The following is a 112564-nucleotide window of genomic DNA, read 5'->3' as shown; positions in this document are numbered from 1 at the left end:
GCACCTTGTCCGGTAACCCGCTGGCGATGGCGGCAGGCCTGACCACCTTGCGCCTGATCAGCCGCCCGGGCTTCCACGCCGAGCTGAGCGATTACACCACGCGCTTGCTTGAAGGCTTGCAACAGCGCGCCGATGCGGCGGGTATTCCCTTCGTCACCACCCAGGCAGGCGGCATGTTCGGCCTGTACTTCAGCGGCGCTGACGACATCGTGACCTTCGACGACGTCATGGCCAGCGATGCCGACCTGTTCAAGCGCTTCTTCCACCTGATGCTGGACGGTGGCGTGTACCTGGCACCGAGCGCATTTGAAGCCGGTTTCACCTCGATTGCCCACGGCGAGGCAGAGCTGCAACTGACTCTGGATGCAGCTGAACGCGCATTTGCCGCACTGAAGTGATCCACAAAAACGGCAAGGGTTGATGCCCTTGCCGTTTTTTTATGCCCGTAATGACATGATCTTTTACCCCGCCCGTCCAAAATCGTCTTAAATCAATGGATATGTCGGTCAGGCAGCAGAAAAACGAGTAAAGACTTTGTAAGGTTGCCTCCGCTTATTTCATAATGCGCGCCTATACATCCCATGGTCGGGTCAGCCCGTCTTTCCAGAGGTACGTCGATTCCCATGAACCGCACCGGCCGCGCCCTTGCACTGGGCTGCCTGTTGCTCCTACAACCGCTGCTTGTCCAGGCAGGCGGTAACTCGTTGTTGATCCCAGCAATGGGTCGCTGCACCCTCAATACTCAGCCTGAAGACCTCGCAGAGGCGCTTGCGGCATGCGTTGAAGCGGCAAAAGCCGGGGATGCAGAAGCCGAATACGAGTTAGGCGAGTTCTATTACGACGGTAAAAATGCCCCGCGCGACCTCAACAAGGCATTGAGCTATTTCGAGCAGGCATCGCTGCAAGGCCACGCCATGGCGCAATTCCAGCTCGGTACCATGTTCTTCAAGGGCGAAGGCGTGCCGGCCAATAACATTCAGGCGTATATCGTGCTGAAGATGGCCGCCGTTAACGGCGCCGAAGATGCGCTGGACACCGCCGATCTGGTGGCAGAGCAAATGCCCCGCGACCAACTCGAAACCGCGACCCAGATACTGGGGCAGATCTTCCGCAAATACCTGCAGGAACTGCAGTCGACGGACGCCCGCTCGCCGTTTTCACCGCTGCCCTGATTTCAAACCGTTGCTGGTTTGGCGGCGACAACGTGCCTGTGCCGGATACGTAGCTGCAGGCATATACAGCCCACCAGCAAGCCTGCACTTTGCAGTCTGAGATAGAAATGGATATCGACGTTCCCCACATTGGCGAAGTAGATGATGGGTATCAAGACACTCAACATCACCATATTCATCATCAATTGAGGGGCCAACGTGTCCCGCAGCCCGCGCAAGTGAGAGGTACTCAGGGAGAGCACCGAACCACTCGCCAAAAGGCAACTGACTGATATAAAGGCATCACGATCAAACGTGACTATTGTCTCGCCTAACCAAAAGAAAAGAGAACGGCCTGCTACTGATAGCACACCGAGCAGCAACACGATCAATATCGACAACCCCAACTGGCCCTTTACATAAGAAGCCAAACGTTGCTCGGCGTGCCTGCTGATATAAAGACTGTGGGCCTGACAGTACGCAATCACAGGAATCATAAATAACCCCACCACCGACATATACACCGACAACTGAGCTACCTGCGCAGACGCTTCTGTCGCCAACTTCTCATTCAATAAATAAAAATACAGCTTCTGCCCGGCCAATCCAAACGCTATTGGAAAACCCAATCTGATAATACTTTGCGTTGTCCGCGTGCAATACATCGGATAAAAATCGAAATTACGCCTCCATGAAAGCCGTAACAGGCAGAGCAGCAATAACACTTCACCGAACAAGAAATACCCCACCGCCCAATAAATAAAACTTTCGGTACCGGCCGCATGGAATGCCACCCCTAAATACAAACCCGCACACACCGTAGCACCCGACCTTATTATCGAACATGCTCGAGCATCTCCATTCGCCTCATGAAAAAACTGGAGGAATGTATTAATAACCAATACCGGTATCGCGCCGATATAAATAGCCGCCAGCGCATGAACTTTATTAACATTCATTTGGGCTCCCGGAAAATCGGCAATCCACGCAAGTATTACGAAACCAATCAATAGTGACACCACTGCCATTATTAACGAAACGCTGAAACCGCCACGAAACAAATACGTCTTTTCCTGGATGTCATCCGAATGTTCAGCGATTAAATTACCCGTCGCCCCCAATGACATTGAAAGCATCACGGCCACTACAGAAAAAATCGCCAGCACATACGACATCAACGCAAGGTCACTCGCGTGTTTGTGAGCCACCAAGGCCAGCAAGAACGTTATTCCGAAATATGGCATGACTCGACTGATGGTGAGCGGCACTAAAGAGCGACGCATGAATCTTTCATAGCGCATCACTTGCCCCCCACACCGAAATCATTTTTTTACCAAACTCAACTTCATGCAATGCCTGCATGACCTCAAACGCTACGTGCAGATTCACTTCGTCTTCTGCACTGCGCATTCCGAAATAAGGATAGTGATGAAAGAAGTAACCAAATATTTTCTCGCAATAAATTTTATACTGCCGAGTGTCCATTATGTGATGATGCCAAACCTCATCCACCTCAAGTAAAGGAGGAAGCACAGGATACGCTCGAGAATATTTTTTATTCAAAAAAAGAAAATTCTTATAATACTGTATTGCAATCTCAGCCTCTAAGGAATGCCATTTTCGGCACAACAGCCTGTCACCCGACATCAGCTTGTTTTTTATCAGATCGAAATCCATCCCATTAATGTGCGCCACGGCCTCTTCCAGGGTTGGCAGCACACTATCACCAACGACCACTTCCATTGAATGAGGAAGTGTCTTAACAATATCATCGTATTTTCTAGTCATAAGAAGCCCCTCCATTGAACTGCCGGCAGTTAAGCCGGCAGCGCCACCTTATTACCAGTTACCATCACCTCCGCCCTGACAGTGACCGCCACTTCCATTATTGTTCGCACTGGCAAGCATCTTCATGGCCTCGACAGATAGCTTTTGAACGGGTTTAACTTGATCTACGGTCGATACTTTACTAGAAACGTTCATCTCTATATCTCCACATAAATATCAATGGCCAGCCGAATAGCCGACAACGAAAAAATACACCCAAACAAAAAGACAACTCAACAAAAAATCCAGACAGACAAATACCAATTTTAAGTAAGCAGCTTCCTACGTACACACACGAAATTTAAAATACAAAAAACACACCCAACCTAAAGAGCTGATATTTCAGCAACTTTATTAGTGATAGATAGTTCAAACTTATTTATAGACGTGCACGTTGAGCGGGTAGAAGCACCCAACGCTATGCAAGAGGAGAGGACGCGCTAAAAAGAAGAGACCTTACTTTTCCGGCATCGGAAACGGAAACGGCATCACGTTGCTCATGCCGCGGGCTTCGCTGATTTTCGGGGTACCCAGACGTTCAACCTCGTCGATGCGCACAATCGAATGCATCGGCACAAAACTGCGCACCACGCCTTCGAACTGGGCCTTGAGCTTTTCTTCGCTCGGGTCAACGACCATTTGCGTGCGCTCACCAAAGACGAATTCCTCCACTTCCAGGAAACCCCACAGATCGCTTTGATAGATCTGCTTGGCGTACATTTCGAACACCTGGCCCTGGTTAAGGAAAATCACCTTGTAAATTGGAGCTTCACGTTTGGTCATGGTGGGCGGGTAAGCATCTGAAGGTATAAAAGAGGGCGCGAACTATAGCATAGCCGTCAGACGCACAATGCTAGGAAGCAACGGCTATGCCCCCTATAATGCGCGGTTCTTTGAATCACTTGATGAACACCCATGGCCAAGAAGCTTTACATCGAAACCCACGGTTGCCAGATGAATGAGTACGACAGCTCGCGCATGGTCGACCTGCTGGGTGAACATCAGGCCCTGGAAGTCACAGCGCGCGCCGAAGACGCTGATGTCATCCTGCTTAATACCTGTTCAATCCGTGAACGCGCCCAAGACCGCGTGTATTCACAACTGGGCCGCTGGCGCGAACTGAAACTGGCCAACCCCGACATGGTCATTGCCGTGGGCGGTTGTGTTGCCAGCCAGGAAGGTGCCGCGATCCGCGATCGCGCACCTTATGTGGACGTGGTGTTCGGCCCGCAAACCCTGCACCGCCTGCCTGAAATGATCAACGCCGCGCGCCTCACCAAGCTGCCGCAGGTCGATGTATCGTTCCCCGAGATCGAGAAATTCGACCACCTGCCCGAGCCGCGCATCGACGGTCCGAGCGCTTACGTGTCGGTCATGGAAGGCTGCAGCAAGTACTGCACGTTCTGCGTGGTGCCTTACACCCGCGGCGAAGAAGTCAGCCGCCCGTTCGACGACGTGTTGGCCGAGGTGATTCACCTGGCTGAAAACGGCGTGCGCGAAGTGACCTTGCTCGGCCAGAACGTCAACGGCTACCGCGGCCTGACCGAGGGCGGCCGCCTGGCGGATCTCGCCGAGCTGATTCGCGTGGTTGCGGCCATCGACGGCATCGAGCGTATTCGCTACACCACTTCCCACCCGCTGGAGTTCTCCGACAGCCTGATCCTGGCTCACGCCGAAGTCCCGGAACTGGTCAAGCACCTGCACTTGCCTGTGCAGTCGGGCTCTGACCGCATCCTGTCAGCGATGAAGCGCAACCACACGGCGCTGGAGTACAAGTCCAAGCTGCGCAAACTGCGCGCTGCCGTGCCGGGGATCTGCATCAGTTCGGACTTTATTGTCGGCTTCCCGGGCGAAACCGAAAAAGACTTCGAACAAACCATGAAGCTGATCGAAGACGTGGGTTTCGACTTCTCCTACTCCTTTGTTTACAGCCAGCGACCGGGCACCCCGGCCGCCGATCTGGCTGACGACACGCCGGAAGAGCGCAAGAAGGAGCGTCTGAACGCGCTGCAACATCGCCTCAACCAGCAGGGTTTCGAAATCAGCCGCCAGATGGTGGGTTCAACCCAGCGGATTCTGGTCACTGACTACTCGAAGAAAGACCCTGGCGAGCTGCAGGGGCGCACCGAGAACAACCGCATCGTCAACTTCCGCTGCGACAACCCGCAGCTGATCGGGCAATTCGCCGATGTGCATATCGATGCTGCCCAGCCGCACTCGTTGCGGGGCTCGCTGCTGAACTAAGCAGAACCTGTAGCCGCGGCCCAAGGCTGCGATCGGATAGCCGTTAAACGCTAGCGCCCACTTCGTGGACGATCGCAGCCAGTACCAGCGGCTACAGGTTTACGTCACATCAGTAAGTCCTTTCACGCATGACCTGCTAGCGTTATCCTTTATTTCATCTTAATTGCCTAAGGGCGGCTAAATACGACCTTGAACGCACCCATAGAACCACATCGCTTCCTTCTCGAGCCTTTTGAGGCTCGCCGTTTCGCCAATCTGTGCGGGCAATTCGACGAGCATTTGCGCTTGATTGAACAGCGCCTGACGATCGAAATCCGCAATCGCGGCAATCAATTCGAATTGATCGGCGACCCAAAACTGACGTCCTCCGCAGAAAACCTGCTGCGCCGCCTGTACCGCGAAACCAAAGCCTCTGAGCTTTCGCCGGACATGGTGCACCTGTTCCTGCAGGAATCTGCCGTCGAAGACCTCGCCAGCAATCCTGTGGCCGAAGCCAGCGTTTCGTTGCGCACCAAAAAGGGCATGATTCGCCCTCGCGGCATCAACCAGCAGCGCTACGTCAAAGAGATTCTGGGCAACGACATCAACTTCGGGGTTGGCCCGGCAGGTACAGGTAAAACCTACCTGGCCGTAGCCTGCGCCGTTGATGCCCTGGAACGCGAGCAGATCCGCCGCATCCTGCTGGTTCGTCCGGCGGTTGAAGCAGGCGAGAAACTCGGCTTCCTGCCCGGCGACCTGTCGCAAAAAATCGACCCGTACCTGCGACCGCTCTACGACGCACTGTACGAGATGCTGGGCTTTGAATACGTGGCCAAGCTGATCGAGCGCCAGGTTATTGAAGTCGCACCGTTGGCCTATATGCGCGGTCGTACGCTGAACAACAGCTTCATCATTCTCGACGAAAGCCAGAACACCACCGTTGAGCAAATGAAGATGTTCCTGACCCGTATCGGCTTTGGCTCTACCGCCGTGATCACAGGTGACATCACCCAGATCGACCTGCCCAAGGGCACCAAGTCTGGCCTGAACCACGTCATCGAAGTGCTCAAGGACGTACCGGGCATCAGCTTTACTCACTTCCAGTCCAAAGACGTGGTGCGCCACCCGCTGGTGCAGCGCATTGTGGAAGCCTACGGGCGCTACGAACAGGAAGCCGCCGACAAGCTGGCCGCACTGCCCGCTGCAAAGGATTACCGTCACGATGCTTGAGCTTGACCTGCAACTGGCCACCGAGGCAACGGCACCCACCGAAGCCCAGTTCCGCCAATGGTGCGAACTGGCCCTGCGCCAGCGCACCGCTGATTCGGAAATGACCATTCGTCTAGTAGACGAACCCGAAGGCCGTGAGCTTAATCACACCTGGCGCCAGAAAGACTACGCGACCAACGTGCTGTCCTTCCCGGCCGACGTGCCCGACGAGTTTCTGGATATCCCGTTGCTGGGCGATCTGGTCATTTGCGTGGCAGTGGTTGAACGCGAAGCCGCGGAACAAGGCAAAAGCCTTGAAGCCCACTGGGCCCATCTGGTGATTCACGGCTGCTTGCATCTTCTGGGTTACGACCATATAGAAGATGAAGAAGCCGAAGAAATGGAAGCACTGGAACGAACGTTGCTTGCAGAACTGGGTCATCCTGACCCGTATGCAGACGACGAAACCTGATACACCCACTGAAACTACCAAGGGATACGAGTAAATCGCTATGAGCGAAGACCGATCGAGCAACGGGCAAAAGTCATGGTTAGGTAAGCTGACCCAGGCATTTGCCCATGAGCCGAAAAACCGCCAGGAGCTGCTTGAGCTGCTGCGCGAAGCACATCAGAACAAACTGCTGGACAGCGAAGCGCTGGCCATCGTCGAAGGCGCCATTCAAGTGGCTGACCTGCAAGTACGGGACATCATGGTTCCGCGCTCGCAGATGATCAGCATCAGGGCGACCCAGACACCCCGAGAGTTTCTCCCGGCGATCATCGAAGCGGCGCACTCGCGCTATCCGGTGATCGGCGAAAGCCACGACGACGTCCTGGGCGTACTTCTGGCCAAAGACCTGCTGCCGCTGATCCTTCAGGAGAACGGCGACAAGTACAACATCAAGGATTTGCTGCGTCCGGCGACATTTGTCCCTGAGTCCAAGCGCCTTAACGTGTTGTTGCGTGAGTTCCGGGCCAACCACAACCACATGGCCATCGTCATTGACGAGTACGGCGGCGTGGCGGGTCTGGTGACGATTGAAGACGTTCTGGAACAGATCGTCGGCGACATCGAAGACGAGCACGATGTCGAGGAAGACAGCTACATCAAGCCACTGCCCAGCGGTGACTTCCTGATCAAGGCCCTGACCCCGATCGAGAACTTCAACGAGTTCTTCGACAGCGAATTCTCCGACGATGAATTCGACACTGTGGGCGGTCTGGTCATGAGCGCGTTCGGGCACTTGCCAAAACGCAACGAAATCACTGAAATCGGCCCTTACCGCTTCCGCATCCTGAATGCTGACAGTCGCCGGATTCATCTGATTCGCCTGACGCCTATTGCCCGCTAAACCTCAATACCAAGGATTGAAATGCGCTGGATAACCTCACCCGGCTGGCCCGGTAACTTGCTGGCCGTGGTGGCCGGCGCACTGACAACCCTGGCGTTGGCCCCCTTCGATATCTGGCCGTTGGCACTGGTTGCCCTGGCCATGTTCTACCTCGGCTTGCGCGACCTGCCCCCAAAACAAGCGCTGGGCCGTGGCTGGTGCTACGGCTTTGGCCTGTTTGGCGCGGGCACCAGCTGGATCTACTACAGCATTCACCACTTCGGTGGCGCTTCGGTGCTGCTGGCCGGGCTGTTGATGCTGGCATTCACGGCGGCAATTGCCTGGTTCTTTGCCCTGCCTGCCTGGCTCTGGGCTCGCTGGATTCGCCGTAACGAAGCGCCGCTGGCCGACACGCTGGCGTTTGCTGCGTTGTGGGTCGCCCAGGAAGCGTTTCGCGGCTGGTTCCTCACCGGCTTCCCATGGCTGTACTCCGGTTACAGTCAGCTCGACGGCCCGCTGGCCGGGCTGGCCCCGCTGGGCGGCATGTGGCTGATCTCTTTCACCCTGGCGCTGACCGCAGCCCTGCTGTGCAACCTGCCACGCCTGATCAAGGCCAAACGCAAAGCCTTTGTCGCCGCTGGCGTGTTGCTCCTGCTCGGCCCCTGGTGCCTCGGCCAGGCTCTCAAGCACCACGCCTGGACCAGCCCCTCGGGCGATCCGTTAAGCGTGGCGGCGATCCAGGGCAACATCGAACAAAGCATGAAATGGGACCCCGCGCAGCTTAATGCGCAGCTGGCCCTGTACCGCGACATGACCTTCAGCTCCAAGCGGGTCGACTTGATCGTCTGGCCAGAAACCGCTGTGCCGGTGCTCAAAGAAAACGCGGAAGGCTTTCTGAGCATGATGGGGCGGTTTGCTGCGGATCGAAACTCGGCGCTGATTACCGGCGTACCGATTCGCCAGGAAGTGCGTCACGAGCAGCGCTTCTTCAACGGCATTACCGCTGTCGGGGAAGCCGATGGCATCTACCTGAAACAGAAACTGGTGCCGTTTGGTGAGTACGTGCCGATGCAGGATGTGTTGCGTGGCTTGATCGCCTTCTTCGACCTGCCAATGTCGGACTTTGCCCGCGGCCCGGCCGACCAGGCCATGCTGCAAGCCAAGGGTTACCAGATCGCGCCGCTGATTTGCTATGAAGTGGTGTACCCGGACTTCGTGGCCGGCCTTGCGGCCCAGAGCGACATTTTGCTGACCATCAGCAACGACACCTGGTTCGGCACCTCGATCGGCCCGCTGCAACACTTGCAGATGGCGCAAATGCGCGCCCTGGAAGCGGGACGCTGGATGATCCGGGCGACCAACAATGGCGTGACTGCGCTGATCGACCCATTTGGGCAAATCACCACGCAGATCCCGCAGTTTGAACGCGGCATCATGTATGGCGAAGTGGTGCCTATGCATGACCTGACGCCTTACCTGCAATGGCGCTCGTGGCCGCTGATCATCCTGTGCAGCCTGCTGATCGGCTGGGCGCTGATCACCAGCCGGATTGCCAAGACGGTATAGCGCCTGCCGGGCATCTCCGATGTGGGCAATCCGCTGTGGGAGAGAGCCTGCTCGCGAACGCCTCACTGCGACTGCAGTGCTTACATCGCGAGCAGGCTCACTCCCACAGCAGCCAAGCCATTGCTCCCCCCGGTTACCGGTAAAAAAGCGGATAGGCAATCTGCCCAACCGCTTCATTGATCAACAACCCGGACTGCCAGAACGACTTGTACTCTGGCATCCAGCCACCCAGCGGCCGCCCATTGTCTACACTCCAGAATCCAACCGGTGCGGGTACCACGTCAAAGCCCGCCTGTTCAAAACTCCACTTCGAACGCGACATGTGCCAGGCCTGAGTCACCACAACCACCCGCTTGATCCCCAGCGGCAACAAAATATCTGCGCTCATTTGAGCGTTTTCCCACGTGGTGCGACTTTGCTCTTCCTTCCAGCGCACATTCACGGCGAAGTCATCACGCATTGAGTCCGCCATCAACTGTGCCTCGCTGGGCGGCACGCCGTAATGCAAACCACCGGTGACCAATACCGGCAACCCCGACGCCTTGGCCAACCGGGCCGCATAACGCTGACGCTCCAGCCCTACCCCCGTCGGCTGATCACTGCCCCATGCCGGATCACCCTGCTCACGCCCCGACCCCAACAACACGATGGCATCGGCACGCTGGGCCAGCGTCGACCACTCGCTCCGGGCAAGTGCAGGTTCGCGCTCAAGCACACTGGCACTCCACTGCACCATCACCGGCAAGCTCATCAGCCAGAAACCACCCACGCCCAAGGCAAACAGCATACCGGCCAAACGCGGACGCGAATGGCGCAGCCACCAGGCGAGAACCAGGAGCAGCAAGAGAATTCCGGGAGGTAACAGAAGTTGTTTAAAAAAATATCGAATAGGCATCGAGCATCTCCAAAGATGCCCGAAGCCTAAGTGGGTTGAAGGGACGCATCAACAGCGCAGGTTAGAAACCCGAACACAAACGCCTGATGCATCAACCCGGGGTACCGCTGTATGCGACCTGAGGGCCCGACTTGAATCGCCGCATGGCCCTACGCTCCCTGCACCCTGTCTTTAAGCCAGATGACCTTGGCTTTATAAGGGGCATCCTGCATGTTCATGCTGCCTTGCGAGCGTCCATCAGCCTCACGCCCGATCCGGTTCAAATAAATGTTGATCAACTCCAGCTCGGCACGACTCAAGCCTCGCAATTCCAACTCTACAGGACGTTCATCACGTAACAGGACAGCTGTCCTTGCTGAATCAAGAGCCACACTCAAACGATCAATCAGCCGCTCATACACTTGCGATGTTCCTACGCTGCGTTGCAACTCTGCCATCCGTACACCTCATTAAAGGAAATATATCTCCCCCACGACTGAGCTTAGCTGCGCATATAGAACCGGTGCACTGCTGCGACCAACGGAATGATGAGGCAATCAGGGTTTCCCTCGATAGAGTGGGGTCATGTATGCTACGGGACTTCCTGTAACTCCTACTCCAACCTGACCGGGCAACACATTAGCCGGTATTTGTTGAAGAGGATTAGGCCACCCTTTATTAGTACAAGTAGCCATGCACGAACAATATCAGCCCCGTGAAATAGAAGCCGCCGCCCAATCATTCTGGGACAACCAAAAGTCCTTCGAAGTCAGCGAAGATCTAGGCAAGGAGACTTTCTACTGCCTATCGATGTTCCCGTACCCAAGCGGCAAGCTACACATGGGGCACGTGCGCAACTACACCATCGGTGACGTGATTTCCCGTTACCAGCGCATGCTTGGCAAAAACGTCCTGCAGCCCATGGGTTGGGACGCTTTCGGCATGCCGGCCGAAAACGCCGCGATGAAAAACAACGTCGCGCCGGCCAAGTGGACTTACGAAAACATCGCCTACATGAAAACCCAGCTTCGCAGCCTGGGCCTGGCTGTTGACTGGTCCCGCGAAATCACCACCTGCAAGCCGGATTACTACCGCTGGGAACAATGGCTGTTCACCCGCCTGTTCGAAAAAGGTGTGATCTACCGCAAAAACGGCACCGTAAACTGGGACCCGGTGGACCAGACCGTTCTGGCCAACGAACAAGTGATCGACGGTCGCGGCTGGCGCTCCGGCGCAGTGATCGAAAAACGCGAAATCCCGATGTACTACTTCAAGATCACTGCTTACGCAGATGAGCTGCTTGAAGGCCTCGACGACATGCCCGGCTGGCCGGAGCAGGTCAAAACCATGCAGCGCAACTGGATTGGCAAATCCCGCGGCATGGAAGTGCAGTTCCCTTACAACGTCGACTCCATCGGCGAGGCAGGCACACTCAAGGTCTTCACCACCCGCCCCGATACGTTGATGGGCGCGACTTACGTCGCCGTGGCTGCCGAGCACCCGCTGGCAACCCTGGCCGCACAAGGCAACCCTGAGCTGCAAGCGTTCATCGCTGAATGCAAGGGCGGCAGCGTTGCCGAAGCCGACATGGCGACCCAGGAGAAAAAGGGCCTGCCAACCTCACTGTTCGTTGAGCACCCACTGACCGGCGAGAAACTCCCGGTATGGGTCGCCAACTATGTGTTGATGCATTACGGCGACGGCGCGGTCATGGCTGTGCCGGCACACGACGAGCGTGATTTCGAATTCGCCACCAAGTACGACTTGCCGATCATGCCGGTTGTCCGTACCAGTGCAGGCGACGAGACCCCGGCCCCGTGGCTGGCTGCTTACAACGAACACGGCACCCTGATCAACTCCGGCGAATTCGACGGCCTGGACTTCCAGGGCGCATTCGACGCAATCGAAGCCGCCCTGACCGCCAAAGGTCTGGGTCAATCGCGCACCCAGTTCCGCCTGCGCGACTGGGGCATCAGCCGTCAACGCTACTGGGGCTGCCCGATCCCGATCGTGCATTGCGATACCTGCGGTGACGTGCCTGTACCTGAAGACCAGTTGCCGGTCGTCTTGCCAGAAGACGTCGTACCCGATGGCGCAGGTTCGCCATTGGCACGCATGCCAGCGTTCTACGAGTGCAGCTGCCCTAAATGTGGCGCACCGGCCAAGCGCGAAACCGACACCATGGACACCTTCGTCGAGTCGTCGTGGTACTACGCCCGCTACGCCTCGCCACACTATGAAGGCGGCCTGGTCGAAAAAGCGGCAGCTGACCACTGGTTGCCGGTGGATCAGTACATCGGCGGTATCGAACACGCGATCTTGCACCTGCTCTACGCACGCTTCTTCCACAAGCTGATGCGTGACGAAGGCCTGGTCAGCTCCAACGAACCGTTCAAGAACCTGCTGACCCAAGGCATGGTGATCGCCGAGACTTACTTCCGTACGCTGGACAACGGCGGCAAGGACTTCTTCAACCCTGATGACGTTGAAATCGAACGTGATGCCAAGGCCAAGATCATCGGCGCCACGCTGAAGACTGACGGCCTGCCGGTAGAAATCGGCGGCACGCAGAAGATGTCCAAGTCGTTGAACAACGGCGTTGACCCGCAGTACATGATCGAACAATACGGCGCAGATACCTGCCGCCTGTTCATGATGTTTGCATCGCCGCCTGACGCGAGCCTGGAATGGTCGGACTCGGGCGTTGAAGGTTCGCACCGTTTCCTCAAGCGCGTATGGCGCCTGGCTCACACCCATGTTGGCCAAGGCCTGCCGGGGGCGCTGGACATAAGCACCCTCAATGACGAACAAAAAGTCATTCGCCGCGCCATCCACCAGGCCATCAAGCAAGCGAGCCAGGACGTCGGCCTGCATCACAAATTCAACACCGCCGTCGCCCAGGTGATGACCGTGATGAACGTGCTCGAAAAAGCACCGCAGACCACCGGGCAGGACCGTGCCTTGCTGCAGGAAGGCCTGGAGACTGTTGCACTGGTACTGGCGCCAATTACCCCGCATATCAGCCATGAGCTGTGGAACCAATTGGGTCATGCCGGCGCCGTCATCGATGCGCCATGGCCAACCCTGGATGAAAGCGCACTGGTGCAAGACACCCTGCAGCTGGTTATTCAGGTCAACGGCAAACTGCGCGGGCATATTGAAATGCCAGCCGGCGCCAGCCGTGAAGACATTGAAGCCGTTGCCCGCATCAACGAAAACGTGCTGCGGTTTACCGAAGGCCTGACGATTCGCAAAGTGATCGTGGTGCCCGGCAAACTGGTCAACATCGTCGCGAGCTAATTGGAACAGGCGCCCGCACCCTGTGCGGGCGTCCAACAAGACCTTCAGGGCCGCATGTCGGCCTATCCGGTTTCAAGGGGAGCAACACATGATCAAACGCAACTTGCTGGTGATGGGTCTCGCTGTTCTGTTGAGCGCCTGCGGCTTCCAGCTGCGCGGTACCGGCACCAACCAGCTGACAATCACTGAACTCGACGTCAGTGCACGCAACGCCTATGGCGATACCGTACGTGAACTGCGTCAGGTACTGGAAAGCAGCGGCGTCAAACTCACCGCCAATGCTCCGTACAAACTGATTCTGACCAACGAAAAAGAAACCCAGCGTTCCGCCAGCTACTCCGGCAACGGTGGTACGGCCGAGTATGAACTGACCAACGTGCTCAACTACGAAGTCGTGGGCCATAACAACCTGACGCTGCTCAGCAACAAGGTTGAAGCGCACAAGGTTTACCTGCAGGACGCTAGCAACATTGCAGGCTCCGGTCAGGAAGCCGTGATGATCCGCAAAGAGATGCGTCGCGACCTCATCCAGCAAATGGTACTGCGCCTGGAGCAACTGACCCCGGCCCAGCTGGAAAAGCTGCAACAGGTTGCCGATGCGAAGGCCAAGGCTGAAGCCGACGCCATCGAAGCTGCACGCAAGGCTCAAGAGGAAACCCCTCAACAGTCGCCACTCGAACTGCAAAACCAGTAAGGCATACGGGGCGCTCAAGCGCCCCGCTATCGTTATAGCCCCTATGAAACTCGCCCCCGCCCAACTCGCCAAACACCTGCAAGGCAATCTCTCGCCGGTCTACATCATCAGCGGCGACGACCCGTTGCTGTGCCAGGAAGCGGCAGACGCCATTCGCAGTACCGCCCGCCAACAAGGTTTTGATGAACGCCAGGTGTTCAGCGCCGACGCCAGTTTTGACTGGGGCTCGTTGCTGCAGGCGGGCGCCAGCATGTCGCTGTTTGCCCAAAGGCGCCTGCTGGAACTGCGCCTTCCCTCAGGCAAACCCGGTGACAAGGGTGCTGCCGCCCTGATCGAGTACTGCTCGCGCCCGGCCGAAGACACCCTGCTGTTGATCAGCCTGCCCAAGCTTGATGGCAGCGCGCAAAAGACCAAGTGGGGCAAGGCGCTTATCGACGGGCAACACACCCAGTTCGTACAGATCTGGCCAGTGGACACCAACCAGCTGCCGCAATGGATCCGCCAACGATTGTCCCAGGCCGGCTTGTCTGCCAGCCAGGATGCGGTCGAACTGATCGCAGCGCGGGTCGAAGGCAACTTGCTGGCGGCCGCCCAGGAAATCGAAAAGCTCAAGCTGATGGCCGAAGAAGGCCAGATCACCGTCGAAACCGTACAGGCTGCGGTGGCTGACAGTGCACGCTTTGACGTTTTCGGGCTGGTGGATGCGGTGCTCAACGGCGAGGCAGCCCACGCATTGCGCATGCTGGAAGGCTTGCGCGGTGAAGGCGTGGAGCCTCCGGTCATTTTGTGGGCACTGGCTCGTGAACTGCGGGTACTGGCCAACATTTCACTGCAATACAGTCAGGGTATCCCGCTGGACAAGGCATTCAGCCAGGCCCGCCCTCCGGTGTGGGACAAACGCAAACCCTTGATGAGCAAAGCCCTGCAACGCTATTCGGCGCAGCGCTGGGCGCAATTGCTGATGGACGCGCAACGTATCGATGCGCAAATCAAGGGCCAGGCGCCAGGTTCGGCCTGGAGCAGCCTTAGCCGTCTGGCGCTGTTGATGTGTGGGCAACGGCTGAATCTGCCTGCGGAATAACCCCCAAACCTGTAGCCGCTGACGAGGAACGAGGCTGCGATGGGCTGCGAAGCGGCCCCTTTATTTAGAAGGGCCTGTGGCCCTTATCGCAGCCTTCGGCAGCGGCTACAAGGTTCTGTGGGAGGCACTGGACAGATCAAAAAATCTGGCCGATGATTTGCGCTTGTTCAAAACACGCGAGAGTACAAATCATGAACAAGCGCCCCAACAAGGCCAAATCCATTGTCGCCCAGCCCCTGTTCCGCAGCCGCCAGGAACGCCCCGCCAAAGGCAAAGGCAGCTACCGCCGCGAAGCCTTCCAGTCGAGAGACCGGGAGGCTTTTTACTTTCTGGCTGCCTGACAGCGGGGATGATAAGGTCTGCATCTGATTTGCATTACCTGGACCTGCGCATGCCCTTAAGTCATAAACGTGGTTGGCCAATGCGCCAACTGATCGCTGCTTCCAGCGTCATCCTTTTAGTCGCCTGCGCCGAGAAACCTACCGCAGCCGATGCTCAACCCCTGCCTGTGACGCCTCCCGCTCCAGCGGTGACCACCAGCGCGCCTAGCACCGATGCAGCCCCCTTTGTCCAGCCCGCTCAGAGCTTCAGCGAGTGGCAAGCCAATTTCCGTGATCAGGCCCTGAAAGCCGGGATAAACCCGTTGGTGTTCGATAACGCGTTTATCGGCATTACCCCCGACATGAGCGTCATCAAAGCCGATCGCAGCCAACCCGAGTTCAGCCGCCCGGTGTGGGAGTACCTCGAGGGTGCCCTGTCGCCGTTGCGTGTGCGCAATGGCCAGCGTTTGCTGGAGCAAAATGCCGAACTGCTGAGCCGCATCGAACAGCGTTATGGCGTTGATCGCCAGGCTCTGGTGTCTGTTTGGGGCATGGAAAGCAACTTCGGCTCGTTCCAGGGCAACAAGTCGGTCATTCGCTCGCTGGCCACCCTGGCCTACGAAGGCCGTCGCCCGGAGTTCGCCCAAAGCCAACTGATTGCCGCCCTGAAGATCATTCAGGAAGGCGATATCAGCCCCGAGAAAATGCTCGGTTCCTGGGCCGGCGCCATGGGCCAGACCCAATTTATCCCCACAACCTATGAAACCCACGCCGTGGATTTTGATGGCGATGGCCGTCGGGATATCTGGAACAGCTCGGCTGACGCCCTGGCTTCTACCGCCCATTACCTGCAGAGCTCAGGCTGGAAGCAAGGCCAGCCATGGGGTTTTGAAGTCACACTGCCTGCCGGCTTTGACTACGCCTTGGCCGATGGTGCCGTCAAAAAGAGCGTCGCTGAATGGCGCAAGCTGGGGGTCACACTCCCTGCCAACTCCGCCGGTACAGAGCAATTGACCGCTACCCTGCTGCTGCCTGCGGGCTACCGGGGCCCGGCATTCCTGGTGCTGGATAACTTCCGCGCCATCCTGCGTTACAACAACTCATCGTCCTATGCACTGGCCGTGGGCTTGTTGTCCGAACGCTTCAATGGTGGCGGTACGATCAAAGGGGACTGGCCTAAAGACGAGCGCCCGCTGAGCCGCTCCGAGCGGGTCGAGTTGCAAACCCTGCTTAGCCAGCGCAACTACGATGCGGGCAATGCAGACGGCATTATTGGCGCCAACACCCGCAAGGCGATTCGCAGCGCACAGCAAGCCATGGGTTGGCCAGCAGATGGCTACCCGAGTCACAAGTTGCTTGAGAGTTTGCGTAGCAACTAAGTAGCAGATGTGGGAGCGAGCTTGCTCGCGAAGGGTGTTACACCGTCGTAATACTCTTCGCGAGCAAGCTCGCTCCCACAGGATTAGATCTTCGCTGTTACTACCGCCTGTTCAAGCACCAACTGCTGCCTATCCGCATCCAGCCGTACCCGGGCGCCCATCGGCAACGTCAGGTTCGGGTCGCAATGCCCGCTGCGCCACCCGGCCAGTACCGGAATGCCAAGCCCGCCCAGCTCTTGTGCGAGCAACCGGTTCAATGCCAAAACATCAACCCCGGCCACATCCCCCACCAGCACACCGCGCAGCCTGTTGAGCTTGCCCGCCAGGCGCATGTGCGTCAGCAAGCGGTCAACCCGGTACAAAGGCTCGTTCACGTCTTCGATAAACAGAATGATGTCTTCAGCATCCAGCTCAAACGCAGTCCCCAGAGTGGCGCAGATCATGGACAGATTGCCGCCCAGCAAACGGCCACTGGCACAGCCTGGCGCAAGGGTCGTCAGCGGATAGGCAGCAGGATGCTCCAGCACGGGTAGTTGCTGCCCGCTGAGCATGCGCAGCAATGAGGATTCGGTAGGCGGCTGTTTGTTGCCCAACAGGTCGGCATTGAGCATCGGCCCATGGAAGGTGACAAAGCCCGCGTAACGGGTGATCGCCAGGTGCAGTGCGGTGATATCGCTATAGCCCACAAAAGGCTTGGGATGGCGGCGCAGAAGCTCAAAATCGATGCCATCCAGCAAGCGCGGAGTGCCATAGCCGCCGCGCAAACAGAAAATTGCATCAATGCTGTCATCCTCGAAGGCCTCGTGCAGGTCGCGCAAGCGCACCGCATCGGAACCTGCGAGGTAGCCGTCCTTTTCCCACACACCCGCCATTACCCGCAGCTGATAGCCGCGTGCATGCATCCATTGGGTGGCAAGGTTGAAATCGAATTCGGCGGGACCTGCCGGGGCGATCAGAGCGATCACCCCGCCAGCGGGTAGCGCGGGCACCGCGCTGTGGGCCTTGAAAGACACGTGCGCGGTGAGCCGGCTGTTCATGGGGTCAGGCACCCACCAGCATGGACTTGACGAGCTTGGCTTGTTCATCGGCGTGGTACGAAGAACGTACCAGCGGGCCCGAGGCCACGTTTTTGAAGCCCATTTTGTAGCCTTCTTCGGCAAACCAGGCGAACACGTCCGGGTGCACGAAACGCTGTACCGGCAAGTGGCTGCGCGACGGCTGCAAGTACTGACCCAGCGTCAGCATGTCGATGTCATGTTCGCGCATGCGCTTCATCACTTCGATCACTTCTTCGTCCGTCTCGCCCAGCCCCAGCATCAGACCGGATTTGGTCGGGATGTGCGGCATCATCTGCTTGAAGCGCTGCAGCAAGGTCAGCGACCACTGGTAGTCGGAACCCGGACGCGCAGCCTTGTACAGGCGGGGTACGGTTTCGAGGTTGTGGTTGAACACGTCAGGCGGCTCGGCTGCGGTGATTTCCAGCGCAACGTCCATGCGGCCACGGTAGTCCGGCACCAGGGTTTCAAGCAGCACGCCCGGCGACAGCTTGCGGATTTCGCGGATGCAGTCGGCAAAGTGCTGAGCACCGCCATCGCGCAAGTCATCGCGGTCTACCGAGGTGATCACCACGTACTTGAGGCGCAGATCAGCGATGGCAACAGCCAGGCTTTCAGGCTCGTTGACGTCCAGAGGCTTCGGTCGGCCGTGGCCCACGTCGCAGAACGGGCAGCGACGGGTGCAGATGTCACCCATGATCATGAACGTCGCAGTACCACCCGAGAAGCACTCGCCCAGGTTCGGGCAGGACGCTTCTTCGCATACGCTGTGCAACTTGTGTTTGCGCAGCAACGACTTGATGCGGTCTACCTCGGGCGAAACCGGAATGCGTACGCGAATCCAGTCAGGCTTCTTTGGCAGCTCGGTGGTCGGAATGATCTTTACCGGGATACGCGCAACCTTTTCGGCACCGCGCAATTTGACGCCGGTCTCAACCTTGGAACGGGCCTCGCTGGCGCGGGCTGCACGTTCTGAGATGTCCAGCGTAGGGATCAGGGTTTGAACAGCGTCTTGCGCAGTAGTCATATCAATCGATTCCGCCCGTAAGGGTCGTCTGCTCAGCATAGTCGAGGTGTTTGACGAGCTGCGCACGCAGTCGGACACCTACCTCGGCAAATTCAATCGGCCCTGCATGGTCACGTAACTGGGTCATCGCCAGCCCCGCATAGCCACAGGGGTTAATCCGTCGAAACGGTTCCAGGTCCATGTCCACATTCAGGGCCAGACCGTGGAAGGAGCAGCCATTGCGGATCCGCAGCCCCAGAGAGGCGATTTTCGCGCCATCAACATACACGCCCGGTGCATCAGCCTTGGCTGCGGCGCTCACGCCGTAGCTGGCGAGCAGGTCGATCAGGCAGTGCTCCATGCGCGTTACCAGCTCACGCACGCCATAACCCAACCGGCGCACATCAAGCATCAGGTAAGCGACCATCTGGCCAGGGCCGTGGTAGGTCACCTGGCCTCCGCGATCCGACTTGACCACCGGGATATCACCCGGCAGCAGCAGATGCTCGGCCTTGCCTGCCTGGCCTTGGGTAAACACCGGCGGATGCTGCACAAGCCAGACTTCGTCCTGCGTGTCCGGAGCAAGCTTGCGCTCATCGGTAAACCGCTGCATCGCCAGCCAGGTGCGCTCGTAGTCGAGCAGACCCAGCTCGCGAATACCCAGGACCTGCGACATCACAGCACCATGTGCACGAAGCCGGTGGCTCGCAAATCGCTGTTGATGTTGTACAGCTGATCCTGATCGGTCGCCACGATGTGCAACTGGATCGTGGTGTACTTGCCGTTGCTGCTTTGGCGCTCATCAACACGGTCATGGTTGATCGTCGCGTGTTTCTTGACGATTTCAATGATCGCGTCCCTGTTGCCCACGCCTGTATCGCTGATCACCTTAACCGGGTAATCCACGTTAGGAAATTCGATCTTTGGCGCCTTTACTTCGGTATCGGTCATGGCGTAACGGCCTCGTAAGCCCTGAACTACAAACGTGCCCCGCGCAGGGTGGGCGCGGGGTCACACATGGGAGTGCTATCAGTTGAACATGCCGTAGAAGAATAGACGGATGCTGTCCCAAACGCGTCGGAAAATACCACCTTCCTCAACGGGTTCAAGTGCGATCAGGTCGGCGCTGTGCACAACCTTGTCATCGAGCTTGACCTCAACCTTGCCGATCACATCGCCTTTGGCGATAGGGGCCATCAGTTGCGGGTTCATGGTCATGCTTGCCGCCAGCTTTTTCAATTGGCCTTTAGGCAGGGTCATGGTCAAGTCTTCGGCCAGACCGGCTTTGACCAGGTTGGTCGTGCCTTTCCAGACTGGTGCCTGAGCCAGCTCTACACCCTTCTGGTAGAAGGTCTGGGTTTCGAAGAAGCGGAAACCGTAGGTCAGCAGCTTTTGAGTCTCGGCAGCACGGGCGACTTCACTGTTGGTACCGAATACCACAGCGATCAGACGCTGGCCGTCACGAACAGCTGACGACACCATGCAGTAGCCGGCTTCGTCTGTGTGGCCGGTTTTCAGACCGTCAACGGTCTTGTCACGCCACAGCAACAGGTTGCGGTTAGGCTGTTTGATACCGTTCCAGAAGAACTCTTTCTGCGAGTAGATCGCGTAGTGAGTTGGGTCTTCGTGAATGATGGCACGGGCCAGCAACGCCATGTCGTGAGCCGAGGAGTAGTGCTCCGGGTTCGGCAGGCCGGTCGGGTTCATGAAGTGGCTGTTGGACATGCCCAGCTCGCCGGCAGTCTTGTTCATCATGTCGGCGAATGCGTCTTCGCTGCCGGCAATGTGCTCGGCCAGAGCAACGCTGGCGTCGTTACCCGACTGAATGATGATCCCGTGCAGCAGGTCGCTGACCGACACCTGGGTGCCGACCTTGATGAACATGCGCGAACCACCGGTGCGCCATGCGTTTTCGCTGACGGTTACCGGATCGTTTTCACCGATCTGGCCACGACGGATTTCCAGGGTCGCAATATAAGCGGTCATCAGCTTGGTCAGGCTGGCGGGCGGCAGACGCTGGTCGCCGTTGTTCTCAACCAGCACGTTACCGCTGCTGGCATCCATCAGAACGTAAGCCTTGGCAGCCAGTTGTGGCGGTGACGGCATCATCTCGGCCGCCCAGGCGGCAGGAGTGATGATCAGCGGTACAAGCAGACACAGGCGTTTGGCAAAGGTAGTGATGTTCATCCGTCTCTCGAAGTTGTTAATGGAAACTTGCCCTCACGGGCAAAACTGTACAGGCAGTTCTTTGACTGGCTGCCGCGTATTCAGTTGCAGGCCCGGCCCCTCGAAGGGCTTTTATTCTTGACCGCTGCAACTGCGTTTGGGCCCCGATCGCTCAGGGCCCAACGCTTTGATCGGTGTTACTGATCCGATGTCACAACGCTCGGCTGGCCCAGATTGGCCTGACGCACGCTGCTTTGCATCTGCTGTACCTCGCCCGCCGAGGCAATAGGCCCCATGCGTACGCGGTGCAAGGTTTGCTGATTGCGAACAATCGAGCTGATAAATACGGGAGCGCTGACCATGCCACTGAGTTTGGAGCGAAGCAACTCGGCAGCGTCCGGATTGGCAAAAGCACCTACCTGCAAATATGTACCCTGACCCTTGGGCATTGTGCTGACCGGTATGACATCGGCGGCATGCTGCTGGGCCGGCGGCGTCCATTGCTCAATCTTGCCGGTCGATACGGTCGGGGCGGTATTCTGGGCCATTTTCGGCTCATTGAGCATCAAGGGTGCAGGGCGACCACGCTGGGCCCACCAGGCTTGAGGGTCAATGCCTTCAACCTTGACCCGTGCCGTACCGGTTTCGGCATAGCCCAGTTTCTTGGCGGCAGCGTAGGACAGGTCGATGATGCGATCCGAATAAAACGGGCCACGGTCGTTGACCCGCAGGACTACCGCCTTGCCGTTATCGAGGTTGGTCACTTTGACGTAGCTGGGCAGCGGCAGGGTTTTGTGCGCCGCGCTCATGCCGTACAGGTCATACACTTCGCCATTGGCCGTATTTTGACCGTGAAACTTGGTGCCGTACCAGGACGCAGTGCCCGAGGCCACGTAGGTCTTGGACTCTTGCATCGGAAAGTAGGTCTTGCCCAGCACCGAGTACGGCGCAGCCTTGTAAGGACCGCTGTGCAGGGTCGGCGTGGCATCAGGGATACGAGATACGTCGACGTCCCACCACGGCGCGCCGTCCTTGTGCGCGCGGTTGATATCCAGGCCCGGAGTCGAGCGCACTGCCGCCGTCTTTTGCTGCGGGGGGGTGCTGGAACAGCTCGCCACAAGCAACGCAAGAGCGGTGCAGGCAGCGAGCTTCAAAGGTGTGCGGATCGCTAGAAACGGCATTACTTGTTGCCCCGTGCTTGAACCAGCAGGTCGGACAGTTGATGCACTGCCATGGCGTACATCACGCTTCGGTTATAGCGCGTGATCGCATAAAAATTCTTCAGCCCCATCCAGTACTCAGGGCCGTCAGCGCCTTCCAGACGGAACGCCGTAACCGGCATATCGTCACGCAGCGCATCATGACTCGACCACCCCAGCGCTCGCAACTCCCCGACGGTCTTGACGGGCTCAATGCCCTGGGTCAGGCCTTCATCGGCCCGATCGCCCTGCACATCGGCACGGATAACCACCGGCTCGCCGGCTACCCAGCCATGACGCTTGAAGTAGCTGGCGACGCTGCCAATGGCATCGTCCGGGTTGCTCCAGATATTGATGTGGCCATCACCGTCGAAGTCCACGGCATAGGCGCGAAAGCTGCTCGGCATAAACTGCGGCAACCCCATCGCCCCGGCATAGGAGCCCTTGAGCGTCAGCGGGTCGACTTGTTCTTCACGGGTCAACAGCAGGAACTCACGCAGCTCCTTGCGGAAAAATTCGGCACGCGGCGGGTAATCGAACCCCAGGGTCGACAGCGCATCGATCACCCGGTAGTTGCCGGTGTTGCGACCGTAAAAGGTTTCGACGCCGATGATCGACACAATCACTTGGGCCGGCACCCCGTATTCCTGCTCGGCGCGGGCCAGCACGGCCTCGTGCTCACGCCAGAAATCAACACCACGGGCTACCCGGGCATCGGTCAGGAACATCGGGCCGTACTCTTTCCACTGCTTGACGCGCTCGGCCGGGCGCGAGATCGCATCGAGAATGCTCTGCTTGCGCTCAGCCTCGCGGAACACGCCCATCAGTTGTTCGCCGGCGAAACCGTAGTCGCGGGTCATTTCACCGACGAACTCAGCCACCTGTGGCGAACCTTCGTAGTCGCCGGCCACCGCGCCCTGCGCTGCCCCGAACAGACCCACCAGGCCTACCCAAGACGCGTATCGAGCGGCCCAGCCACGCATTGCTTGCATTGAATAATTCACCTTAATCAAACTTGTGCGATCCACTTGCGATGCGTGTGAATCGACATCAAAACCCCGAACGCTGAAAGCAGCGTCACGAGCGAAGTACCGCCGTAACTGATAAATGGCAATGGCACGCCTACTACGGGCAACAAGCCACTGACCATACCGATGTTGACGAAAACATAAACAAAAAACGTCATGGTCAGACTGCCTGCCAGCAATTTGCCGAACAGTGTCTGCGCCTGGGCGGTAATCACCAGGCCGCGACCAATCAACAGCAGATAAATCAGCAGCAATGCGCTAATGCCCACCAGGCCGAACTCTTCGCCCATCACCGCGATGATGAAGTCGGTGTGGCTTTCAGGCAGGAAGTCCAGGTGCGACTGGGTACCCAGCAGCCAACCCTTGCCGAATACCCCGCCCGAACCGATGGCGGCCTTGGACTGGATGATGTTCCAGCCGGTGCCCAACGGATCGCTTTCAGGGTCGAGGAAGGTCAATACGCGCTGTTTCTGGTAGTCGTGCATCACGAAGATCCACATGGCAATCGCCACCGGCACCGTCGCAGCCAGCACGCTAAGGATCCAGCGCCAGCGCAAGCCCCCCATAAACAGCACAAATGCGCCGCCCGCCAGTACCAGCAAGGCCGTCCCGAGGTCAGGCTGGCGCACGATCAGGGCAAAGGGCACCCCGATCAGCATCAGGCTGACTGCCACATGCTTGAGCTGCGGCGGCAAGGTGCGCTTGGACAGGTACCAGGCGATGGTCGCCGGCATCAGGATTTTCATAAACTCCGAGGGCTGGAAGCGAATCACCCCCGGAATGTTGATCCAGCGCGTGGCGCCCATGGCGTTGTGGCCCATGACGTCCACCACCACCAGCAACATGACCCCCACCAGATAGCCGATCGGCACCCAGCGCGCCATAAAACGCGGCTCCAGCTGGGCGATGATGAACATCGACACCAGCCCGATACCGAACGAAGTTGCCTGTTTGCTCAGCAAGTCCCAGCTTTTGCCACTGGCCGAATACAGGACAAACAAACTGCCGGCCGCCAGAGTCAGCAGCAAAATCAGCAGCGGGCCATCGATGTGCAGACGCTGAAGCAGCGTGGCACGCCGACGCATCACGTCCTCACTGGAGAGGATGCGGTCAAAATTACTGATCATTGGCTGGAGCCTCTGCCTTTACGGGGCCGCCGTACTCGGGTTTGAGTTTGCCGTCTTCACCCAGCAACCAGGCGTCCATGACCTTGCGCACCACCGGCGACGCCACCCGGCTGCCGGCTTCGCCGTTTTCAATCATGACCGACACGGTAATTTGCGGGTTATTGGCCGGAGCAAAGCCGACGAACAAGGCGTGGTCACGGTGACGTTCCTGAACCTTGGAGCGGTCGTACTTCTCGCCCTGCTTGATCGCCACCACCTGCGCCGTACCGCTCTTGCCGGCAATCAGGTATTGCGCGCCAACGCCCGCAACCCGCGCCGTGCCGCGTGCGCCATGCACCACTTGCTGCATGCCGTGGTTGACCTTGGCCCAATTGGACGGGTCACGCAGGACGATGTCCGGCACCGGATCCGGATCCACCGGCGGCACGCCTTCGATGGTCTTGGCCAGGTGCGGACGAATCCACTTGCCTTTGCTGGCAATCAGCGCCGTGGCTTGCGCCAGCTGCAAAGGCGTGGACTGCATGTACCCCTGACCGATCCCCAGAATCAGCGTCTCCCCCGGGAACCAGGCCTGGCGCCGGGTGGCGCGCTTCCACTCGCGGGACGGCATCAGACCGGCGGACTCTTCGAACATGTCCAGGGAGACCTTTCGCCCGATACCGAACTGATTCATGTAGGTCGACAGACGGTCAATCCCCAGCTTGTGGGCCAGGTCATAAAAATAGGTGTCGTTGGAGCGCATGATCGCGGTGTCCAAATCGACGTAGCCATCACCGGTGCGGTTCCAGTTACGGTATTTGTGATCGTAATTGGGCAACTGGTAATAGCCGGGGTCATAAACCCGTGACGTGGCGCTGATCACGCCGCTGTCCAGGCCTGCAATGGCCACCGCAGGCTTGATGGTCGAGCCCGGTGGATACAGGCCGCGCAAGATGCGGTTGAACAACGGGCGGTCAATCGAATCACGCAGCTCGGCGTAAGCCTTGAAGCTGATGCCGGTCACGAACAGGTTAGGGTCGAAGCTCGGCTGACTGACCATGGCCAGCACTTCGCCCGTCATCGGGTTAAGTGCGACCACTGCGCCACGACGACCTGCCAAGGCTTCTTCGGCCGCCTCTTGCAGCTTGATATCGAGGCTGAGCACGATGTCCTTGCCAGGGATCGGATCGGTACGCTTGAGCACCCGCAATACCCGGCCCCGCGCATTGGTTTCGACTTCCTCGTAACCCACCTGGCCGTGCAGCTCGGCTTCATAGAAGCGTTCGATGCCCGTTTTGCCAATGTGATGGGTGCCGCTGTAGTTGACCGGATCGAGGGTTTTAAGCTCTTTCTCGTTGATCCGCCCCATATAACCCACCGAGTGCGCAAAGTGCGCGCCCTGGGGGTAATGACGCACCAACTGGGCAACCACCTCAACCCCGGGCAGGCGGAACTGGTTCACGGCAATCCGGGCGATCTGTTCTTCATTGAGCTCAAACAGGATGGGCACCGGCTCAAATGGCCGGCGCCCCTGCTTCATGCGCTTTTCGAACAGGGCGCGATCTTCTGGCGTGAGCTGCAGCACTTCAACAATAACGTCGAGCACTTGCTGCCAGTCACCCGAGCGTTCACGGGTCATGCTCAGACTGAAGCTGGGACGGTTGTCCGCGATCACCACACCATTACGGTCAAAGATCAAACCGCGAGTAGGCGGGATCGGCTGCACATGCACCCGGTTATTTTCTGACAAGGTGGAGTGGTACTCGTACTGCACCACCTGCAGATAATAAAGCCGCGCGAGCAATACGCAGATCAGCCCCACGACGACAAATGCGCCGACCACGACACGTCCGCGCACAAGGCGTGAGTCTTTCTCGTGGTCTTTAAGGCGAATCGGCTGAGACATTCAGGGCGCTGAGCTATTTGTGATACGGGTGCCCGGACAAAACTGTCCAGGCGCGATACAACTGCTCACCGATCAGAATCCTTGCCAACGGGTGCGGCAACGTCAACGGCGATAGCGACCAGCGCTGGTCGGCGCGGGCGCAGACTTCCGGCGCCAGCCCTTCCGGGCCGCCGACCATAAAGTTCACCGTGCGCGAGTCCAGGCGCCAGCGATCGAGTTCAACCGCCAACTGCTCGGTACTCCACGGCTTGCCGTGCACTTCGAGGGTGACGATCCGCTCGCCCGGGCCGACTTTGGCCAGCATGGCCTCGCCTTCCTGACGGATGAATCGAGCCACGTCGGCATTCTTGCCACGGGTATTGAGCGGTATTTCCACCAGTTCGAGCGCCAGCTCGGATGGCAGACGCTTGGCATATTCATGCCAGCCTTCTTCCACCCACTTGGGCATACGCGAACCGACAGCGATCAAACGCAGGCGCACAGCGAACCCTTACTCTTGGTCTTTGTTGAGCTTCAGGAAATGCTCATGGGTGTTTTCCGGGCTGTGGTGAGCAGCACTGCCAGCACGGCTTTGTTCAGCACCGGCCCACAAGCGTTCCAGGTCGTAGAACTGACGGGCGCTGGCGGTCATCATGTGAACGATCACGTCGTCCATGTCCAACAGTACCCAGTCGCTGTCGCCCTTGCCTTCTTCGCCCAACGGCTTGACGCCCAGTGCCTTGACCGCTTCACGGATCTTGTCGAGCATCGCGCCGATCTGACGGTTGGACGTACCGGTAGCGATGATCATGAAGTCAGTGATGCTGTGCTTGTCACGAACGTCGATGATCTGAATGTCCTGGGCCTTGACGTCTTCCAGAGCGGCAACAGCTACCTTGACCAGATCTTCGCCCTTGAGAGGCTCGTTGCTGAAGGTTTTTTCTGGCAGAGGGGCGCTTTTGAACGTGCCTTTGCGTTTTACTTTGCTTACATCTTTGTCAGTCATATAAAACTCGTTTTGCTCGTATGTTCGGGTGTTTCAATACACGTCAATTCGCGCCTTGAAACACTCCTTTTTAGTTCGACGCACGGTAAAGCCCGTGCGCATCGATGTAGGCCAGGACCGCGTCGGGCACCAGGTAACGTACCGACTTACCGCTGGCCAGCAGTTGACGGATCTGGGTGGCGGATACCGCGAGCGGCGTCTGCCAAACGAATGCAATCTGTCCGCTTGCCCCCTTCAGGGCCTGCGGGTCGCTTACCGAGCGCGCTGCCAGCAGGTTGCGCAAGGCATCCGGCGGTTCGCTGTCGGCATCCGGGCGCTGTAGCACCAGGATATGGCAATGCTGGAGCAACTCTTCCCAGCGGTGCCACGTGGGCAGGCCGCAAAAAGCGTCCCAGCCCAACAGTAAAAACAACTGGTCATCCGCGGCCATCTCGGCCCGCATCAGTTCCAGCGTATCGATCGTGTAGGACGGCTTGTCCCGTTGCAGCTCCCGGGCGTCCACCACTAGCGTAGCCACTCCGGCGACAGCGCACTCAACCATCGCCAAACGGTCGATAGCCGAAACCTGGGGCTTGTCGCGGTGGGGCGGCCTGGCGTTGGGGGTCAGACGCAGCTCATCGAGCTCCATCATCTCCGCCACTTCAAGCCCGCCGCGCAAATGCCCGATATGCACCGGATCGAAGGTTCCGCCCAATACGCCTATGCGTCGGGGTAACGCTTCGATTATCGGTGCCAGCACTGACCTTTTATGGACCACCAAGTCAGACTGGCTCCTGGCCACGCAGCTGGCCATCACCGACCACGATGTACTTCTCGCAGGTCAGACCTTCGAGGCCGACCGGGCCGCGGGCGTGCAGCTTATCAGTAGAAATGCCAATCTCCGCACCCAATCCGTATTCAAATCCATCGGCAAAGCAGGTTGGTGTGTTGAGCATCACGGAACTGGAGTCCACTTCGGCCATAAAACGCCGGGCATCACCCTGATGTTCGGTCACGATCGAGTCGGTGTGATGGGAGCCATAGTGATTGATGTGCTCAATCGCCTGGTCCAGCCCGTCGACAATGCGAATCGACAAAATCGCGTCCAAATATTCGGTATTCCAGTCTTCTTCGCTCGCTGGCACCACGTCAATCAGCGCCCGGGTGCGTTCACAACCGCGCAGTTCGACGCCCTTGGCGCGAAATTGTTCGGCCATCGCCGGCAAAAACTGCGCTGCCACGGCCTGATCCACCAGCAAGGTTTCCATCGCCCCGCAAATGCCATAACGGTAGGTCTTGGCGTTGAAAGCAATGCGCTGGGCCTTGGCCAGGTCGGCCTGGGCACTGACGTACACATGGCAAATGCCGTCCAGATGCTTGATGACCGGCACCTTGGCGTCACGGCTGACACGTTCGATCAGGCCTTTGCCGCCGCGAGGTACGATCACGTCGACGTACTCGGGCATGGTGATCAGCGCGCCCACGGCGGCACGATCAGTCACTTCAACCACTTGCACCACGGCTGGCGGCAGCCCGGCCTCGGCCAGACCTCGCTGAATGCAGACCGCAATGGCACGGTTGGAGTGAATGGCCTCGGAGCCACCGCGCAGAATCGTCGCGTTACCCGACTTCAAGCACAGGCTGGCAGCATCGATGGTCACGTTCGGACGCGACTCATAGATGATCCCTACCACGCCCAGCGGCACGCGCATCTTGCCTACCTGAATACCCGAGGGGCGGTAGCTCATGTCGCGAATCGCGCCGATGGGGTCTGGCAGGCTTGCCACCTGACGCAAACCGACAATCATGCTGTCGATGCGTGCAGGGGTCAGCGCCAGGCGCTCCAGCATGGCCGGCTCAAGGCCGTTGGCCCGGCCGGCGGCCAGGTCCAGTTCGTTGGCAGCAACCAGCTCCAGACGAGCGGCATCCAGTGCAGCAGCAGCACCGTGCAGGGCACGGTTTTTCTGCGCCGTACTGGCACGGCCAATCACGCGGGAGGCTTCGCGAGCAGCGCGACCCAGGCGGGTCATGTAGTCAAGAACGGACTCAGTCATGGTCTCAAGGGTCTTGGCAGGGAGGAAAGCGGCCGATTATAGCGGTCCAGCCGCCTTACGCACAGCGGTGGCAGGCGGATGGTCGAAATGGACTACAAATACACGGCGTTCAGCCTCAATTAAGGATGACTTGCTATGATCAGATCCTTTTCAGCCACCCACTGACCGCTCTGCAAATGCCAATGATGCTGCCTGATGCCTTTTTCGACCGCGACGCCCAGCTGCTTGCTCGCGAATTGCTGGGCAAGGTCATTCGCCATCGGGTCAACGGCTTGTGGCTCAGCGCACGAATCATCGAAACCGAAGCTTATTACATCGCCGACAAGGGCAGCCACGCTTCGCTGGGGTACACCGAAAAGCGCAAGGCGTTGTTTCTTGATGGCGGGCACATCTACATGTATTACGCCCGGGGCGGCGATTCGCTGAACTTCAGTGCTCACGGCCCCGGCAATGCCGTACTGATAAAATCCGCCGCCCCGTGGCTGGACGAGCTGTCGGGCCCCGACAGCCTGGCGCAGATGCAGCTCAACAACCCCGACACCCAAGGCAACCCGCGCCCCGAGCTGAAGCTCTGTGCGGGGCAAACCTTGCTGTGCAAGGCGCTGGGCCTGAAAGTACGAGATTGGGATACCAAATGTTTCGACCCCGAACGTTTATGGGTCGATGACGTCAGAGCACAACCTTCGCGGATTATCCAGACCACTCGCCTGGGCATACCTCACGGGCGGGATGAGCACTTGATGTATCGCTTTGTCGACGCTGATTACGCCGCATCCTGCACCCGAAACCCGCTGCGTCGCGGCCAGGTTGAAGGGCAGGACTTTTTGATTCTGGAATAGCTGCCTGAAGCGCAAAACTGCTTTTGCCTTTGCACAGAGTTTGTAAATCAGATTAAGGAAATAGAAACATGGGCCCATGGCTCGATAGCGTAACCGGCTGGTTGACAGCCAACCCGCAATGGCTGGGCCAGGCGGTGTTTATTGTGGCGTGCGTGGAGTGCCTGGCGATTGCCGGGATTATCGTCCCCGGCACTGTGCTGCTGTTTGCAATTGCCGTCATGGCCGGTAGCGGAGCGCTATCACTGGGCGAGACGCTGCTGCTGGGTTTTCTCGGTGGACTGCTGGGTGACATGGTCTCCTACGCCCTGGGCAGACGTTTCCACCAGAATATTCGCCGCCTACCCCTCTTGCGCACACACCCTGAATGGATGAACGGTGCCGAGAGCTACTTCCATCGTTACGGCATCGCCAGCCTGCTGGTCGGCCGCTTTATAGGCCCATTGCGCCCCATGCTGCCGATGGTAGCCGGGATGTGCGACATGCCGTTTCCGCGATTTCTCGCAGTCAGCTTGCTGGCCGGGGCTGGCTGGGCGGTGGCCTACCTGCTGCCGGGCTGGGCAACCGGCGCGGCCATTCGCCTGCCGCTGCCTGAAGGCTTCTGGCCTCAGGCGGCCATCGTTGCCGTTGGCCTGGCGGCCCTGCTGGGTTTGAGCATCAATGCCAGTCTGCGTCGCCAACCCAAAACCACGTTGCTGATCGGCGCGTTGAGCCTGACGCTGTTGCTGGCGGTTTTTATTGGCTACCCGCATATGACGGCCTTCGACGAAGGCATCACGGCCCTGGTGCAGGAGCATCGCAGCAACGTCATGGACAGTGCCGCTGTGCTGGTGACGCAAATCGGCAACTTCCGCACGCAGTTTTTAGCGGCAGCGCTGGTGTGCGTCATCCTGCTGTTTACAAGGCAATGGCGGGCAATGTGGTTCTTTGGCGGGGTCACGCTGTTTACCGCCCTGGCCAATACGGCAACCAAACACTTCTTCGCACGGGTACGGCCCGAAGTACTGGTCGACCCGCTGACCAGTTACAGCATGCCCAGCGGCCACAGCTCTGGCGCGTTTGCGTTTTTTGTTGCGCTGGCGATTCTGGCCGGGCGCAATCAGCCGCAGCGCATGCGCGTCACCTGGATACTGCTGGGGTGCTTGCTGGCCCTCACCGTGGCAATGTCACGGGTGTATCTGGGCGCTCATTGGCCAACCGACATCACGGCAGGCGCCCTGCTCGCCATCACCGTCAACGCATTCGCTTTGGCGCTGAGCCAGCGATTCATGCCGCTGGAGCCGGTCCCGCAGAAAATCTGGTGGCTGATCCTGCCTTCTGTCACCGCGCTATATGGCTTTTTCATGCTTAGCCACTTGCCCAAAGAGCTGATGCGCTACGCCTATTGAGCCGTAGCGCCAGCGCCTTGGGGTCAGTTGAGCGCCTCGCCCTGGATTTCATCGAGCAGCACTTGAATCCCGTCCAGACGCTGCTGCGGGTCATCGACCTGCAGCAGTTCGATCTTGTCTTCTTCGGCAAAGGGCAGCAGGTACGCCAGCTGGTTGGCCAATGACTGTTGCCCCACCACTTCGGTGTTCATGTTCAGGGCGGCAACCATCGGGTGCTCGGCCAGGGCCTTGAGCAGGGCCAGCAGGTCCTGGTCTTCTTCCTGCAGCGGCTGCTCCGGGACCTCATCCAGCCACTCGACTTGCGCAACCAGCAACTGGTCGCGTTGCAACTCGGTGCTCAGCACTTCAAAGCGGCGCCCGCCTTCTACCCGAATCCCCAGCAGCCCGTTGTCCTGGCGCTGAAAGTCGCGAATCAATGCTTCACAGCCGACCCGGGCGATATCTTGCGGCGCATGACCCACTTCGCTGCCGTCCAGAATGCACACCACGCCAAAACCGGCCCCCTGCTTCATGCAGCGGGCGATCATGTCCAGATAACGCGCTTCAAAGACCTGCAGATCCAGCACACAACCCGGGAACAGCACCGTGCTCAAAGGAAACAACGCCAACGTCATATAGTCACCCTTACGCCACGAGGGTCACGGCCAACGGCAAGAATACTGCCGTAGCGACCCCCATTAGACTCATCGCCAACGCCGCAAAGGCGCCGCACTCTTCACTCTCTTGCAGCGCCACCGAAGTGCCTACCGCATGCGCCGTCATCCCCAGAGCCATCCCGCGGGCCTCCGGGCTGTGAACCCCCAAAAGCCGCAGCAGGCCCGGCCCGCAAATGGCGCCGATCACCCCGGTAATCAACACGAATACCGCCGCCAGTGCTGCCACACCCCCAATCTGCTCGGCCACCAGCATGGCAATCGGCGAGGTGACGGATTTGGGTGCCAGGGTCATCAGCATCATGTGCTCTGCCCCAAACCACCACGCCAGGCCCACGACCAGCGCGGTGGCAAACACTCCGCCTACCACCAGCGTAGTAAAAATAGGCCAGAACAACTGGCGGATTCGCCGCAGGTTAAGGTACAGCGGCACCGCCAGCGCCACCGTCGCGGGCCCCAGCAAAATACTCAGAATGTCCGTACTTTTGCGGTACTCGGCATAGCTCAGGCCGCAGCTGAGCAGCACGCCGATCACCAGCAGCATCGAGGCCAGCACCGGCTGCAGGAAAATCCAGCGGGTTTTCTCGTACGCCGCGAGCACCAGTTGATAAGCGCCCAAAGTGATGCCGATGCCAAACAGCGGGTGGTGGATGACGGATTCCCAGGCGCCTTGCCATTGAAGACTCATGGCCGCTCCTCGGGGTGACTGTGACGCTTGAGCAGGCGCTGCATCAACACGCCGACGAACGCCATCGAGATCAACAGCGACAACACCAGCGCCCCTGCAATGGCCCAAAAGTCAGCCGCAATATCCGCGGCATACACCATCACCCCCACAGCGGGCGGTACCAGCAGCAAGGGCAGATAACGCAGCAGGCTGCTGGCGGCCAGGCTCAATGGCTCGCTGACCTGGCCACGCACCATCAAAAAGCCCAACAGCAGCAACAATCCAATAATGGGCCCGGGCAGCACGGGGACAAGCAAGTGATTGAGGGCGGTGCCAAGCAATTGAAACAGCACCAGCCAAGTCAGGCCGCGTAACAACATCTCACCTCTCCAGCGAATATTTTTGTGCCGCATTATAAGCACGTCCCACCCCCCACCGGCATTGCCAAACCTGGCGAGGCCCGGCTCGCACCTCACATTGAATAAGTACCCATGTTTCATCCGGCCCCTATAGACAGCCTCTACTGCTACGGCATACTCGATGGCCAAATTATCCGGATCCCGTTATGCGCCCACTTGCCCCCCTTGCTTTGACCCTGCTGCTGACGGCCTGCGGTGACGGTGAATCACTGTTGCCACCCGACGCACGCCTGCCCGATGGAGGGCGCTACCGGGGCGAAGTGGTCAATGGGTTGCTGCAAGGCCAGGGCCGTATCGACTACCCCAACGGCAGCTGGTACGCCGGTGATTTCAAAAATGGACTGTGGCACGGCCAGGGCGAATGGCACGCCAGCAATGGCGATGTCTATCGCGGAGGGTTCGAGCAAGGCCTGTATAGCGGCCAGGGCAGCCTGACCACCCACGACAGCACCTATGTCGGGGGTTTCAAGCAGGGTCGACGTGAAGGCGAAGGCACGCTCAAAGAAGGCGGCATGAGCTATCGCGGCGAGTTCAAGGATGACCAGTTCTCGGGCAACGGCCATCTGGAGCTGGAAGACGGCAGCCAGTACCAAGGCCAGTTTGCCCACGGCAAGCCCAATGGTGAAGGCAAGCGCAGCGATGCCAGCGGCAATGAGTTCAGCGGCCAGTTCGTCAATGGCGAGCTGGAAGGCAACGGCATCTTCAACAGTGCCGACGGCGACCAGTACGAAGGTGCGTTCAAGCACAACCAGCTGAACGGCAAGGGCCGCTACGAGAATGCCGACGGCGATGTCTGGATAGGCGAGTTCAAGGACGGCGCATTAACCGGCAAGGGCGAGCTGATCGGCATCGACGGCAGCCACTACCGTGGCATGTTCAACGAGTGGCGCTTCAATGGCCCCGGGCATTTGAGCCTCGCCGATGGCAGCACCTATGTCGGCGATTTTGCCGCCGACACCTATCACGGCCACGGCACACTGACCCTGGCCGATGGCACCGTCCAAAGCGGTTTTTGGCAAAACGGGCAACGGGTACGCGACGCCAGTGGTGCTTTATTGCCCGACCCGCTGGAACTGGGGTTGCTCAACCAGGGCACGCTGCTCAACGAGGCACTGGCGGGCATCGCCCCGTCCACACCGGCCATCGAACTGTACAGCCTGGTGCTGGCAGGCGACGGCAAGCAGAGCGTCTTCAAGCGCGAAGCCGATTACGTCAACCACATGCTCGCCAGCCGCTTTGGTAGCCACGGCCAGATCACGCTGGTGAACCACCGCGACCATCTGCTGGATCGCCCCATGGCAACCCGCGAGAACCTGCACCGTGCGGCCATTGCCCTGGCCGAACGTACCGGCCCTGAAGACCTGGTGTTCATTTACCTCACCAGCCACGGCACCCAGGAGCACGAACTCGTGCTGGACCAGCCCCGGCTGGAGCTGGCAGACCTGCCTGCCGACGAACTGGCCGCCGCCCTGGCACCGCTGAAGAACCGCGACAAGATCATCGTCATTTCGTCCTGCTACTCAGGCGGCTTCATCCCGGCACTCAAGGATGAAAAGACCCTGATCATGACCGCATCCAGCGCTGACAAGGTGTCTTTTGGCTGCTCCGAAGAAGCCGACTTCACCTACTTCGGCAATGCCTTGTTCGCCCAGGCGCTGAACCAGACCGACGACCTGCAGAAAGCCTTCAAGCTGGCCAGGCAGTACGTCGCCGAGCGCGAGCAGGCTGACGGCTACGATCCTTCAGAACCGCAAATCTGGGCGCCCAAAGGCGTTCTGGCCCACTGGCAACGTTTACGTCAGCAACAAGCAAAACAGGCTTTGCAGTAAGCAAATAAGTCTGGAATGACTAAGCTGAGTGTATCTGGGGAGAAACACTATGCACTTGACGCCTTCACACATCCTGCTTGCCGGAGCCACTGGCCTTACCGGTGAGCTGCTGCTCGACCGCTTGCTCAATGAGCCGACCATCACCCGAGTTCTTGCCCCTTCGCGCAAGCCTTTGGCTGAGCATCCTCATCTGGAAAACCCGGTGGGCGACCCTGCCGTGTTCCTGCCCCAGCTCAGTGGCCGGGTCGATGTGGCCTTCTGCTGTCTGGGTACGACGATCAAGCAGGCGGGCTCGGAAGCGGCATTCCGTGCAGTCGACCATGACATGGTGGTGGCTTTCGCCAAACGCGCACGGGAAATGGGCGCCCGGCACCTGATTGTGCTCAGTGCCATTGGCGCCGACCTCAAATCCTCGGTGTTCTATAACCGGGTCAAAGGCGAAATGGAGCAATCGGTGCGCGCCCAGAACTGGCCGCAACTGACCATCGCCCGCCCTTCGCTGCTGCTCGGCGACCGCGTTGAACCGCGGCTGGCCGAACAAATCGCGGGGCCGCTGTCCAAATTGATTCCGGGTAAATACCACGGCATCGAAGCCTGCCAACTGGCTCGGGCCCTCTGGCGTCTGGCGCTGGAAGAACAGGACGGCGTGCGGGTGATTGAATCGGATGAGTTGCGCAAGCTGGGCAAGTAAAAACCCGGCTGTCAGCTACAAGCCGCCACTGGCCTGAAACCCTACGCCGAGCACGGTCAGCACTGACAGCGGCAACAACACCGTATCGAGCAACGCGCTGGCGGGCAGGTCAAGGCCGGGGTAGCGAGGCGCATCTGCGCCAAACCGGTCCTTGGCGCAACACCCGCCCTGCATGGCATACACATCCAGCCGAGTACCCGAATAGATAATCGGCGCACCCGGCTTGGCGGCGTCCAGCGTGCGAACGCTGGCGCAACCACACACCAGTGCCGCCACCAATAATGCCAGCAGCGCCTTATTCATCGCCGCCCACATGGTGTTCGCCCCAACGCGGGAGCATGTCCTGGGGGATGTTGAGCAGGTTGAGAATGCGCGCCACCACAAAGTCCACCAAGTCATCGATGGTCTGCGGCTGATGATAGAAACCCGGGGACGCGGGCATGATGATCGCCCCCATGTTCGACAACTTGAGCATGTTCTCCAGGTGGATGCTGGAATACGGCGCCTCACGCGGCACCAGGATCAGTTGGCGGCGCTCCTTGAGGGTCACGTCCGCAGCACGCTCCACCAGATTATTGCAGGCGCCGGTGGCAATTGCCGACAGCGTGCCGGTTGAGCAAGGCACCACCACCATCGCGGCCGGAGCTCCGGACCCCGAAGCCACTGGCGACATCCAGTCTTCCTTGCCATATACCCGAATCTGCCCGGCGGCAGCCCCGGTGTATTCCGTCAGAAACGCCTGCATCGCCTGAGGCTTGGCCGGCAGGCTGACGTCAGTTTCAGTTGCCATCACCAGCTGCGCCGCCTTGGAAATCAGGAAGTGCACTTCGCGATCTTCACGTACCAGACAGTCCAGCAGGCGTAACGCGTATTGCATGCCCGATGCGCCGGTCACCGCCAGCGTAATGCGTTCCGGGCCGCTCATTGCAGCGCTTCCGCCAGCTTGCCATGCAGCCCGCCGAAGCCGCCGTTGCTCATGATCACCACGTGAGCGCCTGGGATCGCGTGAGCTTTAACCTCGGCAATGATGGCTTCCAGCGAGTCGCAAACCTTGGTCGGTACAGGGCTTGGCGCCACAGTTGCCGCCAGGTCCCAACCCAGATTGGCCGGTGCGTACCAGACCACGTGATCGGCCTGGACCACGCTTTGCGGCAAGCCGTCACGGTGCGCGCCGAGCTTCATGGAGTTGGAGCGCGGCTCAATAACGGCAATCAGCGGTGCGCCACCGATGCGCTTGCGCAAACCATCAAGGGTGGTCGCAATCGCAGTCGGGTGGTGGGCAAAGTCGTCGTAAATGGTAATACCGTGGACTTCGGCAACTTTCTCCATGCGGCGCTTAACGCTTTTGAAGGCGTTCAGGCCATCAATCGCCAGGCTCGGCACCACGCCTACATGGCGGGCGGCGGCCAGGGTTGCCAGGGCGTTGGCCACGTTGTGCTGGCCTGTCATGTCCCATTCGACGGTACCTTGCACGGCGCCTTCAAACAGCACTTCAAAACGCGAGCCGTCTTCGCTGAGCAAACGGGCTTGCCATTGGCCATCAGCGCCGGTGGTTTGTACCGGGGTCCAGCAGCCCATTTCGATCACTCGCTGCAAGGCGGGTTCGGTGGTCGGATGAATGACCAGGCCTTCACTCGGGATAGTGCGCACCAAGTGGTGGAATTGCCGCTCGATCGCGGGCAAGTCCGGGAAGATGTCAGCGTGATCGAACTCAAGATTATTGAGGATCGCGGTGCGGGGACGGTAATGCACGAATTTCGAACGCTTGTCGAAGAAGGCGCTGTCGTATTCGTCCGCTTCAACCACAAAGAACGGCGTATCGCCCAGACGGGCCGACACTGCAAAGTTTTGCGGCACACCGCCAATCAGGAAACCCGGAGCCATGCCCGCGTGTTCCAGCACCCAGGCCAGCATGCTGCTGGTGGTGGTTTTGCCGTGGGTACCGGCCACGGCCAGCACCCAGCGGCCTTGCAGCACATGGTCGGCCAGCCATTGCGGGCCGGACACATAAGGCAGGCCTTTGTTGAGCACATACTCCACGGCAGGGTTGCCGCGTGACAGGGCGTTGCCGATCACAACCACATCCGGCGCCGGGTCGAGCTGAGACGGGTCGTAACCCTGGGTCAGTTCAATACCCTGAGCTTGCAGCTGAGTGCTCATTGGCGGATAGACGTTAGCGTCGGAACCCGTGACATGATGGCCCAGCTCTTTGGCCAACACCGCCAGCGAACCCATGAAAGTGCCGCAAATACCAAGAATATGAATGTGCATAGTCGACCTCGTAAATCATCGGCGAAGGGTAGCTTAGAGGGCTGTATTTCGCACCTGATGATTAGGGTTGCAGTCTAAAACCCTGACCCTCTCCCGGGGGAGAGGGTTGGTGTGAGGGACTTTGGGCTCTAACGCTCGATCCCATGCTTGCGCAGCTTTCTATAGAGGGTGTTGCGGCTGACGCCCAACTGTTCGGCGGCATGGGTCATGTGCCAGCGGTGCAGTTCCAGCACACCCAACAAAGCCGACCTCTCGGCATCTTCCAGCGGGCGCTCGGAAGGCTCAGGGGATCTGGACGGTGCCAGACGAATGTTGGCGGGCAAGTCGTCGAACTCGATCGACCCGTCTTCACACAGCGCCGCCAGGGTGCGCAGCACATTGCGCAACTGGCGTACGTTACCCGGCCATGTGAAGTCCAGCAGTGCCTGACGCGCCGCAGCGCTGAGCATCACCTGTTGATCGGCGGCTTCTTCGGCCAGTAGGAAATCCAGCAATTGCGACTTGTCCGTTCGCTCACGCAAGGCAGGCAGCCCCACTTCCAGCCCGTTTAGCCGGTAATACAAGTCCTCGCGAAAACTGCCGTCGGCTACCCGTTCCAGCAGGTTGCGGTGCGTGGCGCTGATGATGCGCACGTCAACCGCCAGCGGCTCGCCGCCAATCGGCACCACCAGGCGGTCTTCGAGCACTCTTAACAGACGGGTTTGCAACGCCAGCGGCATGTCGCCGATTTCGTCCAGGAACAAGGTGCCGCCATCGGCCTGTTGCAGCTTGCCCTGCATGCCCTCCTTGCGGGCCCCGGTAAAACTGCCGCCGCGATAACCGAACAGCTCGCTCTCGATCAGGCTCTCCGGAATGGACGCACAGTTGAGTGCCACGAAAGGTTTGCTGCTGCGCAAACTGGCCTGATGCACGGCTTTGGCAAAGGCTTCTTTGCCGGAGCCGGTTTCGCCATTGACCAACAGCGGCACATCGCGTTCAAACACACGCAACGCACGGCGAAAGTCCACCTGCAGGGCCTCGTCCCCCATGCAAATCCCGCTCAGGCGCGGGCGCTGCGGCTCAGGTTGCACGGCGACCGGCGCGGGCACCCGCCGCGGCTGGCCGCGTAATGCAGCAAACAGTCGACGCCCGTCACGGGTGCGTAGTGGCCAAGTAGTACTGGCCTGGGTGCTGGCTCGGGCGAAAAGATCATCACGCGGGCAATCGAAAACGCTGTCGACCAACTGCCCAAGCAAACCGCCGCGCACATGGCCCAGCAGGTTCAGGGCACTCTGGTTGACCGCACAAATGACCCCGTCGCCATCGAACGCCAGCATGCCCTCACTGAACAGGCCGATCGATTGCGCCTGCAGATGAAAGCGCAGCAACCACTGGTTTTCGAAATGCCCCAGAAAGTAGCTGTTCTCGATGATCTTGGCTGAAAGGTTGACCAGCGCCATGGTGTGAAACTGGCTCTGGCGTGAAGTGTCATGGCGCGCCGAAGACACGTCGAGCACCGCCAGCAACTCGCCCTGGGGGTCAAACACCGGGCTGGCCGAGCAGGTCAGCCCGGTATGGCGACCGCGAAAGTGTTCGTCCTGATGAATGGTCAGCGCCTGGCGCTCGACCAGGCAAGTGCCGATGCCGTTGGTGCCCTCGCGGGCTTCGCTCCAGTCCGCCCCCAGCCACAATCCGGCCCGCTCGAACACCTTGCGCTCGGCCGGGGCGGTGACACAGTTGAGGATGACGCCGCGGGCATCGGTCAGCAGCACCGCATGCCCGGCACCGGAGAGCTGCTGATGCAGGCAGTTCATTTCGTGCCCGGCGATTTTCAGCACCTGCTGCAAACGCTCGCGCCCTTCGAGAATACGACCCTGCTCAAGCACGGTCGGGGCGATGGTTTGCGCAGGATCTAAATGGTAGTCCTCCAGGCAGCGTTGCCAGGAGCGAACGATGGACGGGTCACACCCTTGAGGGTGGCCCTGGGTGACATCAATGACTTGCCGTGCGTGACGGCTCAAATCGGTACTGTGCATTTCTTATTGTTCTCCGCTCTGTCGGTGGTCTGGCGCTCGGCAGAGGCAAACCAGCCTCAGCGGCAACACAGATCCTGTCCAAACCGAACGCCCAGCATCCTCTTGCATACAGCCCATTGCAATCGCGAACTGACTCACCGGTCATCGCCCGTATCGCCTTTGACACAAACTGTCACTCCCACTGTGCCAGTACTGCCACAGCCACCCTGCGCCGCCCCCTGTAAAAAACCCTGAAAGCCTCTGTTTACATGGGCTCTGGCAATTTGGCCCAACCCTTGCTCCTGCTTGTGTCAGCGCCACAGCGCGTCCTCCCATAAGCACAATAAAGCCAGGAGACACACACCATGCGTTACGCACAACCCGGTACTGAAGGCTCGATCGTCTCGTTCAAGAGCCGCTACGGTAACTACATCGGCGGCGAATTCGTGGCGCCCGTCAAAGGCCAGTACTTCACCAATACCTCGCCTGTGAACGGCAAAGCCATCGCCGAATTCCCGCGTTCAACCGCAGAAGACATCGACAAAGCCCTCGACGCAGCCCACGCCGCTGCCGACGCCTGGGGCGCGACTTCAGTGCAGGCACGTTCGCTGGTGCTGCTGAAAATAGCTGATCGCATCGAACAGAACCTCGAACTGCTGGCCGTGACCGAAACCTGGGACAACGGCAAAGCCGTCCGCGAAACCCTGAACGCCGACGTACCGCTGGCCGCCGACCACTTCCGTTATTACGCCGGTTGCATCCGCGCCCAGGAAGGCAGCGCTGCCGAAATCGACGGCAACACTGTGGCGTACCACATTCACGAACCGCTGGGCGTGGTCGGGCAGATCATCCCGTGGAACTTCCCGCTGCTGATGGCCGCCTGGAAACTCGCCCCTGCGCTGGCTGCCGGTAACTGCGTGGTGCTCAAGCCCGCCGAACAAACCCCGCTGAGCATCACCGTACTGATGGAGCTGATCGGCGACCTGCTGCCACCTGGCGTCCTCAACGTGGTGCAAGGTTTCGGCAAGGAAGCGGGCGAAGCGCTGGCCACCAGCAAGCGCATTGCCAAAATCGCCTTCACCGGCTCCACGCCAGTGGGCTCGCACATCATGAAATGTGCCGCCGAGAACATCATCCCGTCCACCGTTGAGCTGGGCGGCAAATCGCCGAACATCTTCTTCGAAGACATCATGCAGGCCGAGCCGACCTTTATTGAGAAGGCCGCAGAAGGTCTGGTGCTGGCGTTCTTCAACCAGGGCGAAGTCTGCACCTGCCCGTCCCGCGCACTGATTCAGGAATCGATCTACGACGACTTCATGAAAGTGGTGATGAAGAAAGTTGAGTCGATCAAACGCGGCGACCCGCTGGACACCGACACCATGGTGGGCGCCCAGGCGTCCGAGCAGCAGTTCGACAAGATCCTGTCCTACCTTGAAATCGCCAAGGCTGAAGGCGCCGAGCTGCTGACCGGCGGCCAGGTGGCGAAACTCGAAGGCGACCTGGCAACCGGCTATTACATCCAGCCGACGCTGCTCAAGGGCACCAACAAAATGCGCGTGTTCCAGGAAGAAATCTTTGGCCCGGTGGTCAGCATCACCACCTTCAAGGACGAAGCCGAAGCGCTGGCGATTGCCAACGACACTGAGTTCGGCCTGGGTGCCGGCCTGTGGACCCGCGATATCAACCGCGCCTACCGCATGGGCCGCGCAATCAAGGCCGGTCGCGTCTGGACCAACTGCTACCACCTGTACCCGGCGCACGCCGCGTTCGGTGGCTACAAAAAATCCGGTGTCGGCCGTGAAACCCACAAGATGATGCTCGACCACTACCAACAGACCAAAAACCTGCTGGTGAGCTACGACATCAACCCGCTGGGCTTCTTCTAACCCCGTAACCCAGTGGGAGCGAGCAGGCTCGCTCCCACAACGGGGTATCAACTGCTCTATACCGGGCCCATGGCCCGGCTCTTGCTTTACTCCCTGTCATATTTTCTCAAACTATAAAAGAACAGGTGAATTCTCATGCCTAGCGAACCTACTGCCGCTCCGGCGGCATCCTCTGTCGACTTTGAAAAAGTCGGCTCCGAATATTTCCAACAACGAGAACTGAAAAAAGGCGCAGCCGGCTGGGTCCTGCTGGTGGGCCTGGGCGTTGCCTATGTGATCTCCGGCGACTACGCCGGCTGGAACTTCGGCCTGGCCCAAGGCGGCTGGGGCGGGATGTTTATTGCCACATTGCTGATGGCCACCATGTACTTGTGCATGTGCTTTTCGCTGGCCGAGCTGTCGTCGATGATCCCCACCGCCGGCGGCGGTTATGGCTTTGCCCGCAGCGCTTTCGGGCCCTGGGGCGGCTTTCTGACCGGCACCGCGATCCTGATCGAATACGCCATCGCACCCGCTGCCATTGCCGTATTCATCGGTGCTTATTGCGAGTCGCTATTCGGTATTGGCGGCTGGATGATCTATCTGGCGTTCTACATCATATTTATCGGCATCCACATCTTCGGGGTCGGTGAAGCGCTCAAGCTGATGTTTATCATCACCGCCGTGGCCGCCATTGCACTGGGCGTTTTCTTGGTCTCGATGGTGCCGCACTTCAGTGTCGCCAACCTGTTGGACATCCCGGTGACCGAGGCCAAGGGCGCCAGCGCTTTCCTGCCGTTCGGCTATGTGGGCGTGTGGGCAGCCATCCCCTATGCAATCTGGTTTTTCCTTGCCGTCGAAGGCGTACCACTGGCCGCAGAAGAAACCAAAAACCCCAAACGCGACCTGCCTCGCGGCCTGATCGGTGCCATGTTGGTGCTGGTGACCTTCGCCTTGCTGATTCTGGTGATTGGCCCGGGCGCTGCGGGCGCGCATCACCTGATGGCCTCGGGCAACCCGCTGGTTGAAGCGCTGAGCAAAGCCTACGGCGGCTCGACCTGGATGGGCAGCTTTGTGAATCTGGTGGGCCTGGCCGGGCTGATTGCCAGCTTCTTCTCGATCATTTACGCCTACTCGCGTCAGATCTTCGCCCTGTCCCGCGCAGGCTACTTGCCGCGCAAACTGTCCGAAACCAACAAGAGCAAAGCGCCAGTCCTGGCCTTGATCATTCCCGGCATTATCGGTTTTGGCCTGTCGTTGACCGGGCAAGGCGACTTGCTGATCCTGGTGGCGGTGTTTGGCGCGACCATTTCCTACGTGTTGATGATGGCCGCGCACATCACCTTGCGCATTCGTCGCCCCAAAATGGACCGTCCATATCGCACGCCGGGCGGCATTTTCACTTCAGGCATCGCGTTGGTGCTCGCTTGCGTCGCGGTAGTGGCCGGCTTTTTGGTGGACCCGCGCGTGGTGATTGGCGCGGCCGTGATCTATGCCATATTAATTGCCTACTTTGCGTTCTACAGTCGGCATCACCTGGTGGCCGGTACGCCCGAAGAGGAATTCGCGGCAATCCAACAGGCCGAAAAAGCCTTGCACTAACCGCTGAGAATCCCGCCAGGCGCGCTGCGCCTGGCGTCATGGAGCACCCTGTATGGCAACTTTCTCTCATGCGGTTGGCACCCAGACCTACCGTTTCGACAGCCTCAAAGATGTAATGGCCAAAGCCAGCCCGGCGCGCTCCGGGGACTTTCTGGCCGGCGTGGCCGCACTGAATGACGGTGAGCGTGTCGCAGCACAAATGGCTCTGGCTGACATCCCGCTCGCGTATTTCCTGCAAGAAGTGCTGATCCCTTACGAGTCCGACGAAGTCACCCGGTTGATTATCGACAGCCATGACCCGCAGGCCTTCGCCCCGGTCAGCCACCTGACGGTGGGCGGTTTTCGCGACTGGCTGCTCAGTGACGCGGCCGACGAGCACAGCCTGCGCGCCCTCGCGCCCGGACTGACTCCGGAAATGGCTGCCGCCGTGTCCAAGATCATGCGGGTACAGGACCTGATTCTGGTAGCGCAGAAGATTCGGGTGATTACCCGGTTTCGCGGCACCATGGGCCTGCGTGGACGGCTTTCGACCCGCCTGCAACCCAACCACCCCACCGACGACCCGGCCGGGATTGCCGCGAGCATTCTCGACGGCCTGCTGTACGGCAACGGCGACGCCATGATTGGCATCAATCCGGCCACCGACAGCATCGCCTCGATCTGCGACTTGCTGAACATGCTCGATGCAATCATTCAGCGCTACGAAATCCCGACCCAATCCTGCGTGCTGACCCACGTCACCACCTCAATCGAAGCGATCAACCGCGGCGTTCCGCTGGACCTGGTGTTTCAGTCGATTGCCGGCACCGAAGCGGCCAATGCCAGTTTCGGGATCAATCTGAATGTCTTGCAGGAAGGCTACGAAGCAGGCTTGAGCCTCAACCGCGGCACGCTGGGCAACAACCTGATGTATTTCGAAACCGGCCAGGGCAGCGCGCTGTCGGCCAACGCCCACTTCGGGGTAGACCAGCAAACCTGCGAAACCCGCGCCTACGCCGTAGCACGGCATTTCAAACCGTTTCTGGTCAATACGGTGGTCGGTTTTATCGGCCCCGAGTACCTGTACAACGGCAAGCAGATCATCCGCGCCGGGCTGGAAGACCACTTCTGCGGCAAGCTGCTCGGCGTACCGATGGGTTGCGACATCTGCTACACCAACCACGCCGAAGCCGATCAGGACGACATGGACAACCTGCTGACGCTGCTCGGCGTGGCCGGGATCAACTTCATCATGGGCATCCCGGGGTCGGACGACATCATGCTCAACTACCAGACCACCTCATTTCATGACGCCCTGTATGCGCGCAAAACCCTGGGCCTCAAGCCGGCGCCCGAGTTTGAACAATGGCTGAGCAAGGTGGGTATCTTCACCCAGTCCGATGGCCGGATCGAGTTCGGGCATCAACTGCCGCCCGCGTTTCGCCAGGCACTGGCCCACTTGGGAGGACGTTAAGCATGGCCGACACCCCTACCGACAGCCTCAACCCGTGGCTGGAACTGCGCCGCCTGACCCCTGCACGCATTGCCCTGGGACGCACCGGCACCAGCATGCCGACCCAGGCCCAGCTGGATTTTCAATTCGCCCACGCCCAGGCCCGCGATGCCGTCCACCTGCCCTTCGATCACCCGGGTTTAAGCGCACAGCTGACCGAGCGCGGCCGCGAAAGCCTGTTGCTGCACAGCGCCGCGGTTGACCGTCACAGCTACCTGCAACGCCCCGACCTGGGCCGCAAGCTCAATGAGGCCTCGGCCCAACAACTGCGTGACCACGCGCAGGCCTTCCCGGGGGGCATCGATGTGGCCGTGGTGGTTGCCGATGGCTTGTCCGCGCTGGCCGTTCATCGCCACACCCTGCCCTTTTTGGCACGCATGGAAGAGCACACAGCGGCCGAGGGCTGGTCACTGTCGCCAGTGATACTGGTCGAGCAAGGCCGCGTTGCCGTGGCCGACGAGATCGGCGAACTGCTGGGCGCCCGGATGGTGGTGATGCTGATCGGGGAACGCCCGGGCCTCAGCTCACCGGACAGCCTGGGGCTGTATTTCACCTACGCGCCCAAGGTCGGCCTGACCGACGCCTATCGCAACTGCATCTCCAATGTGCGCCTCGAAGGCCTGAGCTATGGCATGGCCGCCCATCGGCTTGCGTACCTGATGCGCGAAGCCTGCCGTCGGCAATTATCGGGCGTCAATTTGAAAGATGAAGCCCAGGTGCAAACGCTGGACGTGGGTGCCCCCAGCGAAAATTTCTTGCTCAAGGGCGAGTAACGATCAAGCCCCCGTGGGAGCGAGCCGGCTCGCTCCCACAGCTGGAGTATCTTTCTGTGCTTGCGACCCTTGTCGCAGCCTCGCCTCGCTCCTTAGCGGCTACACATTTTGAACAGCTGGAAATTCAATACACGCTTCGCTACAAACTCAATCAGCAGAATTTGTCTCAATCCGTATAATCCGATTCTTTTAAAAAGTACGAAAAAACTACATTCGTTGTAGTTAACTACGTCTCCCTACCCGCACAGACCTGCAGAGCCGGGTCATCAACACAGGTGCTTTACATGGATTTCAACCCGATCGACATTATCCTGCACCTCGATGTGTACCTCGACATGCTGGTAAACAATTACGGGCCATGGATCTACGCCATCCTGTTTCTGGTGATCTTTTGCGAAACCGGCCTGGTGGTCATGCCGTTCTTGCCGGGTGATTCGCTGCTCTTCATCGCTGGTGCCGTAGCTGCAGGCGGCGGCATGGACCCCGTGCTGCTCGGCGGGCTGCTGATGCTTGCCGCGATCATGGGTGACAGTACCAACTATGTCATCGGACGAACGGTGGGCGAAAAACTCTTCAGCAACCCGAACTCGAAGATCTTCCGCCGCGACTACCTGGAAAAAACCCACGACTTCTACGAACGTCATGGCGGTAAAACCGTAACCATGGCGCGCTTCCTGCCGATTTTCCGCACCTTCGCCCCGTTTGTTGCCGGTGTGGCCCGCATGTTCTACCCGCGCTTCTTTATGTTCAGCGTGTTTGGCACGATCCTTTGGGTCGGCGGCCTGGTGACCCTGGGTTACTTCTTCGGCAACGTGCCGTTCATCAAGAAGAACCTGTCGTTGCTGGTGGTGGGCATCATCCTGCTGTCGCTGGTGCCGATGATCATTGGCGTGATCCGCAGCCGCATGGGTCGTACCCCGTCCAAAGCCAAAGCCTGATCGGGACCTGCCCACCATGTGGTCATTAAGTGAATGGCGGCGCCAGCGGATTCTGGCGCAACACCCCGTGGCGCCCGACGTGTGGCATGACGTGCGCCAACGGCTGAGCATTCTCGACGGGCTGGATGACGAGCAGGACAAATGGCTGCGCGACAGCAGTGTATTGTTCCTGCAAGACAAGCATCTGACCCCCATGCCCGGGGTTGAACTGACCGATGAAGGCCGGCTCCTGCTGGCCGCGCAGGCGCAATTACCGCTGCTGAACCTGGGTGACCTGGACTGGTATCAGGGTTTTCACGAAATCGTGCTCTACCCCGATGACTTCATCAGCCCCCAGCGCCATCGCGACTCCAGCGGTGTCGAACACGAGTGGCAAGGCACCCACAGCGGTGAAGCCTGGCAGCATGGCCCGGTGATTCTGGCCTGGCCCGGCGTGCTGTCCAGCGGGGGCTGGGAAGGTTACAACCTGGTGATTCACGAGCTGGCGCACAAGCTGGACATGCTCAATGGCGCTGCCAATGGCATGCCGCCCTTGCACAGCAGCATGCACTTCAAAGACTGGACGCAGGCCATGCAACAGGCCTACGACCATCTCAATCACTACCTCGATCACCACAACCCCGACCACGCGCCGATCGACCCGTATGCGGCCGAAAACCCGGCCGAGTTCTTTGCGGTCACCAGCGAGTATTTTTTCAGCGCGCCAGACTTGCTGAGCCATGCTTACCCGCTGGTCTATCAACAACTCAGCCTGTTCTATCGTCAGGACACGCTGGCCCGCCTGCAAAAGCTGCAAAGCGAACACCCGCAATACCGCGCACAGCACTGATCGGCCAAGGGTGACGTCGTTATAGGAATACGCCTATAATCGCCGCCACTTTTTGGTCAACTCGGCCAAACAAACTGGCCTACTAACGGGGGCACCGCCCAATGAGCTACAGCAAGATTCCGGCTGGCAAAGACCTGCCGAATGACATCTACGTCGCCATCGAGATTCCGGCTAACCACGCGCCGATCAAATATGAAATCGACAAAGACAGCGACTGCCTGTTCGTTGACCGCTTCATGGCTACCCCGATGTTCTACCCGGCCAACTACGGCTTTATCCCGAACACCCTGGCTGACGACGGTGATCCGCTGGACGTGCTGGTTGTAACTCCTTACCCGGTTGCTCCAGGTTCGGTTATCCGTGCTCGTCCGGTTGGCATCCTGCACATGACTGACGACGGCGGCGGCGATGCCAAAGTAGTAGCAGTGCCTCACGACAAGCTGTCCCAGCTGTACGTTGACGTGAAAGAGTACACCGACCTGCCACCCCTGCTGATCCAGCAGATCCAGCACTTCTTCGAGAACTACAAAGATCTCGAAAAAGGCAAATGGGTGAAGATCGAAGGTTGGGGCGATGCTGAAGCTGCCCGCACCGAGATCATGAAGTCGGTTGCTGCCTACAAAGGCTAAGTGATTGCCGGCCTGCGCTTGCCGCCGGCCTCACTCACTCGAAAACCCCGGTTCGCCGGGGTTTTTTTATGCCTGCTTAAACAGCCGGCCACCGCATTCGAAGGCCCGCCCGGCAGACGTAGGAAATGTCTCTGAAAGCCTAGGAACAGTCCCGTTTCACAGTGATTTTTTGAACGCTTAGTTTATTTAAACAGGCCTGGCTTGCCCGTAGACTCTGTATTCATGAATACATCCGGTGATCGTCTGAAAGCACTCCTGCGAGAGTGTCACTTAACTGCTTCGGACTTCGCGGCCAACCGCCGCGTGACGCCGCAGCACGTCAACAACTGGTTCAAGCGAGGCATCCCCATGGCTCGGCTGGACGAAATCGCCGAACTGTTGTGCGTCAACAGCCGCTGGCTGCGCACGGGCGAAGGTGCCAAACATCCGGGCGTTGCGCACCACGAAAATGACACGGCGGCGCAAGCGTCGGAACACCACAGACCTGCAACCCACCCTCTCGACATCGACGTCCCCTTCTACAACGAAGTGCTGTGCCCTGACGGCTCGGGCAAAACCCGTGTGGCGCCCATTCCGGGCTGCAGGGTGCGGCTGAGCAATTCGATCCTGCAGGCCATGGACGTCAGCCTCGACCAGGCCATTTGTGCGCCCATGATTGGCAACAGCATGGCCCAGACGATTCAGGACGGCTCCACCGTTGCCATCGACTGCAGCCTGACCCAAATCGTCGACGGTGAAATCTACGCCCTCGAACAAGACGGCATGCTGCGCATCAAATACATCTACCGCCTGCCCGACAACGGCCTGCGCTTGCGCAGCCAAAACCCGCGGGAATACCCGGACGAACGACTCAACGCCGCAGAAGTACAGGCGCAGCAGATACGGATTATGGGCTGGGTTTTCTGGTGGTCCACGCTTAACCACCGACGGCCGCCAGTGCCTGACAAGCTGGACGAGTAGCGCCTGGTGAACACAGTGGGGCAACGTAAAGACCTGTTTTGACTGGGAAACGGCATTAAATCGCAGTATGATTTGCGCCACTCACGCATCCCGCCCTGCTTTACGCGGGTGCAGATGCACGACACAGCGGCAATAAGCCGCCACGTCCCACACCCAGACGCCTGGCGCTGGATGTCCAATTTGAAGGCGAGTACGGCTTACCAAAAATAAGCCAAACCCGCCCCCGAGAAGCCGGCCACAAGCCGGCTTTTTAATGCCTGAAATAAACCTGTTCCGTCCTGAAACCTTACTGCTCGCTTTCATCTGGCAGCCCGCCGCAGGGAGATGGCCTTTAGCTCACGCCTCAGACTGCATTTGGCAGTTCTCTCCACTCCCGCAACATGCCATCCTTTTGTCATTAACCCCGGCGATAAAAGGACGTACCCATGGCACCGCAGTACCTCACCCCTGCCCTGATCGGGTTATTCAGTTTGCTGTTTTTGGGTATCGGTTTCTGGATCAGTGGCCGTATCGCAGCTGGCAAGCTGGCCCAGCAGTTCAGTGAGTTGCAGGCCGATCATCAGGCTGAGCATCAGCAGCTGTTGAGTGAAGTCGCACTTGCCCGTCAGCGCGAGCAGCAGATGCGGCTTGAGCAGTCTGAATATCAACAAGAGTTGAAAGCGGCCAGTGAGACACTGGCTGACCATAGAGAGGCCGAAAAGCAACTGAGTATTCAGCTCGGCGAACTCAAGTCTTCGCTGGACGCCGAGAAGCAGCGCACGCTCGATAAGGCGCAGCAACTGGCCGACGCCATTGACCTCCTGGAGAGGCGCGGCGTGGAAACAAATCACCTGCGCTTACAGCTCGGCGAGTTAAAGCAAGAGCTTGGGCAAGGCCAGGAACAAACACGCCAGCTGGATGAGTTGAAACAAGTACTGAGCCAACAACAGGCGCGCTTTGAGGCGGCTCAAGTGCAGTTGCAAAAGCAGGGCGAGCAATTGGGCCAGGCGGCCGAGCAAAAGGAGCAACTGGACTCGCTGCGCAACACGTTGGCGCAACGGGACAAGGAGCTGAGCCAAACGCGAGATGAGCTCAGCATTGCGAAGCAGGGCCTTGCCGAAATCAATATGCGTCACCAGCGCGATCAGCACTCCGCCACCGAGAAACTGCAGTTGCTGGAAGACAACAAGGCGCAACTCAAGCAAGAGTTCCAGAACCTTGCCAATCAGATTTTCGACAGCAAACAGCAGAGTTTCTCCGAGCAAAGCCGCCAGGGCCTGGACACACTGCTCAAGCCGTTCAAAGACCAGCTCGAATCATTCCGTCAGCGCGTGGATCAGGTTCATACCGATACCGTGCAGGGCCAGAGCGCGATGAAAAGCGAACTGGGCAAGCTGATGGAGCTGAACGTGCAGATCACCACCGAAGCATCGAACCTGACCAAAGCACTCAAGGGCGACAAAAAGCTTCAAGGCACCTGGGGCGAGCAAAAGGTCGAGATGCTGCTTGAGCAGGCCGGGCTGCGCAAAGGCTTCGAGTACCACCGCGAAGCGAATTTCAAGGACGACAATGCTGGCAACAACCGGCCCGACTTCGTCATTAACTTGCCTGAAGGCAAGCACATCATCATTGATAGCAAAATGTCGCTGGTGGCTTACACCGAGTACGTCGCTGCTGAAACCGATGAAGAGCGCACCAAGGCGCTGACCGCCCACGTTCTGGCGTTGAAGAATCACATCAACGGGCTGTCTGACAAGAAGTACACCGACCTGAACGGCATCAACTCACCCGACTTTGTGTTTTTGTTCATGCCGGTCGAGCCTGCGTACCTGGTCGCTGCCGAGCACAGCCCCGGGGTGTTCCAGGCAGCCTATGAGAAACGGATTGCGATCATCACTTCGACCACTCTGCTGCCTGTGCTGAGGGTGGTATCGAACCTGTGGAGCATCCAGCGCCAAAACAGCAGCACCCTGCAACTGGCCACAATGGCGAGCAAGGTCTACGACAAGCTGCGGGTTTTCGTCGACAAAATGGACAAGCTCGGCAACCAGATCGCAACCGTGCAAAAAAGCTACACCGACAGCGTCAACACGCTCAAAGGCGATCACGGCAGTCTGACCAAGACTGTGGACAAGTTTGTGGCATTGGGGGTGACGGTCTCCAAGCGTCTACCCGCGTCTGCGGTGGGTGACGACGAAGAGATCGACAACGAGTTGCCCGCACTGCAGGAAGAAGGTGTGGCCACTACTTGATGGCACTGGTGAGCGACAGCCCTTGTCGCTCACCGTTGATCGATGGCATTACAGCGCAGATTCATCGCCTGCAACCCACCCCCCGATTTGCCCCAAAACCCGCGGTCTGCTAGTGTCAGCCGGTTTTAACGCCTACCGAGAACGCCGCCATGGCCCGCAAAAAAGCTTCCCCGGATTTCGAACAGTCACTCGCTGACCTGCAAACACTGGTCGAGCGTCTGGAAAATGGCGAGCTGTCGCTGGAAGACTCTCTGACTGCCTTTGAACAAGGCATACGCCTGACCCGTGATTGCCAGGGCGCACTGGCCCAGGCTGAGCAAAAAGTGCAGATCCTGCTTGAGCGTGACGGTGAACTGGCACAAGAGCCTTTTGATGCGGAACAGTCCGAATGATTGATGCTTACCAGATCAGCAGCCAGGCCCTGGTCAACGCGGCGCTTGAGCGCTTGTTTGTAGCCCCGGCACCCGAGTTGGCCCGCCTCTACGAGGCCATGCGCTACAGCGTAATGAATGGCGGCAAACGCGTGCGCCCGTTGCTGGCCTATGCCGCCTGCGAAGCCCTGGGCAGCGCGCCCGAGCAGGCCAATGGTGCCGCCTGCGCCGTGGAGCTGATCCACGCTTATTCGCTGGTGCATGATGATTTGCCCGCGATGGACGATGACGATCTGCGCCGCGGCCTGCCGACCACCCATAAAGCGTTCGACGAAGCCTGCGCCATTCTGGCCGGCGACGGGCTGCAAAGCCTGGCGTTCAGCGCCCTGCTCGACCCGCAACTCAACACCCTGGACGCTGAAACACGCTTGCGCATGGTCACCGCGCTCGCACAGGCTGCAGGCCCGGCGGGCATGGTTGGCGGGCAAGCCATCGATCTGGGCTCTGTGGGTCTGAAACTCGACCAGGCCGCCCTGGAAAACATGCACCGGCACAAGACCGGAGCCCTGATAGAAGCCAGCGTGCGATTGGGCGCCCTGGCCAGCGGTAATGCCACTGCCGACAACCTGCAGGCATTGCACGTCTACGCGCGGGCCGTTGGCCTGGCGTTTCAGGTACAGGACGACATCCTCGATGTAGAGAGCGATACCGCCACCCTGGGCAAACGCCAAGGGGCCGATATCGCTCGGGACAAGCCGACCTACCCGGCACTGATGGGGCTGGAGCACGCCAAAAGCTATGCCCTGGAACTGCGCGATCAGGCACTCAATGCACTGCGACATTTTGATGCAGCTGCCGAACCCTTGCGTGAACTGGCTCGGTATATCGTGGACCGCCGACACTAATAGTCACAGTAAGTGACTATTTTCTTACGGTTCTAATGCCAAGGTCTGACTAACGAATACCAGACTGCGTGGGCAGCTTACGTTCCATAAGGTAAACTGCCGCCTCTTCTTATACCTATAACGATTCGCCTGATGCCAACGACGTTTCAAGAGATCCCCCGCAACCGTCCGACTACGCCCCTGCTCGACCGGGCTGGCACGCCTGCGGGCCTGCGCCGCCTGGCCGAAGCCGAGCTGGAAACCCTGGCCGATGAGTTGCGCCTGGAATTGCTGTATACCGTCGGCCAGACGGGTGGGCATTTCGGGGCCGGCCTGGGTGTCATTGAGCTGACCATTGCGTTGCACTACGTGTTCGACACCCCGGATGACCGGTTGGTGTGGGATGTGGGTCATCAGGCCTATCCGCACAAGATCCTCACTGGTCGTCGCGATCAAATGGCGTCCTTGCGCCAGAAGGACGGCATTGCCGCATTCCCGCGTCGCGCCGAGAGCGAGTACGACACCTTTGGCGTCGGCCACTCCAGCACCTCGATCAGCGCCGCGCTGGGCATGGCCATTGCCGCCCGCCTGCAAAACAGCGAGCGCAAAGCCATCGCCGTGATCGGTGATGGCGCGCTGACTGCCGGTATGGCCTTCGAAGCCCTGAACCACGCGCCTGAAGTGGATGCCAACATGTTGGTGATCCTTAACGACAACGACATGTCGATCTCGCGCAATGTCGGTGGTTTGTCCAACTACCTGGCCAAGATCCTCTCCAGCCGTACCTACGCCAGCATGCGCGAAGGCAGCAAAAAAGTGCTGTCACGCTTGCCTGGCGCCTGGGAAATTGCCCGCCGTACCGAAGAGTACGCCAAGGGCATGCTCGTACCCGGCACGCTGTTTGAGGAACTGGGCTGGAACTACATCGGTCCTATCGACGGGCACGACCTGCCGACCCTGATCGCGACGCTGCGCAATATGCGCGACCTCAAGGGCCCGCAGTTCCTGCACATCGTCACCAAAAAAGGCAAAGGCTTCGCCCCCGCCGAAGCCGACCCGATCGGCTATCACGCCATCACCAAGCTCGAACCGCTGGGCGCCCCCAAGGCTGCACCAAAAGTGGCGAGCGGGCCGAAGTACTCGGCCGTGTTTGGCGAGTGGCTGTGCGACATGGCAGCTGCCGACGAGCGCCTGGTGGGCATCACCCCGGCCATGAAAGAAGGCTCGGACCTGATCGCCTTCAGCGAACGTTTCCCCAAGCGCTACTTCGACGTGGCGATTGCTGAACAGCACGCGGTGACCTTTGCTGCCGGTATGGCTTGCGAAGGCGCCAAGCCCGTAGTCGCGATTTACTCGACATTCCTGCAGCGCGGTTACGACCAGTTGGTGCATGACGTCGCCGTGCAAAACCTGGACGTGCTGTTCGCCATCGACCGTGCAGGTCTGGTGGGCGAAGACGGCCCGACCCACGCGGGCAGTTTCGACCTGTCGTTCCTGCGTTGCATCCCGGGCATGGTCATCATGACCCCGAGCGACGAGAACGAGCTGCGCAAGATGCTCACCACCGGCCACCTGTACAACGGTCCGGCGGCAGTGCGTTACCCGCGCGGTACTGGCCCGAACGCACCGATCGAGAAAACCCTTGAGCCGCTGGAAATCGGCAAGGGCGTGATTCGTCGCCAGGGCTCGAAAGTCGCCATGCTGGTTTTTGGCGTGCAACTGGCCGAAGCCCTGCAGGTCGCAGAAAAGATCGACGCCACGGTGGTCGACATGCGCTTCGTCAAACCGATGGATGAAGCACTGGTTCGCGAAATGGCCAACAGCCATGAGCTACTGGTGACCATTGAAGAGAACGCCATCATGGGCGGCGCCGGTGCGGGTGTCAGCGAGTTCCTGGCCCGTGAAAACGTGCTCAAGTCGGTGCTGCATCTGGGCTTGCCGGATGTCTACGTCGAACACGCCAAGCCGAGCCAGATGCTTGCCGAGTGCGGGCTGGATGCCGCCGGCATCGAGGCCTCGGTTCGTCAGCGCATGCAATTGCTGGGGCTCTGAGCCAACCTGTACTTGTAGCCGCTGGCGCAGGCTGCGATCGAGCCCGAAGGGGTCGCGCTTTACATGAGCGAAGGTCCTGCTGACCTTATCGCAGCCTGCGGCAGTGGCTACAGGCTTGATACCGAGAGCCCATGAAACACATCCGCCTTGCCTTGATCCTCGGTTTTCTCCCCGCCAGCCCCTTGCTGGCCGATACCTCGGAGCGCGAAGACGCGCTCAAACTCCCGCAAACACTGATCACCGGCAACCGCCAGGTTCAAGCGCGCTCTGACAGCAGCAGCGCCAACAGCGTGTTTACCCGTGATGACATCGATCGCCTGCAACCCACGAGCCTCACCGACCTGCTGGGCCGGGTACCGGGCGTGCAAGTGGCACGCAGCGGTGGTCGCGGCGGTTTGCCGGGGATTTATATTCGCGGCACCAAATCAGCGCAAAGCCTGGTGCTGGTCGACGGCCAGCGCATGGCCAATGCCACCTCCGCCGACAGCAACCTGCAATACCTGAACATCGATCAGATCGAGCGGGTGGAAGTGCTGCGCGGCTCACGCTCGGTAATCTACGGCAGCGATGCCATTGGCGGGGTGATTCAGATCTTCACCCGCCGGGGCGCCGATCAGGCCCCACAGCTGCGCGTTCACAGCACCGTGGGCAGTTATGGCAGCTCAGACAACAGCGTCGGTGTATCCGGTGGCGATGGGCAAACGCGCTACAACGTGAGCGCCAGCCTGGAAGAGACCGCGGGAATCAATCGCACGCACGCCTCCTTCCCCAGCGACAGCGACCACGATGCCTATCGCAACAAATCGCTGAACCTGAACCTGAGCCACTACCTGAGCGAGGGCGTGGAAGTCGGGCTGACGGCGATGAAAAACATCGGCAAGACCGAACTCGACAACTCGTTCGGGCGCTGGGACCCCGGCACCATGACCGTCAGCGGGCAGCAGCTTTACAGCGATTTTGATATCAGCAGCGTGGGCAGTTTTATCGATGCGCAGCTGACCGAGCGCTGGAACTCTCGCCTGGAGCTGGGCCACAGCGAGAACCGCGAAAAAACCCGCGACAAGCTCAGTGCCGAGCTCTACAGCTTCAATACCTATCGCGACTCGCTGAACTGGCAAAACAACCTGACCCTGGACGATACAAACAGCCTGATCCTCGGTGCCGACACCTATGAAGACCGCGTGCGCAGCAGCACTGTTTTCGACCAGGACAGCCGCTGGAACCGGGCCGCATTTATCCAGCACCGTTTCCGGGGGGATTATTTCTCGACCGAGCTGGGCCTGCGTCACGACCAGAACCAGCAGTTCGGCAGCCACAACACCTGGAGCGCCAGCCTGACGGTGCCGCTGAACGCGGACAACGACGTGCTTGTTTCTTACAGCGAAGGGTTTCGGGCACCGACGTTCAACGACTTGTACTACCCCCAGTTCGGCAACCCGAACCTCAAGCCCGAGTACTCGAAGAGCTACGAGCTGCAATGGCGCAGCCAGTTAAGCGACAACAGCCGCCTGGAAACCTCCCTGTACCGCACTGACATCAGCGACGCCATTGTGGCCGATGCCGATTTTATCCAGCAGAACATCGGCGCAGCTCAAATCACCGGCTTCGAAAGCGCTTTGCAGCAGGAATGGTTTGGCTGGCAGAGCAGCTTGGGAATTGCGGTCATCGACCCACGCGATCGCGACACCGGCCACACGTTGAGCCGCCGCGCACGCAGGACGCTCAGCCTGGACCTGGATCGGCAATTCGGCCACGTGGGTGTCGGCGCCAGCTGGCAAGCGATGAGTCGCAGCTTCAACGATGAGGACAACACACAACCGATTGCAGGCTACGGGCTGTTAGGGCTGCGCGGTAACTGGCAGGCCAGCCCGCAAGTCAGGTTTGACGTGAAGGTCGACAACCTTCTGGACAAGCGCTTCACCCGCGCCCTCTACAGCTATGAAGGCAACTATTACGGCTATCGCGAAGAAGGCCGCGCGCTGCAACTGGCCGTCACCTGGACCCCTGATTTCTGGCACCTGTAGCCGCTGAGGAGCAAAGCGAGGCTGCGATGTAGGCGCCAGCCTCCCTGTTTTTGAAGGTCCTGCGACCCTTGTCGCAGCCTCGCTCCGCCCCTCAGCGGCTACAGAGCAGGATGCAGTTGTTCACACAGCTTTGCCGTCGCTTCCAGCATCTGCCCGCTTGGGCGCTCCAGGCCTTTGTCGGCCAGCAACAGCAAGCGCCCGTGCTTGACCGCATCAATCTGCGGCCAGGTTTTCCAGGCGTCGAGCTGAGCCTGAGTGCTGGCAACAATCACCTCGGGATTGCGCTGCAACACCGATTCGATACTGACCTGCGGCGCAGGCAGTTTCAGGTCGTCAAACACATTGATTGCGCCGCACACGGCAAGCGCATCGCTGATGATTTGCCCGCCACCGATGGTGTACAGCGGCTGATCCCACACCTGGTAAAACACTCGCAGCGGTTTGTCCCGCTGATACTGCCCGCGCAGTTGTGCCAGGCGCTGACGCAGTTGAGCGGCCAGCTCCTGCCCGCGCTGCGGTCGATCCAGGGCATCAGCCAGCGCTTGCACCTGATCGGCCAGTTGATCCAGGCTGCGCGGTTCACCAACGTAGGTCGGGATGTTCAGGCGGCGTAATTGCTCGCGCTGTGCAATGCCCACGCTCCCCGGCCAGAGCAGCAGCAAGTCGGGTTGCAGGCTGAGCAGGCGCTCCATGTCCAACTGGCCATAGCGCCCCACTGACGGCACGCGGGCCAGCTCCGGCAGCGGTTCGCCCGCGTCCAGGCGCCCCACCAGCAAATCGGTGGCACCCAGTTCGACAACCATTTCAGATAAGGACGGGGACAGGCTGACAACGCGGGTGGCGGCCAGTGAACAAAGGCTGACGCTCAGCAGCAGAGGCGCCAGCCAGAGGCGCATCAACCGAGTTGACGCGGTATGCGATAGAGGTAAAACAGCACCAGCGAAGACAATGCCAGCAGCAATAACGGCACGCCTTCGAGCCCGACAAACACCGCCAGGGCGGCGATCCAGGCGGGTAAACCCGAGGCCAGCAGCGCGCTGCGGCGAGCACGCGTCAGTTCAGCCCAGGCGTCGTTCTCTTGCGGGGTATCGAGGGCTTTTTGGGTCGCAATCAGACCACGCTTGTAGGCCCCGAAAAAACGCAGGCTGACAAACATCGACGCCACGCCGGCAATGAAAAACGGCATCTTCAGCGCCGGCAACAAGGGGTCGGAATTGCCAAAGAGCACACAGGCCAGCAACAGCGGCAGCAACGTCAGCAACAGCTGCCACCACCAGGCGAAGCTGAACCGACGGCGAATCTGACCACGGGTCACGCCGGGTCAGCCTCGTTTTGATGCTGATTGCCCATCATGTGGCCAAGCTTGTTGGCTTTGGTCGCCAGGTACAGTTTGTTGTGCGGGTTGTGCCCCGTGTGCAGCGGCACGCGCTCGGCCACAGTGATGCCCATGTCGGTCAAGGCCTTGACCTTGCGCGGGTTGTTGGTCATCAGGCGCAGCGACTGCACGCCTACGTGCTCAAGCATCGGCAGGCAGATCGCGTAGTCACGCTGATCGGCAGCAAAGCCCAGACGTTCGTTGGCTTCAACGGTATCGGCGCCGCCATCTTGCAGCTCGTAAGCACGGATTTTGTTCAGCAACCCGATACCACGGCCTTCCTGGCGCAAATACAGCAGCACGCCACGGCCTTCGCGAGCGATGGCCTGCAAGGCGGCTTCGAGCTGCGAGCCGCAGTCACAGCGCTGGCTGAACAGGGCATCGCCGGTCAGGCATTCGGAATGCACGCGCCCCAGCACAGGAGCGCCATCTGTCACGTCGCCCAGGCTGAGCACAACGTGTTCACGACCCGTGGCCTTCTCAAGGAAGCCATGCATGGTGAATTCGGCAAAGGGGGTCGGCAACTTGCAAGCGGCAACAAAAACGACGGGCACCTTGTGCTCCTGATCAGTTTGAGGACTGGTAATTCGCAAAGGCGACATTGTAACAGGAGGTTCCTACAGACGCTTAGGCTGAATTACCGGGGATAAATATCTAAAAGTTTGATGCGTTTTTGTGGCAGCGGCTTCAGGCGTGAACGTCAAATGCCAAAATGCTGATAACCACGAATGGTCGGGGTGATGTCCTGACCATCCACGTCCAGCAAGCCTACGCCCCGCCCTTCGACTACACGGCCAATCACATGGATCGGCCAGCCATCTGCGAGCAGGGTCGGCAACTCAACGGCCGGCAAGGTGAACGCCAGCACGTAATCGTCACCGCCGCTCAACGCGGCTTGCTGCGCCCCCGCGTCACCCAGGAACTCCTGCAGCGCCAGCGAGATCGGCAATCGATCGTTTTCGATCAGCAAACCGACCCTGGACGCCGCCGCAATATGACCACAGTCGGCGAGCAAACCATCAGAGATATCCAGCGCCGCCGTGGCTTTGCCCCGCAGCACCTGGCCCAGCGCCAGTTGCGGTTGCGGCGACCAATAGTGAGCCAGCAATGGTTCGGCAATCGAGGGCCCGGCACTGAGCTGGTTCAGCACCAGCGGCAAAGCCCCCGCCCCATTGCCCAGCTCGCCGCCCACACACAGCAAGTCGCCGGGCTGCGCACCGCTACGCGTCAGGGCCTGGCCGTTCGGTACGCGGCCAAACACCGTGAGCGTCAGGCACAGCGGCCCGCGCGTGGTGTCGCCACCGATCAGGCGCAGGCCACAGCCTTGAGCCATCAGGTTCAAACCGCGGGCATAGGCCTCTAACCAATCGGCGTCAACCGTCGGCAAGGTCAGGGCAAGGGTAAATGCGAGGGGGGTTGCGCCCATGGCCGCCAAATCACTGGCCGCCACCGCCAGCGAACGCTGACCGAGCAAGAAAGGGTCGCAAGGATCTGCGAAGTGCACCCCGGCTACCAGGGTGTCGGTGGAAATTGCCAGCTGTTCCCCGAAGGGAACATCCAGCAGGGCGCAGTCATCGCCAATACCAAGGGCAACACCCTCGCCGCCTTGCGCACAGGGCGCGGCAGCGAAGAAGTTGCGGATCAGCTCAAACTCGCCCATGACCGACAGCGCCGTTTAGCGCTTGTAAGCCTTTACTTCAGCTTCACGCAGGCGTGGCGCCAGCTTGTCGAGCACACCGTTGACGAACTTGTGGCCGTCGGTGGAACCGAACACTTTGGCCAGCTCGATGCCTTCGTTGATCACAACGCGGTAAGGCACGTCGACACGCTTGATCAGCTCCCAGGTGGACAGGCGCAGAACGCACAGTTCAACCGGGTCGAGTTCTTCGATGGTGATGTCCAGGCATGGAACCAGGGCAGCATCGATCTCGCCTTTGTGCGCAGGCACGCCGTGCAGGATTTCACGGAAGTAGGCCGCATCAACGTCGCTGAAGTCGTTATCGACGCGGAACTGCGCTTCGATCTCGTTCAGCGATTGCTTGGCCATGTGCCATTGGTACAGGGCCTGAGTCGCGAGTTGACGCGCTTCACGGCGCTTGGCGCTCTTGGAGGGTTTGCCAGCGTCCGCAGGTTTTGGATCGCGCGGGTTGAAACGATCGCTTTCGTCGGAAATCACTTGGCCTCCAACTGTGCCAACAGGCTTACCATTTCAAGGGCGGACAGGGCAGCTTCTGCGCCCTTGTTACCGGCTTTGGTGCCGGAACGCTCAATGGCTTGTTCGATCGAATCGACCGTCAGCACGCCGAATGCAACCGGCACGCCGAACTCCATGGACACCTGGGCCAAGCCCTTGGTGCATTCGCCGGCAACGTATTCGAAGTGCGGAGTACCGCCACGAATCACGGCGCCCAAGGCGATGATGGCAGCGTATTCGTTGCGTTGAGCAACCTTTTGCGCAACCAGCGGGATTTCGAACGCACCCGGAGCACGGATGATGGTGATGTCGCTTTCGTTCACACCGTGGCGAACCAGGGCATCAACGGCACCACTCACCAGGCTTTCGACAACAAAGCTGTTGAAACGGCCAACTACTAACGCGTAGCGACCTTTGGGGGCGATGAAGGTACCTTCGATGGTCTTCAGGGTCATTCGGTATGTCTCGTATTAAAGAGCCAGAACGCACTCGCGTGCGTTCTTTAAGGATATTGGGCCACGAATTTCGGACAGGACACGACCGGTCTTTATTCGGAGGGCACGTATTCTACAACTTCCAGATCGAAACCGGATATGGCATTGAACTTCATTGGTGAACTCATCAAGCGCATTTTGCGCACGCCGAGGTCACGAAGGATCTGCGAACCCGCTCCGACGATGCTGTAAGTGGTAGGTTTTTTCACCGGCAACTGGTCAGCGGTTTCGCGGATATGCGCCAGCAATACATCGCCATCGAGCGGGTGACCCAACAGCAACACCACACCGCTGCCGGCCTCGGCCACCGCAGTCATCGCGGCGCGCAGGCTCCAGCGGCCTGGCTGCTTGACCATCAGCAGGTCCCGCAACGGGTCCATGTTATGCACACGCACCAGCGTCGGCTCTTCGGCGCAGATCTTGCCCAGGGTCAGCGCCATGTGCACGTCACCTTCGACTGAGTCACGATAGGTCACCAGGTTGAATTGGCCCAGTTCGCTGTCCAGCGGCTGCTCGGCAATCCGCTGAACGGTACGTTCGTGGATCATCCGGTAGTGGATCAAGTCGGCAATGGTGCCGATTTTGATGCCGTGTTCGGCGGCGAATACTTCCAGCTCGGGACGACGGGCCATGGTGCCGTCGTCATTCATGACTTCGCAGATCACGCCGCTTGGCTCGAAACCGGCCATGCGGGCCAGGTCGCATGCGGCCTCGGTGTGACCGGCGCGAGCCAGGGTGCCGCCTGCCTGTGCCATCAACGGGAAGATGTGGCCCGGGCTGACGATGTCTTCGGCCTTGGCGTCCTTGGCGGATGCCGCTTGCACGGTACGCGCACGGTCAGCGGCGGAAATGCCGGTGGTCACGCCGGTCGCGGCTTCAATCGAGACGGTGAACTTGGTGCCAAAGCCGGAACCGTTGCGCGGCGCCATCAGCGGCAGCTTCAGCAGTTCGCAGCGCTCACGGGTCATCGGCATGCAGATCAGGCCACGGGCAAAACGCGCCATGAAGTTGATGTGCTCGGCCTTGCAGCACTCGGCGGCCATGATCAGGTCGCCTTCGTTCTCGCGGTCTTCGTCATCCATCAGGATGACCATCTTGCCTTGGCGGATGTCTTCAACCAGTTCTTCGATGCTGTTGAGCGCCACGCGGCACCCCCTTAAGTCAGGATTTGAGGTAGCCGTTGGCGGCCAGAAAACTTTCGCTGATGCCACCCGAGGTCGGCTCTGCGGCTTTATCGCCCAGCAGCAGACGCTCCAGGTAGCGCGCCAGCAAATCGACTTCGAGGTTCACCCGACGACCCGGACGGTAGTCGCCCATGATGGTTTCGCTCAAGGTGTGCGGAATGATGGTCAGCGAGAACTCGGCGCCATTGACCGAGTTCACGGTCAGGCTGGTGCCGTCGACGGTGATCGAGCCCTTGTGGGCGATGTACTTGGCCAGCTCTTTGGGCGCGCGGATGCGGAACTCGATGGCACGAGCGTTCTCTTCACGCGAAACCACTTCGCCCACGCCATCGACGTGACCGCTCACCAGGTGACCGCCCAGACGTGTGGTCGGGGTCAGGGCCTTTTCCAGGTTGACCCGGCTGCCGCTTTTCAAGTCGTTGAACGCGGTGCAATCGAGGGTCTCGCGGCTGACGTCAGCCACAAAGCCGTTGCCCGGCAGCTCAACCGCGGTCAGGCACACGCCGTTGATCGCGATGCTGTCGCCGAGTTTGACGTCGCTCAGGTCGAGCTTGCCGGTGTCGATGGAAACCCGCACATCGCCGCCCTTTGGGGTCAGTGCGCGGATGCTGCCGATGGATTCGATGATGCCGGTAAACATGGCGTTCCCCTTGAGAACAAAACCTGCGTAAAACGAAGGCTGAGAATTATACGCTGGCTGATGGCACAGGGATGGCTGTGACTCGCCAGTCATCGCCCACCGCCCGCATTTCAGTGATTTTGAGCAAAGGCGCTTCGCTCATATGGGTCAACGGCAACTCAAGCAATGGCCGGGCGGTAGAGCCCAGGAACTTGGCGGCGATGAATATCTGATACTCATCCACCAGACCTTGCTCGGCAAATGCCCCGGCCAGTCGTGGCCCGGCCTCGACCAGCACTTCGTTGACACCCCGTGCCGCCAGCGCGACCAGCAGCTTGCGCAAGTCCACCTGACCGTTGGCACCGTGGATCACCAGGCATTCAGGCCCGGTGCGGTATTGCTCGGCAGGCGGCACACAGGTGGCAACCAGCGCCGGCCCTGCCTTGAAGAACGGCGCATCCAGCGGTACTCGCAAACGCCCGTCGATCAACACCCGCAGCGGCGGACGGCTGAGCGCCAGCGCTGTCAGCTCGGGGCTCAGGCCCAGCTCAGGCCCGCGCACCGTCAGACGGGCGCCATCCGCCAGCACCGTGTCGGCGCCGGTCAATACCACGCTGGCTTGAGCCCGCAGGCGTTGCACGGCCGAACGGGCCGCCGGACCCGTGATCCATTGGCTTTCACCATTGGCCATTGCGGTACGGCCATCAAGGCTCATCGCCAGCTTGACCCGCACAAACGGCAGGCCGTGTTCCATACGCTTGAGGAAACCCGGGTTCAGCGCCCGCGCTTCGCTTTCAAGCACGCCGCTAAGGACCTCAATCCCGGCATCGGCCAGACGCTTGAGGCCGCGCCCGGCGACTTCAGGGTTGGGGTCCTGCATGGCCGCCACGACACGCGCCACGCCCGCATTGACCAGGCCCTCGGCACACGGCGGGGTATGGCCGTGGTGGCTGCACGGCTCAAGCGTGACATAGGCCGTGGCGCCCCGCGCCAGCTCGCCCGCCGCCCGCAAGGCGTGGACTTCGGCATGGGGCTCACCGGTGCGCACATGCCAGCCTTCGCCGACGATCTGCCCGTCACGCACGATCACGCAACCGACACGCGGATTGGGGTGGGTGGTGTACAGCCCATTGCGCGCAAGCTCGATGGCACGCGCCATGTAATGGGTGTCCAAAACAGATTGTTCAGTGCTCGGGGTCATTCTTTTGAGGGCTCACGGGCAAGTCGGTCGATCTCTTCACGGAACTCGTTCAAGTCCTGGAAGCGTCGATAGACAGAGGCAAAGCGGATATAGGCCACTTCGTCGAGCTTTTGCAGCTCGCCCATGACCAGTTCACCAACAACCAGCGATTTGACTTCACGTTCGCCGGTGGCGCGCAGTTTGTGCTTGATTCGGGCCAGCGCGGCTTCAAGACGCTCGACACTGACCGGGCGTTTTTCCAGCGCACGCTGCATGCCTGCACGCAGTTTATCTTCGTCAAAGGGCTGACGACTGCCGTCTTGCTTGATAAGGCGGGGCAACACCAACTCGGCTGTTTCAAAGGTGGTGAAACGCTCACCACAGGCCAGGCATTCGCGCCGGCGACGCACCTGATCGCCCTCGGCGACCAGACGCGAGTCGATGACTTTAGTGTCGTTGGCACCGCAGAAGGGACAGTGCATGGTGGCAGCCAACAAAAATGGGGAGCGCCATGTTAGCGCATCCCACTGGCAAGACAAGCCATAGGCTTTACGGTATACAGTCGGCCGACTATGTTTTACCCCATCTGATGGATCGACTGACTTGCTGCTGGAGCCGTGTATGCCGCTACGAACGCTTGTTTTGCTGTGTCTGGCCAGTTTGCTGGTCGCCTGTAGCAGTGAACCGCCAAAATCGGCACAGCCTCAAGTGCTGACACAGCCCGAAACCGACGCCCCTGCCGACCAGGGTCCGCTGCCGTCCTGGCAGCGCGAGCTCAGCGGCGTGCTGACCGGTGTTCCGGCTGGCGCCGAGGTTGAGCTGGCGATGCTGATCGTCGACGAACGAGGACGCCCACAGGGCCTGATGGCCAGCAGCAAGATTGCCGGCAATAACCAGGCGCTGCCGTTCAAGCTGCGTTTCAACCCTCAAGCCTTCCCGGCCGGTGCCCGGGTTGAACTGCGTGGCCGTGCCAGCCAGTCCGGCCAATTGATCCTGCACCTGCCTTCGCGAATTATCGGCCAGCCCGACACTCAGGCCCTGGGCACTCTGGCATTCGTTAAAGCACCATAAGCTCACTCAACAGTCATTGCTTGCACCCGCGCGCCCAGACTTTATAGTTGCCACCATTTACCTGCTTCGAGACACAGAATGAACCAGCCCAAGCCTTCTTACAGCTTCGACGTAACTTCAGCAGACTTTGACAAACTGGTGGTCCAGGCTTCTTTCGATCAACCCGTTCTGGTGGATTTCTGGGCCGAGTGGTGCGCGCCGTGCAAGGTGATGCTGCCGATCCTGGAGCAAATTGCCGAGGACTATCAGGGCGAGCTGCTGCTGGCCAAGGTCAACTGCGAGGTTGAGCAGGACATCGTTGGCCGTATCGGGATTCAAACCTTGCCAACGGTCGTACTGTTCAAGGACGGCAAGGTGGTGGACGGGTTCCAGGAAGCACAGCCTGAATCAGCAATCCGCGCCATGCTCCTGCCCCACGTCGTCATGCCCGAAGCAGCGGTTGAAGACCCGCTGGTACAGGCTCAGGCCCTGTTTGCCGAAAGCCGTTTCGCCGACGCCGAAGCCCTGCTCAAAAGCATCCTGACCGAAGACAACACCAACGCCAAAGCCTTGATCCTGTATGGCCGCTGCCTGGCCGAGCGCGGCGAGCTGACTGAAGCGCAGGCGGTACTGGATGCGGTCAAAAGCGACGAGCACAAAGCCGAGCTGGCAGGCGCCAAGGCTCAACTGACATTTCTGCGTCAGGCGGCAGACTTGCCGGATGTAGCCGACTTGAAAACCCGCGTGGCGCAAAACCCGCAGGACGACGAAGCCGCCTACCAGCTGGCGATTCAGCAATTGGCACGCCAGCAATATGAAGGGGCGCTGGACGGGCTGCTGAAGCTGTTCACCCGCAACCGCAGCTACAACGAAGGCATCACCCACAAGACGTTGCTGCAAGTGTTCGACCTGCTGGGCAACGACCACCCGCTGGTCACGACTTACCGCCGCAAGCTGTTTGCAGCGCTGTACTGACCCTCACCCACTGTGGGAGCGAGCCCGCTCGCGAAGGTCTCAAGAGCACTGCGGCTATCCAGTCAACACGCGTTATTTCGCGAGCAGGCTCACTCCCACAGAGTTAGTTTCAACCCAGCTGTAAATCGGTGAATCCGTGCCGCTGACCACCTTGACCTCGGCACAATGGCGCAGGCGAACCAACAGGCGCTTGCCTGCGCCCGTGCTGCCGGTCAGCGCTTCAAGCTGCCCCAACAGTTCAGGCCCGGTGATCTGCCCCGCATTGCGCAGCAATTCTTTGGCCGTTTCCCACAGGGCATCGTCCTGATTCACCGGTTTGGCAGATGGCTGGCTGATTGTCGCCTCACTGACGTGCAACTGCGCCCCCAGCTTCGCCCAATCGCTGTCATCCAGCTCTACCGTCAAATCCACCGGCCAGTCGCCGATCGTTCCGCGAATGCGCACCATCGCTCTATCCCCACAGTTTTCTTGCCCGCATGCTCCCACGCGCCTTGCGTAACGCCAAGCACACGCGCAAACTCCTGCACTGCTTGTTATAAGATCACATAACAAAACATTCATATATCTTGCTGGAGTCATGCTATGCGCCGTTTGCTTCTTGCTTTGCCGTTTGCCTTGTTGCCGCTGGCGATGGCTCACGCCGCCGATGATCACGACCATGAACACGGCAGCCTCGGTGCCCACGAGCATGGTGTGGGGAGTTTGAATGTCGCCCTCGACGGCCAGACCCTGGAACTGGCCCTCGACGGTCCGTCAGTGAACCTGGTGGGGTTTGAGCACATAGCGACCACTGACGCCGACAAGGCCAAAGTCGCCTCCGCCCGTGCGCAACTGGAGAACCCGCTGGTGTTGTTCAGTTTGCCGAAAGCGGCCGGCTGCATTGCTGACCAGCAGGAACTGGAGAGCCCGCTGTTCGAAGCCGCACCTGAAGAGGCGGGCGGAGGAGCAAAAGCTGCGCATCATCACAGCGATATCGAAGCTCACTATGCGTTCACATGCAGCAAACCCGAGGCGCTGAAGACGCTGGATCTGACCCAGTTCTTCAAGACTTTCCCGGGCACACAGAAAATCAAGGTACAGCTGATCGGCGCCAACGGTCAGCAAGGCGTAGAAGTGACGCCTAAAGCGCCCACACTGACGTTCTAAGAAAAACACCTTCCATGGGGTCGCTGCCTGCGGCAGCGACCCCATACTGTTTCTCCCATTGCAGGCGATAGTCTTTACCCATGACCCAAGCACTTATCGAGCTTAGCGACCTGAGCTTCAGCTGGCCGGGGCATCCCGTGCTGCTGGATATCCCGGCGTTTCGCCTGGAACCCGGTGAAACCCTGTTTCTCAAAGGCCCAAGCGGCAGCGGTAAAACCACACTTCTGGGTTTGCTGGGCGGCGTGCAGAAAGCCGACAGCGGGACAATCCGCCTATTGGGTCAAGAGTTGAGCGAACTCGGTTCAGGTGCACGTGACCGTTTTCGCGTGGATCACACCGGCTACATCTTCCAGCAGTTCAATTTGCTGCCATTTTTGTCGGTACGCGAGAACGTTGAGCTGCCTTGTCACTTCTCCAGACTCCGCGCCAGCCGTGCCGTGCAACGTCATGGCAGTGTCGACAAGGCAGCCCAGACCCTGCTTGCGCATCTGGGCCTCAAAGACCCGGCGCTGCTGGAGCGGCGTGCTGACTCACTGTCAATTGGCCAACAACAACGGGTTGCCGCCGCCCGCGCACTGATCGGCCAGCCCGAACTGGTGATTGCCGACGAACCCACCTCGGCGCTGGATGCCGACGCGCGCGAAGCCTTTATCCAGTTGCTGTTCACCGAATGCCGCGAGGCCGGCGCCAGCCTGTTGTTTGTCAGCCATGATCAAAGCCTGGCTCCCCTGTTCGACCGCAACCTGTCGCTGTCCGAACTCAATCGCGCCGCAACCACGGCAGAGGTCTGAGATGTATCTGTTTCGTCTAGCCCTGGCCAGCCTGGCTAACCGCCGCTTTACCGCACTGCTGACCGCCTTCGCCATCGCCCTGTCCGTGTGCCTGCTGCTGGCAGTTGAGCGGGTACGCACCGAAGCACGGGCCAGTTTTGCCAGTACCATCAGCGGCACCGATTTGATCGTTGGCGCTCGTTCGGGCTCGGTCAACCTGCTGCTGTATTCGGTGTTCCGTATCGGCAATGCCACCAACAACATTCGCTGGGACAGCTTTGAGCACTTCGCCAATAACCCGAAAGTAAAATGGGCCATTCCCATGTCCCTGGGCGACTCACATCGCGGGTATCGGGTCATGGGCACGAGCGAGGCCTACTTCGAGCACTACCAGTACGGCCATCGGCAAAACCTGCAACTGGCCAGCGGACGTGCCTTTGCGACCGATCCTTTTGAGGTGGTACTGGGTGCCGAGGTGGCCGATGCCCTGCACTACAAACTCGGCGACAAGCTGGTGCTGGCGCACGGCGTCGCGGCGATCAGCCTGGTCAAACATGACGACAAACCGTTCACCGTGGTCGGCATTCTCAAACGCACCGGCACCCCTGTGGACCGCACGCTGCATATCAGCCTGGGCGGCATGGAAGCAATCCATATCGACTGGCACAACGGCGTACCTGCCCACGGTGCGGGGCGTATCAGCGCCGATCAGGCGCGCAACATGGACCTCACGCCACAGGCCATCACCGCATTCATGCTGGGCCTGAACAGCAAAATTTCGACCTTTGCCCTGCAACGCGAGATCAATGAATTTCGCGGTGAACCCATGATGGCGATTTTGCCGGGCGTGGCTCTGCAAGAGCTGTGGAGCTTGATGAGCACCGCCGAAAAAGCCCTGTTTGTGGTGTCGCTGTTCGTGGTGCTCACCGGGTTGATCGGCATGCTTACCGCGATTCTGACCAGCCTCAATGAGCGCCGGCGCGAGATGGCGATTCTGCGCTCGGTCGGCGCCCGCCCCTGGCATATCGCAACCCTGCTGATTTTCGAGGCGCTGGCGCTGGCATTGGCCGGAGTGATCGCGGGGGTTGGTTTGCTCTATGTGTGTATCGCCGTGGCCCAGGGCTATGTGCAATCGAACTACGGGTTGTATTTACCGCTGGCATGGCCAAGTGAATATGAATGGACGCTACTCGGCGGTATTCTGGCAGCCGCCCTGTTGATGGGCTGCGTGCCTGCATGGCGCGCCTACCGACAATCGCTGGCCGATGGTCTGTCCATTCGTTTATGAGCCTACGTTTATGAAAAGGTCTGCAATGTCACGCGTGCTGCTGGCGCTGTTACTGCTGGTTGCGACGCCGCTGTGGGCAGCCGAGCCAAAAGAGCTGACCTGGTCAGAAATGATCCCGCCGGATGCACCACCTGAAGCCCCGGACATGACGCCGTTGCACGATTTGTCTCAAATAGGTGGCATGGAGACCGCTCCTGCGGCGAAACAGGACTTGCCCAACGCGCCGGTAGTCCCGGCGCTGGATGGCCAGCTGATTCGTTTGCCGGGGTATATCGTGCCCCTTGAAGTCAGCGAAGACGGTCGTACCACGGACTTCTTGCTGGTGCCGTACTTCGGCGCCTGCATTCACGTACCGCCGCCGCCGTCGAACCAGATCGTGCATGTCACCAGCAAGGAAGGGGTCAAACTCGACGAGCTGTATCAGCCGTACTGGATCGTAGGGGCGATGCAGGTCAAGGCCAGCACCAGCGAACTGGCTGATGCTGGCTATCAGATGGATGCGCAGAAAATCATCGTGTATGAGCTGCCGGAGTAATCCGGCACAAGTTCACGAATTTTTCACAACTTCACGATTTCATTGAGCTGGGTCAACTGAGCAGGCCGGTGTGCTCATTACCATTGGTTATATAAATTTTAAATATCCCAATGGAGCTCCCATGCACAAGTCATTGCTCAGCGCAGCCGCCCTTGCGCTCGCTGTCGTCGCCCCTCTTGCCCAGGCACACACAGAAGGCGACATCATCCTGCGCGCCGGTGCCATCACCGTAAACCCGAAAGCCGACAGCTCCAGCGTCAAGGTTGATCAGGGCCCATTGGCGGGCACCGATCTGGGTGGCAAGGCGACCATGAGCAGCGACACGCAATTGGGTCTCAACTTTGCCTACATGATCACTGACCATGTGGGTATTGAACTGCTGGCGGCCACGCCGTTTGAGCATGACGTAAAACTCAAGGGCACTGCCCTGCCTGCGGCCAATGGCAAACTGGGTAGCCTCAAGCACCTGCCACCAACCCTGAGCGTTGTGTACTACCCGCTGGATTCCAAGTCAGTGTTCCAGCCTTACGTCGGTGCCGGTATCAACTACACCTGGATCTATGACGAACACGTCGGCAGCAGTGCCAACGCTGCAGGCTTCGACAATTTCAAGGCTAAAAACTCGTGGGGCATGGCATGGCAGCTAGGTGCTGACTACATGCTGACCGACAACATCATGATCAACGCCCAAGCGCGTTATATCGATATTGATACTCGCGCCACAGTGGAAAACAACGCAGTCGCTCCCGGCACTCGCGCCAAGGTCAACGTAGATGTAGATCCATGGGTTTACATGGTGGGCCTGGGTTACAAGTTCTAAGTAACCGGCCATAAAAAAAGGCGCCTTTGAAGGCGCCTTTTTTGTGGGCGGGGGTTCTTAGCGACCGAGCAGGCGCGCCAGCCCGACACTCATCGGCGTCGTTTCGCCAAGAGTGAAACGTTGCAACAGGCGGCTGTTGTCGGCACGCGAGTGGCGGATATCGCCGGAACGGGCCGGACCGTAGCTAATTGGTGGCAGTTCGCCAACAACTTCGCCCAGGGATTCAAGCATCTGCTTGAGGGTGGTGGCCTTATTCAGCCCCACGTTTACCGCGCCCTCTTCAACCTGCCTGGTCTCGATAGCCTGAACCAGAATCTTCACCAGATCGCCCACGTACATAAAATCGCGGGTTTGCTCACCATCACCAAAAATGGTGATCGGCAGGCCCTTCTCAGCGCGTTCACTGAAAATGCTGATCACGCCCGAGTAAGGCGAGGATGGGTCCTGGCGCGGGCCAAAGATGTTGAAAAAGCGGAAAATAACCGGTTCCAGACCGTGCTGACGACGGTAGAAGTCCAGGTAGTACTCACTGGACAGCTTGTCGGCCGCGTATGGCGTCAGCGGCGCCTTGGGGGTGTCTTCGACGATCGACTCACCTTCGCCGTTATTGCCGTAGACCGCAGCACTGGACGCGAAGACAACGCGCTTGATGCCCGTTTCGCGCATGGCTTCGCACACGTTCAGGGTGCCGATAAAATTGCTCTGATGAGTACGCACCGGATCGTCCACCGACGCCTGCACCGAAGCGACCGCCGCCAGGTGAACCACAGCGCTGCAACCGGCCATGACCTTGGTCACCAGCTCGGTATCAGCCACATCACCTTCAATCAGTTCGAGCCGCGGGTTGTCCATTGGCAGGTTGCTGCGTTTGCCAGTGGACATGTCGTCGAGAATTCGTACCGCGTAACCCTTGGCCAACAAGGCATCCACAAGATTGGAGCCAATAAACCCGGCGCCGCCGGTAATTAGAACGGGAGCCTCAACCATGGCGATAAAACCTGTCCAGTAAAGACGGGAGCGCCGCACGCCATGCGCGCGGCTTGATCCCGAAGGTGTGTAGAATTTTTTTGCACGCCAGCACCGCATGCTGAGGCTCTTCAGCCGCATCCGGCCGCGCGGCGTGCGCCTGGGGTGTAGGGGCTTCGATTGCCAGCGGGTGCAGGTTTCGCGCCTCGGCCAGAATCGCCTGGCCCAGCGCCAGCGACGTCGTCGCTTCATGCCCGGCGTAGTGGTAAGTACCCCAGAGCGGTGCGGCACAATCCAGCTGCTTGAGCACCGAGATAATCACACGAGCGGCGTCGTCCACAGGTGTCGGATTGCCCCGTCGGTCATCGGCCATCAACAACTCGCCCGGCTTTTCAGCCTGGGCCAGAAAGCGCCCCAGGATTCCATCGGGGCTGTCATCCAGTAACCAGCCAAAACGCAGCAGCACGTGTTGCGGGCAAATGGCACGCACACTCTGCTCAATTCGCCATAAGGCCTGACCGCGAGACCCAAGCGGAACAGGTTCGTCTTTTTCGCTGTAGGCAGTCGCTCGCGAACCATCGAAAACACGATAGCTGGAAGGTTGCAGCAAGGTGATGTTGTGGTGCTGGCACAGCTCGGCCAAACGCTCGACAGAACGCTCCTGGCCGGCAAGGCGGGCCTCGCTTACTGACTGCGCCTGGAACCAGTCGAAGTAGTACGCAAGGTTGATCACAGCATCCGGACGGGTGTCATCGAGCAGTTGCGTGAGGCTCGCAGCGTCCCAACCGTCTTGCGGTGGACGTGGGGCTAGGAAATTAATGTCTTCCTCGGCACCCAGACGAATCAGCGCCTGCCCGAGGGCATTTCCGCCGCCCAATAACATAAGGCGCATTCGCATAAGGTATGCAGGCTCAGTCTATTCAGAACGGTGATATATACCAGAAAACCAACCGTGAAAGCTGTTGATCATGTTCAATATTGCAGCATTTTGCGGGTTTCTGCCCCTCGCGTCACTGACAAACTTTACCCCTGCACAAAAGCGCTCATTGTGCCTCTGATGGCAGGTCCGTCAGCAGCACGGTAGAGCGTTTCGCCAACGCGGGCGCTTTCAAAGCCTCCTCCGGCTCACGCACGGGCATCAGAAAGCCCTGTGGATAATGTTGCGCGAAATGGACATCCGACGACTTATCCACAAGCTTTTTGAGCCGGTCATTGAATGCACGGCTAACGGTGTTCTGAGCCCCGGACAGCGTGCGGAACTGCGCCGTAATCGTCACCCCGTCTAGGTTCATGCTGTCGACACCAAAGATTGTCAGCGAGCCCTGCAAACTAAGGCTCAGCAAAGGGTCGTCACTGATCTGGTTCCCTGCCTCGCGGATCAGAACAGTGGCTTTGTCCATGTCCGTATCGTAAGTGAACTGCACTGAAAAAAATGCGTAGGCAAACTGTCGGGAATGGTTGATCACCGCCTTGATCTGGCCGAATGGCACCGAGTGCACAAAGCCACGCGAGTCCCGCAGGCGCAGGGTACGAATGGTCAGCCCCTCCACAGTCCCCGCGTGGGCAGAGTCGATCACCACCCAGTCGCCGACCGAGATGGTGTCTTCAACGATGATAAACAAGCCGGTAATGACATCTTGCACCAACTGCTGAGAGCCAAAGCCGATTGCCAGGCCGATAACCCCGGCACCAGCCAGGAAGGGTGCAACGTTCACTCCCAGATTGGCCATTGTGGTGATGGTACAGATCACTACCAGAACCACTTTGATCGCATTGCGCGTCAACGGCAGGATGGTTCTGATCCGCGTGCTGGGTTCGTGGGTACCACGCCGGTTGGTCGAGGGCTCCAGCGCTTGCTGAATGGCTGTGTCGAGCACGACCCACGTCAACCAGGTCACCAGAAAAATCAGCAGGATGTGGCCCAGTGAGTCGCTGATCACCTTGCCGGTGCTGCTGTCTGAGGCAAAAGCCAGCAACGAGAAACCCCAAATTTTCGCCAATAACTCAATAAAGGTCACCGCCAGGGCAATCCGCAGCAATGCGTAAACCACATTGATAAGACGTTCTTTATAGGCGCCGGCGCTTTGAACTTTCGTACGAAATGAATGGTGCAGGATCGTACTCAGAAATACCGTGCCGATCAGCAACCCGGACGTCAGCAATGCATTGCGCAACGCGCGCTCACTGCCCTCGCCCACGCCCAGCAGGTTGAGTGCCGTTGCCAGCAACATCAGCAAAAGTGGCCAATACCAGAGCACCGAAAAAATGCGCAATGACTCTTGCAGAGCCGGCTGCCCAAGACGCTGGGCCAAGGCCCGATTGCGAATCAGCTGCGCGACAGGACGACGTAGCCGCACGGCGAGGCAGGCAAAAATGACGCAAGCCACCAACCCTGAAAAAACCGAAAGGCAGTTCGCAATGTTGCCGCCAATTTCCTGTGTGATTTGCGAGCTGTTCATGGCGTCACTCAAGGCCGCCAGAAAACCGATCATAAACAGCGGGCGCATGGCGTACTCGCGAATAATCCGGACTGCACGCCGCTTGTGCCCCACCTCAAATATCGCATTCAGTGACAGCACCAGCGCCGAGCAAAACACCCCGCCGCTGCTGGCATACGACAGGCTGAGTGCCAGCGAACGCCCAAGGGTGTCCTGCAGAAAACGACTGACATACAGCGTGAACAACAGGCTCACCAGTGCTGGCAACAGATAAGGCAACCCGTAGCCGATAAGCGCTTGCGCCCGCGCTCGACTGCTTAAATGACGATTCTTGCTCAGGTAACCCGCCAGCCAACGCCCCGCCAGCATTAGCCCGGCGAAAGCACCCGACCAAATGACGGACAACAGGAGAAAATCCCCCACCCCGCTCCACGAAGGATGAGTCGAGGCCTGTACCACCAGTTCCCCGACTTCTTCTGCAGCCCGCTTGCTGCGCAAGCTCCAGGCGCCCAACTGATGCACGCTCGAATCCAGCTGGCTCTGCACCTCATCCATGCCTGCACCCAAGGCACCGAGCAAGCCGCCATCAACCAGCACCGGCGGCTTACCGTTGTGCTCTTCGGCTTTCATGATAGAGGCCAGCGTGGGCGCGGCCTGAAGAATACCGTTGCCTGATAACAACAGGATGAGGAGCAAAATCGCTGTTTTGAATTTGAGCAAACCCGGAAATCCTCCTGGACAAGTCTGGCGGGCAGATCGCAACGAACCGAAAAACTCGGCTGACGACTCGACGCGCACTTCCCGGTACAGCGTAGTCAATCCACGGATTAACCCCGCACCTTCGTGCGAAAACTCTCTCATACGTGACGCAAACGAACACTGCCACGGATCAACCTTGCTCTTGCGCCCAAAAAGTCACGGCACAAAAAAAGGCCCGACACTGAATCAGCGGCGGGCCTTCTTTAGTACTGCGATGCAGCTCGAAAGCTACAAATCAGAAGGGTAGTTCACATAAGATTGGGAGTGCAGGAACAATAGCCTCTGAATACACCATATTATACTAGCTATTGCGCACTGAGTACAACCAAACGAGCTGAAAAACGTAAAGAACCGGTGCATTGGTTACATCTTTTTTCAGGAAAATCATCGTGATTCAAAACGACGTAAAGGCTACCTTTACAAACTGATCTTGTCCCACTGCTGCCTTCGTGGCGTTAGCTCGAAGGCGTGGAGCTCAACTTGGACCTTCAGCCACATTGTAGTGGTCAGATGATCCAGAAAACTGCGCTAAGTTTTTCCTAGGCGAACGCCGGCGCTAAGCCCTCATTTTTTAGCGATCAGCGAATCCCGAAATACAAAAAAGAGAGAGGCTCACGCGACAGGGAGAGCCGAGCTATTTAGATCCCAGGGCTGACGAGCTAACCTCCGCCCGTATGCGTGCCAACAAAGAGTCGAGGCCGCCGTCATCGCCCTTGATCTGATAAGCAGCCGCTAGGACGCTTAAAGGATGGACCTCCATGACCGATGCCAGCCCTTCGAGCTTTTCCAAAGTGGGGCATTTGAGACCGCGCTCAAGGGTGCTCAGATATGTCCGACTGCTGATGCTTGAAAAGTCCTCCTGGGTCAGCCTCTTGGAAGTTCTCAGCAGCTTAAGTGCCTGACCAAACGCTTGCTTTAGCTCCATTTCGCGCACCACGCAAAATGGATGATCAGGCCCCATAGACCACTATAGGACTACAATCTATAGTGGTCTTTTTTGAGGTCAACGCTATGTATATGACACGACAGGAAGCGTACGTCGATCTTTCTGCATTAGGTGCGGAAGGCCTGCACTGGCGCTACGTGGAGCACTCGATGCATGCGCCATGGTTTTACATCACTCTAACCCGTCATAGCGATGGATACACATCTCGGACGATGCTACAAACAATGGATCCAGCTGTTCTGGCCACGGTGATCTGTAGCGCCTCAAACGAACTTTCTGTAACCGATGTGATGATAGTCACCCCGCCCTACGTGAATGGAACTCCGTCATGGCAGATGGAAAAACTTTGGGAGTTTTCGCAATGCCACAGTGAAGAACATGGAAGCCTAGACTCGTACCTAGTTACAGGGAAACGCTATTACACACCCGAGTTAGCGTCAGACATTGAGTACATTAAGCTGGAAAAATGCATATACTACAACGCGCTCGGCATTTGAAATTTGTATAAGCAAAACAACTGCCCATCGCTAATTTATATGATTTCGCACGGAGGGGACTACATGCTTACCAAAATATCGCTGAATGTCCCGCTGGGCGTTCTAACCATGCGAGAAACACTATCAAGACTGGTCAAACTCGAATCATCGAGCCTGACCGAAGAAAGCCGTCGCGCGGGCTCATTTCTTACAGTGAGCGAAGTACAATCCTTGCGTGAAGAAATGACAAGGGATGGCGCCCTCATGAAAGAATGGTTAGCCGCCCGTGATCGGTAAACGGGTTAAAAACACTATTGGCTGAGCTATAGCAGTTGCCCGGAACGAGATTGGCCTGACCGATGCACGGCGTCACCTATACCCTTCACGTACACGCAAAGATCAAATATGGACCATCCCTGGTTCATGCTTGAGCGCTATCGAGCAAGGATGACCTACCGATGGCAGATCCTTAGGCTGCAGTCGACGCTGCTGACCAAACCACTATATTTCTTTAGACGCAGAGATAGGCCTTTGAGCGGCCAAGCCCAAGACGCAGTGGGCAGGTCATTGCTACGAAGAAATGTCCGCCATCCTCTGCATTCCATGCTGGACGAGCCCGCGGCGTGTCCTTGACCGGCATAAGCCGTCCATAAGCGGATGCTCGGACCAATATCAAGCGCGTTGGTAGCGCCAGTGTCACGCAGGTATTGCAGCCGACGCGAAATTTGTCCAGTTGTAAACGCGACAATGATCCAGTAGCAATCGGCAAAATCCAGCACTGGGACTGATTCACAAAGCAGCAGGCTAGGCTAGTGTCGGCTACTGGCTCAGTACTGCGCCAGCAACAACACGCGAGGTGACCGCTGCTTAGCGATCCCACCCGCCAGCCGCGTCGCTCAGCACAAAGTCCTTGAGCCCAAACCGCTGCCCTGGCGCGCGCCCCAAAAGTGGCTACAGTTTATCCTTTGCAAAAATGAGTGAAAGGACATGGAAGAAAAGTACATACTCCAGCGTTTTCAAGCCGAGGTAATGAACTTGGGGGCAGAGGCAACACTGCCTTGTAGTTTAACTGACTACTGGCTCTCCGAAATCCAAAAGCACCTGGAGAAGCTTTTTGAAAGCATGGCAGCAGCGGCGGAATCAAAAACTGAACAAACCATGGCTTTACCGCTAGCAGCTGTAATACATATTCTATTTGCTAAAGGAAGCACCGAAAAACTTGAAGTTTCGCTGGACGAAATGTTCAATTATTTTGAATACTACCGCGCAGAGTTAACCCTTGAAGAAATTCGGCGAAAATCTGACTTTAAACCCGAACCAGCTTCAATTCAAACAATCTTCACCAATCGAGACGTATCCATTACCGAGATTCCTTGAAACCGCAACTTACGCAACTGCCACATGGCAACGTGTTATCGCTGATCCGGAATTGAACCTAATACCGACGTACCTCTGCCCACTCAACAATCAGCTAAAGGTCAGCGCTGATAACGCATTCCGGAGGAGAGGCTTGGGTCAGCGAAATGCGGTAGCCGGGTCAATTCGACATCAGCGGCAACAAACCTGTACCTTGTGTGGAAAAAGGCAACGATGCGTACCCTCAAAGCCGTTCATGCACGAGACTTTATTCTGCAACTTCTTTCAGTTAACTAAATCTCACTCTCAAATCAGCTCCATGTAAAAACCCAGGGAATGACATGAATACTCATAACGAAATGGCGGCGAAATTTCATGATAAGCTTCAAAGCATTTTAGCTCGCAAGGCTAGGCATCAGTGTATGTTTCCCGGCTGCGAACTTCAAGCCATCCATGCGCATGCGATGTCTAAAGAAAATGTGCTTCGTGATATAGCCGAAGACGGCTCGCTAATCTCCCCAGAGCCGCTTCGCGACGATGACGAAATTTATCGCGAGATAAAATTTACCAAAGTTGGAATAACAAAAGCGACCACATTTAAGGGGTTCTGCTTAAAGCATGACGGGCAGTTTTCTTCGCTGGACAAGTATGGGTTACGCACCAACGGCGATGTATTTCTTCAACTGTACCGGTCGTTTGCTGGCATTGTGTTTGAAGACCAAGCCAATAGGGCAAGCGCGCAGCATGCTGGAGATAACGAAAACTTTAACTACGAGCACGAACTGTCTAAAACCATTAGTGCGACTCGGGCCCTCGCCTTGGCTTATGATTTAATTGAGGGCTACACCAGTGTCGATGAAGCACTACCAGTAGACGAGCACCTAACACTGACTCCATTCTCTGCAGAGGCCGGTATGGACGCCAGAGTGGTGATCAGGCGGATAGCGTTCCCTTGTCCAGTCGCGTTGCGCACCCGATTCCAGCTATCTGCGAGCACACATGATTTCGATACGTTTGTATTCGTAGTGCCCTCAAAGCAAAACCCAATGGTTATCATTGTGTGCGACCCTAGGGATGTTAACCGGTGGCACAGGAAGGCATGGACACCTATCGATACATTGAACCTCATCGAGTCAAGCATGATGTTTGATGGGCAGTGGTGGCTGGCGCCATCCGTCGTGAATAAATGGTCTCCTGAAAAATTCAAACTAATAGAAAGTGATTACTGGCATTTCTTGGATCGCAATTATTTGGACAACTACGATGTATCTCTGCTGGATGATGTCCGCGAGAAAATTTGCTCCGGATTGCCCAGTGCCCAGCGGGACGCAGAACTTTCCAAAATTACCAATTTACCCACTAGAGAACCGGCCGAATTCCGAAGACTGAGATTCACCCTCAAGGCCGAACGTGATAAACAATTAGTCAGTCAGAAATTCCCATTGGACGAAATCGGAAAAGAAAAATAAACACCATCTGCGTTTACACCACATCGCGCCTTCAAGTTAGGCGCTAAACACAGCACAGTAGCCGCCCTCAGTCCAGGGTACCTAACTCGCTGGAATGCCGGGTTAAAGCATCCAGGGGAAGGTCTAGATGTTGTGCTGGGCCGATTACTGCCTCAGTGTAGGGCTTGGTCTGGGCGGTGCTAGTTTTCCCCTTAGCTGCTGCAGCCAACTTACTTCCCTTGGAACTGACCAAATGCGAGAAAGCGCTCACGGGCTTCTGGCGATGACTCCTGTATGTGCCATAGCGAAGTCTGCGAAGCGAGATATGCCGGAGTTTCCTCTTCCCATAGCACAGCGAGGGCGGTGGTCGAGATGATGAATCCGTCGCACTTGCCGTCCCTGACAGCGTCTTGGAATACGTCCCGGTGACGTTCGACGAAGTCCAAATTGAACTTGGTCAGAACTCCGCGCACATAGGATTTGTTGGGAACGCTTATAACCTTCTCGACTGGGACCAAATCATCAAGATTGATGGCTATGATCCCGCCATTATTGAATGGTGCAAGCTGTTTGGCAGCATGGCTAACGCGCTTCTCAACGCCGTTCTCTGACCAAATCTTCTTGCATGCAATCGGATAGTTACCCATTCCGAAGTCAACCAGGATATCTGGTTCTGCGGCCATGACAGCAAGGCCGTTGTTCTTCAGGTCAGACAGCAGTACTAGCTCCCAAAGAGCGTCCTTCCCTTGGGATGTGTTGCGATCATCAGGCTGCATGACACTCCCGGCCATACGCTTGAGCGCTTCTTGAATACCTGGCTCATCTGGCAGATTGATGACTGCATCTACTAGCCGGTTCACGAATGCCGTGTCCCATACCACTCGATCACCAGGCTTAACTTGCCCAGCCCATGCCAAACTCAGCTTGTCGGCTTGGCTCAGCAACTGTGACAGTGCGCTTCCTGCCCGCAGCTTGACCTTACGCTGCTCCAGTACGGCCCGAGCCAACTTGGTCTTCGCTGCAATTTCTTCGTACGTATTTGTCCATGCCTTGCTCACGACGTTGATAGACTTCACTTCTCAGCTCCTGCTTGATGGCCGGTTGTTTAATTATCCTGACGGCATGGCCATCGCAGACAATCGGTATTCCCCGCGGCTCTTCGATGCAGCCCGTGGGGCTGCTGCTTTTCCTATGCTCCGGCGCGATTACACCAACAGCGGCAGGCCCAGCTCTTTCAGAAATGCATTGTGTTTGTCCCGCGTCTTTTGAATAGTCTCTTCGAGTGCGATCAGCTCGTGATTGACAGCCTCCAAATCAATCTCTTCCTCTGCGATCGCGGTGCTGATGTAGCGGGAGATATTCAGGTTATAGCCGTTCCTCTCGATCTCTTCCATCTCCACCCTACGCGCATAACGAGGTTCTGGCTCACGGGTCTGGTAGGTTTTAATGATTTTGGTAATGTGCTCATCCGTTAGCTGGTTTTGGCGCTTACCTTTGAAGAAATGTTCTGCTGCGTTGATAAACAACACGTCGTCCGGTTGCTTGCACTTTTTCAGCACGAGAATGCACACCGGGATTCCCGTGGAATAAAACAAGTTGGAGGGTAGCCCGATCACGGTATCTATATGGCCGTCTTTTAGCAGTTTGCTGCGAATACGCTCCTCAGCACCGCCACGGAACAGCACGCCATGGGGGAGGATGATCGCCATCACACCCTCATCTTTCAGAAAATGAAAGCCGTGCAACAGAAAAGCAAAGTCGGCAGCCGATTTAGGAGCCAGACCGTGGTTTTTGAAGCGCACGTCATCGGCCACAGCTTCTGTTGGGTCCCAGCGATAGCTGAAAGGCGGATTGGCAACAATAGCGTCGAATGCGGGTTTTTTAGCAGGGTTAAGCTCGCGCAGGATATCCCAATCGTTGTTTAAGGTGTCGCCGTGGTAAATCTCGAACTCGGTGTCCTTTACCCCGTGCAGGAGCATGTTCATACGGGCAAGGTTATAGGTGGTGATGTTCTTCTCCTGACCGTAAATCTTGCCAATACCATGAGGCCCCATGCGCTTACGCACGTTCAGTAGCAAGGAGCCGGAGCCGCAGGCGAAGTCCAGCACGCTTTCCAGCCGCTTCTTCGTGCCTGTTTTCGGGTCCTGGCTATCAAGTGTGACGATGGCTGAAAGGATGTCGGAAATCTGTTGCGGGGTGTAAAACTCGCCCGCCTTCTTGCCGGAACCGGCGGCAAATTGGCCGATTAGGTATTCATAGGCATCTCCGAGCGCGTCGATGTCCGTGGAAAAGTCGTTCAGACCCTCAGCGATCTTCTGGATGATGGTGCAGAGCTTGGCGTTGCGGTCGACATAGGTTCTGCCCAGCTTGTCTGAGCCGAGGTTGATCTCAGAGAAGAGGCCCTGAAAGGTGCTCTCAAACGATTCGGTTTCGATGTATTTGAAGCCTGACTGCAAGGTGCTGAGCAGTTCATCGCTCTGAGTACGGGCCATGTTAGCGATGCTGTTCCAGAGGTGTGCAGGCTCGATGACGTAATGCACCTTGCGGCGCATCTGCTTCTCGAAAGCCGGGATGTCCGCTGTGTTCTCCTCATACCAGACCTGCAGAGGAGTCGCTGCTCCCGTTTTTAGCAATACGTCGCTAGGCAACTCGGGGTAGTCGCTTCCAAGTTCCTTTTTAGCTGCTATCTCATAGTTGTCGGAGAGGTAGCGCAGGAAGAGGAAGGAAAGCATGTAGTCGCGAAAGTCGTCCGCGTTCATGGCCCCGCGAAGTTGATCGGCAATGGCCCAAAGGGTTTGGCCAAGTTGTTTTCGATTGGTGTCATTCATGTGGTAGCTTCGGTTGTAGGCGCTGGAATTGGTGCGGCAGCTGTTGCGGCTGACGTCGCGGCCAATAGGTCAGGCAAGGCGAATTTAAAAGTGCTGATGAAGTCTCTGAGAATGCGGCGAAACAAATCCTTGTTGTCATCGCCCATTTCGGTCGGCTCATGGATGGCGTATATGCCGTGGCTCAGTAGGTTGAGTGCGCGGTTGTAGAGCGCTGTGTCTTCCTCATTCGCGAGAGCTTTCAGGCAGAAGGAAATGTCCGCGTGCCCAAAGAATGCAGCTGTTTTTTCCATAATGCTGCGGAGCGCATTGAAGTGAAATGTGTAGAGCTTGCCGGAATCTGCATTGGCTGCCGCCTGTAGTTCGGCGAGGGCCGCGACGTGATGGAAAAATGGCGTGTCCTCGGTGGACCGGAGGGTAAAGACACCTTCAGCACTTGGACGATGCAGAAAGTAACGTCTGTGAGACACTTTCTGCTCCCCCTCCTTAGTCCTACCGATCTCATTGCACATTACGTTGAAAAAGAGGGCGTGGTGGGAAGAGAAAACCACCTTTATGGGCATGGGAACTCCATTCTGACCTGTCCGAGTGGCGGCACGGCGCAGGAGTTTGGCGAGGTCGCAGGCAACGGCGATGGCGTTATTGTCGTCGAGAGAAGAAATGGGGTCGTCGATGTAGAGGTATTTGTTCGACTCATAGGAGACGTGTCCATCGAGCATCCGTTCGCAGATAGCCATGAAAAGGCACCAAATGAAGATGTTCTGCTCGCCTCGGGAGATTTTGATGTTTTCCGCTTCGCCTTTGCGAAAAGTTACCTTCCATGTTCCATATTCAATGTCGAAGCTAAAGTCTGCATAGCGACTGAGGTACCCCTCAATGGTCTCGTCGAGCGCCAGATCTTTGAGGCCGTTGAAGAAAGTGGAGTTAGAATTGAGTAGAAGGTAGCGGGCTGTATCACCAGCAAGATCATTCTCCCAAGTGAACAGATCCTCTGTGTAGGCGTTGAAGTAGAGAGTGTCTGCTGTACCGTTGTTCTTGCGCTTGCCCGCGTCCTTGAACTCCATCGATAGCCGCGTCTTACCGGTGCGGTTGTATGCATAGAGAAGGACGAGTCCTATTGACTTCGTCGGGTTGTTTAAGTCGTCTCGCAGCCGAGTGACCAAGGTGCGCAAACTTTGGTAAGTCCGAATACCGTTCATGCCTCCATCTCCGCTGGGACCGGGAAAAACTGCTGCATCAACCCTTTTTTGTGGGTTTTGAGGGCTTCAAGCTTTTGGGTTTGCGCAGCAATGAGATCGTCGAGTTTTGTAAGGCAATCGGCGATAAATTTTTGTTCGTGTATATCCTTCGGATAGCAAAAACTGAGATTTACAAATACTTTCGACTTTATACCCTTAGCCGTTGACCCGGTGCTATGAAAATCAATATCTTCTTGCATGCTTGGACTAAGCAAGGAATGGAAGAGAAACTCAGGAAGACATTTTTCAGGATTAGACCGAAGAGTGAGAAGTCGCTGCCCCAAGGCAAACTTTCCGGCACATGGAAACAACGCTACATTACCCAGCGGCGCTTCGGTAGTAAAAAGAACATCTCCCGCCAATGGAATGCCTCGCGTCATCCATTCTTCATATTTTTTCTCTTCTATGTATTCGTCATTTGTCATGTCGAGCCACCCAAACCTCACGTTTTTCGCGGTAATTAGCGGGACACCTGACTTAGATTTTGGCGGGGCTTTACCCCTGTAATCGATAACTTTTATAAGGCAGCTAGATAACTTTTCGCGCTTCCACTCGCTGGCATTTTGGAACTCGGGGAAGCGGAGTCGGGGTTGGCTTTCGCCTTCACGGGGGAAAAGTAGTTGCATCAAGCCTTTTTTATGGGCCTTGAGTGCTTCTAATTTTCTAGCCTGCCCGGCGGTGAGCTGTTGTAGCGAAGACAGACATTCGGCAATCTTCTTTTGTTCGGGAGGCGACGGAATCAATGTTTCCCATTCGCAAAGGCGACTGAAATACAATCTGGTTCTAGTTCCACCTGCTTTTTGGGAAAAAGCGAATTGCTTAAAATCAAACCCCTCATTTAGTTTAGCTAGCAAAAAGTATGAATTCAGATTTTTCGTTCTGAATACAGGATACTCTTTGCTCACTGCGATTTCGCCACCTGTCTCATTTATATTAAATTTAAAGAGGCCGTCATCGCTCATATGTCGATAAACAAAACCATTAGGTGGAACTACACCATATTCGTTATTATTGTGCAGAGTCCGACCGTCGAAGTATTTGTCTTGTCGCTTTAGGCCGTCTCTTGTAGAGCTATAAATAGGCAATTTGGTATCGGATGGCACTCTTCCAGAGCAGTCCGTCAAATAGGTCGCCAAGGTTTTTCTTTCCCATTCTCCCGCCTCCCGAAACTCCGGAAACCGCAGCTTAGGTATAAACGCGGGTTTGCCCACTGCCTTCGTGGCAGTGGTTTTCGTCTTACTGCTCATACGCGCTTAGTCCTGAAATTTCGCGGCCCTGGGCGCGTTTTGTAAGAAGGGGGTGCAAGTCATCCATAAGGGCGAGTTCGGCTTGGGTGCGGGCTTTCCAACCGAGGTCGAGCGGGGCCATGAGGTCGCTGAGCTGTTCGCCATCGAAAATCATGCGCTGGAGGATGCCATCTACGAAACTTTCTAAGTCTGCTGGGGCCAGACGGTGCTTGCTTGCGATATCGGCGAGTTCTGCGGCGTCTTTATGTTGTTTGAAGAGGATGTAGCTATTGCGGATAGCAGTTTCGCTCAAGCCTTCTCCGACTTTGAGGGTGGCGATATAGGCGGCAATATCGTCGCGCTCATTCATAAACTTGGCGTCGGCTTGGATCAAACCAATGAGCTGATCGCGACTCATCTGCTGTTTGCTGGGCTCTTGCTGCGAGAAACGCGACATCAATCCCACAATATAGTCGTAGTCAATAACGGCTGAGGCGAAGAGTACGAACTCGAAATCGAGCTGATCCACTGAGTCGGTTTTACCGTCTGGTTCTTTAACGTTCTTATCTTGCTGAGCCTTAAGGCGTTGGGCCGTTTCCAGATAAGCGCCGCGAAAGCCAAGCAGGCTTTCCTTGGGCAGGATGTGCTCAATGACAGCAGCGTTGTCTTCCGTGAGGTCGGTGTATTGGTCGAGCTGTGTTTTAAGACGCTGCACTTCCTTGAAGTGACCGATAAAGGCGGCGCGGGCATCGTCGCCTTTCAGATTATGCACCGCCTCTGGGGCGCACGCCACGCCTTGAGATTGCATAAAGTCATCTAGCTTTTGCACGGCAGCCTGTAGTTTTTCAATAACTGCGGGGGCTTTGTCCACCAGCCAGATTTCGCGGGGCTGTTTGCCGGACCGCTCGCCGGAGAACCGGGTAATAGCGATATCCACCGCTTCTTGCTGCTGACGAAAATCAAGAATGTTACCGTAGGGCTTAGTGCTGTTAAGTACGCGGTTAGTGCGCGAAAACGCCTGGATCAAACCGTGGTATTTGAGGTTTTTATCCACGTACAGGGTGTTGAGGTATTTGGAGTCGAAGCCTGTAAGTAGCATGTCGACCACAATTGTGATGTCAATTTTTTGCGTATGCGGATAATCGGCATTGGGCCACTGCTGGTCTTTGATGCGCTTCTGCACGTCTTGGTAGTAGAGGTCGAACTCGCTGATGCTGTAGTTGCCGCCGTAGCGAGTATTGTAGTCCATAAGGATAGCTTTAAGCGCTGCTTTTTTACCTTCTGGATCTTCTTCGTTGTCCTGCTTTTCTTGCTGAAGATCCTCCTGAATTTGTTTTACGTCCGCATTGCCTTCTGCAGGCGGTGAGAATACGCAGGCAATATTCAGCGGCTGGTAGTCAGGGTCCGCCAGTTGCTTGGCATGTTGCAACTTGGCAAACAGGCTGTGGTACTCGATAGCATCGTTAATGCTGCCCGTCGCCAAAATGGCATTGAAACGACGCTGCGCAGTGGCAATGTCATGCTTGGCGAGGATGGCTTCGATCACCGCTCGCTTGGCTAGACCTTCCCCAGGCTTGGGTATTTTCTTGCCTTCTGGTTTGAAATAATCGATGTGGAAACGCAGCACGTTGGCATCTTCAATCGCGTGGGTAATGGTGTAAGCGTGCAACTGTTTCTGAAATAGCTCATCTGTTGTTTGATAAGAAGCTTGCTGGTTTTCCACTTTTACGCGTGAGGCGTTTTCTTCAAAGATGGGCGTGCCGGTAAAGCCAAAGAGCTGGGCTTTGGGGAAGAATTCTTTGATGGCTTTGTGATTCTCGCCAAACTGGGAGCGGTGGCATTCATCAAAGATGAACACAATGCGTTTGTCGCGCAGTGAGGCCAACTGCTCTTTATAGGTGAGCTGGTCGTTCCGTTTGCGCTGCTTGTTACGCTTGCTGTTTTCATCCAAGGCGAGGCCGAGCTTCTGGATGGTGGTGACAATCACTTTGTCGGCGTAGTCCTCGGACAGCAGCCTATGTACCAATGCAGCGGTATTAGTGTTTTCTTCAACACAGCCTTCCTGGAACTTGTTGAATTCCTCACGGGTCTGGCGGTCGAGGTCTTTACGGTCAACCACAAAGAGGCATTTTTCTATGTCGGTGTTGTCCTTGAGCAAGGTGGAGGCCTTGAAGGACGTGAGTGTTTTGCCGCTGCCAGTGGTGTGCCAGATATAGCCGTTGCCGCAGTTTTGCTCAATGCAGTCGACAATGGCTTTCACCGCATAGACCTGATACGGGCGCATCATCATGAGCTTTTGCTCACTGGCTATTAGCACCATGTAGCGGCTGAGTGTTTGGCCAAGCGTGCATTTGACGAGGAAGGTCTCGGCGAAGCCGTCGAGGCAGGTAATCTTCTTGTTCGCCTCATCAGCAAACTGATAGATCGGCAGGAAGCGCTCATCGGCGTTGAACGAGAAATGACGGGCGTTATTGTTGGCGAAGTAGTAAGTGTTATCGCGGTTGCTGACTATGAATAACTGCAGGAAAACCAGAAGCGTCTTGGCGTAGCCGTTGCCGGGGTCATTTTTGTATTCAACGATCTGCTCCATGGCGCGGCGCGGATTTACGCCCAGCGTTTTCAGTTCTACTTGAACACACGGCACACCGTTGATTAGGATGAGCACATCGAAACGGTGGTGGCTGTTATCGGTATTGATACGCAGTTGATTGACCACCTCGAAGGTGTTTTTGCACCAATCTTTAATATTGACCAGAGTGTAGTTCAACGGGGTGCCGTCTTCACGGGTGAAGGCGTTACGCTCGCGCAGGGTGCGGGCTGCCGCAAACACATCAGGGGTGACGATCTCGTCGAGCAGGCGGGCGAATTCGCCATCAGTGAGGCGAACACGGTTGAGATCCTCGAATTTCTCGCGAAAATTGCGCTCCAGTGAGGCACGATCTGTGATATCTGGACGATAGCTGTATTTGAGCTCAATTAGCTTGTCGATGAAGCCTTGTTCGATTCTTTGCTCACTCATTGATGGTGCTCTGCGATCTTCTGTATGGCTCGTAGTAAAACATGACTATTGTGAATCGCCACGTGTTAGCTGGAAAGGGCCTGCGTTCGTAGTTCGTAGGATTGGTTCAGCCGCGCCCCCGGGTTTCTTTTGCGCTTGTCGTGATCGCTGCAGATCGGTATCGGTGCGCTCAAGACACTCTCCGGCAAACGTTTAGCCCAAGCCCCGCTCCATCCAAACTCGCGCTACGCTGCGATGCAGAATCCCGTAGCGCTCGGCCAAAGCTGTGTGGCTTGGTCGTAACCGCCGATCAGTCCTACTAAGGGGATATCGCCGCCAAGGCAATGATTAGGCAGGTCTTGGTCGCGGACGGCGACCGTCCACATCTGGGCGGTGGATGCCGCCTTGCAGTTAGTGGTCTCCAAATTGCCCTGACGATGAGAAGCGTGGAGCGTATCTATCATGCCCTCTGTGAGCTTCTTGGCTGCCATGCAATCGGCGTGACGGGCGTAGTAGTCTGCCGATTCATGGATAAGTTTTGCGGGGGCGGGTGACGCTTGTAGCAAATGCGGTCTGGTCGCCGCGCAACGCTACCTCAACTATTGCGCAGAGTGCAGTCGGCCGCTGGCCCACTAGGAGAGGGAAAACGCGGTTTGCAACGTCGCAAAGCGTTTTTTCTTCGTCATTTGCATCGCCCGATAGGCTGAATGGACTGGCCTGTAGCAATGCACATGGGTCGACAAGCGGAATGCAATTACGCATTTGCTCGCAACGAAAGTGGCCTGATCGATGCCCGGCGTCACCTATACCTTCCCGTAGACGCAAGGTCAGAATATGGTCCATCCCTGGTTCATTGTTGAGCGCTATCGAGCAAGGGTGACCTACCCATGACCGATCCATAGGCAGGAGTAAAGTAAGCGTCCAGTTAGGTCACCTTCACGTCCGAGCTGGGAGTTATCGGTGCGGAAGCAAGCTTGAGCTTCGGCCATGTCCCTAACCCGACCCTTCATCGGGATGGCCGGGTTTAGACCATCCTCCCCTGCGGTCTGAATCCAGACCGTCCCTTCTCCCCTTCAATCGACTCAGTTGCCAAGGTTAAACAGGCTTCTTAGCCAAGCCTGCAGCACAGCATTACAGGCTGTAGTCTTACCTTATCGCTGAGGTAGACTCCGGGGGATTAAGTACCCACTACCGCGAGATCACAGTCATGGCTACAGACGTAATTTCCACGGGAGGCAGCGAGAGCGCAAGAGCTCCGTTAGAGGTCTATGGACGCGCGGCCAACGGGCAGTTTCTCCCACGGCTAGCATTGGCAAATAACCTACTCAAAAGCTTGAACGTCGAAATCACGAGCATCCAGGTCAATGTCGCAAGACCGCCTGATCTGACTCCAGTGTTTGATGCCTTAAGGGCGTTGCCACAGCTGCTGCAGGACAAGGGTCTTCAGAAGACCTACAAGGCTGTGCTTAACCACTACGAGAATTACCTCCAGCACGGAGACGAGCTCTATCTCAAGGATGTGCTCTTGCGTTGCACCACTGAGGTGCCAGAATTCGAATCGGCATTGGAAGAGATGCTGAAAGCGCTAGTGCCAGACCCGTATGATTATCTCTATGCTCAAAAAAAACTGGAGCCGGTCAAGAGCCTCTGCAACTCGTATCTAGGCATGCTCGCGTACAACTTCCATGCTGTGACGATCCACCACCCAGACACGGCAACTGGCGAGACAGTAATTCAGGGATTCATCGAACGTGCGATTGGTAAGCTCAGAGAGAAGCTGGGCGAGATCCTCCGGCCTAACAACTCCTATGAGGGCTCACTGTATCTTGAGGCATTCCACGAGGTAGCTAGCGACCGATTCGAGCGATACAGGGCTTACGATGGTAGGGGCTTGGCTAGCCATGACATTCGAAAATTCGTAGCTGTTGCCAATACCAATAACGAGTATTCCCGGACGGTTTCATTGGAAAAGCCGCAAGTAGATGCGAGTTTCCGCAAGACTGCCGATGCGCTCATCGAGCTCATCGATAGATTCGATACGCTGCTCCGCGCGAAGAAAAACTATCGCCCGCAAACAAACGGCGAGCCAGGTCTACCTATCGAAACCTGACGCTACTCATAGAGCCGGCGTCGGACTAGGTGACTTCGCCGGACGCTTACGGATTAAATGCGTAAGCGTCCAGTCAAGTCATCTACCGATCCAGCTATCCGCACGAGGATTACTGCTTGCCGCACATGCCGTAAGGTTCTCTACCAAAAACACCACAGCCTTCCAGTGGTGGCAATACAGCAAGGAGAGCGAACAATGAACACCTTCAAATCATCAATCCAAAACGTAGCTGCGGCCATCGGCCTCATCGCAGCAGTGACAGTTGGGGGATGCGTGATGATCCCTTACGACACACCGGAATCAAAAGCCCAAATCCAGCGCGATCTGAAAATTGCACCATCGGATATTCAAGCCGTGTCGGAAACGAACTGGTGCTTGTTCCCATATGGAAGCGAAGGCAGCTGCAGAGCTACTCAAGGCCTGGGAGTGTTGACCAGCAAAGGCCTGATCCTCAGCCTCTACAACAACCACACCTACACTGAAACCGCACGCATCCTCCCAGAACAAGTGCAGTGCGTGAAGACAGTTGGTGGTCGCACTGGAGTCGAACCGTTCGTTGTATTCACCAAAGACCGAGCGATCATGCTCGCCGTCATTACACCAGGTGGACAAATGAATGTGCCTGTGAAAGTCAGTTTCTTTGATTATCTGACGAAGCTAGGGCAGCACGTCTTCACTGGAACGGATGGCGGATATGTGCGCAAGTCGGGTCGACAGCAAACCGTAGGCGGAATGGTGTCAGGCACTGCCATCCCATGGCATACAACACTCGACGTAACCGAGGTTTTTAACCCTTGCCCGCAGGTTACAGATTAACGAGGAGTGGTGCGTTCCCTGTAAGCGGGTGGCGATTGCGGAAGATAACTGGCGCAAGCAAAACATCCAGTAATGGGCAGGCTGCAAGATTGATTTGCATAAGGTGCAGCGCTACCGCCGCACCGTAGGCAGGCAAGCTGACAGCCAACATAGCTTTCTGCCCTCTGAGCCGCCCTGTAGACCGCTACAAGAAAGCTTGAATTCATATTTTAGAATCCATAGTTCCCAGAGGCGGGATTGGTGTATCTAGCGGCTTCAGGATGCTGTCGACAGCCCGAAGATTAGGTAGCCTGTCCTTGGGATTATTTGGGCTGTCGATTAAACTCATCTGAGCGCCGAACCTTGCCCTAACGTTGTAGGCAATCTGTTGCCATCTCAGCAACCATTTAGCCTCGCGGTCTTTGTAGGCTCGCAACTCTCTTTCGAGTTGCTCTACTCTAATTGCAAGCTCCTCGGCATTTCTCGCGGCATTTTTCTGCTTTGCAGCTAAACCGCCAGCCAGTGACGCTTTTGCGGCGTCAAATGCCACCTTGATTTCAAGGCGAGCGTTAAGAGCTTGGCGCGTGAATCCAAACTGGTCTTCTAGAGTTTTCCAGCGCAGGCCTGAGCCCAGTTCACCCAATGCCCAACGCTCCAGCTCCTTGACGATAGCCTTCACGTTGCCTGGGTCCATTCTCTTGCCAAATTTACTCATGGCTACGCTCCCAGTATTTTCGCCTTGATCGCATCAGCATCCATTTCGAAATCACTTAGCATGGAGGTGAGGGTCTCGATCTTCTTCTGAGAATGAGCCATCCACTGGTGGCTCTCACCTTGCCTGTTGGACTGAGATTTTGTCATAGCATTCTCGTACTGAACGACTTCGATCTCAAAGGCTCGGACGATGCCAGCCTTCTTTTCATCATTGTCCTTCTCCCAAGAAAAATCCGAGCATTTGGCATGGCATTCTAGGTGATTTGGGCAAGGCGATTGAGAGAGGTTGCGTGTGCACATCCCGGTCCCAAGCTCGTGAACACCTGTGATTTTTGCTTTCAGATATGCTTCTTTATACTCAACCGGAAGCTTAATGTAGTTGTCTGCTACAACTCCACCAATCCTTCCTTCACGGATTTTTTCTTGATAAATCAACGCTCGTTTTTCACGAGAGGTATGCTGATAAGCCTTCGTATCATTTGCATACTTTCGACCAAACCATTTGGTTTGAACGAAATCACTCATCCCACCATCATTTAACAGCGTATTAATGGTGTGCCTAAAGTCATGACTTGAAAAGTTAGGCTTCATGCTGTCATCACAATGTTTAGCAGCAAGCGGTTCAAGATGATCGCGAAGAAATGTCGCGAACATTGAGTGCGTGACGGTGGTGACCACACATACGGAAACCGCTCCAGAGGACATACCTTGGTAACGGATAAAAAATAGATTCTCTTGATAATAGGTCTTATTCGTCGAAGCTATGCGCACAGGATCATTTAATCGAGGATCAAAGGTGCTGCGGCAGTAGGCAATCAGACCTTGCTTGGTGGTGAACCGGGATGGGTTAGCCGGTCGCCGTCCTTGAGACGTCAACTTATCCGGATCTGGAAAGGTATGACTGTTTGTTGTGAGCCAGCCGGTCGGGCGCAACACGTTGAAGCTGAACCCTAGCTCCTCAAGATCGGCAATGTAAAATCTGTGATCATCAGCATAGGGCTCAATCCAGCGCAAATCAGGACCACCCGTAGCTCGCATCACCTCCGCAGTAGAGCGCGCGGCCTGTGTGATATCTGTCAGCTCAGAGACTACGTCCTCAACGATGCTTACCGCATCCGTTGGCAGCCATACTTTATCAATGGGATGAGCGTTATCGCCTTTACTCGTCTTCATCAGGAAATAACCCAGGTATCTCCTACCCTCAGCATCGAGCCCCACCACCTGCACCGGCAATGTCGCTATCTCACTGAAACGCCTCCCAATGCACGCAAGCATTACGAGCATCAGAACATACATCCGATATTTATGGCCCGTTGGCACATTTTGGTAAAGCATTCCAATGAGCTCAAAAACCTCCAGATCGATGATCCGGTCACCACTGGTCTGCTCCAAATTCTGAGGTGCATCCAGTCGCGTCTGAGACACCCCACCGGCATTTGCTGGGCGCTTTAGCCCTGAGTATTTGTACTCGAACCTGATATTACAAAGCTGGTTCGCATCACAGTGCGCGGCGAACTCGTTGATTGCTTTGTGCAGGTTATAGGCCGTCGACTCTTGGTAATGCTCTGATATGAGCCGACACGCATCATCCAAATCTTCAGGCATCATCCTAGAAAGGAGACGATTATTCCCCCCAACACATTGGCTTATATAACTTATCGCGGTTACAAATGACTGATGATTACTGATCTTTTGATTTGAACGATGCGCCCTAAGGCAGAACAACGATTTGGCGGCGGACTCCCAGTCCCCTTCCAAAGGATGTGCTCCTATCTTAGGAGCATGCCGAAAATAGATGCTAGGCGATCCAGATCGTTTAGCAGAGAGCAACGTCATTGGTCCAGCTGTAAAAATCCAACTTGGCTCTCCCCAGACAATATTTTCAAACCCCAGCATATCAAGCATTTGGGCTTTACTAACCAACAGCGCAAGATTCGTAGCACGATCTTGGTCAAGTCTACTTAAAAATGCAGCGACCTTTGCCATCAACGCACCCCCGCCTTAACTTCTTTACACTTCTCAACAACCTGCGCTACGGCATAAATTATTTCGTCCATCTGACCTGCTATCCGCTTATCTGACAGCTTAAATTTTTGCTCGCGCTGACTCATAAGATACTCCAGTACAGATGTATGATCTGCGTCAAGATAGGCCTGGAATTTTGGACATTTATAACAGGAGTATGGGGGGTGCAACGCACAGAGCGAATGTGTTCCGCAGACACCTAAATCGATGTTTGGTGCATCCTCAATATAGACAAAAGGAATGTGTTTACCTGTGTCGTCATCGTTAACTGCTTTCTGGCCAGGCATAATGAATTCGCCTTTGAAGAAGCGAAGTATCTGTGCGTACGGCCCGATAAGCGCTTTGTCTAGTAGTTCTACGATATCACCAGCGAGATCGAAGTAAACTTGAACGTGTTGAAGGTCGGTATGATCGAGAATCTGCGCGAGCTGGCGTTGGGTAGCTCCATCCTTGACCAGATTTGTTGCTAAAGTGTAGCGAAGACGCCTAGGACTAAGGTGCAACAGTGCATTAGTAAGAGGGGATACAATTTTCTGCCTCAATACAAAGTCTTGAAGCAGGAGAGCAAAATAGCCTGAGTCATAGTTGAAATATGCTTCACGATGCCCAGAGGCCATTGCCGCTGTATTACCTGACTTATTGAAAAATAGCGGTATGTCGAATTTCCCAGCCTCGCCCCCTACCCGACTCAATGCTTGAACACGGCGATTGGCGGCAATAAGATACTGAATGTAAGGAGCAAACTCATTGGGGAGGTGTACTTCTAAAAAGTCATCTCTAGGATTGACCAGCCGTTTTTTGATTCTTGGATATCTTATGACCCAGCATGGTTCGTCCAGTCCAGGGGCTACATTGATAAGATCGCTCTCACGCAACCACGATAGATTTGCAGGGTTTCTGCCATGAGCAATGAACAGTGCCAGCGCAGCACGTTGCTCCTGCTCGGCAAGACTACTACAGGTGGCCGTATGGAGCGCATTATAGAGCGGTTGCAGCTCATAGATGCGATGCAGAGGGCCCGCATCCACGTCCTCATTTTTAACAGCTTCGCCTTTCGGACCGCCTGGTATTTTGAGGACTTCTAAGACGCTTCCGTATTCGGCACTGAACCCCACCTCCGTGAGGTATTGACAGCACCATAGATAAAATGATTTCGTTCGATGAACTTGATAAAGTTTATGCTCCTGCCTCGTAGCAGAAATCATTTTTTCGTAACAATTGATCAGCTCCTGCTCAAAATCGGGGATATCGGCGCGGTTAAAATCTGGGTACCGCAACAGGAGAAATCGATGGCAGTCCACCCAAACATTATAGGCATAACCCGCCGAAATGGTTTTAATTACATGGACGCAGTAACGCATCAGTGCATAGCGGAATTTCAGATTACGTATGCGCTTGAAATTCAGGATCGCAGATTTGCCACTAGTATTCGGCATGTGCCATTGCAAACCGTTCGTATCGACTACATGCCCCTCTCTGCTAATAACGGATTTAGGTATTGGTTCCAGCTGGCTTACCAAATCTATCCGTGCAACCTGAGCAACACCTTCTACTTGTTGGTTTCTAAATTCGTTACTCATGATTTGGATACTCTAAAAAGTTTTGCATCAGCACATCATGATATTTAGACTGAACAGTAGCGGCCTGCCGAATAATCTCACCTGAAATATAAACCTCCTGAGAACGCGTACTACTATCCCCTCGAAGGTAAGCCAAAATTTGTTTACGCTCATCTTCAGGGACACCACGCTGAGCCATATCACGCTCAGTTCGGCTTGAATATGTATGCCGAAGCGATTTCGGTGTCAGATTTGACGGCAGCCGGTCTCTGAATTTTTCGCGAATGATCTGGAAGTAATTAGATATACTGTTACCATGCAAAGGATCACCTTCATCAGAAATGATCAGGTAATCATGATTCTTCCCGTAGCGTTCCATTACGCTTTCGCGATGAATTTCAATATACTCTTCGATCAAATTAATGATGGTCGGCACCTGCATCTCTATATCGCGTCCATTCCGCTTAACCCTCGGCTGCGGGCTTCTTGTGTCGTTTGGATCGGCTATGCGCCTAAATACCCTCAGCGCCGTGACGCTTCCGAACTCTATGTCACCGATTCTCAGCGTAAGAACCTCTGCTGGCCGCAGACCGAAATTTAGCATAGTCATTACGATGATAAAGTTTCTAAACCTTACGTGCTCATTTAGGCCATAGGCATCCGGATTCCTATAATCCACACACCAAACTAGCGCGACTACTTCGTGATCACGAAGCCCTTTGGTAACAGACTTATTTTGGGGCGGATTACTAATTTCTTGATCGCTTAGGATTTTATCAACGTGCTCTTTATGCGCTTGAATTCGAAGAAACGCAGGATCGCCCGATGCCAATTTCGCCATTTTGAATCGGAAGCACCAACTGATGAACTGACGCACAGTGATGAGGCGCAACTTGAACGTCAGAGGCGACACTGCGACCTTGATCCCCTGAACGTTAGCCGCTACACCCGCTTGCCCCGGATCAACCTTCACCGTTAAACGCAATCTCTCACATAAGCTACCGGCCAGCTCTGCCTCGGTAAATATGCGGTCACCATCAATACGCGCAAGGAAATCAATGTTGAGTGATTCGAGCCACGCATAAAAAATCGCCAGCTCTCTAAGGTTTCTTGTGAGGGTGTTGGGACTGAGATCACGCCTCTGGAGGACCCACTCATTTGCGAGTGGAATCGGCAAGCCATCATCGTCAAGGAGAATGGGTAGGTTCTGCCCTGAGGGGTGTCGTACCATTTTTACGTCCATACACCACCCATTTCTTTACGAGATCTTATGTAGACTTTTAACTTTACATCGAGTCTTTGTGTAGTCAATTTTCAGGACCTTTACGACGGGCAAAAAAAAGCCCTCATAGCTTTACGGCTCAGAGGGCTTTTTTTCCTGAAAAGGTTTTGATTAACAGGGCTTTTAGACAGCCTTGACTCAATTTACCTTTACACTTTGATCTTATGTAGGTTAGAACGGAATATCGTCATCGAAGCTGTCGAAATCCGGAGCAGGTTGTGGTGCCTGCTGCTGCGGCGCTGGACGCGACTGCTGCTGAGGCTGCTGCTGTTGCGGCGCAGGGCGTTGAGCCTGCTGACGCGGAGCGGACTGCTGTTGCTGGTAGTTGTTACCACCACCCTGGTTTTGCTGGTCGCCCTGAGGACGGCCACCCAGCAGCTGCATGGTGCCTTGCATGTCGACCACGATTTCGGTGGTGTAACGCTTGATACCGTCTTTTTCCCACTCACGGGTTTGCAGCTTGCCTTCGATGTACACCTGCGAACCCTTGCGCAGGTATTCGCCAGCGATCTCGGCAACTTTGCCGAACATCGATACGCGGTGCCATTCAGTCTTTTCGACTTTCTGGCCGGTTTGCTTGTCAGTCCACTGTTCGCTGGTTGCCAGACTCAGGTTGGTCACGGCATTACCGTTAGGCAAGTAGCGAACTTCGGGATCCTGGCCGCACGTGCCGACCAATATAACTTTGTTAACCCCACGGGCCATAACGTTCTCCTAGGCTTCGCACGTCGGCGCTGGGTTAACCAACTGCTCGAGTGTCGCGCGATCCAATAGTTCGGTGTCCAATTTGATATAAATCGCAGCTTCTTCAGCCACAATCACTGCATCTGTAACGCCAGCAACTGCCTTCAAACGCTCGGTCAGACCTGCTTCGCGAAGCGCCTCAGGCGATAACGGCAAGCGCAGGCTGGTTACATATGGTGGTTCGCGCATGGTAACAGCAAAGGCCAGCCAGAGTGCAGCCAGACCTGCGCCTCCAAGGAACACAACCGACAAACCGCCATGCTGGAATAACCAGCCACCGAGTATGCCGCCCAGTGCCGAACCCAGGAACTGGCTGGTGGAGTAAACCCCCATTGCCGTGCCCTTGCCACCTGCCGGTGACACTTTGCTGATCAGCGAAGGCAATGACGCCTCCAGCAGGTTGAACGCGGTGAAGAACACCACAGTGCCGATCACCAATGCGCGCAAGCTGTCGCCGAACTGCCAGAAGAATAGCTCAGTGAGCATCAACGTCGCGACGGCACCGAGTAAAACTCGTTTCATTTTGCGTTTCTTTTCGCCATAGATAATGAACGGAATCATGGCGAAGAAAGAAATCAGCAGCGCGGTCAGGTACACCCACCAGTGCTGCTCTTTAGGCAGTCCGGCTTTTTCCACCAGCGCCAGCGGCAAAGCGATGAAGCTCGACATCAACATGGCATGCAACACAAAAATGCCAAGGTCCAGACGCAGCAGGTCGGGATGGCGCAAGGTCGGCAACAGGGCCTGCCTGGCCACGCCAGACTCTCGATGCTGCAAGGTACCGGTCGAGCGCGGCACCATGAACATCACGATGACGATCCCCACCAGTGCCATTGCACCCGTCGCCAGGAACAGCCCCGACAACCCGAAGGCACGGGTCAGCAACGGCCCCACAACCATCGCTACCGCAAACGACAAGCCAATGGTCATGCCGATCATTGCCATGGCTTTGGTACGATGCTGTTCGCGGGTGAGGTCTGAAAGCAGTGCCATGACAGCAGCAGAAATCGCACCAGCACCTTGCAGGATACGTCCGGCAATAACGCCCCAAATCGAATCGGAGTTCGCCGCCAGAACACTGCCCAAGGCGAAGACAATCAACCCGAGGTAGATTACGGGACGCCGACCGATGCGATCAGAAATCATACCGAACGGAATCTGGAAAATCGCCTGGGTCAGGCCATAAGCGCCAATTGCCAGACCAATCAGGGCCGGGGTCGCACCGGCGAGGTCCATCCCATAGGTTGCCAGCACTGGCAACACCATAAACATGCCTAGCATACGGAAGGCGAACACCAGGGCCAGACCGCTTGCTGCTCGGGTCTCGCTGCCACTCATGCGTTCGCTGTGGGGATCGTGCATGGAAAAACCTCATGTGAACCGGCGGCGATTCTACCAGTCCCATCGAGTAACAGCACACACACGAGAGAAGCGCGACGCTTTGTCACGCAAAAGTTATAAAGGCTGCTTGAATGACATCGTGCCATCAAGGGCCTGCACAGCTTTCGCACAGATCCGTATACTCATTCGTTTATGTTATGCCCGCCAAGCGAGGCCGCAGTGGACAAGATCCTGATACGTGGGGCACGAACCCACAACTTGAAGAACATCGACCTGACCCTGCCAAGGGACAAACTGATCGTCATCACCGGACTGTCTGGCTCCGGCAAATCATCCCTGGCGTTTGACACGTTGTATGCCGAAGGTCAGCGGCGTTATGTCGAGTCGCTGTCAGCCTATGCCCGGCAGTTCCTGTCGATGATGGAAAAGCCTGACGTCGATACCATCGAAGGCCTGTCGCCCGCGATTTCCATCGAGCAGAAATCGACCTCGCATAACCCGCGTTCCACGGTCGGCACCATCACCGAAATTTACGATTACCTGCGCCTGCTGTATGCCCGCGTAGGTATCCCGCGCTGCCCGGATCACGATATCCCTCTGGAAGCCCAGACCGTCAGCCAAATGGTCGACCTGGTGCTGGCGCAGCCTGAAGGCAGCAAGCTTATGCTGCTGGCGCCAGTGATTCGCGAGCGCAAGGGTGAGCACCTTTCTGTGTTTGAAGAGCTGCGTGCTCAGGGCTTCGTGCGGGCCCGCGTCAACGGCAGGCTCTGCGAGCTGGACGAACTGCCTAAACTCGACAAGCAGAAGAAGCACACCATTGATGTGGTGGTCGACCGCTTTAAAGTGCGTGCAGACCTGCAACAACGCCTGGCCGAGTCGTTCGAGACCGCGCTGAAACTGGCCGACGGCATTGCCCTGGTCGCACCGATGGACGACGAACCGGGCGAAGAGATGATTTTCTCCGCGCGCTTCGCCTGCCCGATCTGTGGCCACGCAATCAGCGAGCTGGAACCCAAGCTGTTTTCCTTCAACAACCCGGCGGGTGCCTGTCCGACCTGTGACGGGTTGGGGGTTAAGCAGTTTTTTGACATCAAGCGTCTGGTCAATGGTGAGTTGACGCTGGCCGAAGGCGCGATACGCGGCTGGGACCGGCGCAACGTTTATTACTTCCAGATGCTCGGGGCGCTGGCCAAGCATTACGATTTCAGCCTTGAAGTGCCGTTCAGCGAGCTTCCGGCCGACAAGCAAAAGGTCATCCTGTACGGCAGCGGCACGCAAAATGTTGATTTCCGCTATCTGAATGATCGCGGTGACATCGTGAAACGTGCGCATCCATTTGAAGGCATCGTGCCCAACCTTGAGCGCCGTTATCGCGAAACCGAGTCGGCCACGGTACGCGAGGAACTGGCCAAGTTCCTGAGCACCCAGGCCTGCCCGGATTGCCGCGGTACCCGCTTGCGGCGTGAAGCCCGCCATGTGTGGGTCGGTGAAAAAACCCTGCCGGCCGTGACCAATATGCCTATTGGTGATGCCACTGAGTACTTCAGCACCCTGAGCCTGACGGGGCGTCGGGGCGAAATTGCGGACAAGATCCTCAAGGAAATTCGCGAGCGCCTGCAGTTCCTGGTGAATGTGGGCCTGGACTATCTGTCACTGGATCGCAGCGCCGACACCCTGTCTGGCGGTGAAGCCCAGCGTATTCGTCTGGCCAGCCAGATTGGCGCGGGCCTGGTGGGGGTGCTGTACATCCTCGACGAGCCCTCCATTGGCCTGCACCAGCGTGATAACGATCGCTTGCTGGGCACCCTCAAGCATCTGCGCGACATCGGCAACACGGTGATCGTGGTGGAGCATGACGAGGATGCCATTCGCCTGGCCGACTACGTGGTTGATATCGGCCCCGGCGCAGGTGTGCATGGCGGCCATATCGTCGCCCAAGGCACGCCGGCCGAGGTGATGGCGCACCCTGACTCACTGACCGGCAAGTATTTGTCGGGCCGGGTGAAAATTCCTGTGCCGGCCAAACGCACGCCACGCAACAAGAAACTGACGCTGTCGCTCAAAGGCGCACGCGGCAATAACTTGCGCAATGTGGATCTGGAAATCCCCCTGGGGCTGCTGACCTGCGTGACAGGGGTTTCGGGGTCGGGCAAATCGACACTGATCAACAACACGCTCTATCCGCTCAGCGCTACGGCACTGAACGGCGCGACCACCCTTGAAGCCGCGGCCCACGACAGCATCAAAGGGCTTGAGCACCTGGACAAGGTCGTGGACATTGACCAGAGCCCGATTGGCCGCACACCACGCTCCAACCCTGCGACTTACACCGGGCTGTTTACACCGATACGCGAGTTGTTTTCGGGCGTGCCCGAATCCCGCTCCCGGGGCTATGGCCCGGGGCGTTTCTCCTTCAACGTGAAGGGCGGACGTTGCGAAGCCTGTCAGGGCGATGGCTTGATCAAGGTAGAAATGCACTTTCTGCCGGACATCTACGTGCCTTGCGATGTGTGCAAGAGCAAGCGCTATAACCGTGAAACCCTTGAGATCAAGTACAAGGGCAAGAACATCCATGAAGTGCTGGAGATGACCATCGAAGAAGCACGTGTGTTCTTCGATGCCGTGCCTGCATTGGCGCGCAAGCTGCAAACGCTGATGGATGTAGGTCTGTCGTACATCAAGCTGGGGCAGTCCGCCACAACGCTGTCAGGCGGTGAGGCACAACGGGTGAAGTTGTCCCGCGAACTGTCCAAGCGTGATACCGGCAAGACACTGTATATCCTCGATGAGCCTACAACCGGTTTGCACTTTGCTGATATCCAGCAATTGCTGGATGTGCTGCATCGACTGCGCGATCACGGCAATACAGTCGTGGTGATCGAGCACAACCTGGACGTGATCAAGACCGCCGACTGGTTGGTGGATCTTGGACCTGAAGGCGGCTCCAAAGGTGGGCAGATCATTGCAACAGGCACACCGGAAGAAGTGGCCGAGATGAGCCAATCCCATACCGGCTTCTATCTGAAGCCACTGCTGATACGCGACAGGGATTAAATCGCGGTACGAAAAAGCCCCTGTCATCGAGAGATGGCAGGGGCTTTTTTATGAGCGCTAACTTCGGCCTTGTCCGTAGTCGCTTGTCGAAGTACAAGCCTGCGAGGCAGGCAGGCTGATTAAAAGGCCCAGCCTTCGGCAGCAACTACAGGTTTTGAATCTAAATCAGAACTGCGATTGCAGGTAGTTCTGCAGGCCGATGGTTTTAATCAGACCCAACTGCTTCTCAAGCCAGTAAGTGTGATCTTCTTCGGTGTCTGCCAGCTGAATACGCAGCATATCGCGGCTCACGTAGTCTTTGTGCAGCTCGCACAGCGCGATGCCTTTGCACAGCGCCGCACGTACCTTGTACTCGAGGCGCAGGTCGGCAGCGAACATCTCAGGCACCGTGGCACCTACATCAAGGTCATCCGGGCGCATGCGCGGAGTGCCTTCAAGCATCAGAATCCGGCGCATCAACGCATCAGCGTGTTGTGCCTCTTCTTCCATTTCGTGGTTGATGCGTTCGTACAGCTTGGTAAAGCCCCAATCCTCGTACATGCGGGAGTGGACAAAATATTGGTCACGTGCAGCCAGCTCGCCGGTGAGCAACGTGTTGAGGTAATCGATTACGTCCGGGTGCCCTTGCATCGCCGCACATCTCCCTGCTTGAAAGCCTGTAGTTTGAACCAAGCTGACCGAGAGGTCACGACTCAATCGCTATAAAATCCTGCATTTGTAGAGAAAACAGACCTAAATAACGCAAAAACCGCCCTATTGAGGGCGGTTCTGCTTCTCACTTAGACTTACTTAGCCATTACACCCAGCGCTTTGGCAACACCGTCACCGTAAGCCTGATCGGCATTGTAGAAGTGTTGCAACTGACGCTCCACGACGTCGGCCGAAACCCCGTCCATTGCGCCTGCGATGTTATTGATGAGCAGGGCTTTCTGCTCGTCATTCATCAGACGGAACAATGCACCCGCGTGACTGTAGTAATCGCTGTCAACGCGATGATCGTAACGATCCGCCGCGCCACTCAGGGCCAAAGGCGGCTCAGCGTACTGCGGCGCTTGCTTTGGCGCATCAGCGAAGCTATTGGGCTCGTAGTTCGGCGCAGCACCACCATTGTTGCCAAAAGCCATCGCGCCATCACGCTGATAGGTATGCACAGGCACCCGCGGTGCGTTGATAGGCAGGTGCTGGTGGTTAGTGCCTACACGGTAGCGATGGGCATCCGCGTATGCGAACACGCGGCCTTGAAGCATGCGGTCAGGAGACAGACCGACACCTGGGACCATGTTGCTGGGACCAAACGCAGCTTGCTCGACTTCGGCGAAGTAATTAAGCGGATTGCGGTTCAACTCCAGCTCACCGATTTCAATCAACGGGAACTCTTTCTGCGACCAGGTTTTAGTCACGTCAAACGGGTTTTCGTAATGAGCCGCCGCTTGCGCTTCAGTCATGATCTGCATGCAGACACGCCATTTCGGGAAGTCACCACGCTCAATGGCACCAAACAGATCGCGTTGCGCATAGTCCGGATCCGTACCGGCAAGACGTGCCGCTTCAGCCGGTGGCAGATTCTTGATGCCTTGCTTGGTTTTGTAGTGCCACTTGACCCAGTGACGCTCACCCGCAGCATTGATAAGGCTATAGGTGTGGCTGCCAAAACCGTGCATATGGCGGTAGCCATCAGGAATGCCGCGATCAGAAAACAGGATCGTGACCTGGTGCAGGGACTCAGGCGAGTGCGACCAGAAATCCCACATCATCTGCGCACTTTTCAGGTTGCTTTGCGGCAGACGTTTTTGGGTGTGGATAAAATCCGGGAATTTCAGCGGGTCACGAATAAAGAAGACGGGCGTGTTATTGCCCACGATGTCCCAGTTGCCTTCTTCGGTATAAAACTTGAGTGCAAAACCACGAGGATCGCGCTCGGTGTCTGCCGAACCACGCTCACCACCTACTGTTGAGAAGCGCAGAAAGGTCGGAGTTTGCTTGCCGATGGTGTCGAACAGCTTGGCACTGCTGTATTGAGCCATGTCACGGGTCAACGTAAAGGTGCCGTGGGCGCCTGAGCCTTTGGCATGCACACGACGCTCTGGAATATTTTCGCGGTTAAAGTGCGCGAGCTTTTCAATCAGGTGAAAATCTTCAAGCAACAAGGGGCCACGAGGCCCAGCCGATCGGGAGTTCTGGTTATCAGCAACAGGTGCGCCGCTGGCGGTCGTAAGCGTTTTGGTCTGGCTCATGCTATTCCTTCCTCAGTCAGTCTTGATGCTGCCGGCTAATCGGCTGAGGAGGAGTATTGACCATGAAGCTTATATGGGCAAATTCATTAATTGATCATCACCAATAGATATTACTAATAATCCAGACACAAAAAACCGGGCACTAGGCCCGGTTCTTTGTAGAGACTGACGTCTTACTCAGCGGATACAGCTTCACCGCCAACTGGACGATCAACCAACTCGACGTACGCCATAGGCGCGTTGTCGCCAGCACGGAAACCGCACTTGAGGATGCGCAGGTAGCCACCCTCACGAGTTGCATAACGCTTGCCCAGATCGTTGAACAGCTTACCAACGATGGCTTTCGAACGCGTACGGTCGAAGGCCAGACGGCGGTTAGCCAGACAATCATTCTTGGCCAGAGTAATCAGCGGCTCAGCAACGCGACGCAATTCTTTGGCTTTCGGCAGAGTCGTTTTGATCAGCTCGTGCTCAAACAACGACACTGCCATGTTTTGAAACATAGCCTTGCGGTGGGAGCTAGTGCGGCTCAGGTGACGACCACTTTTACGATGACGCATGGTTCATTCCTTACCAAACACAACGTTCGGTGATTACGACGATCAGGCAGTCGCCTTGTCGTCCTTCTTAAGACTTGCAGGCGGCCAGTTGTCGAGGCGCATGCCGAGGGACAGACCACGGGAGGCCAGAACGTCCTTGATTTCAGTCAAGGATTTCTTGCCCAGGTTCGGAGTCTTCAACAGTTCTACTTCGGTACGCTGAATCAGATCACCGATGTAGTAAATGTTCTCCGCCTTAAGGCAGTTGGCCGAACGCACGGTCAGTTCCAGATCGTCAACCGGACGAAGCAGGATCGGATCGATCTCGTCTTCCTGTTCGATTACCACTGGCTCGCTGTCACCTTTGAGGTCGACGAATGCAGCCAACTGCTGTTGCAGAATGGTTGCAGCACGACGAATGGCCTCTTCAGGATCCAGTGTACCGTTGGTTTCCAGATCAATAACCAGCTTGTCCAGGTTAGTACGCTGCTCGACACGGGCGTTTTCCACCACGTATGCGATACGGCGAACCGGGCTGAACGAAGAGTCAAGCTGCAAGCGACCGATGCTGCGGCTTTCGTCTTCATCGCTCTGACGCGAGTCTGCTGGTTCATAACCACGACCACGAGCTACAGTGAGCTTCATGTTCAAGGCGCCGTTAGACGCCAGGTTGGCGATTACGTGATCGGGATTAACGATCTCGACATCATGATCCAGCTGAATATCGGCAGCGGTAACCACCCCCGAACCCTTCTTCGACAAGGTCAGCGTAACTTCGTCACGGCCGTGCAGCTTGATAGCCAGACCTTTAAGGTTCAACAGGATTTCAATTACGTCTTCCTGTACACCTTCGATGGCGCTGTACTCGTGGAGCACACCGTCAATCTCGGCCTCGACTACTGCACAGCCTGGCATTGAGGACAACAGGATGCGGCGCAGCGCGTTGCCCAGGGTGTGGCCAAAACCACGCTCGAGAGGCTCGAGTGTGATTTTAGCGCGGGTTGGACTGACAACTTGCACATCAATATGGCGAGGTGTCAGGAACTCATTTACCGAAATCTGCATGGATGCACCTATTTTCTAGCCCTTACTTGGAGTAGAGCTCGACAATCAGGCTTTCGTTGATGTCGGCGGACAGATCACTGCGAGCAGGAACGTTCTTGAAAACGCCCGACTTCTTCTCAGTGTCTACTTCTACCCATTCTACGCGGCCACGTTGGGCACACAGATCGAGAGCTTGGACAATGCGAAGCTGGTTCTTTGCTTTCTCGCGAATAGCGACCACGTCACCAGCACGAACCTGGTACGACGGAACGTTTACGGTTTGACCGTTAACGCTGATCGACTTGTGCGATACCAACTGACGAGATTCGGCACGAGTAGAACCGAAACCCATACGGTATACGACGTTATCCAGGCGGCATTCGAGCAGTTGCAACAGGTTTTCGCCAGTTGCACCTTTCTTGCCAGCAGCTTGTTTGTAGTAGCCGCTGAACTGACGCTCGAGAACGCCGTAGATACGACGGACCTTCTGCTTTTCACGCAGTTGGGTGCCGTAGTCGGATTGGCGACCGCGGCGTTGGCCGTGGATGCCTGGAGCAGCTTCAATATTGCACTTCGATTCGATAGCGCGCACACCACTCTTCAGGAAGAGATCGGTGCCTTCACGACGTGCCAGTTTGCATTTTGGACCAATGTAACGAGCCATTCTTTACAGTCTCCTGGATTACACGCGGCGCTTCTTCGGCGGACGGCACCCGTTGTGCGGGATTGGCGTCACGTCGGTGATGCTGGCGATCTTATAGCCACAGCCGTTCAAAGCACGGACAGCGGACTCACGACCTGGACCTGGACCTTTAACGTTAACGTCAAGGTTTTTCAGGCCATATTCCAGCGCAGCTTGACCAGCACGTTCAGCAGCTACTTGAGCAGCGAACGGGGTGGACTTGCGAGAACCGCGGAAACCCGAACCACCGGAGGTAGCCCAAGAAAGCGCGTTACCCTGACGGTCGGTGATGGTCACGATTGTGTTGTTGAAAGACGCGTGGATGTGGGCGATGCCATCAACCACTGTCTTTTTGACTTTTTTACGAGGACGAGCAGCAGGTTTTGCCATGACTAAATTCCTGTCGATTCGCTGGTGCGATTACTTGCGGATCGGCTTACGCGGACCTTTGCGAGTACGCGCGTTGGTCTTGGTACGCTGACCGCGTACTGGAAGACCACGACGATGGCGCAGACCGCGGTAGCAGCCCAAGTCCATCAAGCGTTTGATTTTCATGTTGACTTCACGACGCAGGTCACCTTCAGTGGTGAACTTTGCCACTTCGCCACGCAGCAACTCAATCTGCTCGTCGCTCAGATCTTTGATCTTAGCGGCTGGGTTTACCCCAGTCTCTGCGCAAATTTTCTGCGCAGTAGTGCGACCAACACCAAAGATGTAGGTCAGCGAGATAACAGTGTGCTTGTTATCTGGAATGTTAACGCCTGCAATACGGGCCATTCAGTGGGACTCCAATTGACAGCTACCTACGCCCCGGAAGCCAAGAAATAGGGCGCGAGATAATATCGCTGTAATAACAAATAATCAACCCAGCAGCGCACTAGCTGCTGGGCTTCAAACAGATCACACTCAGCCTTGGCGCTGTTTGTGACGTGGTTCCGCGCTGCAAATTACCCGAACAACACCTTCGCGGCGAATAATCTTGCAGTTACGGCACAGCTTTTTCACCGATGCACGAACTTTCATCACCAACTCCTCTCACCTTACGGGGTAGTACTTCAGCGAAGCATGCCGCTGCCGTAGCCCTTCAGGTTGGCTTTCTTCATCAGGGATTCGTACTGGTGCGAAACGAGGTGCGATTGTACTTGGGACATGAAGTCCATAACAACCACGACCACGATCAGCAACGAGGTCCCGCCAAGGTAGAACGGAACGTTTGCCGCAACCACCAGGAACTGGGGCAACAGGCACACGGCCGTCATATAAAGAGCACCGAACAGAGTCAAGCGAGTCAAAACGCCATCAATATAGCGTGCCGACTGCTCGCCTGGACGGATACCCGGAATAAAGGCACCGGACTTCTTCAGGTTTTCCGCTACGTCTTTCGGATTGAACATCAACGCCGTATAGAAGAAGCAGAAGAAAATAATCCCTGCACTAAACAGCAGAATATTCAACGGCTGACCAGGAGCGATCGACTGCGAGATGTCCTGCAACCAGCCCATACCTTCAGACTGACCAAACCAGGCACCCAGCGAAGCCGGGAACAGCAAAATGCTGCTCGCAAAAATAGCCGGGATAACACCGGCCATATTCACTTTCAGCGGCAAGTGGCTAGTCTGCGCAGCAAAAACCTTGCGGCCCTGCTGACGCTTGGCGTAGTGAACAGCAATACGACGCTGACCACGCTCAATGAACACCACAAAACCGATAATCGCTACTGCCAGCAAACCGATAGCAACCAAAGCGAAGATATTGATATCACCCTGACGTGCAGACTCGAAAGACTGCCCTATTGCTCTCGGAAGACCGGCGACGATACCCGAAAAAATCAACATCGAGATACCGTTGCCAACACCACGCTCAGTAATCTGCTCACCCAGCCACATCATAAACATTGCACCCGCCACAAAAGTGGTTATTGCAACGAAATGGAAGCCTAGGTCACCAGTGAACGCTACGCCTTGCCCCGCCAGACCAATGGACATGCCAATAGCCTGAACGAGAGCAAGAACGACAGTGAGGTAGCGGGTGTACTGGCTTATCTTGCGACGACCAGCTTCACCTTCCTTCTTCAACTGCTCCAGCTGCGGGCTGACAGCGGACATAAGCTGCATGATGATCGATGCCGAAATGTACGGCATGATCCCCAGCGCAAAAATACTCATCCGCTCCAGCGCGCCGCCGGAAAACATGTTGAACAAGCTAAGAATGGTCCCCTCATTCTGTCGAAACAGGTCCGCCAGCCGGTCCGGGTTGATACCAGGAACTGGGATGTGTGCGCCTATTCGGTAGACGATAATCGCCAGGAATAGAAAACGCAGTCGAGCCCAGAGCTCGGATAACCCGCCTTTGCTGAGCGCTGAGAGAGCACCTTGCTTAGCCATTTATTCCTCGAACTTGCCGCCAGCTGCTTCGATAGCCGAACGCGCACCTTTGGTGGCGCCGATTCCCTTGCCGATTGTGACAGCGCGAGTAACCTCACCGGACAGCATGATTTTCACACGCAGTACGTTGACGTTGATCACGTTGGCATCTTTCAGGGTCTGCACAGTTACGATGTCGCCTGCCACTTTAGCCAGCTCGGACAAACGCACTTCTGCGCGATCCATGGCTTTCAGGGAAACGAAACCGAACTTAGGCAGACGGCGATGCAGCGGCTGTTGGCCGCCTTCAAAGCCTGGAGCAATAGTGCCACCGGAACGGGAGGACTGACCTTTGTGACCACGGCCACCAGTCTTGCCCAAACCGCTACCGATACCACGGCCCGGACGATGCTTTTCGCGACGGGAACCCGGCGCTGGACTCAGATCATTGAGTTTCATCGATTAACCCTCTACACGCAGCATGTAGTAAGCCTTGTTGATCATCCCGCGATTCTCGGGAGTATCAAGTACTTCTACAGTGTGACCGATGCGACGCAGACCCAGACCCTTAATGCACAGTTTGTGATTAGGGATACGGCCGGTCATGCTTTTGATCAGCGTTACTTTAACGGTAGCCATGATCAGAAGATCTCCTTGACGCTTTTGCCACGCTTAGCAGCAATAGATTCAGGAGATTGCATAGCTTTCAAACCTTTGAAAGTGGCGTGAACCACGTTTACCGGGTTAGTCGAGCCGTAGCACTTGGCCAGTACGTTCTGAACGCCAGCAACTTCGAGGACAGCACGCATAGCGCCGCCAGCGATGATACCGGTACCTTCAGAAGCAGGCTGCATGTAAACCTTGGAAGCGCCGTGGGCGGATTTCATGGCGTACTGCAGAGTGGTGCCGTTAAGGTCCACTTGAATCATGTTGCGGCGAGCAGCTTCCATTGCCTTCTGGATCGCAGCAGGCACTTCACGTGACTTGCCACGGCCGAAGCCAACGCGCCCTTTACCATCACCAACCACGGTCAACGCGGTGAAAGTGAAGATACGGCCGCCTTTAACGGTTTTGGCTACGCGGTTAACTTGAACCAGCTTCTCAATGTAGCCTTCGTCGCGCTTTTGGTCGTTATTTGACATAACTTAGAACTCCAGCCCAGCTTCACGAGCAGCCTCAGCCAGCGCTTTCACGCGGCCGTGGTACTTGAAGCCAGAGCGGTCGAAAGCCACCTGCGAGACGCCAGCGGCTTTTGCACGCGTAGCGACCAGCTGGCCAACCTTTGTGGCCGCGTCGATGTTGCCAGTGGCAGCATCACGCAGTTCTTTGTCCAAAGTCGAGGCGCTTGCCAGGACTTTGCTGCCGTCGGCCGAGATGACCTGGGCGTATATATGCTGAGACGAGCGGAACACGCAGAGACGCACGACTTCTAGTTCGTGCATTTTCAGACGTGCTTTGCGAGCGCGACGCAGTCGAGTAACTTTTTTGTCGGTCATTTGCTATGCCCTACTTCTTCTTGGCTTCTTTACGACGGACGACTTCGTCCGCGTAACGTACACCCTTACCTTTATAAGGCTCTGGTGGACGGAAACCGCGGATCTCAGCGGCCACCTGACCTACCAGTTGCTTATCGATGCCCTTGATCAGGATATCGGTTTGGCTTGGGGTCTCAGCGGTGATGCCTTCCGGCAATTCGTAATCCACTGGGTGCGAGAAGCCAAGAGCCAGGTTCAGCACTGTGCCTTTTGCTTGCGCTTTGTAACCAACACCGACCAGCTGGAGCTTGCGCTCGAAGCCTTGGCTTACGCCTTGGACCATGTTGTTTACCAACGCACGAGTGGTACCAGCCATTGCGCGAGTTTGTTGATCGCCATTGCGAGCAGCGAAACGCAGCTCACCAGCTTCTTCAACGATCTCAACGGACGAATGGATGTTCAGTTCTAGAGTGCCCTTGGCACCCTTCACCGAAAGCTGTTGGCCGGCGAATTTTACTTCGACACCAGCTGGCAGCTTAACGGGGTTCTTAGCGACGCGTGACATGCTTATCCCCCCTTAGAACACAGTGCAAAGAACTTCGCCGCCGACACCGGCAGCGCGCGCAGCACGATCCGTCATCACACCTTTGCTGGTGGAGACGATAGACACACCTAGACCGCCACGAACTTTCGGCAGATCTTCGGAGGACTTGTACTGACGCAGGCCTGGACGGCTAACGCGCTTAACTTCTTCGATAACCGAACGGCCTTCGAAGTACTTCAGCTCGATAGACAGCAGTGGTTTGATTTCGCTGCTGATCTGATAATCCGCGATGTAACCTTCGTCCTTAAGAACTTTGGCTACAGCTACCTTCAACGTGGAAGATGGCATGCTTACGACGGACTTTTCAGCCATCTGGGCATTACGGATTCGAGTTAGCATGTCCGCTAACGGGTCCTGCATACTCATGGGCTAGACGCTCCTGATACAAAAAGAATTAGCCTTGCGGCTACAACTGTCGCCGAGTGACTCAATGCTTAAAAAGCACGGGCTCAGGCGAGCCGGTCATTCTAGACACACGCCAGAAATGAATCAAGCCCCAATAGGGGCTTGATTCATATTCAAGGTCACCGGCTGTCAGGATCTTGCGACCCTGACAGGGATAACTTTGCCTGTGCGCCTTACCAGCTGGCTTTAACCAGACCTGGTACGTCACCGCGCATTGCTGCTTCACGCAATTTGTTACGGCCAAGGCCGAACTTGCGGTAAACACCATGCGGACGACCAGTCAAGCGGCAGCGGTTACGCATGCGCGCAGCGCTTGCGTCACGTGGCTGCTTCTGCAGAGCAACTTGAGCTTCCCAACGTGCTTCTGGACTTGCGTTCAGATCAACGATGATAGCTTTCAGCGCAGCACGCTTTTTGGCGAACTTGGCAACCGTAAGCTGACGTTTCAGCTCGCGGTTTTTCATGCTCATCTTAGCCATGGTCCTACTCCAATCAGTTGCGGAACGGGAATTTGAATGCACGCAGCAATGCGCGACCTTCATCATCCGTTCGAGCAGTGGTGGTCAGGGTAATGTCCAGACCGCGGAGGGCATCGATTTTGTCGTAGTCGATTTCCGGGAAGATGATCTGCTCTTTAACGCCCATGCTGTAGTTACCACGACCATCGAAGGACTTGGCATTCAGGCCGCGGAAGTCGCGAACCCGAGGCAGGGAGATCGACAGCAGACGATCCAGGAATTCATACATACGCTCACGGCGCAGAGTAACCTTAACGCCGATCGGCCAGCCTTCGCGAACTTTAAAGCCTGCGATGGACTTGCGAGCGTAGGTCACTACACATTTTTGACCCGTGATTTTTTCCAAATCAGCTACAGCGTGCTCGATGATTTTCTTATCACCGATCGCTTCGCCCAAACCCATGTTCAGGGTGATTTTGGTAACGCGCGGAACTTCCATCACGTTCGAAAGCTTAAGTTCTTCCTTAAGTTTCGGAGCGATTTCCTTCCGGTAAATCTCTTTTAGTCGTGCCATGGTCTTATCTACCTAGCAGTGTTCAAGCATCAACCGCTTTTTGGGTCGACTTGAAGACACGAATTTTCTTGCCTTCTTCTACTTTGAAACCAACGCGGTCAGCCTTGTTGGTTTCGCCGTTGAAGATGGCGACGTTAGAAGCGTCCAGTGGAGCTTCTTTTTCGACGATACCGCCTTGTACGCCCGACATCGGGTTAGGCTTGGTATGACGCTTAACCAGGTTCAGACCGCCAATAACCAAACGGTTGTTAGCGAGAACCTTAAGCACCTTACCGCGCTTACCTTTGTCTTTGCCGGCGATCACGATGATCTCGTCGTCACGACGAATCTTTTGCATGTCGGATCTCCTTACAGCACTTCTGGGGCGAGCGAGACGATCTTCATGAACTTCTCAGTACGAAGTTCACGGGTCACTGGCCCAAAGATACGGGTGCCGATCGGCTCTTGCTTGTTGTTCAGAAGAACAGCAGCGTTGCCATCAAAGCGGATAATGGAGCCATCAGCACGACGTACGCCGTGACGAGTGCGGACTACAACAGCAGTCATCACTTGGCCTTTTTTCACTTTACCGCGAGGAATTGCTTCCTTCACGGTAACTTTGATGATGTCACCGATACCAGCGTAACGACGATGGGAGCCACCCAGCACCTTGATGCACATAACGCGGCGTGCGCCGCTGTTATCGGCCACATCGAGCATGGATTGAGTCTGAATCATATAATTTCTCCGACCCCTAGTCCTTAGACTTCCACAGCGCGTTCGAGAACATCAACCAGTGCCCAAGACTTGGTCTTGGCCATCGGACGAGTTTCACGAATAGTGACTTTGTCGCCGATGTGGCACTGATTGGTTTCGTCGTGCGCGTGCAGCTTAGTCGAACGCTTAACGTATTTACCGTAGATCGGGTGCTTAACGCGACGCTCGATCAGTACGGTGATGGTTTTGTCCATCTTGTCGCTGACAACACGGCCAGTCAGCGTACGGACAGTCTTTTCGGCTTCAGCCATGATTACTTACCTGCCTGCTGTTTGAGCACAGTCTTCACGCGAGCGATGTCACGCTTAACTTGCGAGAGCAGATGCGACTGCCCCAACTGGCCAGTTGCTTTCTGCATACGCAGATTGAACTGGTCGCGCAGCAAGCCGAGCAGTTGCTCGTTCAGCTGCTGTGCGGATTTTTCACGAAGTTCATTCGCTTTCATCACATCACCGTCCGTTTAACAAAGGAGGTGGCGAGCGGCAGCTTTGCAGCAGCCAGGGCGAAAGCCTCACGCGCCAGCTCTTCAGTAACACCCTCGATTTCATACAGGACTTTGCCTGGCTGAATCTGGGCAACCCAATATTCCACGTTACCCTTACCTTTACCCATACGAACTTCTAGGGGCTTTTTGGAAATAGGCTTGTCCGGGAATACACGGAT

Annotated in this window: 116 protein-coding genes (2 of these 116 running past the window's edge); 43 read left to right on the top strand and 73 right to left on the bottom strand. The window is 57.0% G+C overall.

Annotated elements, in window-relative coordinates; translation table 11 throughout:
• On the top strand, positions 1–398 hold the 3' portion of the coding sequence (gene hemL / locus BLW11_RS07140; RefSeq protein ID WP_048359353.1) for a glutamate-1-semialdehyde 2,1-aminomutase. It extends 886 nt beyond the left edge of the window; only the last 398 of its 1284 coding nucleotides appear in the window; its start codon lies off the left edge, out of view; its stop codon occupies positions 396–398.
• Between the two features lie 225 nt (positions 399–623).
• Entirely contained in the window at positions 624–1172 is a 549-nt protein-coding gene (locus tag BLW11_RS07135; RefSeq protein WP_048359354.1) for a tetratricopeptide repeat protein, read from the top strand.
• Positions 1173–1174: 2 nt separating this feature from the next.
• Here the strand turns inward: BLW11_RS07135 and BLW11_RS07130 are convergent, their stop codons facing one another.
• The 3 genes from BLW11_RS07130 to BLW11_RS07120 all read right to left on the bottom strand — a co-directional run bounded on the left by BLW11_RS07130 (position 1175) and on the right by BLW11_RS07120 (position 3761).
• Positions 1175–2434 (bottom strand): hypothetical protein, encoded by a 1260-nt coding sequence (locus BLW11_RS07130; protein ID WP_048359355.1) that lies wholly within the window; start codon positions 2432–2434, stop codon positions 1175–1177.
• Between the two features lie 7 nt (positions 2435–2441).
• Positions 2442–2939, bottom strand: coding sequence for a glycine-rich domain-containing protein (locus BLW11_RS07125; RefSeq protein WP_053069531.1), 498 nt, complete (start codon positions 2937–2939; stop codon positions 2442–2444).
• Between the two features lie 495 nt (positions 2940–3434).
• A complete protein-coding gene (locus tag BLW11_RS07120) occupies positions 3435–3761 on the bottom strand; it encodes a DUF1820 family protein (RefSeq protein WP_003444141.1) in 327 nt (108 codons plus the stop codon).
• A 132-nt stretch (positions 3762–3893) separates the two neighbouring features.
• Here BLW11_RS07120 and miaB point away from each other — a divergent pair, with 132 nt between their 5' ends.
• From miaB to lnt, 5 genes are all read left to right on the top strand, one after another.
• Positions 3894–5222, top strand: a complete 1329-nt coding sequence (miaB, locus tag BLW11_RS07115; RefSeq protein ID WP_048359356.1) for a tRNA (N6-isopentenyl adenosine(37)-C2)-methylthiotransferase MiaB — start codon at positions 3894–3896, stop codon at positions 5220–5222.
• 189 nt (positions 5223–5411) lie between these two features.
• On the top strand, positions 5412–6431 hold the full coding sequence (locus BLW11_RS07110; RefSeq protein ID WP_048359357.1) for a PhoH family protein: 1020 nt from the start codon (positions 5412–5414) through the stop codon (positions 6429–6431).
• Positions 6424–6882, top strand: coding sequence for an rRNA maturation RNase YbeY (gene ybeY / locus BLW11_RS07105; RefSeq protein WP_048359358.1), 459 nt, complete (start codon positions 6424–6426; stop codon positions 6880–6882). Before BLW11_RS07110 ends, ybeY begins: the two co-directional genes overlap by 8 nt.
• Before the next feature lie 40 nt (positions 6883–6922).
• Positions 6923–7762, top strand: coding sequence for an HlyC/CorC family transporter (locus tag BLW11_RS07100; RefSeq protein ID WP_048359359.1), 840 nt, complete (start codon positions 6923–6925; stop codon positions 7760–7762).
• Between the two features lie 21 nt (positions 7763–7783).
• Entirely contained in the window at positions 7784–9307 is a 1524-nt protein-coding gene (gene lnt / locus BLW11_RS07095; RefSeq protein WP_048359360.1) for an apolipoprotein N-acyltransferase, read from the top strand.
• A 133-nt stretch (positions 9308–9440) separates the two neighbouring features.
• On the opposite strand, the gene BLW11_RS07090 is transcribed toward lnt, so the two are convergent.
• The gene (locus BLW11_RS07090; RefSeq protein ID WP_048359361.1) at positions 9441–10202 is read right to left on the bottom strand and encodes a YdcF family protein; all 762 of its coding nucleotides are present in this window, start codon (positions 10200–10202) and stop codon (positions 9441–9443) included.
• A 149-nt stretch (positions 10203–10351) separates the two neighbouring features.
• On the bottom strand, positions 10352–10639 hold the full coding sequence (locus BLW11_RS07085) for a hypothetical protein (RefSeq protein WP_048359362.1): 288 nt from the start codon (positions 10637–10639) through the stop codon (positions 10352–10354).
• A 235-nt stretch (positions 10640–10874) separates the two neighbouring features.
• On the opposite strand from BLW11_RS07085, the gene leuS reads away from it, so the two are divergent.
• From leuS to BLW11_RS07060, 5 genes are all read left to right on the top strand, one after another.
• Positions 10875–13481 (top strand): leucine--tRNA ligase, encoded by a 2607-nt coding sequence (leuS, locus tag BLW11_RS07080; protein ID WP_048359363.1) that lies wholly within the window; start codon positions 10875–10877, stop codon positions 13479–13481.
• A gap of 88 nt (positions 13482–13569) precedes the next feature.
• Entirely contained in the window at positions 13570–14175 is a 606-nt protein-coding gene (locus tag BLW11_RS07075) for an LPS-assembly lipoprotein LptE (protein WP_048359364.1), read from the top strand.
• A gap of 43 nt (positions 14176–14218) precedes the next feature.
• On the top strand, positions 14219–15256 hold the full coding sequence (gene holA / locus BLW11_RS07070) for a DNA polymerase III subunit delta (RefSeq protein WP_048359365.1): 1038 nt from the start codon (positions 14219–14221) through the stop codon (positions 15254–15256).
• A gap of 191 nt (positions 15257–15447) precedes the next feature.
• Entirely contained in the window at positions 15448–15597 is a 150-nt protein-coding gene (arfA, locus tag BLW11_RS07065) for an alternative ribosome rescue factor ArfA (protein WP_048359366.1), read from the top strand.
• A gap of 50 nt (positions 15598–15647) precedes the next feature.
• Positions 15648–16955 carry a lytic murein transglycosylase gene (locus BLW11_RS07060; RefSeq protein WP_048359367.1) on the top strand — a complete coding sequence of 436 codons (1308 nt, stop codon included), beginning with the start codon at positions 15648–15650 and terminating at the stop codon, positions 16953–16955.
• Between the two features lie 83 nt (positions 16956–17038).
• On the opposite strand, the gene BLW11_RS07055 is transcribed toward BLW11_RS07060, so the two are convergent.
• The 13 genes from BLW11_RS07055 to BLW11_RS06995 all read right to left on the bottom strand — a co-directional run bounded on the left by BLW11_RS07055 (position 17039) and on the right by BLW11_RS06995 (position 29439).
• Complete coding sequence (locus BLW11_RS07055; protein WP_048359368.1) at positions 17039–17992, bottom strand: S66 peptidase family protein; 954 nt, start codon at positions 17990–17992, stop codon at positions 17039–17041.
• 4 nt (positions 17993–17996) lie between these two features.
• A complete protein-coding gene (gene lipA / locus BLW11_RS07050) occupies positions 17997–19037 on the bottom strand; it encodes a lipoyl synthase (RefSeq protein ID WP_048359369.1) in 1041 nt (346 codons plus the stop codon).
• Between the two features lies 1 nt (position 19038).
• Entirely contained in the window at positions 19039–19692 is a 654-nt protein-coding gene (lipB, locus tag BLW11_RS07045) for a lipoyl(octanoyl) transferase LipB (RefSeq protein WP_048359370.1), read from the bottom strand.
• On the bottom strand, positions 19692–19967 hold the full coding sequence (locus BLW11_RS07040; RefSeq protein ID WP_048359371.1) for a DUF493 domain-containing protein: 276 nt from the start codon (positions 19965–19967) through the stop codon (positions 19692–19694). The genes lipB and BLW11_RS07040 overlap by 1 nt, the downstream gene beginning before the upstream one ends.
• Before the next feature lie 78 nt (positions 19968–20045).
• Positions 20046–21203 carry a D-alanyl-D-alanine carboxypeptidase family protein gene (locus BLW11_RS07035; RefSeq protein WP_048359372.1) on the bottom strand — a complete coding sequence of 386 codons (1158 nt, stop codon included), beginning with the start codon at positions 21201–21203 and terminating at the stop codon, positions 20046–20048.
• Between the two features lie 176 nt (positions 21204–21379).
• Positions 21380–22363, bottom strand: coding sequence for a septal ring lytic transglycosylase RlpA family protein (locus BLW11_RS07030; protein ID WP_048359373.1), 984 nt, complete (start codon positions 22361–22363; stop codon positions 21380–21382).
• The gene (gene mltB, locus BLW11_RS07025) at positions 22363–23373 is read right to left on the bottom strand and encodes a lytic murein transglycosylase B (protein WP_048359374.1); all 1011 of its coding nucleotides are present in this window, start codon (positions 23371–23373) and stop codon (positions 22363–22365) included. Before mltB ends, BLW11_RS07030 begins: the two co-directional genes overlap by 1 nt.
• 17 nt (positions 23374–23390) lie before the next feature.
• Positions 23391–24494 carry a rod shape-determining protein RodA gene (rodA, locus tag BLW11_RS07020; protein WP_162200690.1) on the bottom strand — a complete coding sequence of 368 codons (1104 nt, stop codon included), beginning with the start codon at positions 24492–24494 and terminating at the stop codon, positions 23391–23393.
• Positions 24495–24525: 31 nt separating this feature from the next.
• Entirely contained in the window at positions 24526–26421 is a 1896-nt protein-coding gene (gene mrdA / locus BLW11_RS07015; protein WP_048359376.1) for a penicillin-binding protein 2, read from the bottom strand.
• 13 nt (positions 26422–26434) lie between these two features.
• Positions 26435–26902: a 23S rRNA (pseudouridine(1915)-N(3))-methyltransferase RlmH gene (rlmH, locus tag BLW11_RS07010; RefSeq protein ID WP_048359377.1), complete on the bottom strand. Its 468-nt coding sequence runs from the start codon at positions 26900–26902 to the stop codon at positions 26435–26437.
• Positions 26903–26911: 9 nt separating this feature from the next.
• A complete protein-coding gene (gene rsfS, locus BLW11_RS07005; RefSeq protein ID WP_048359378.1) occupies positions 26912–27406 on the bottom strand; it encodes a ribosome silencing factor in 495 nt (164 codons plus the stop codon).
• A 70-nt stretch (positions 27407–27476) separates the two neighbouring features.
• Entirely contained in the window at positions 27477–28199 is a 723-nt protein-coding gene (gene nadD / locus BLW11_RS07000; protein ID WP_048359379.1) for a nicotinate-nucleotide adenylyltransferase, read from the bottom strand.
• Positions 28168–29439 (bottom strand): glutamate-5-semialdehyde dehydrogenase, encoded by a 1272-nt coding sequence (locus tag BLW11_RS06995; protein WP_048359380.1) that lies wholly within the window; start codon positions 29437–29439, stop codon positions 28168–28170. Before BLW11_RS06995 ends, nadD begins: the two co-directional genes overlap by 32 nt.
• A gap of 176 nt (positions 29440–29615) precedes the next feature.
• On the opposite strand from BLW11_RS06995, the gene BLW11_RS06990 reads away from it, so the two are divergent.
• On the top strand, positions 29616–30278 hold the full coding sequence (locus BLW11_RS06990) for a DNA-3-methyladenine glycosylase (RefSeq protein ID WP_048359552.1): 663 nt from the start codon (positions 29616–29618) through the stop codon (positions 30276–30278).
• Between the two features lie 68 nt (positions 30279–30346).
• Positions 30347–31663 (top strand): bifunctional DedA family/phosphatase PAP2 family protein, encoded by a 1317-nt coding sequence (locus BLW11_RS06985; RefSeq protein WP_048359381.1) that lies wholly within the window; start codon positions 30347–30349, stop codon positions 31661–31663.
• A gap of 23 nt (positions 31664–31686) precedes the next feature.
• On the opposite strand, the gene BLW11_RS06980 is transcribed toward BLW11_RS06985, so the two are convergent.
• From BLW11_RS06980 to BLW11_RS06970, 3 genes are read right to left on the bottom strand one after another with little or no spacing between them, the layout of a single operon-like run.
• Positions 31687–32277, bottom strand: coding sequence for an LON peptidase substrate-binding domain-containing protein (locus BLW11_RS06980; protein ID WP_048359382.1), 591 nt, complete (start codon positions 32275–32277; stop codon positions 31687–31689).
• A gap of 10 nt (positions 32278–32287) precedes the next feature.
• Positions 32288–33004 (bottom strand): LrgB family protein, encoded by a 717-nt coding sequence (locus BLW11_RS06975; RefSeq protein ID WP_048359383.1) that lies wholly within the window; start codon positions 33002–33004, stop codon positions 32288–32290.
• Positions 33001–33363 carry a CidA/LrgA family protein gene (locus BLW11_RS06970; protein ID WP_048359384.1) on the bottom strand — a complete coding sequence of 121 codons (363 nt, stop codon included), beginning with the start codon at positions 33361–33363 and terminating at the stop codon, positions 33001–33003. Before BLW11_RS06970 ends, BLW11_RS06975 begins: the two co-directional genes overlap by 4 nt.
• A 185-nt stretch (positions 33364–33548) precedes the next feature.
• Between BLW11_RS06970 and BLW11_RS06965 the strand changes: the two genes are divergently transcribed.
• Entirely contained in the window at positions 33549–35231 is a 1683-nt protein-coding gene (locus BLW11_RS06965; protein WP_048359385.1) for a C13 family peptidase, read from the top strand.
• 49 nt (positions 35232–35280) lie between these two features.
• A complete protein-coding gene (locus BLW11_RS06960) occupies positions 35281–35922 on the top strand; it encodes an oxidoreductase (protein WP_048359386.1) in 642 nt (213 codons plus the stop codon).
• Positions 35923–35937: 15 nt separating this feature from the next.
• Here the strand turns inward: BLW11_RS06960 and BLW11_RS06955 are convergent, their stop codons facing one another.
• The 4 genes from BLW11_RS06955 to BLW11_RS06940 all read right to left on the bottom strand — a co-directional run bounded on the left by BLW11_RS06955 (position 35938) and on the right by BLW11_RS06940 (position 40208).
• Entirely contained in the window at positions 35938–36225 is a 288-nt protein-coding gene (locus BLW11_RS06955) for a YceK/YidQ family lipoprotein (protein WP_048359387.1), read from the bottom strand.
• On the bottom strand, positions 36218–36847 hold the full coding sequence (ubiX, locus tag BLW11_RS06950) for a flavin prenyltransferase UbiX (RefSeq protein ID WP_048359388.1): 630 nt from the start codon (positions 36845–36847) through the stop codon (positions 36218–36220). Before ubiX ends, BLW11_RS06955 begins: the two co-directional genes overlap by 8 nt.
• Positions 36844–38193 carry a UDP-N-acetylmuramate:L-alanyl-gamma-D-glutamyl-meso-diaminopimelate ligase gene (mpl, locus tag BLW11_RS06945; RefSeq protein ID WP_048359389.1) on the bottom strand — a complete coding sequence of 450 codons (1350 nt, stop codon included), beginning with the start codon at positions 38191–38193 and terminating at the stop codon, positions 36844–36846. Before mpl ends, ubiX begins: the two co-directional genes overlap by 4 nt.
• A 128-nt stretch (positions 38194–38321) precedes the next feature.
• Positions 38322–40208 (bottom strand): sigma-54-dependent Fis family transcriptional regulator, encoded by a 1887-nt coding sequence (locus tag BLW11_RS06940; protein WP_048359390.1) that lies wholly within the window; start codon positions 40206–40208, stop codon positions 38322–38324.
• A gap of 344 nt (positions 40209–40552) precedes the next feature.
• Between BLW11_RS06940 and exaC the strand changes: the two genes are divergently transcribed.
• The 13 genes from exaC to BLW11_RS06875 all read left to right on the top strand — a co-directional run bounded on the left by exaC (position 40553) and on the right by BLW11_RS06875 (position 56837).
• Positions 40553–42073 (top strand): acetaldehyde dehydrogenase ExaC, encoded by a 1521-nt coding sequence (exaC, locus tag BLW11_RS06935; protein ID WP_019824248.1) that lies wholly within the window; start codon positions 40553–40555, stop codon positions 42071–42073.
• A gap of 135 nt (positions 42074–42208) precedes the next feature.
• Complete coding sequence (eat, locus tag BLW11_RS06930; protein ID WP_048359391.1) at positions 42209–43654, top strand: ethanolamine permease; 1446 nt, start codon at positions 42209–42211, stop codon at positions 43652–43654.
• Positions 43655–43706: 52 nt separating this feature from the next.
• Positions 43707–45107: an ethanolamine ammonia-lyase subunit EutB gene (locus BLW11_RS06925; RefSeq protein ID WP_048359392.1), complete on the top strand. Its 1401-nt coding sequence runs from the start codon at positions 43707–43709 to the stop codon at positions 45105–45107.
• 2 nt (positions 45108–45109) lie between these two features.
• On the top strand, positions 45110–45919 hold the full coding sequence (eutC, locus tag BLW11_RS06920; protein ID WP_048359393.1) for an ethanolamine ammonia-lyase subunit EutC: 810 nt from the start codon (positions 45110–45112) through the stop codon (positions 45917–45919).
• A 284-nt stretch (positions 45920–46203) separates the two neighbouring features.
• Positions 46204–46857 (top strand): DedA family protein, encoded by a 654-nt coding sequence (locus BLW11_RS06915; RefSeq protein ID WP_048359394.1) that lies wholly within the window; start codon positions 46204–46206, stop codon positions 46855–46857.
• A gap of 16 nt (positions 46858–46873) precedes the next feature.
• Entirely contained in the window at positions 46874–47686 is an 813-nt protein-coding gene (locus BLW11_RS06910) for a M90 family metallopeptidase (protein ID WP_048359395.1), read from the top strand.
• A 101-nt stretch (positions 47687–47787) separates the two neighbouring features.
• Complete coding sequence (gene ppa, locus BLW11_RS06905) at positions 47788–48315, top strand: inorganic diphosphatase (protein ID WP_003444254.1); 528 nt, start codon at positions 47788–47790, stop codon at positions 48313–48315.
• A 222-nt stretch (positions 48316–48537) separates the two neighbouring features.
• A complete protein-coding gene (locus BLW11_RS06900; RefSeq protein ID WP_048359396.1) occupies positions 48538–49275 on the top strand; it encodes a LexA family transcriptional regulator in 738 nt (245 codons plus the stop codon).
• Between the two features lie 425 nt (positions 49276–49700).
• Positions 49701–51506 (top strand): DNA recombination protein RmuC, encoded by a 1806-nt coding sequence (locus BLW11_RS06895; RefSeq protein WP_048359397.1) that lies wholly within the window; start codon positions 49701–49703, stop codon positions 51504–51506.
• 149 nt (positions 51507–51655) lie between these two features.
• Complete coding sequence (locus BLW11_RS06890; RefSeq protein WP_019824297.1) at positions 51656–51898, top strand: exodeoxyribonuclease VII small subunit; 243 nt, start codon at positions 51656–51658, stop codon at positions 51896–51898.
• Entirely contained in the window at positions 51895–52782 is an 888-nt protein-coding gene (gene ispA, locus BLW11_RS06885; RefSeq protein WP_048359398.1) for a (2E,6E)-farnesyl diphosphate synthase, read from the top strand. Before BLW11_RS06890 ends, ispA begins: the two co-directional genes overlap by 4 nt.
• Before the next feature lie 132 nt (positions 52783–52914).
• Positions 52915–54813 carry a 1-deoxy-D-xylulose-5-phosphate synthase gene (dxs, locus tag BLW11_RS06880; protein ID WP_048359399.1) on the top strand — a complete coding sequence of 633 codons (1899 nt, stop codon included), beginning with the start codon at positions 52915–52917 and terminating at the stop codon, positions 54811–54813.
• 131 nt (positions 54814–54944) lie between these two features.
• Positions 54945–56837 (top strand): TonB-dependent receptor domain-containing protein, encoded by a 1893-nt coding sequence (locus tag BLW11_RS06875; protein WP_048359400.1) that lies wholly within the window; start codon positions 54945–54947, stop codon positions 56835–56837.
• Positions 56838–56935: 98 nt separating this feature from the next.
• On the opposite strand, the gene BLW11_RS06870 is transcribed toward BLW11_RS06875, so the two are convergent.
• The 10 genes from BLW11_RS06870 to nrdR all read right to left on the bottom strand — a co-directional run bounded on the left by BLW11_RS06870 (position 56936) and on the right by nrdR (position 64365).
• On the bottom strand, positions 56936–57733 hold the full coding sequence (locus BLW11_RS06870; RefSeq protein ID WP_048359401.1) for a cobalamin-binding protein: 798 nt from the start codon (positions 57731–57733) through the stop codon (positions 56936–56938).
• Positions 57733–58152 carry a hypothetical protein gene (locus BLW11_RS06865; RefSeq protein WP_048359402.1) on the bottom strand — a complete coding sequence of 140 codons (420 nt, stop codon included), beginning with the start codon at positions 58150–58152 and terminating at the stop codon, positions 57733–57735. The genes BLW11_RS06870 and BLW11_RS06865 overlap by 1 nt, the downstream gene beginning before the upstream one ends.
• On the bottom strand, positions 58149–58766 hold the full coding sequence (ribA, locus tag BLW11_RS06860; protein ID WP_048359553.1) for a GTP cyclohydrolase II: 618 nt from the start codon (positions 58764–58766) through the stop codon (positions 58149–58151). The genes BLW11_RS06865 and ribA overlap by 4 nt, the downstream gene beginning before the upstream one ends.
• Before the next feature lie 146 nt (positions 58767–58912).
• The gene (gene thiL / locus BLW11_RS06855; protein ID WP_048359403.1) at positions 58913–59872 is read right to left on the bottom strand and encodes a thiamine-phosphate kinase; all 960 of its coding nucleotides are present in this window, start codon (positions 59870–59872) and stop codon (positions 58913–58915) included.
• A gap of 15 nt (positions 59873–59887) precedes the next feature.
• Positions 59888–60388 carry a transcription antitermination factor NusB gene (gene nusB / locus BLW11_RS06850; RefSeq protein WP_048359404.1) on the bottom strand — a complete coding sequence of 167 codons (501 nt, stop codon included), beginning with the start codon at positions 60386–60388 and terminating at the stop codon, positions 59888–59890.
• Positions 60385–60861: a 6,7-dimethyl-8-ribityllumazine synthase gene (gene ribH / locus BLW11_RS06845; RefSeq protein ID WP_048359405.1), complete on the bottom strand. Its 477-nt coding sequence runs from the start codon at positions 60859–60861 to the stop codon at positions 60385–60387. The genes nusB and ribH overlap by 4 nt, the downstream gene beginning before the upstream one ends.
• Before the next feature lie 92 nt (positions 60862–60953).
• Positions 60954–62045 carry a bifunctional 3,4-dihydroxy-2-butanone-4-phosphate synthase/GTP cyclohydrolase II gene (gene ribBA / locus BLW11_RS06840; RefSeq protein ID WP_048359406.1) on the bottom strand — a complete coding sequence of 364 codons (1092 nt, stop codon included), beginning with the start codon at positions 62043–62045 and terminating at the stop codon, positions 60954–60956.
• Between the two features lie 16 nt (positions 62046–62061).
• A complete protein-coding gene (locus tag BLW11_RS06835; protein ID WP_048359407.1) occupies positions 62062–62724 on the bottom strand; it encodes a riboflavin synthase in 663 nt (220 codons plus the stop codon).
• Positions 62725–62770: 46 nt separating this feature from the next.
• On the bottom strand, positions 62771–63904 hold the full coding sequence (gene ribD, locus BLW11_RS06830; RefSeq protein ID WP_193790166.1) for a bifunctional diaminohydroxyphosphoribosylaminopyrimidine deaminase/5-amino-6-(5-phosphoribosylamino)uracil reductase RibD: 1134 nt from the start codon (positions 63902–63904) through the stop codon (positions 62771–62773).
• Positions 63901–64365, bottom strand: coding sequence for a transcriptional regulator NrdR (nrdR, locus tag BLW11_RS06825; RefSeq protein WP_019824317.1), 465 nt, complete (start codon positions 64363–64365; stop codon positions 63901–63903). Before nrdR ends, ribD begins: the two co-directional genes overlap by 4 nt.
• A gap of 139 nt (positions 64366–64504) precedes the next feature.
• On the opposite strand from nrdR, the gene BLW11_RS06820 reads away from it, so the two are divergent.
• Positions 64505–64954 (top strand): lipoprotein, encoded by a 450-nt coding sequence (locus BLW11_RS06820; protein WP_048359408.1) that lies wholly within the window; start codon positions 64505–64507, stop codon positions 64952–64954.
• A gap of 78 nt (positions 64955–65032) precedes the next feature.
• The gene (locus BLW11_RS06815) at positions 65033–65908 is read left to right on the top strand and encodes a thioredoxin family protein (RefSeq protein WP_048359409.1); all 876 of its coding nucleotides are present in this window, start codon (positions 65033–65035) and stop codon (positions 65906–65908) included.
• A gap of 72 nt (positions 65909–65980) precedes the next feature.
• Here the strand turns inward: BLW11_RS06815 and BLW11_RS06810 are convergent, their stop codons facing one another.
• The gene (locus tag BLW11_RS06810; protein ID WP_048359410.1) at positions 65981–66355 is read right to left on the bottom strand and encodes a hypothetical protein; all 375 of its coding nucleotides are present in this window, start codon (positions 66353–66355) and stop codon (positions 65981–65983) included.
• Positions 66356–66490: 135 nt separating this feature from the next.
• On the opposite strand from BLW11_RS06810, the gene BLW11_RS06805 reads away from it, so the two are divergent.
• From BLW11_RS06805 to BLW11_RS06785, 5 genes are all read left to right on the top strand, one after another.
• Complete coding sequence (locus BLW11_RS06805; RefSeq protein WP_048359411.1) at positions 66491–67054, top strand: DUF2796 domain-containing protein; 564 nt, start codon at positions 66491–66493, stop codon at positions 67052–67054.
• An 80-nt stretch (positions 67055–67134) separates the two neighbouring features.
• Entirely contained in the window at positions 67135–67845 is a 711-nt protein-coding gene (locus BLW11_RS06800) for an ABC transporter ATP-binding protein (protein WP_048359412.1), read from the top strand.
• A gap of 1 nt (position 67846) precedes the next feature.
• Positions 67847–69112 carry an ABC transporter permease gene (locus BLW11_RS06795; protein WP_048359413.1) on the top strand — a complete coding sequence of 422 codons (1266 nt, stop codon included), beginning with the start codon at positions 67847–67849 and terminating at the stop codon, positions 69110–69112.
• Between the two features lie 25 nt (positions 69113–69137).
• Positions 69138–69647, top strand: coding sequence for a DUF3299 domain-containing protein (locus BLW11_RS06790; RefSeq protein WP_088500136.1), 510 nt, complete (start codon positions 69138–69140; stop codon positions 69645–69647).
• A 121-nt stretch (positions 69648–69768) separates the two neighbouring features.
• Positions 69769–70467, top strand: a complete 699-nt coding sequence (locus tag BLW11_RS06785) for an OmpW/AlkL family protein (protein ID WP_048359415.1) — start codon at positions 69769–69771, stop codon at positions 70465–70467.
• A gap of 57 nt (positions 70468–70524) precedes the next feature.
• Here the strand turns inward: BLW11_RS06785 and BLW11_RS06780 are convergent, their stop codons facing one another.
• The 4 genes from BLW11_RS06780 to BLW11_RS06765 form a co-directional block, all read right to left on the bottom strand.
• Complete coding sequence (locus BLW11_RS06780) at positions 70525–71454, bottom strand: NAD-dependent epimerase/dehydratase family protein (RefSeq protein WP_048359416.1); 930 nt, start codon at positions 71452–71454, stop codon at positions 70525–70527.
• Positions 71447–72331: a sugar nucleotide-binding protein gene (locus BLW11_RS06775; RefSeq protein WP_048359417.1), complete on the bottom strand. Its 885-nt coding sequence runs from the start codon at positions 72329–72331 to the stop codon at positions 71447–71449. Before BLW11_RS06775 ends, BLW11_RS06780 begins: the two co-directional genes overlap by 8 nt.
• Before the next feature lie 145 nt (positions 72332–72476).
• Positions 72477–74591: a mechanosensitive ion channel family protein gene (locus tag BLW11_RS06770; protein WP_048359418.1), complete on the bottom strand. Its 2115-nt coding sequence runs from the start codon at positions 74589–74591 to the stop codon at positions 72477–72479.
• A gap of 673 nt (positions 74592–75264) precedes the next feature.
• Complete coding sequence (locus tag BLW11_RS06765; protein ID WP_048359419.1) at positions 75265–75555, bottom strand: helix-turn-helix domain-containing protein; 291 nt, start codon at positions 75553–75555, stop codon at positions 75265–75267.
• Between the two features lie 86 nt (positions 75556–75641).
• Here BLW11_RS06765 and BLW11_RS06760 point away from each other — a divergent pair, with 86 nt between their 5' ends.
• From BLW11_RS06760 to BLW11_RS06750, 4 genes are all read left to right on the top strand, one after another.
• Entirely contained in the window at positions 75642–76073 is a 432-nt protein-coding gene (locus BLW11_RS06760; protein WP_074836725.1) for a hypothetical protein, read from the top strand.
• A 63-nt stretch (positions 76074–76136) separates the two neighbouring features.
• Positions 76137–76349 carry a hypothetical protein gene (locus BLW11_RS23770; protein WP_139272526.1) on the top strand — a complete coding sequence of 71 codons (213 nt, stop codon included), beginning with the start codon at positions 76137–76139 and terminating at the stop codon, positions 76347–76349.
• A gap of 690 nt (positions 76350–77039) precedes the next feature.
• Positions 77040–77429, top strand: coding sequence for a hypothetical protein (locus BLW11_RS06755; protein WP_048359421.1), 390 nt, complete (start codon positions 77040–77042; stop codon positions 77427–77429).
• 320 nt (positions 77430–77749) lie between these two features.
• Positions 77750–78877, top strand: coding sequence for a hypothetical protein (locus BLW11_RS06750; RefSeq protein ID WP_048359422.1), 1128 nt, complete (start codon positions 77750–77752; stop codon positions 78875–78877).
• A gap of 209 nt (positions 78878–79086) precedes the next feature.
• On the opposite strand, the gene BLW11_RS06745 is transcribed toward BLW11_RS06750, so the two are convergent.
• The 5 genes from BLW11_RS06745 to BLW11_RS06725 form a co-directional block, all read right to left on the bottom strand.
• On the bottom strand, positions 79087–79932 hold the full coding sequence (locus tag BLW11_RS06745; protein ID WP_048359423.1) for a hypothetical protein: 846 nt from the start codon (positions 79930–79932) through the stop codon (positions 79087–79089).
• 129 nt (positions 79933–80061) lie between these two features.
• Positions 80062–81684, bottom strand: a complete 1623-nt coding sequence (locus tag BLW11_RS06740) for a type I restriction-modification system subunit M (protein ID WP_048359424.1) — start codon at positions 81682–81684, stop codon at positions 80062–80064.
• Complete coding sequence (locus tag BLW11_RS06735) at positions 81681–82880, bottom strand: AAA family ATPase (RefSeq protein ID WP_048359425.1); 1200 nt, start codon at positions 82878–82880, stop codon at positions 81681–81683. Before BLW11_RS06735 ends, BLW11_RS06740 begins: the two co-directional genes overlap by 4 nt.
• Positions 82877–84166: a restriction endonuclease subunit S gene (locus BLW11_RS06730; protein ID WP_048359426.1), complete on the bottom strand. Its 1290-nt coding sequence runs from the start codon at positions 84164–84166 to the stop codon at positions 82877–82879. Before BLW11_RS06730 ends, BLW11_RS06735 begins: the two co-directional genes overlap by 4 nt.
• On the bottom strand, positions 84156–87164 hold the full coding sequence (locus BLW11_RS06725; RefSeq protein WP_048359427.1) for a type I restriction endonuclease subunit R: 3009 nt from the start codon (positions 87162–87164) through the stop codon (positions 84156–84158). Before BLW11_RS06725 ends, BLW11_RS06730 begins: the two co-directional genes overlap by 11 nt.
• A 1186-nt stretch (positions 87165–88350) precedes the next feature.
• On the opposite strand from BLW11_RS06725, the gene BLW11_RS06715 reads away from it, so the two are divergent.
• Positions 88351–89253: a hypothetical protein gene (locus tag BLW11_RS06715; RefSeq protein ID WP_048359429.1), complete on the top strand. Its 903-nt coding sequence runs from the start codon at positions 88351–88353 to the stop codon at positions 89251–89253.
• 195 nt (positions 89254–89448) lie between these two features.
• The gene (locus BLW11_RS06710; RefSeq protein WP_048359430.1) at positions 89449–90069 is read left to right on the top strand and encodes a hypothetical protein; all 621 of its coding nucleotides are present in this window, start codon (positions 89449–89451) and stop codon (positions 90067–90069) included.
• Between the two features lie 202 nt (positions 90070–90271).
• Here the strand turns inward: BLW11_RS06710 and BLW11_RS06705 are convergent, their stop codons facing one another.
• The 6 genes from BLW11_RS06705 to BLW11_RS06680 form a co-directional block, all read right to left on the bottom strand.
• The gene (locus BLW11_RS06705) at positions 90272–90763 is read right to left on the bottom strand and encodes a hypothetical protein (protein ID WP_048359431.1); all 492 of its coding nucleotides are present in this window, start codon (positions 90761–90763) and stop codon (positions 90272–90274) included.
• A 2-nt stretch (positions 90764–90765) separates the two neighbouring features.
• Positions 90766–92748, bottom strand: a complete 1983-nt coding sequence (locus BLW11_RS06700) for a hypothetical protein (RefSeq protein WP_048359432.1) — start codon at positions 92746–92748, stop codon at positions 90766–90768.
• A complete protein-coding gene (locus BLW11_RS06695) occupies positions 92748–94367 on the bottom strand; it encodes a tyrosine-type recombinase/integrase (RefSeq protein WP_053069533.1) in 1620 nt (539 codons plus the stop codon). Before BLW11_RS06695 ends, BLW11_RS06700 begins: the two co-directional genes overlap by 1 nt.
• Entirely contained in the window at positions 94360–95589 is a 1230-nt protein-coding gene (locus tag BLW11_RS06690) for a tyrosine-type recombinase/integrase (RefSeq protein WP_053069534.1), read from the bottom strand. The genes BLW11_RS06695 and BLW11_RS06690 overlap by 8 nt, the downstream gene beginning before the upstream one ends.
• A 210-nt stretch (positions 95590–95799) precedes the next feature.
• Positions 95800–96333, bottom strand: coding sequence for a single-stranded DNA-binding protein (locus tag BLW11_RS06685; RefSeq protein WP_048359433.1), 534 nt, complete (start codon positions 96331–96333; stop codon positions 95800–95802).
• Positions 96334–96342: 9 nt separating this feature from the next.
• Positions 96343–97734 (bottom strand): MFS transporter, encoded by a 1392-nt coding sequence (locus BLW11_RS06680; RefSeq protein ID WP_048359434.1) that lies wholly within the window; start codon positions 97732–97734, stop codon positions 96343–96345.
• Between the two features lie 198 nt (positions 97735–97932).
• On the opposite strand from BLW11_RS06680, the gene uvrA reads away from it, so the two are divergent.
• A complete protein-coding gene (uvrA, locus tag BLW11_RS06675) occupies positions 97933–100767 on the top strand; it encodes an excinuclease ABC subunit UvrA (protein ID WP_048359435.1) in 2835 nt (944 codons plus the stop codon).
• A gap of 165 nt (positions 100768–100932) precedes the next feature.
• On the opposite strand, the gene bfr is transcribed toward uvrA, so the two are convergent.
• From bfr to rplP, 22 genes are all read right to left on the bottom strand, one after another.
• Positions 100933–101397, bottom strand: a complete 465-nt coding sequence (gene bfr / locus BLW11_RS06670; RefSeq protein ID WP_048359436.1) for a bacterioferritin — start codon at positions 101395–101397, stop codon at positions 100933–100935.
• Between the two features lie 155 nt (positions 101398–101552).
• On the bottom strand, positions 101553–103001 hold the full coding sequence (locus BLW11_RS06665; RefSeq protein ID WP_048359437.1) for a catalase: 1449 nt from the start codon (positions 102999–103001) through the stop codon (positions 101553–101555).
• 173 nt (positions 103002–103174) lie between these two features.
• Positions 103175–103561 (bottom strand): 50S ribosomal protein L17, encoded by a 387-nt coding sequence (gene rplQ, locus BLW11_RS06660; RefSeq protein WP_003444357.1) that lies wholly within the window; start codon positions 103559–103561, stop codon positions 103175–103177.
• 42 nt (positions 103562–103603) lie between these two features.
• Positions 103604–104605 (bottom strand): DNA-directed RNA polymerase subunit alpha, encoded by a 1002-nt coding sequence (locus tag BLW11_RS06655; RefSeq protein WP_003176403.1) that lies wholly within the window; start codon positions 104603–104605, stop codon positions 103604–103606.
• A 22-nt stretch (positions 104606–104627) separates the two neighbouring features.
• Positions 104628–105248, bottom strand: coding sequence for a 30S ribosomal protein S4 (gene rpsD, locus BLW11_RS06650; protein WP_003444359.1), 621 nt, complete (start codon positions 105246–105248; stop codon positions 104628–104630).
• Positions 105249–105266: 18 nt separating this feature from the next.
• Positions 105267–105656, bottom strand: coding sequence for a 30S ribosomal protein S11 (gene rpsK / locus BLW11_RS06645; RefSeq protein ID WP_002555466.1), 390 nt, complete (start codon positions 105654–105656; stop codon positions 105267–105269).
• A 30-nt stretch (positions 105657–105686) separates the two neighbouring features.
• Complete coding sequence (rpsM, locus tag BLW11_RS06640; protein WP_003444360.1) at positions 105687–106043, bottom strand: 30S ribosomal protein S13; 357 nt, start codon at positions 106041–106043, stop codon at positions 105687–105689.
• A 129-nt stretch (positions 106044–106172) separates the two neighbouring features.
• Positions 106173–106289, bottom strand: coding sequence for a 50S ribosomal protein L36 (rpmJ, locus tag BLW11_RS06635; RefSeq protein ID WP_002555468.1), 117 nt, complete (start codon positions 106287–106289; stop codon positions 106173–106175).
• A 32-nt stretch (positions 106290–106321) separates the two neighbouring features.
• Positions 106322–107650, bottom strand: a complete 1329-nt coding sequence (gene secY / locus BLW11_RS06630; protein ID WP_019409908.1) for a preprotein translocase subunit SecY — start codon at positions 107648–107650, stop codon at positions 106322–106324.
• Entirely contained in the window at positions 107651–108088 is a 438-nt protein-coding gene (rplO, locus tag BLW11_RS06625) for a 50S ribosomal protein L15 (RefSeq protein WP_048359438.1), read from the bottom strand. It abuts the gene before it with no gap.
• A 3-nt stretch (positions 108089–108091) separates the two neighbouring features.
• On the bottom strand, positions 108092–108268 hold the full coding sequence (rpmD, locus tag BLW11_RS06620; RefSeq protein WP_003444363.1) for a 50S ribosomal protein L30: 177 nt from the start codon (positions 108266–108268) through the stop codon (positions 108092–108094).
• Between the two features lie 2 nt (positions 108269–108270).
• Positions 108271–108771, bottom strand: a complete 501-nt coding sequence (gene rpsE / locus BLW11_RS06615) for a 30S ribosomal protein S5 (RefSeq protein WP_003186035.1) — start codon at positions 108769–108771, stop codon at positions 108271–108273.
• A 3-nt stretch (positions 108772–108774) separates the two neighbouring features.
• A complete protein-coding gene (gene rplR, locus BLW11_RS06610) occupies positions 108775–109125 on the bottom strand; it encodes a 50S ribosomal protein L18 (RefSeq protein WP_003444364.1) in 351 nt (116 codons plus the stop codon).
• A gap of 10 nt (positions 109126–109135) precedes the next feature.
• Positions 109136–109669 carry a 50S ribosomal protein L6 gene (gene rplF, locus BLW11_RS06605; RefSeq protein WP_016779180.1) on the bottom strand — a complete coding sequence of 178 codons (534 nt, stop codon included), beginning with the start codon at positions 109667–109669 and terminating at the stop codon, positions 109136–109138.
• A 12-nt stretch (positions 109670–109681) separates the two neighbouring features.
• On the bottom strand, positions 109682–110074 hold the full coding sequence (rpsH, locus tag BLW11_RS06600) for a 30S ribosomal protein S8 (RefSeq protein ID WP_003444366.1): 393 nt from the start codon (positions 110072–110074) through the stop codon (positions 109682–109684).
• 212 nt (positions 110075–110286) lie between these two features.
• The gene (rpsN, locus tag BLW11_RS06595; protein WP_003444367.1) at positions 110287–110592 is read right to left on the bottom strand and encodes a 30S ribosomal protein S14; all 306 of its coding nucleotides are present in this window, start codon (positions 110590–110592) and stop codon (positions 110287–110289) included.
• A 13-nt stretch (positions 110593–110605) separates the two neighbouring features.
• Complete coding sequence (rplE, locus tag BLW11_RS06590; RefSeq protein WP_003444368.1) at positions 110606–111145, bottom strand: 50S ribosomal protein L5; 540 nt, start codon at positions 111143–111145, stop codon at positions 110606–110608.
• 22 nt (positions 111146–111167) lie between these two features.
• A complete protein-coding gene (gene rplX, locus BLW11_RS06585) occupies positions 111168–111482 on the bottom strand; it encodes a 50S ribosomal protein L24 (protein ID WP_003444369.1) in 315 nt (104 codons plus the stop codon).
• A gap of 11 nt (positions 111483–111493) precedes the next feature.
• Positions 111494–111862 (bottom strand): 50S ribosomal protein L14, encoded by a 369-nt coding sequence (gene rplN / locus BLW11_RS06580; protein ID WP_002555479.1) that lies wholly within the window; start codon positions 111860–111862, stop codon positions 111494–111496.
• A gap of 23 nt (positions 111863–111885) precedes the next feature.
• Positions 111886–112152, bottom strand: coding sequence for a 30S ribosomal protein S17 (gene rpsQ, locus BLW11_RS06575; protein WP_003194644.1), 267 nt, complete (start codon positions 112150–112152; stop codon positions 111886–111888).
• A gap of 2 nt (positions 112153–112154) precedes the next feature.
• Positions 112155–112346, bottom strand: a complete 192-nt coding sequence (gene rpmC, locus BLW11_RS06570; RefSeq protein ID WP_003444371.1) for a 50S ribosomal protein L29 — start codon at positions 112344–112346, stop codon at positions 112155–112157.
• Positions 112346–112564: the 3' portion of a 50S ribosomal protein L16 gene (gene rplP / locus BLW11_RS06565; protein WP_016779178.1), read on the bottom strand. Its footprint extends 195 nt past the window's final position; 219 of the gene's 414 nt are visible here — the last part of the coding sequence; the start codon falls outside the window, past its right edge; it ends in the stop codon at positions 112346–112348. The genes rpmC and rplP overlap by 1 nt, the downstream gene beginning before the upstream one ends.

Origin of the sequence: Pseudomonas deceptionensis (assembly GCF_900106095.1) — a bacterium.
Lineage (GTDB): Bacteria > Pseudomonadota > Gammaproteobacteria > Pseudomonadales > Pseudomonadaceae > Aquipseudomonas > Aquipseudomonas deceptionensis.
This window is presented reverse-complemented; position numbering and strand designations above follow the sequence as displayed.

Excerpts from the sequence above, each read along its gene's own strand:
- BLW11_RS07135 (WP_048359354.1), top strand. The coding sequence starts at position 624 with ATGAACCGCACCGGCCGCGCCCTTGCACTGGGCTGCCTGTTGCTCCTA.
- BLW11_RS07130 (WP_048359355.1), bottom strand. The coding sequence starts at position 2,434 with ATGCGTCGCTCTTTAGTGCCGCTCACCATCAGTCGAGTCATGCCATAT.
- BLW11_RS07125 (WP_053069531.1), bottom strand. The coding sequence starts at position 2,939 with ATGACTAGAAAATACGATGATATTGTTAAGACACTTCCTCATTCAATG.
- BLW11_RS07120 (WP_003444141.1), bottom strand. The coding sequence starts at position 3,761 with ATGACCAAACGTGAAGCTCCAATTTACAAGGTGATTTTCCTTAACCAG.
- miaB (WP_048359356.1), top strand. The coding sequence starts at position 3,894 with ATGGCCAAGAAGCTTTACATCGAAACCCACGGTTGCCAGATGAATGAG.
- ybeY (WP_048359358.1), top strand. The coding sequence starts at position 6,424 with ATGCTTGAGCTTGACCTGCAACTGGCCACCGAGGCAACGGCACCCACC.
- BLW11_RS07100 (WP_048359359.1), top strand. The coding sequence starts at position 6,923 with ATGAGCGAAGACCGATCGAGCAACGGGCAAAAGTCATGGTTAGGTAAG.
- lnt (WP_048359360.1), top strand. The coding sequence starts at position 7,784 with ATGCGCTGGATAACCTCACCCGGCTGGCCCGGTAACTTGCTGGCCGTG.
- BLW11_RS07090 (WP_048359361.1), bottom strand. The coding sequence starts at position 10,202 with ATGCCTATTCGATATTTTTTTAAACAACTTCTGTTACCTCCCGGAATT.
- BLW11_RS07085 (WP_048359362.1), bottom strand. The coding sequence starts at position 10,639 with ATGGCAGAGTTGCAACGCAGCGTAGGAACATCGCAAGTGTATGAGCGG.
- leuS (WP_048359363.1), top strand. The coding sequence starts at position 10,875 with ATGCACGAACAATATCAGCCCCGTGAAATAGAAGCCGCCGCCCAATCA.
- BLW11_RS07075 (WP_048359364.1), top strand. The coding sequence starts at position 13,570 with ATGATCAAACGCAACTTGCTGGTGATGGGTCTCGCTGTTCTGTTGAGC.
- holA (WP_048359365.1), top strand. The coding sequence starts at position 14,219 with ATGAAACTCGCCCCCGCCCAACTCGCCAAACACCTGCAAGGCAATCTC.
- arfA (WP_048359366.1), top strand. The coding sequence starts at position 15,448 with ATGAACAAGCGCCCCAACAAGGCCAAATCCATTGTCGCCCAGCCCCTG.
- BLW11_RS07060 (WP_048359367.1), top strand. The coding sequence starts at position 15,648 with ATGCCCTTAAGTCATAAACGTGGTTGGCCAATGCGCCAACTGATCGCT.
- BLW11_RS07055 (WP_048359368.1), bottom strand. The coding sequence starts at position 17,992 with ATGAACAGCCGGCTCACCGCGCACGTGTCTTTCAAGGCCCACAGCGCG.
- lipA (WP_048359369.1), bottom strand. The coding sequence starts at position 19,037 with ATGACTACTGCGCAAGACGCTGTTCAAACCCTGATCCCTACGCTGGAC.
- lipB (WP_048359370.1), bottom strand. The coding sequence starts at position 19,692 with ATGTCGCAGGTCCTGGGTATTCGCGAGCTGGGTCTGCTCGACTACGAG.
- BLW11_RS07040 (WP_048359371.1), bottom strand. The coding sequence starts at position 19,967 with ATGACCGATACCGAAGTAAAGGCGCCAAAGATCGAATTTCCTAACGTG.
- BLW11_RS07035 (WP_048359372.1), bottom strand. The coding sequence starts at position 21,203 with ATGAACATCACTACCTTTGCCAAACGCCTGTGTCTGCTTGTACCGCTG.
- BLW11_RS07030 (WP_048359373.1), bottom strand. The coding sequence starts at position 22,363 with ATGCCGTTTCTAGCGATCCGCACACCTTTGAAGCTCGCTGCCTGCACC.
- mltB (WP_048359374.1), bottom strand. The coding sequence starts at position 23,373 with ATGCAAGCAATGCGTGGCTGGGCCGCTCGATACGCGTCTTGGGTAGGC.
- rodA (WP_162200690.1), bottom strand. The coding sequence starts at position 24,494 with ATGCGTCGGCGTGCCACGCTGCTTCAGCGTCTGCACATCGATGGCCCG.
- mrdA (WP_048359376.1), bottom strand. The coding sequence starts at position 26,421 with ATGTCTCAGCCGATTCGCCTTAAAGACCACGAGAAAGACTCACGCCTT.
- rsfS (WP_048359378.1), bottom strand. The coding sequence starts at position 27,406 with ATGACTGACAAAGATGTAAGCAAAGTAAAACGCAAAGGCACGTTCAAA.
- nadD (WP_048359379.1), bottom strand. The coding sequence starts at position 28,199 with ATGGCCAGCTGCGTGGCCAGGAGCCAGTCTGACTTGGTGGTCCATAAA.
- BLW11_RS06995 (WP_048359380.1), bottom strand. The coding sequence starts at position 29,439 with ATGACTGAGTCCGTTCTTGACTACATGACCCGCCTGGGTCGCGCTGCT.
- BLW11_RS06990 (WP_048359552.1), top strand. The coding sequence starts at position 29,616 with ATGCCAATGATGCTGCCTGATGCCTTTTTCGACCGCGACGCCCAGCTG.
- BLW11_RS06985 (WP_048359381.1), top strand. The coding sequence starts at position 30,347 with ATGGGCCCATGGCTCGATAGCGTAACCGGCTGGTTGACAGCCAACCCG.
- BLW11_RS06980 (WP_048359382.1), bottom strand. The coding sequence starts at position 32,277 with ATGACGTTGGCGTTGTTTCCTTTGAGCACGGTGCTGTTCCCGGGTTGT.
- BLW11_RS06975 (WP_048359383.1), bottom strand. The coding sequence starts at position 33,004 with ATGAGTCTTCAATGGCAAGGCGCCTGGGAATCCGTCATCCACCACCCG.
- BLW11_RS06970 (WP_048359384.1), bottom strand. The coding sequence starts at position 33,363 with ATGTTGTTACGCGGCCTGACTTGGCTGGTGCTGTTTCAATTGCTTGGC.
- BLW11_RS06965 (WP_048359385.1), top strand. The coding sequence starts at position 33,549 with ATGCGCCCACTTGCCCCCCTTGCTTTGACCCTGCTGCTGACGGCCTGC.
- BLW11_RS06960 (WP_048359386.1), top strand. The coding sequence starts at position 35,281 with ATGCACTTGACGCCTTCACACATCCTGCTTGCCGGAGCCACTGGCCTT.
- BLW11_RS06955 (WP_048359387.1), bottom strand. The coding sequence starts at position 36,225 with ATGAATAAGGCGCTGCTGGCATTATTGGTGGCGGCACTGGTGTGTGGT.
- ubiX (WP_048359388.1), bottom strand. The coding sequence starts at position 36,847 with ATGAGCGGCCCGGAACGCATTACGCTGGCGGTGACCGGCGCATCGGGC.
- mpl (WP_048359389.1), bottom strand. The coding sequence starts at position 38,193 with ATGCACATTCATATTCTTGGTATTTGCGGCACTTTCATGGGTTCGCTG.
- BLW11_RS06940 (WP_048359390.1), bottom strand. The coding sequence starts at position 40,208 with ATGCACAGTACCGATTTGAGCCGTCACGCACGGCAAGTCATTGATGTC.
- exaC (WP_019824248.1), top strand. The coding sequence starts at position 40,553 with ATGCGTTACGCACAACCCGGTACTGAAGGCTCGATCGTCTCGTTCAAG.
- eat (WP_048359391.1), top strand. The coding sequence starts at position 42,209 with ATGCCTAGCGAACCTACTGCCGCTCCGGCGGCATCCTCTGTCGACTTT.
- BLW11_RS06925 (WP_048359392.1), top strand. The coding sequence starts at position 43,707 with ATGGCAACTTTCTCTCATGCGGTTGGCACCCAGACCTACCGTTTCGAC.
- eutC (WP_048359393.1), top strand. The coding sequence starts at position 45,110 with ATGGCCGACACCCCTACCGACAGCCTCAACCCGTGGCTGGAACTGCGC.
- BLW11_RS06915 (WP_048359394.1), top strand. The coding sequence starts at position 46,204 with ATGGATTTCAACCCGATCGACATTATCCTGCACCTCGATGTGTACCTC.
- BLW11_RS06910 (WP_048359395.1), top strand. The coding sequence starts at position 46,874 with ATGTGGTCATTAAGTGAATGGCGGCGCCAGCGGATTCTGGCGCAACAC.
- ppa (WP_003444254.1), top strand. The coding sequence starts at position 47,788 with ATGAGCTACAGCAAGATTCCGGCTGGCAAAGACCTGCCGAATGACATC.
- BLW11_RS06900 (WP_048359396.1), top strand. The coding sequence starts at position 48,538 with ATGAATACATCCGGTGATCGTCTGAAAGCACTCCTGCGAGAGTGTCAC.
- BLW11_RS06895 (WP_048359397.1), top strand. The coding sequence starts at position 49,701 with ATGGCACCGCAGTACCTCACCCCTGCCCTGATCGGGTTATTCAGTTTG.
- BLW11_RS06890 (WP_019824297.1), top strand. The coding sequence starts at position 51,656 with ATGGCCCGCAAAAAAGCTTCCCCGGATTTCGAACAGTCACTCGCTGAC.
- ispA (WP_048359398.1), top strand. The coding sequence starts at position 51,895 with ATGATTGATGCTTACCAGATCAGCAGCCAGGCCCTGGTCAACGCGGCG.
- dxs (WP_048359399.1), top strand. The coding sequence starts at position 52,915 with ATGCCAACGACGTTTCAAGAGATCCCCCGCAACCGTCCGACTACGCCC.
- BLW11_RS06875 (WP_048359400.1), top strand. The coding sequence starts at position 54,945 with ATGAAACACATCCGCCTTGCCTTGATCCTCGGTTTTCTCCCCGCCAGC.
- BLW11_RS06870 (WP_048359401.1), bottom strand. The coding sequence starts at position 57,733 with ATGCGCCTCTGGCTGGCGCCTCTGCTGCTGAGCGTCAGCCTTTGTTCA.
- thiL (WP_048359403.1), bottom strand. The coding sequence starts at position 59,872 with ATGGGCGAGTTTGAGCTGATCCGCAACTTCTTCGCTGCCGCGCCCTGT.
- ribH (WP_048359405.1), bottom strand. The coding sequence starts at position 60,861 with ATGACCCTGAAGACCATCGAAGGTACCTTCATCGCCCCCAAAGGTCGC.
- BLW11_RS06835 (WP_048359407.1), bottom strand. The coding sequence starts at position 62,724 with ATGTTTACCGGCATCATCGAATCCATCGGCAGCATCCGCGCACTGACC.
- ribD (WP_193790166.1), bottom strand. The coding sequence starts at position 63,904 with ATGACCCCGAGCACTGAACAATCTGTTTTGGACACCCATTACATGGCG.
- nrdR (WP_019824317.1), bottom strand. The coding sequence starts at position 64,365 with ATGCACTGTCCCTTCTGCGGTGCCAACGACACTAAAGTCATCGACTCG.
- BLW11_RS06820 (WP_048359408.1), top strand. The coding sequence starts at position 64,505 with ATGCCGCTACGAACGCTTGTTTTGCTGTGTCTGGCCAGTTTGCTGGTC.
- BLW11_RS06815 (WP_048359409.1), top strand. The coding sequence starts at position 65,033 with ATGAACCAGCCCAAGCCTTCTTACAGCTTCGACGTAACTTCAGCAGAC.
- BLW11_RS06810 (WP_048359410.1), bottom strand. The coding sequence starts at position 66,355 with ATGGTGCGCATTCGCGGAACGATCGGCGACTGGCCGGTGGATTTGACG.
- BLW11_RS06805 (WP_048359411.1), top strand. The coding sequence starts at position 66,491 with ATGCGCCGTTTGCTTCTTGCTTTGCCGTTTGCCTTGTTGCCGCTGGCG.
- BLW11_RS06800 (WP_048359412.1), top strand. The coding sequence starts at position 67,135 with ATGACCCAAGCACTTATCGAGCTTAGCGACCTGAGCTTCAGCTGGCCG.
- BLW11_RS06795 (WP_048359413.1), top strand. The coding sequence starts at position 67,847 with ATGTATCTGTTTCGTCTAGCCCTGGCCAGCCTGGCTAACCGCCGCTTT.
- BLW11_RS06790 (WP_088500136.1), top strand. The coding sequence starts at position 69,138 with ATGTCACGCGTGCTGCTGGCGCTGTTACTGCTGGTTGCGACGCCGCTG.
- BLW11_RS06785 (WP_048359415.1), top strand. The coding sequence starts at position 69,769 with ATGCACAAGTCATTGCTCAGCGCAGCCGCCCTTGCGCTCGCTGTCGTC.
- BLW11_RS06780 (WP_048359416.1), bottom strand. The coding sequence starts at position 71,454 with ATGGTTGAGGCTCCCGTTCTAATTACCGGCGGCGCCGGGTTTATTGGC.
- BLW11_RS06775 (WP_048359417.1), bottom strand. The coding sequence starts at position 72,331 with ATGCGAATGCGCCTTATGTTATTGGGCGGCGGAAATGCCCTCGGGCAG.
- BLW11_RS06765 (WP_048359419.1), bottom strand. The coding sequence starts at position 75,555 with ATGGAGCTAAAGCAAGCGTTTGGTCAGGCACTTAAGCTGCTGAGAACT.
- BLW11_RS06760 (WP_074836725.1), top strand. The coding sequence starts at position 75,642 with ATGTATATGACACGACAGGAAGCGTACGTCGATCTTTCTGCATTAGGT.
- BLW11_RS23770 (WP_139272526.1), top strand. The coding sequence starts at position 76,137 with ATGCTTACCAAAATATCGCTGAATGTCCCGCTGGGCGTTCTAACCATG.
- BLW11_RS06755 (WP_048359421.1), top strand. The coding sequence starts at position 77,040 with ATGGAAGAAAAGTACATACTCCAGCGTTTTCAAGCCGAGGTAATGAAC.
- BLW11_RS06750 (WP_048359422.1), top strand. The coding sequence starts at position 77,750 with ATGAATACTCATAACGAAATGGCGGCGAAATTTCATGATAAGCTTCAA.
- BLW11_RS06740 (WP_048359424.1), bottom strand. The coding sequence starts at position 81,684 with ATGAATGACACCAATCGAAAACAACTTGGCCAAACCCTTTGGGCCATT.
- BLW11_RS06735 (WP_048359425.1), bottom strand. The coding sequence starts at position 82,880 with ATGAACGGTATTCGGACTTACCAAAGTTTGCGCACCTTGGTCACTCGG.
- BLW11_RS06730 (WP_048359426.1), bottom strand. The coding sequence starts at position 84,166 with ATGAGCAGTAAGACGAAAACCACTGCCACGAAGGCAGTGGGCAAACCC.
- BLW11_RS06725 (WP_048359427.1), bottom strand. The coding sequence starts at position 87,164 with ATGAGTGAGCAAAGAATCGAACAAGGCTTCATCGACAAGCTAATTGAG.
- BLW11_RS06715 (WP_048359429.1), top strand. The coding sequence starts at position 88,351 with ATGGCTACAGACGTAATTTCCACGGGAGGCAGCGAGAGCGCAAGAGCT.
- BLW11_RS06710 (WP_048359430.1), top strand. The coding sequence starts at position 89,449 with ATGAACACCTTCAAATCATCAATCCAAAACGTAGCTGCGGCCATCGGC.
- BLW11_RS06705 (WP_048359431.1), bottom strand. The coding sequence starts at position 90,763 with ATGAGTAAATTTGGCAAGAGAATGGACCCAGGCAACGTGAAGGCTATC.
- BLW11_RS06700 (WP_048359432.1), bottom strand. The coding sequence starts at position 92,748 with ATGGCAAAGGTCGCTGCATTTTTAAGTAGACTTGACCAAGATCGTGCT.
- BLW11_RS06695 (WP_053069533.1), bottom strand. The coding sequence starts at position 94,367 with ATGAGTAACGAATTTAGAAACCAACAAGTAGAAGGTGTTGCTCAGGTT.
- BLW11_RS06690 (WP_053069534.1), bottom strand. The coding sequence starts at position 95,589 with ATGGACGTAAAAATGGTACGACACCCCTCAGGGCAGAACCTACCCATT.
- BLW11_RS06685 (WP_048359433.1), bottom strand. The coding sequence starts at position 96,333 with ATGGCCCGTGGGGTTAACAAAGTTATATTGGTCGGCACGTGCGGCCAG.
- BLW11_RS06680 (WP_048359434.1), bottom strand. The coding sequence starts at position 97,734 with ATGCACGATCCCCACAGCGAACGCATGAGTGGCAGCGAGACCCGAGCA.
- bfr (WP_048359436.1), bottom strand. The coding sequence starts at position 101,397 with ATGCAAGGGCACCCGGACGTAATCGATTACCTCAACACGTTGCTCACC.
- BLW11_RS06665 (WP_048359437.1), bottom strand. The coding sequence starts at position 103,001 with ATGAGCCAGACCAAAACGCTTACGACCGCCAGCGGCGCACCTGTTGCT.
- rplQ (WP_003444357.1), bottom strand. The coding sequence starts at position 103,561 with ATGCGTCATCGTAAAAGTGGTCGTCACCTGAGCCGCACTAGCTCCCAC.
- BLW11_RS06655 (WP_003176403.1), bottom strand. The coding sequence starts at position 104,605 with ATGCAGATTTCGGTAAATGAGTTCCTGACACCTCGCCATATTGATGTG.
- rpsD (WP_003444359.1), bottom strand. The coding sequence starts at position 105,248 with ATGGCTCGTTACATTGGTCCAAAATGCAAACTGGCACGTCGTGAAGGC.
- rpsK (WP_002555466.1), bottom strand. The coding sequence starts at position 105,656 with ATGGCAAAACCTGCTGCTCGTCCTCGTAAAAAAGTCAAAAAGACAGTG.
- rpsM (WP_003444360.1), bottom strand. The coding sequence starts at position 106,043 with ATGGCCCGTATTGCAGGCGTTAACATTCCAGATAACAAGCACACTGTT.
- rpmJ (WP_002555468.1), bottom strand. The coding sequence starts at position 106,289 with ATGAAAGTTCGTGCATCGGTGAAAAAGCTGTGCCGTAACTGCAAGATT.
- secY (WP_019409908.1), bottom strand. The coding sequence starts at position 107,650 with ATGGCTAAGCAAGGTGCTCTCTCAGCGCTCAGCAAAGGCGGGTTATCC.
- rplO (WP_048359438.1), bottom strand. The coding sequence starts at position 108,088 with ATGAAACTCAATGATCTGAGTCCAGCGCCGGGTTCCCGTCGCGAAAAG.
- rpmD (WP_003444363.1), bottom strand. The coding sequence starts at position 108,268 with ATGGCTACCGTTAAAGTAACGCTGATCAAAAGCATGACCGGCCGTATC.
- rpsE (WP_003186035.1), bottom strand. The coding sequence starts at position 108,771 with ATGTCAAATAACGACCAAAAGCGCGACGAAGGCTACATTGAGAAGCTG.
- rplR (WP_003444364.1), bottom strand. The coding sequence starts at position 109,125 with ATGACCGACAAAAAAGTTACTCGACTGCGTCGCGCTCGCAAAGCACGT.
- rplF (WP_016779180.1), bottom strand. The coding sequence starts at position 109,669 with ATGTCACGCGTCGCTAAGAACCCCGTTAAGCTGCCAGCTGGTGTCGAA.
- rpsH (WP_003444366.1), bottom strand. The coding sequence starts at position 110,074 with ATGAGTATGCAGGACCCGTTAGCGGACATGCTAACTCGAATCCGTAAT.
- rpsN (WP_003444367.1), bottom strand. The coding sequence starts at position 110,592 with ATGGCTAAGATGAGCATGAAAAACCGCGAGCTGAAACGTCAGCTTACG.
- rplE (WP_003444368.1), bottom strand. The coding sequence starts at position 111,145 with ATGGCACGACTAAAAGAGATTTACCGGAAGGAAATCGCTCCGAAACTT.
- rplX (WP_003444369.1), bottom strand. The coding sequence starts at position 111,482 with ATGCAAAAGATTCGTCGTGACGACGAGATCATCGTGATCGCCGGCAAA.
- rplN (WP_002555479.1), bottom strand. The coding sequence starts at position 111,862 with ATGATTCAGACTCAATCCATGCTCGATGTGGCCGATAACAGCGGCGCA.
- rpsQ (WP_003194644.1), bottom strand. The coding sequence starts at position 112,152 with ATGGCTGAAGCCGAAAAGACTGTCCGTACGCTGACTGGCCGTGTTGTC.
- rpmC (WP_003444371.1), bottom strand. The coding sequence starts at position 112,346 with ATGAAAGCGAATGAACTTCGTGAAAAATCCGCACAGCAGCTGAACGAG.